General features: G+C 70.1%; 104 protein-coding genes (2 of these 104 running past the window's edge). 45 read left to right on the top strand and 59 right to left on the bottom strand.

What is annotated here, in order from left to right:
• Positions 1-818, bottom strand: partial view of a pseudouridine synthase gene (locus AC1RSK_RS01275; RefSeq protein WP_492904811.1) — the 5' portion only. 766 nt of this gene lie to the left of the window's left edge; only the first 818 of its 1,584 coding nucleotides appear in the window; its start codon is at positions 816-818; the stop codon falls past the left edge of the window.
• A 59-nt stretch (positions 819-877) separates the two neighbouring features.
• On the opposite strand from AC1RSK_RS01275, the gene tadA reads away from it, so the two are divergent.
• From tadA to AC1RSK_RS01260, 3 genes are all read left to right on the top strand, one after another.
• Positions 878-1,357, top strand: coding sequence for a tRNA adenosine(34) deaminase TadA (gene tadA / locus AC1RSK_RS01270; RefSeq protein ID WP_492904809.1), 480 nt, complete (start codon positions 878-880; stop codon positions 1,355-1,357).
• Positions 1,354-2,106, top strand: a complete 753-nt coding sequence (locus AC1RSK_RS01265) for an AraC family transcriptional regulator (protein WP_492904808.1) — start codon at positions 1,354-1,356, stop codon at positions 2,104-2,106. Before tadA ends, AC1RSK_RS01265 begins: the two co-directional genes overlap by 4 nt.
• 69 nt (positions 2,107-2,175) lie before the next feature.
• Positions 2,176-2,652, top strand: a complete 477-nt coding sequence (locus tag AC1RSK_RS01260) for a DUF6265 family protein (protein WP_492904807.1) — start codon at positions 2,176-2,178, stop codon at positions 2,650-2,652.
• Positions 2,653-2,656: 4 nt separating this feature from the next.
• Here the strand turns inward: AC1RSK_RS01260 and AC1RSK_RS01255 are convergent, their stop codons facing one another.
• The 3 genes from AC1RSK_RS01255 to AC1RSK_RS01245 form a co-directional block, all read right to left on the bottom strand.
• Positions 2,657-3,850: a hypothetical protein gene (locus tag AC1RSK_RS01255; RefSeq protein ID WP_492904805.1), complete on the bottom strand. Its 1,194-nt coding sequence runs from the start codon at positions 3,848-3,850 to the stop codon at positions 2,657-2,659.
• Positions 3,851-3,977: 127 nt separating this feature from the next.
• On the bottom strand, positions 3,978-4,565 hold the full coding sequence (locus tag AC1RSK_RS01250; RefSeq protein ID WP_492904803.1) for a GNAT family N-acetyltransferase: 588 nt from the start codon (positions 4,563-4,565) through the stop codon (positions 3,978-3,980).
• Positions 4,562-5,152 (bottom strand): GNAT family N-acetyltransferase, encoded by a 591-nt coding sequence (locus AC1RSK_RS01245; RefSeq protein ID WP_492904801.1) that lies wholly within the window; start codon positions 5,150-5,152, stop codon positions 4,562-4,564. Before AC1RSK_RS01245 ends, AC1RSK_RS01250 begins: the two co-directional genes overlap by 4 nt.
• Positions 5,153-5,305: 153 nt before the next feature.
• On the opposite strand from AC1RSK_RS01245, the gene AC1RSK_RS01240 reads away from it, so the two are divergent.
• Positions 5,306-6,625 carry an acyl-CoA dehydrogenase family protein gene (locus AC1RSK_RS01240; RefSeq protein WP_492904799.1) on the top strand — a complete coding sequence of 440 codons (1,320 nt, stop codon included), beginning with the start codon at positions 5,306-5,308 and terminating at the stop codon, positions 6,623-6,625.
• Positions 6,626-6,713: 88 nt separating this feature from the next.
• Here the strand turns inward: AC1RSK_RS01240 and AC1RSK_RS01235 are convergent, their stop codons facing one another.
• The 3 genes from AC1RSK_RS01235 to AC1RSK_RS01225 all read right to left on the bottom strand — a co-directional run bounded on the left by AC1RSK_RS01235 (position 6,714) and on the right by AC1RSK_RS01225 (position 8,979).
• Positions 6,714-7,592, bottom strand: a complete 879-nt coding sequence (locus AC1RSK_RS01235) for a hypothetical protein (protein ID WP_492904798.1) — start codon at positions 7,590-7,592, stop codon at positions 6,714-6,716.
• Between the two features lie 170 nt (positions 7,593-7,762).
• The gene (locus tag AC1RSK_RS01230) at positions 7,763-8,488 is read right to left on the bottom strand and encodes an anti-sigma factor family protein (protein ID WP_492904796.1); all 726 of its coding nucleotides are present in this window, start codon (positions 8,486-8,488) and stop codon (positions 7,763-7,765) included.
• Positions 8,485-8,979 (bottom strand): RNA polymerase sigma factor, encoded by a 495-nt coding sequence (locus AC1RSK_RS01225; protein ID WP_492904794.1) that lies wholly within the window; start codon positions 8,977-8,979, stop codon positions 8,485-8,487. The genes AC1RSK_RS01230 and AC1RSK_RS01225 overlap by 4 nt, the downstream gene beginning before the upstream one ends.
• Positions 8,980-9,120: 141 nt before the next feature.
• On the opposite strand from AC1RSK_RS01225, the gene AC1RSK_RS01220 reads away from it, so the two are divergent.
• The 9 genes from AC1RSK_RS01220 (at position 9,121) to AC1RSK_RS01180 (ending at position 19,126) form a co-directional block, all read left to right on the top strand.
• Entirely contained in the window at positions 9,121-10,479 is a 1,359-nt protein-coding gene (locus AC1RSK_RS01220; protein ID WP_492904792.1) for a S8 family serine peptidase, read from the top strand.
• A gap of 104 nt (positions 10,480-10,583) precedes the next feature.
• On the top strand, positions 10,584-11,306 hold the full coding sequence (locus tag AC1RSK_RS01215) for a hypothetical protein (protein WP_492904790.1): 723 nt from the start codon (positions 10,584-10,586) through the stop codon (positions 11,304-11,306).
• Positions 11,307-11,368: 62 nt separating this feature from the next.
• Positions 11,369-11,608: a hypothetical protein gene (locus AC1RSK_RS01210; protein WP_492904788.1), complete on the top strand. Its 240-nt coding sequence runs from the start codon at positions 11,369-11,371 to the stop codon at positions 11,606-11,608.
• Between the two features lie 69 nt (positions 11,609-11,677).
• Entirely contained in the window at positions 11,678-14,602 is a 2,925-nt protein-coding gene (locus AC1RSK_RS01205; protein WP_492904786.1) for a M10 family metallopeptidase C-terminal domain-containing protein, read from the top strand.
• Positions 14,603-14,693: 91 nt separating this feature from the next.
• Positions 14,694-15,665, top strand: coding sequence for an ABC transporter ATP-binding protein (locus tag AC1RSK_RS01200; RefSeq protein WP_492904785.1), 972 nt, complete (start codon positions 14,694-14,696; stop codon positions 15,663-15,665).
• Positions 15,662-16,858, top strand: a complete 1,197-nt coding sequence (locus tag AC1RSK_RS01195) for an ABC transporter permease (RefSeq protein ID WP_492904783.1) — start codon at positions 15,662-15,664, stop codon at positions 16,856-16,858. The genes AC1RSK_RS01200 and AC1RSK_RS01195 overlap by 4 nt, the downstream gene beginning before the upstream one ends.
• Before the next feature lie 9 nt (positions 16,859-16,867).
• A complete protein-coding gene (locus AC1RSK_RS01190) occupies positions 16,868-17,140 on the top strand; it encodes a phosphopantetheine-binding protein (RefSeq protein WP_492904781.1) in 273 nt (90 codons plus the stop codon).
• Positions 17,137-18,282 carry a beta-ketoacyl synthase N-terminal-like domain-containing protein gene (locus tag AC1RSK_RS01185; protein ID WP_492904779.1) on the top strand — a complete coding sequence of 382 codons (1,146 nt, stop codon included), beginning with the start codon at positions 17,137-17,139 and terminating at the stop codon, positions 18,280-18,282. Before AC1RSK_RS01190 ends, AC1RSK_RS01185 begins: the two co-directional genes overlap by 4 nt.
• A complete protein-coding gene (locus AC1RSK_RS01180) occupies positions 18,275-19,126 on the top strand; it encodes a hypothetical protein (RefSeq protein WP_492904777.1) in 852 nt (283 codons plus the stop codon). The genes AC1RSK_RS01185 and AC1RSK_RS01180 overlap by 8 nt, the downstream gene beginning before the upstream one ends.
• Before the next feature lie 206 nt (positions 19,127-19,332).
• Here AC1RSK_RS01180 and darH read toward each other — a convergent pair whose 3' ends face one another.
• Positions 19,333-20,322, bottom strand: a complete 990-nt coding sequence (gene darH, locus AC1RSK_RS01175) for a BtrH-related acyltransferase DarH (RefSeq protein ID WP_492904775.1) — start codon at positions 20,320-20,322, stop codon at positions 19,333-19,335.
• Between the two features lie 2 nt (positions 20,323-20,324).
• Positions 20,325-20,735 (bottom strand): DarG family dialkylresorcinol biosynthesis protein, encoded by a 411-nt coding sequence (locus AC1RSK_RS01170; protein WP_492904774.1) that lies wholly within the window; start codon positions 20,733-20,735, stop codon positions 20,325-20,327.
• Between the two features lie 397 nt (positions 20,736-21,132).
• On the opposite strand from AC1RSK_RS01170, the gene AC1RSK_RS01165 reads away from it, so the two are divergent.
• Positions 21,133-22,080, top strand: a complete 948-nt coding sequence (locus tag AC1RSK_RS01165) for an IS110 family RNA-guided transposase (RefSeq protein ID WP_492904772.1) — start codon at positions 21,133-21,135, stop codon at positions 22,078-22,080.
• Positions 22,081-22,330: 250 nt separating this feature from the next.
• The gene (locus AC1RSK_RS01160) at positions 22,331-23,563 is read left to right on the top strand and encodes an aminotransferase-like domain-containing protein (protein WP_492904770.1); all 1,233 of its coding nucleotides are present in this window, start codon (positions 22,331-22,333) and stop codon (positions 23,561-23,563) included.
• Positions 23,564-23,867: 304 nt separating this feature from the next.
• On the opposite strand, the gene AC1RSK_RS01155 is transcribed toward AC1RSK_RS01160, so the two are convergent.
• The 10 genes from AC1RSK_RS01155 to AC1RSK_RS01110 form a co-directional block, all read right to left on the bottom strand.
• Positions 23,868-24,716 (bottom strand): aldose 1-epimerase, encoded by an 849-nt coding sequence (locus AC1RSK_RS01155; RefSeq protein WP_492904768.1) that lies wholly within the window; start codon positions 24,714-24,716, stop codon positions 23,868-23,870.
• Positions 24,713-25,579: an SMP-30/gluconolactonase/LRE family protein gene (locus AC1RSK_RS01150; RefSeq protein WP_492904766.1), complete on the bottom strand. Its 867-nt coding sequence runs from the start codon at positions 25,577-25,579 to the stop codon at positions 24,713-24,715. Before AC1RSK_RS01150 ends, AC1RSK_RS01155 begins: the two co-directional genes overlap by 4 nt.
• A 6-nt stretch (positions 25,580-25,585) precedes the next feature.
• Complete coding sequence (locus tag AC1RSK_RS01145) at positions 25,586-27,028, bottom strand: aldehyde dehydrogenase family protein (protein ID WP_492904764.1); 1,443 nt, start codon at positions 27,026-27,028, stop codon at positions 25,586-25,588.
• 66 nt (positions 27,029-27,094) lie between these two features.
• Complete coding sequence (locus AC1RSK_RS01140; protein ID WP_492904762.1) at positions 27,095-28,528, bottom strand: sugar porter family MFS transporter; 1,434 nt, start codon at positions 28,526-28,528, stop codon at positions 27,095-27,097.
• A 46-nt stretch (positions 28,529-28,574) separates the two neighbouring features.
• Positions 28,575-29,333 (bottom strand): D-xylose 1-dehydrogenase, encoded by a 759-nt coding sequence (xylB, locus tag AC1RSK_RS01135; RefSeq protein WP_492904760.1) that lies wholly within the window; start codon positions 29,331-29,333, stop codon positions 28,575-28,577.
• The gene (locus AC1RSK_RS01130; RefSeq protein ID WP_492904758.1) at positions 29,330-30,487 is read right to left on the bottom strand and encodes a fumarylacetoacetate hydrolase family protein; all 1,158 of its coding nucleotides are present in this window, start codon (positions 30,485-30,487) and stop codon (positions 29,330-29,332) included. Before AC1RSK_RS01130 ends, xylB begins: the two co-directional genes overlap by 4 nt.
• A 96-nt stretch (positions 30,488-30,583) precedes the next feature.
• Positions 30,584-31,597 carry a LacI family DNA-binding transcriptional regulator gene (locus AC1RSK_RS01125; RefSeq protein ID WP_492904756.1) on the bottom strand — a complete coding sequence of 338 codons (1,014 nt, stop codon included), beginning with the start codon at positions 31,595-31,597 and terminating at the stop codon, positions 30,584-30,586.
• Between the two features lie 125 nt (positions 31,598-31,722).
• Entirely contained in the window at positions 31,723-32,694 is a 972-nt protein-coding gene (gene araH / locus AC1RSK_RS01120) for an L-arabinose ABC transporter permease AraH (protein ID WP_492904754.1), read from the bottom strand.
• Positions 32,691-34,211, bottom strand: a complete 1,521-nt coding sequence (gene araG, locus AC1RSK_RS01115) for an L-arabinose ABC transporter ATP-binding protein AraG (RefSeq protein WP_492904752.1) — start codon at positions 34,209-34,211, stop codon at positions 32,691-32,693. Before araG ends, araH begins: the two co-directional genes overlap by 4 nt.
• Positions 34,208-35,200 (bottom strand): arabinose ABC transporter substrate-binding protein, encoded by a 993-nt coding sequence (locus AC1RSK_RS01110; RefSeq protein WP_492904750.1) that lies wholly within the window; start codon positions 35,198-35,200, stop codon positions 34,208-34,210. Before AC1RSK_RS01110 ends, araG begins: the two co-directional genes overlap by 4 nt.
• A gap of 151 nt (positions 35,201-35,351) precedes the next feature.
• Here AC1RSK_RS01110 and AC1RSK_RS01105 point away from each other — a divergent pair, with 151 nt between their 5' ends.
• Genes AC1RSK_RS01105 through AC1RSK_RS01090 form a run of 4 tightly spaced genes read left to right on the top strand, consistent with a single transcriptional unit; the run spans position 35,352 to position 38,414 of the window.
• The gene (locus AC1RSK_RS01105; RefSeq protein WP_492904748.1) at positions 35,352-36,131 is read left to right on the top strand and encodes an SDR family NAD(P)-dependent oxidoreductase; all 780 of its coding nucleotides are present in this window, start codon (positions 35,352-35,354) and stop codon (positions 36,129-36,131) included.
• A complete protein-coding gene (locus AC1RSK_RS01100) occupies positions 36,128-37,030 on the top strand; it encodes a 2-dehydro-3-deoxygalactonokinase (protein WP_492904746.1) in 903 nt (300 codons plus the stop codon). Before AC1RSK_RS01105 ends, AC1RSK_RS01100 begins: the two co-directional genes overlap by 4 nt.
• The gene (locus tag AC1RSK_RS01095) at positions 37,027-37,653 is read left to right on the top strand and encodes a 2-dehydro-3-deoxy-6-phosphogalactonate aldolase (RefSeq protein ID WP_492904744.1); all 627 of its coding nucleotides are present in this window, start codon (positions 37,027-37,029) and stop codon (positions 37,651-37,653) included. The genes AC1RSK_RS01100 and AC1RSK_RS01095 overlap by 4 nt, the downstream gene beginning before the upstream one ends.
• A complete protein-coding gene (locus AC1RSK_RS01090; RefSeq protein WP_492904742.1) occupies positions 37,650-38,414 on the top strand; it encodes a FadR/GntR family transcriptional regulator in 765 nt (254 codons plus the stop codon). The genes AC1RSK_RS01095 and AC1RSK_RS01090 overlap by 4 nt, the downstream gene beginning before the upstream one ends.
• Positions 38,415-38,436: 22 nt before the next feature.
• Here the strand turns inward: AC1RSK_RS01090 and AC1RSK_RS01085 are convergent, their stop codons facing one another.
• Genes AC1RSK_RS01085 through AC1RSK_RS01025 form a run of 13 tightly spaced genes read right to left on the bottom strand, consistent with a single transcriptional unit; the run spans position 38,437 to position 50,935 of the window.
• The gene (locus tag AC1RSK_RS01085; RefSeq protein WP_492904740.1) at positions 38,437-38,832 is read right to left on the bottom strand and encodes a MerR family transcriptional regulator; all 396 of its coding nucleotides are present in this window, start codon (positions 38,830-38,832) and stop codon (positions 38,437-38,439) included.
• A 33-nt stretch (positions 38,833-38,865) separates the two neighbouring features.
• Positions 38,866-39,546: an SDR family NAD(P)-dependent oxidoreductase gene (locus AC1RSK_RS01080; RefSeq protein ID WP_492904738.1), complete on the bottom strand. Its 681-nt coding sequence runs from the start codon at positions 39,544-39,546 to the stop codon at positions 38,866-38,868.
• 15 nt (positions 39,547-39,561) lie between these two features.
• Positions 39,562-40,440, bottom strand: coding sequence for an SDR family oxidoreductase (locus AC1RSK_RS01075; RefSeq protein WP_492904736.1), 879 nt, complete (start codon positions 40,438-40,440; stop codon positions 39,562-39,564).
• A complete protein-coding gene (locus tag AC1RSK_RS01070) occupies positions 40,427-41,797 on the bottom strand; it encodes an amidohydrolase family protein (protein ID WP_492904734.1) in 1,371 nt (456 codons plus the stop codon). The genes AC1RSK_RS01075 and AC1RSK_RS01070 overlap by 14 nt, the downstream gene beginning before the upstream one ends.
• The gene (locus tag AC1RSK_RS01065) at positions 41,794-43,056 is read right to left on the bottom strand and encodes a CoA transferase (protein ID WP_492904732.1); all 1,263 of its coding nucleotides are present in this window, start codon (positions 43,054-43,056) and stop codon (positions 41,794-41,796) included. The genes AC1RSK_RS01070 and AC1RSK_RS01065 overlap by 4 nt, the downstream gene beginning before the upstream one ends.
• Positions 43,053-44,042 carry an enoyl-CoA hydratase/isomerase family protein gene (locus AC1RSK_RS01060; protein ID WP_492904730.1) on the bottom strand — a complete coding sequence of 330 codons (990 nt, stop codon included), beginning with the start codon at positions 44,040-44,042 and terminating at the stop codon, positions 43,053-43,055. The genes AC1RSK_RS01065 and AC1RSK_RS01060 overlap by 4 nt, the downstream gene beginning before the upstream one ends.
• A 3-nt stretch (positions 44,043-44,045) precedes the next feature.
• On the bottom strand, positions 44,046-45,536 hold the full coding sequence (locus AC1RSK_RS01055; protein ID WP_492904728.1) for a class I adenylate-forming enzyme family protein: 1,491 nt from the start codon (positions 45,534-45,536) through the stop codon (positions 44,046-44,048).
• A gap of 3 nt (positions 45,537-45,539) precedes the next feature.
• On the bottom strand, positions 45,540-45,848 hold the full coding sequence (locus AC1RSK_RS01050; protein ID WP_492904726.1) for a hypothetical protein: 309 nt from the start codon (positions 45,846-45,848) through the stop codon (positions 45,540-45,542).
• 12 nt (positions 45,849-45,860) lie between these two features.
• Entirely contained in the window at positions 45,861-46,775 is a 915-nt protein-coding gene (locus AC1RSK_RS01045; RefSeq protein WP_492904724.1) for a TIGR03619 family F420-dependent LLM class oxidoreductase, read from the bottom strand.
• 14 nt (positions 46,776-46,789) lie between these two features.
• Positions 46,790-47,191, bottom strand: a complete 402-nt coding sequence (locus tag AC1RSK_RS01040; RefSeq protein ID WP_492904722.1) for a Zn-ribbon domain-containing OB-fold protein — start codon at positions 47,189-47,191, stop codon at positions 46,790-46,792.
• On the bottom strand, positions 47,191-48,396 hold the full coding sequence (locus AC1RSK_RS01035; RefSeq protein WP_492904720.1) for a thiolase C-terminal domain-containing protein: 1,206 nt from the start codon (positions 48,394-48,396) through the stop codon (positions 47,191-47,193). Before AC1RSK_RS01035 ends, AC1RSK_RS01040 begins: the two co-directional genes overlap by 1 nt.
• A complete protein-coding gene (locus AC1RSK_RS01030; protein ID WP_492904718.1) occupies positions 48,396-49,607 on the bottom strand; it encodes a CaiB/BaiF CoA transferase family protein in 1,212 nt (403 codons plus the stop codon). Before AC1RSK_RS01030 ends, AC1RSK_RS01035 begins: the two co-directional genes overlap by 1 nt.
• A complete protein-coding gene (locus AC1RSK_RS01025) occupies positions 49,607-50,935 on the bottom strand; it encodes a CaiB/BaiF CoA transferase family protein (protein WP_492904717.1) in 1,329 nt (442 codons plus the stop codon). The genes AC1RSK_RS01030 and AC1RSK_RS01025 overlap by 1 nt, the downstream gene beginning before the upstream one ends.
• A 271-nt stretch (positions 50,936-51,206) precedes the next feature.
• On the opposite strand from AC1RSK_RS01025, the gene AC1RSK_RS01020 reads away from it, so the two are divergent.
• Entirely contained in the window at positions 51,207-51,947 is a 741-nt protein-coding gene (locus AC1RSK_RS01020; RefSeq protein WP_492904715.1) for a FadR/GntR family transcriptional regulator, read from the top strand.
• A gap of 3 nt (positions 51,948-51,950) precedes the next feature.
• On the opposite strand, the gene AC1RSK_RS01015 is transcribed toward AC1RSK_RS01020, so the two are convergent.
• The 11 genes from AC1RSK_RS01015 to AC1RSK_RS00965 form a co-directional block, all read right to left on the bottom strand.
• Positions 51,951-53,210, bottom strand: coding sequence for a spinster family MFS transporter (locus AC1RSK_RS01015; protein WP_492904713.1), 1,260 nt, complete (start codon positions 53,208-53,210; stop codon positions 51,951-51,953).
• 182 nt (positions 53,211-53,392) lie between these two features.
• On the bottom strand, positions 53,393-55,708 hold the full coding sequence (locus AC1RSK_RS01010) for a TonB-dependent receptor (RefSeq protein WP_492904711.1): 2,316 nt from the start codon (positions 55,706-55,708) through the stop codon (positions 53,393-53,395).
• 327 nt (positions 55,709-56,035) lie between these two features.
• A complete protein-coding gene (locus tag AC1RSK_RS01005; RefSeq protein ID WP_492904709.1) occupies positions 56,036-56,782 on the bottom strand; it encodes a FadR/GntR family transcriptional regulator in 747 nt (248 codons plus the stop codon).
• Between the two features lie 84 nt (positions 56,783-56,866).
• On the bottom strand, positions 56,867-57,880 hold the full coding sequence (locus AC1RSK_RS01000; protein ID WP_492904708.1) for an NADP-dependent oxidoreductase: 1,014 nt from the start codon (positions 57,878-57,880) through the stop codon (positions 56,867-56,869).
• A 2-nt stretch (positions 57,881-57,882) separates the two neighbouring features.
• On the bottom strand, positions 57,883-58,956 hold the full coding sequence (locus AC1RSK_RS00995; protein ID WP_492904706.1) for a phosphotransferase family protein: 1,074 nt from the start codon (positions 58,954-58,956) through the stop codon (positions 57,883-57,885).
• Positions 58,953-59,696 carry an SDR family NAD(P)-dependent oxidoreductase gene (locus tag AC1RSK_RS00990; protein WP_492904704.1) on the bottom strand — a complete coding sequence of 248 codons (744 nt, stop codon included), beginning with the start codon at positions 59,694-59,696 and terminating at the stop codon, positions 58,953-58,955. The genes AC1RSK_RS00995 and AC1RSK_RS00990 overlap by 4 nt, the downstream gene beginning before the upstream one ends.
• 150 nt (positions 59,697-59,846) lie before the next feature.
• Positions 59,847-61,025, bottom strand: a complete 1,179-nt coding sequence (locus tag AC1RSK_RS00985; RefSeq protein ID WP_492904702.1) for an amidohydrolase family protein — start codon at positions 61,023-61,025, stop codon at positions 59,847-59,849.
• Positions 61,026-61,174: 149 nt separating this feature from the next.
• Positions 61,175-62,383, bottom strand: coding sequence for an acyl-CoA dehydrogenase family protein (locus AC1RSK_RS00980; protein ID WP_492904700.1), 1,209 nt, complete (start codon positions 62,381-62,383; stop codon positions 61,175-61,177).
• A 10-nt stretch (positions 62,384-62,393) separates the two neighbouring features.
• Positions 62,394-63,665 (bottom strand): acyl-CoA dehydrogenase family protein, encoded by a 1,272-nt coding sequence (locus tag AC1RSK_RS00975; protein WP_492904698.1) that lies wholly within the window; start codon positions 63,663-63,665, stop codon positions 62,394-62,396.
• Between the two features lie 118 nt (positions 63,666-63,783).
• Positions 63,784-64,617, bottom strand: a complete 834-nt coding sequence (locus tag AC1RSK_RS00970) for an SDR family NAD(P)-dependent oxidoreductase (RefSeq protein WP_492904696.1) — start codon at positions 64,615-64,617, stop codon at positions 63,784-63,786.
• A gap of 97 nt (positions 64,618-64,714) precedes the next feature.
• Positions 64,715-65,866, bottom strand: a complete 1,152-nt coding sequence (locus AC1RSK_RS00965) for an NADH-dependent flavin oxidoreductase (protein WP_492904694.1) — start codon at positions 65,864-65,866, stop codon at positions 64,715-64,717.
• A 112-nt stretch (positions 65,867-65,978) separates the two neighbouring features.
• On the opposite strand from AC1RSK_RS00965, the gene AC1RSK_RS00960 reads away from it, so the two are divergent.
• Positions 65,979-66,881 carry a LysR substrate-binding domain-containing protein gene (locus AC1RSK_RS00960; RefSeq protein ID WP_492904692.1) on the top strand — a complete coding sequence of 301 codons (903 nt, stop codon included), beginning with the start codon at positions 65,979-65,981 and terminating at the stop codon, positions 66,879-66,881.
• 6 nt (positions 66,882-66,887) lie between these two features.
• Here AC1RSK_RS00960 and AC1RSK_RS00955 read toward each other — a convergent pair whose 3' ends face one another.
• From AC1RSK_RS00955 to AC1RSK_RS00945, 3 genes are read right to left on the bottom strand one after another with little or no spacing between them, the layout of a single operon-like run.
• Entirely contained in the window at positions 66,888-67,667 is a 780-nt protein-coding gene (locus AC1RSK_RS00955) for an SDR family NAD(P)-dependent oxidoreductase (RefSeq protein ID WP_492904690.1), read from the bottom strand.
• 2 nt (positions 67,668-67,669) lie between these two features.
• Complete coding sequence (locus tag AC1RSK_RS00950; protein ID WP_492904688.1) at positions 67,670-68,812, bottom strand: thiolase family protein; 1,143 nt, start codon at positions 68,810-68,812, stop codon at positions 67,670-67,672.
• Positions 68,813-68,823: 11 nt separating this feature from the next.
• On the bottom strand, positions 68,824-69,231 hold the full coding sequence (locus tag AC1RSK_RS00945) for a Zn-ribbon domain-containing OB-fold protein (RefSeq protein ID WP_492904687.1): 408 nt from the start codon (positions 69,229-69,231) through the stop codon (positions 68,824-68,826).
• Positions 69,232-69,516: 285 nt separating this feature from the next.
• On the opposite strand from AC1RSK_RS00945, the gene cofE reads away from it, so the two are divergent.
• From cofE to AC1RSK_RS00920, 5 genes are read left to right on the top strand one after another with little or no spacing between them, the layout of a single operon-like run.
• Positions 69,517-70,947, top strand: a complete 1,431-nt coding sequence (cofE, locus tag AC1RSK_RS00940) for a coenzyme F420-0:L-glutamate ligase (protein WP_492904685.1) — start codon at positions 69,517-69,519, stop codon at positions 70,945-70,947.
• Positions 70,944-71,900 carry a 2-phospho-L-lactate transferase gene (gene cofD, locus AC1RSK_RS00935; protein ID WP_492904683.1) on the top strand — a complete coding sequence of 319 codons (957 nt, stop codon included), beginning with the start codon at positions 70,944-70,946 and terminating at the stop codon, positions 71,898-71,900. Before cofE ends, cofD begins: the two co-directional genes overlap by 4 nt.
• Entirely contained in the window at positions 71,897-72,547 is a 651-nt protein-coding gene (cofC, locus tag AC1RSK_RS00930) for a 2-phospho-L-lactate guanylyltransferase (protein WP_492904681.1), read from the top strand. The genes cofD and cofC overlap by 4 nt, the downstream gene beginning before the upstream one ends.
• Positions 72,544-74,859, top strand: a complete 2,316-nt coding sequence (gene cofH / locus AC1RSK_RS00925) for a 5-amino-6-(D-ribitylamino)uracil--L-tyrosine 4-hydroxyphenyl transferase CofH (protein WP_492904680.1) — start codon at positions 72,544-72,546, stop codon at positions 74,857-74,859. Before cofC ends, cofH begins: the two co-directional genes overlap by 4 nt.
• On the top strand, positions 74,860-75,594 hold the full coding sequence (locus AC1RSK_RS00920; protein WP_492904678.1) for a hypothetical protein: 735 nt from the start codon (positions 74,860-74,862) through the stop codon (positions 75,592-75,594).
• 1 nt (position 75,595) lies between these two features.
• Here the strand turns inward: AC1RSK_RS00920 and AC1RSK_RS00915 are convergent, their stop codons facing one another.
• Positions 75,596-76,231, bottom strand: coding sequence for a TetR/AcrR family transcriptional regulator (locus AC1RSK_RS00915; protein ID WP_492904677.1), 636 nt, complete (start codon positions 76,229-76,231; stop codon positions 75,596-75,598).
• Positions 76,232-76,459: 228 nt separating this feature from the next.
• Between AC1RSK_RS00915 and AC1RSK_RS00910 the strand changes: the two genes are divergently transcribed.
• The 7 genes from AC1RSK_RS00910 to AC1RSK_RS00880 are packed head-to-tail and all read left to right on the top strand — an operon-like array spanning position 76,460 to position 86,149.
• Complete coding sequence (locus AC1RSK_RS00910) at positions 76,460-77,971, top strand: aldehyde dehydrogenase family protein (protein ID WP_492904675.1); 1,512 nt, start codon at positions 76,460-76,462, stop codon at positions 77,969-77,971.
• Positions 77,972-78,028: 57 nt separating this feature from the next.
• Positions 78,029-78,517 carry a nuclear transport factor 2 family protein gene (locus tag AC1RSK_RS00905; protein WP_492904673.1) on the top strand — a complete coding sequence of 163 codons (489 nt, stop codon included), beginning with the start codon at positions 78,029-78,031 and terminating at the stop codon, positions 78,515-78,517.
• A gap of 60 nt (positions 78,518-78,577) precedes the next feature.
• A complete protein-coding gene (locus AC1RSK_RS00900) occupies positions 78,578-81,037 on the top strand; it encodes a TonB-dependent receptor (protein WP_492904672.1) in 2,460 nt (819 codons plus the stop codon).
• 42 nt (positions 81,038-81,079) lie between these two features.
• Positions 81,080-82,294: an aromatic ring-hydroxylating oxygenase subunit alpha gene (locus AC1RSK_RS00895; protein ID WP_492904670.1), complete on the top strand. Its 1,215-nt coding sequence runs from the start codon at positions 81,080-81,082 to the stop codon at positions 82,292-82,294.
• A gap of 9 nt (positions 82,295-82,303) precedes the next feature.
• Positions 82,304-82,615 carry an NIPSNAP family protein gene (locus AC1RSK_RS00890; protein WP_492904668.1) on the top strand — a complete coding sequence of 104 codons (312 nt, stop codon included), beginning with the start codon at positions 82,304-82,306 and terminating at the stop codon, positions 82,613-82,615.
• Positions 82,616-82,661: 46 nt separating this feature from the next.
• A complete protein-coding gene (locus AC1RSK_RS00885) occupies positions 82,662-84,068 on the top strand; it encodes an MFS transporter (RefSeq protein WP_492904667.1) in 1,407 nt (468 codons plus the stop codon).
• Complete coding sequence (locus tag AC1RSK_RS00880) at positions 84,065-86,149, top strand: PQQ-dependent dehydrogenase, methanol/ethanol family (protein ID WP_492904665.1); 2,085 nt, start codon at positions 84,065-84,067, stop codon at positions 86,147-86,149. Before AC1RSK_RS00885 ends, AC1RSK_RS00880 begins: the two co-directional genes overlap by 4 nt.
• Here the strand turns inward: AC1RSK_RS00880 and mmsB are convergent.
• Together mmsB and AC1RSK_RS00870 are read right to left on the bottom strand one after the other, a co-directional pair.
• Positions 86,114-87,022: a 3-hydroxyisobutyrate dehydrogenase gene (gene mmsB / locus AC1RSK_RS00875; protein ID WP_492904664.1), complete on the bottom strand. Its 909-nt coding sequence runs from the start codon at positions 87,020-87,022 to the stop codon at positions 86,114-86,116. The genes AC1RSK_RS00880 and mmsB overlap by 36 nt on opposite strands.
• A 106-nt stretch (positions 87,023-87,128) precedes the next feature.
• A complete protein-coding gene (locus AC1RSK_RS00870) occupies positions 87,129-88,625 on the bottom strand; it encodes a CoA-acylating methylmalonate-semialdehyde dehydrogenase (RefSeq protein ID WP_492904662.1) in 1,497 nt (498 codons plus the stop codon).
• An 87-nt stretch (positions 88,626-88,712) separates the two neighbouring features.
• Here AC1RSK_RS00870 and AC1RSK_RS00865 point away from each other — a divergent pair, with 87 nt between their 5' ends.
• The 7 genes from AC1RSK_RS00865 to AC1RSK_RS00835 all read left to right on the top strand — a co-directional run bounded on the left by AC1RSK_RS00865 (position 88,713) and on the right by AC1RSK_RS00835 (position 95,307).
• Positions 88,713-89,603, top strand: a complete 891-nt coding sequence (locus AC1RSK_RS00865) for a LysR family transcriptional regulator (protein WP_492904660.1) — start codon at positions 88,713-88,715, stop codon at positions 89,601-89,603.
• Between the two features lie 486 nt (positions 89,604-90,089).
• Positions 90,090-90,212 (top strand): hypothetical protein, encoded by a 123-nt coding sequence (locus AC1RSK_RS00860; protein ID WP_492904658.1) that lies wholly within the window; start codon positions 90,090-90,092, stop codon positions 90,210-90,212.
• Positions 90,213-90,301: 89 nt separating this feature from the next.
• Positions 90,302-92,536 (top strand): TonB-dependent receptor, encoded by a 2,235-nt coding sequence (locus AC1RSK_RS00855; RefSeq protein WP_492904657.1) that lies wholly within the window; start codon positions 90,302-90,304, stop codon positions 92,534-92,536.
• Between the two features lie 65 nt (positions 92,537-92,601).
• Positions 92,602-93,102, top strand: coding sequence for a GntR family transcriptional regulator (locus AC1RSK_RS00850; RefSeq protein ID WP_492904656.1), 501 nt, complete (start codon positions 92,602-92,604; stop codon positions 93,100-93,102).
• Complete coding sequence (locus AC1RSK_RS00845; RefSeq protein WP_492904655.1) at positions 93,099-93,821, top strand: GntR family transcriptional regulator; 723 nt, start codon at positions 93,099-93,101, stop codon at positions 93,819-93,821. Before AC1RSK_RS00850 ends, AC1RSK_RS00845 begins: the two co-directional genes overlap by 4 nt.
• Before the next feature lie 114 nt (positions 93,822-93,935).
• Positions 93,936-94,820, top strand: coding sequence for a TauD/TfdA dioxygenase family protein (locus AC1RSK_RS00840; protein WP_492904653.1), 885 nt, complete (start codon positions 93,936-93,938; stop codon positions 94,818-94,820).
• A 31-nt stretch (positions 94,821-94,851) separates the two neighbouring features.
• Positions 94,852-95,307, top strand: coding sequence for a tRNA (cytidine(34)-2'-O)-methyltransferase (locus tag AC1RSK_RS00835; protein WP_492904651.1), 456 nt, complete (start codon positions 94,852-94,854; stop codon positions 95,305-95,307).
• A gap of 15 nt (positions 95,308-95,322) precedes the next feature.
• Here the strand turns inward: AC1RSK_RS00835 and AC1RSK_RS00830 are convergent, their stop codons facing one another.
• Positions 95,323-95,481 carry a hypothetical protein gene (locus AC1RSK_RS00830; RefSeq protein WP_492904649.1) on the bottom strand — a complete coding sequence of 53 codons (159 nt, stop codon included), beginning with the start codon at positions 95,479-95,481 and terminating at the stop codon, positions 95,323-95,325.
• 96 nt (positions 95,482-95,577) lie between these two features.
• On the opposite strand from AC1RSK_RS00830, the gene gcvA reads away from it, so the two are divergent.
• Together gcvA and AC1RSK_RS00820 are read left to right on the top strand one after the other, a co-directional pair.
• Complete coding sequence (gcvA, locus tag AC1RSK_RS00825; protein ID WP_492904648.1) at positions 95,578-96,483, top strand: transcriptional regulator GcvA; 906 nt, start codon at positions 95,578-95,580, stop codon at positions 96,481-96,483.
• Positions 96,484-96,860: 377 nt separating this feature from the next.
• Complete coding sequence (locus AC1RSK_RS00820; protein ID WP_492904646.1) at positions 96,861-98,276, top strand: transglutaminase-like domain-containing protein; 1,416 nt, start codon at positions 96,861-96,863, stop codon at positions 98,274-98,276.
• Here AC1RSK_RS00820 and AC1RSK_RS00815 read toward each other — a convergent pair.
• The 7 genes from AC1RSK_RS00815 to AC1RSK_RS00785 form a co-directional block, all read right to left on the bottom strand.
• Positions 98,254-98,694 (bottom strand): hypothetical protein, encoded by a 441-nt coding sequence (locus tag AC1RSK_RS00815; RefSeq protein WP_492904645.1) that lies wholly within the window; start codon positions 98,692-98,694, stop codon positions 98,254-98,256. The genes AC1RSK_RS00820 and AC1RSK_RS00815 overlap by 23 nt on opposite strands.
• Before the next feature lie 76 nt (positions 98,695-98,770).
• On the bottom strand, positions 98,771-100,276 hold the full coding sequence (locus AC1RSK_RS00810) for a sensor histidine kinase (RefSeq protein ID WP_492904643.1): 1,506 nt from the start codon (positions 100,274-100,276) through the stop codon (positions 98,771-98,773).
• The gene (locus AC1RSK_RS00805; RefSeq protein WP_492904641.1) at positions 100,273-101,001 is read right to left on the bottom strand and encodes a response regulator; all 729 of its coding nucleotides are present in this window, start codon (positions 100,999-101,001) and stop codon (positions 100,273-100,275) included. Before AC1RSK_RS00805 ends, AC1RSK_RS00810 begins: the two co-directional genes overlap by 4 nt.
• Positions 101,002-101,311: 310 nt before the next feature.
• Positions 101,312-102,010 (bottom strand): EF-hand domain-containing protein, encoded by a 699-nt coding sequence (locus AC1RSK_RS00800; RefSeq protein WP_492904639.1) that lies wholly within the window; start codon positions 102,008-102,010, stop codon positions 101,312-101,314.
• A gap of 115 nt (positions 102,011-102,125) precedes the next feature.
• Positions 102,126-105,695, bottom strand: coding sequence for an autotransporter outer membrane beta-barrel domain-containing protein (locus tag AC1RSK_RS00795; RefSeq protein ID WP_492904638.1), 3,570 nt, complete (start codon positions 105,693-105,695; stop codon positions 102,126-102,128).
• A 119-nt stretch (positions 105,696-105,814) separates the two neighbouring features.
• Complete coding sequence (locus tag AC1RSK_RS00790; RefSeq protein ID WP_492904636.1) at positions 105,815-106,138, bottom strand: hypothetical protein; 324 nt, start codon at positions 106,136-106,138, stop codon at positions 105,815-105,817.
• 93 nt (positions 106,139-106,231) lie between these two features.
• Positions 106,232-107,287, bottom strand: coding sequence for a phosphotransferase (locus tag AC1RSK_RS00785; RefSeq protein WP_492904634.1), 1,056 nt, complete (start codon positions 107,285-107,287; stop codon positions 106,232-106,234).
• A gap of 92 nt (positions 107,288-107,379) precedes the next feature.
• Here AC1RSK_RS00785 and AC1RSK_RS00780 point away from each other — a divergent pair, with 92 nt between their 5' ends.
• Both AC1RSK_RS00780 and AC1RSK_RS00775 read left to right on the top strand, forming a co-directional pair.
• Complete coding sequence (locus AC1RSK_RS00780) at positions 107,380-108,171, top strand: enoyl-CoA hydratase/isomerase family protein (RefSeq protein WP_492904632.1); 792 nt, start codon at positions 107,380-107,382, stop codon at positions 108,169-108,171.
• A gap of 37 nt (positions 108,172-108,208) precedes the next feature.
• Positions 108,209-108,922: a dienelactone hydrolase family protein gene (locus AC1RSK_RS00775; protein ID WP_492904631.1), complete on the top strand. Its 714-nt coding sequence runs from the start codon at positions 108,209-108,211 to the stop codon at positions 108,920-108,922.
• Between the two features lie 104 nt (positions 108,923-109,026).
• Here the strand turns inward: AC1RSK_RS00775 and AC1RSK_RS00770 are convergent, their stop codons facing one another.
• Both AC1RSK_RS00770 and queC read right to left on the bottom strand, forming a co-directional pair.
• Positions 109,027-110,292: a M64 family metallopeptidase gene (locus AC1RSK_RS00770; protein WP_492904629.1), complete on the bottom strand. Its 1,266-nt coding sequence runs from the start codon at positions 110,290-110,292 to the stop codon at positions 109,027-109,029.
• A 105-nt stretch (positions 110,293-110,397) separates the two neighbouring features.
• Entirely contained in the window at positions 110,398-111,096 is a 699-nt protein-coding gene (queC, locus tag AC1RSK_RS00765; RefSeq protein WP_492904628.1) for a 7-cyano-7-deazaguanine synthase QueC, read from the bottom strand.
• A gap of 206 nt (positions 111,097-111,302) precedes the next feature.
• On the opposite strand from queC, the gene AC1RSK_RS00760 reads away from it, so the two are divergent.
• Positions 111,303-111,851, top strand: the beginning of a protein-coding gene (locus AC1RSK_RS00760; RefSeq protein ID WP_492904626.1) for an AMP-binding protein. It continues 1,038 nt past the right edge of the window; 549 of the gene's 1,587 nt are visible here — the first part of the coding sequence; it begins with the start codon at positions 111,303-111,305; the stop codon falls past the right edge of the window.

Below are 111,851 nucleotides of genomic sequence, written 5' to 3'. Positions count from 1 at the left end.
TTGCCGACCGGCGTGTTGGCCTCGTCGATGTACTCGCCAAGCAGCTCGCGGATCACCCGGGGACCGACCTCCTCGACAAAGCCTGGCGCCAGCGTCCCCAGCGAGAACGGCCCGTAGGCCAGGCGGATCAGCCGGTTGACCTTCAGCCCGATGGCCTCCAGCACCCGGCGCACTTCGCGGTTCTTGCCCTCGGCCAGGGTGACGGTGATCCAGCAGTTGCTGCCCGTCACCTTGTCCAGCTTGGCCTCGATGGCCCCGTAGCGGATGCCCTCGACGGTGATGCCGTCCTTCAGCCGGTCCAGCTTGGCCTGGGTCGCGTCGCCATAGGCCCGGGCCCGGTAGATCCGCTTCCACCCCGTCGACGGCAGCTCCAGCGCCCGGGTCAGGCCGCCGTCGTTGGTGAGCAGCAGCAGGCCCTCGGAGGCCAGGTCGAGCCGTCCGACCGAGATCAGCCTGGGCAGGCCCTCGGGCAGGGCGCTGAACACCGTCGGCCGGCCCTTCGGGTCGGCGTGGGTGGTCACCAGCCCGACCGGCTTGTGATAGCGGAACACCCGCGTCGCCTCGGCCCCGGCGATCACCTCGCCGTCGACGGTCAGGATGTCGTCGGGCTCGACCTTGATGGCCGGGGTGGTCAACAGGTTGCCGTTGATCGCCACCCGCCCGGCCTCGATCAGCCGCTCGACCTCGCGGCGAGAGCCGACGCCGGCCCGGGCCAGCACCTTGGCCACCCGGTCGTGGCCCTCGCTCTCGACGCCCTCCGCGACCCTGTCGCTGGCGTCGTAGGGCATGGGTTCGTCTTCGTAGTCTTCCGCAGCCATGTTCGCCGCTCCATAGTAGGACTTGGGCCGTCTCCCGACGGTCGGACCCGCCCTATAGCATGAACGCCGCCAGCTTGCTCCCTTCTGACGAATCGCTGATGCGGCTGGCTCTCGACCAGGCGCGGGCCGCCGCCGAAGCCGGCGAAACCCCCGTCGGCGCGGTGATCATGGACCCGGTCAGCGGCCATATCGTCAGCGTCGGGGCCAACCATCCGATCGGCGGCCACGACCCCACCGCCCACGCCGAGATCGCCGCCATCCGGTCAGCGGCGGCCAAGCTTGGCAACTACCGCCTGACCGACCTGACCCTGGTCGTCACCCTGGAGCCCTGCGCCATGTGCGCCGGGGCCATCAGCCACGCCCGCCTCGGCCGGGTCGTGTTCGGGGCCGAGGACCCCAAGGGCGGCGCCGTCGTCCACGGCCCGCGCTTCTTCGAGGGCGCCACCTGCCACTGGCGGCCGTCGGTGACCGGCGGCGTCCTGGCCGAGGAGAGCGCCGAGCTGCTACGCAGCTTCTTCCGCGCCCGCCGGGCGAAGTGATCCCCCGCTACGAGGAGTTCGCGCCCCGCGCCGATCTTGCGGCCCACGTCCGCTGCGTCTGGCTGTTCGAAGGCGGCGCGGAAGCCGAGGACCAGCGCATCGCCCCGGACGGCTGCAGCGAGCTGATCGTCCATGTCGGCCAGCCCTACCTGGAGCGTGGCCTCGGCGGTGAGACCTTCCGCCAGGCCCCGGTGGTCTTCGCCGGCCAGCTGACCCGGCCGCTGCATCTTCGCGCCGATGGGCCGGCCGGGGTGATCGGCGTGCGCTTCCACCCGGCCGGCGCCTTCGGCTACCTCGGCGAGGCGGCCAGCCGCTACACCGACCGCCGCACGCCGATGGATACCGGCCTGGACCTGACAGGTCTCGACGAAGCCGCTCGCCTGGCCGCCGTGCAGGACCATGTCGCCGCCCGCATCGCCGCCAACCCCGCCCCACGCGACCCCATCGTCGAGGCCGCCGTCGCCCAGCTGCAGGCCGGCCAGCCGGTCGAAGCCAGCCGCGACCTGCAGCGCCGCTTCGCCCGCATCGTCGGCGCGCCGCCCCGCATGCTGGCCGCCATCTTCCGCTTCCGCGGCGTGTTCGAGGCCCTCAGCGAGCCCGGCGTCGCCAGCTGGACCGACGCCGCCCAGGCCGCCGGCTATTTCGACCACCCGCAGCTGGCCCGCGACTTTCGCCGCTTCCTCGGCTGCACGCCAACGCAGTTCCTCAAGTCCCAGGCCGGCCTCGCCGTGAGCCTGGTGGACGGCTGAGCTGTCGCTTCGATACAAGCCGGGGTCTGGGGCGCCATGCTGTATGACGGAACGCAACGGAGACGCCCGATGAAGTTCCTCGCCCCCCTGGCCGCCGGCCTGGCCCTGTCCCTTGCCGCCTTGGCCCCCGGCCTGGCCGCCGAGCCCGCCGGCCTGGCCAATCTCGCCTGGTTGACGGGTGGCTGGCGCGCCGAGCAGGCGGACGGCTCAGTGGTCACCGAGACCTGGCTGGCCGCCGACGGCGGGGTCATGCCGGGCATCGGCCGCACTGTCGACAAGGGTCGGGCGCAGGTCGAGTTCATGCGGCTGGACGAGAAGGACGGCCAGCTGGCCTTCACCGCCATCGTCGGCCGCCAGCCGCCGGTGACCTTCCCCCTGAAGTCCGCCACCGCCGAAGAGTGGGTGTTCGAGAACCTGGCCCACGACTTCCCGCAACGGGTCATCCTGCGCCGCTGCGGCGCCGGCTACTGCCCGGCCATCGAGGGGATGATGAACGGCAAGCTCGAGCGGATGGACTGGACCTACAGCCGCCAGCCCCACCCCTGACGGCCTAGCTGGCCAACATCAGCACCCGGTGGCGATCATGCAGCGGCAGGTGCTTGAGTTCGGCCGCCTGGGCGCCGATCGCCATGTTCATCTGGTCGCTGATCGCCGGACCGGACAGGAAGGGGGCCCTGCCCTTGAGGGTGAGCTGGATTTCCTCGGCGGTCTCGACGTTGGTCATGCCTTGCCAGACCTCGGCCCGGCGGAAGGCGTCGTTTCGGCTCAGGAAGGTGCGCATCGCGGTCAGCCGGTCGCGCCGGTCGGCGGTCGGCAGTCGCAGGGTGACGCTGCTGACCGTCTCGCGGGCCAGGTGGGCGACGTCGAAGGCGGGGTCGGTGATCTGGAAGTCGGTGTAGGCGAAGTAGGGTTCGATCAGGGTGCGAATCTGGCGCAGGGCCGGGAAGCTCGGCTGGCGCGGCATGTCATAGATGGTCACCACCATCCGCTGCCGGTCGGCCGGGTCGAAGGCGTCCAGGGCCGGCAGGTAGCCGTCGCGCAGGCTGGGCCGCATCAGGCAGCTGTAGCTGATCGGGCAGAACACCACGCCCGACTTCAGGGTGCGCAGCGCCTGGCGGGCGGCCAGCAGGCCCTCGATGTCCCACATCTGGGTCCGCTCCTCGTCGGCCGCCGAGCGCCCTTCATAGGTGGAGACGAAGGAGCCGACGAAGACCTTCTTGCCGCCGTTGTAGACCCCGCGCCACAGCACCGGCTCGAGGGGCTTGGACGCAGGGGGCATGCGCAGGGCGCGGTGTGGCGGCGTATCGCCGCCGTCGCGCTCGGCGTCGGGCAGCAGCACGCGGGCCCCCTCGGGGGCGATCTCGGTCAGCCGGCCCGCCAGGCCGACGTCCTCGCCCTGCAGCAGGCGGCTGAGGGTGTCGCGGTCGGCGGCGGCGAAGCGCTGAATCTCAGCTTGGTCGCCTTCCAGCATCAACAGGCAGACCTCGCCCTCGCCATGGTCGCCGAACAGGCGGTGCTGCAGCTCCCCGGCCAGCGAGCGCAGGTCATTGGGATCGAGCCGCTCGACCCGTGGGTCGGTCAGCAGGAAGGCGAACGGGGCCGCGACCCCGTGACGGCGCGGCCACTTCCAACGGCCGTCAAGGAAGGCGGAGCCGACCTTGGCGATCAATGGCGCCAGGGCGTCGACCTTGTCGGTCGCCAGGTCGGCGCCGATGAATACACGGATGCAGGCTAGCGCAGTCATAACGCCACTCTGGCGCGACGTAGTGAACAAACTCTACCGCGCACATGGTGAATTTGCGCGACATGGTGTCGCTGGGATTAAGCAAACGTTTTGGGCAGGCGAAAGTTCAGCCTGGCCGGGGCGCCGGCTAGCCGAAGGCCGCCAGTCGCGCGTCCAGCCGGTCGCGCACCGCCGGCCACTCGTCCGCCAGCACCGAGAACACCACGGTGTCGCGCATGCGGCCGGTCCAGGTCAGGGTGTCGGCCCGCAGGATGCCTTCCTGCGTCGCCCCCAGCTTCAGCACCGCCGCCCGGCTGCGGGCATTGATCGCATCGACCTTGAAGCCGACCCGCCGCACGCCGTGGTCGAAGGCATGGCCCATCAGCAGGCGTTTGGCCTCCGGGTTGACCGCCGTGCCCCGTACGTCCGGGTGATAGTAGGTGCCGCCGATGTCGAGGCCGCGGTTGCGGGCGTCCAGCTTCATGCAGCTGATGCCGACGCACCGCCCCTCCCGCATGACCGCGAAGGGCAGCAGCGTCCCGGCCGCCTGCTGTGTCCGGGCGCCTGTCCAGAAGCCATCGAAATGCTCGCCGGCCATCGAATAGGGGTAGATTTCCCAGATCGCCTGGTCGGCGTCGCAGGCCGCCCGCAGCGCCTCGCGGTGGCTTTCGTCCAGCGGCTCCAGCGCCAGGTGACGGCCGATCAACGGCTCGGCGGGCGGCCGGCCCTCGCTCACGCAAAGGTCTCGCGCAGCCGGAAGTCCAGCCGGTCGCGCACGGCCGGCCAGTCGTCGTCGGTGATCGACAGCACGACGGTGTCACGGACATGGCCGGTCCAGGTGATCTTGTGGTTGCGCATCACGCCTTCGCGGGTGGCGCCCAGCTTCTCGACCGCCGCCTGGCTGCGGGAATTGCGCTCGTCGATCATGAACTCGACCCGGATCGCCCCGGCGTCGAACGCCTGGCCCAGCAGCAGCCGCTTGCTCTCGGGGTTTACCGGCCCGGACCGCACGTCTGGATGCAGGAAGGTGGAGCCGATCTCGACGCCCTTGTGCAGCCGCCGGATGTTGAGGAAGGAGCTGGTGCCGACCACCCGGTTGTCGCTTAAGCGACGGATGGCGTAACCGATCCGCTCGCCGCGCTCGGTCTCGCCCTTCAGCGCGCCCCACCAGTCCTCAAAGCCCTCACCGCAGCCGTTGACCGACATGATCTCCCAGGCCTCGGGATCGCAGTCGACGGCGCCCTTGAGCTCCTCGCGGTGCTCGGGGGTGATCGGTTCCAGCCGCACGTAGCGGCCCTTGAGCAGTTTGCCTTTGAGATTCATGGGCCCATCGTGGGCGAGTCTGGCCCGTCCGCCAACCCCGTCTCCAAACCTTCGCTTGCCCTATGCGTAACCCTCGTGCATTGTGCATTCAAACAACTGTTTGACTGATGCATAGATCAAGGCCGTCAGAGCGGCCGACAGGGAGACACTCCAATGACCGCAGTCCACACCAAGGCTCAGTCGTCGTTCAATCTGAACCCGCAGGACGAGCTGAACGACCTGCGCATGTCGTCCAAGGCCCTGCCGCTGCTGGAGCACGTCAAGCGCTTCATCGCCGAAACGGTCAACCCGATGAGCGAGGAGTTCGAGCGCCTCGGCGAGGGCAAGGCCGACATCTGGTCCTATGCGCCCGGTCAGCTGGAAGTGCTCGAAGCGGCCAAGGACAAGGCCAAGGCCGAGGGCCTGTGGAACTTCTTCCTGCCCAACGCCGAGACCGGCGAGGGCCTCTCGAACCTCGACTACGCCTACATCGCCGTCGAGCTGGGCAAGAACCGCATGGCGTCGGAAGTCATGAACTGCGCCGCCCCCGACACCGGCAACATGGAAGTCCTCGAACGGGTCGGGACGCCCGAGCAGAAGGAAAAATGGCTGAAGCCCCTGCTGGAAGGCAAGATCCGCTCGGCCTTCGCCATGACCGAGGTGCACTCCGCTTCGTCCGATGCCAAGAACGTCAACACCACCGCCACCCTGGTCGGCGATGAGTACGTCATCAACGGCGAGAAGCACTACATCTCCGGCGCCGGCGACCCGCGCTGCAAGATCATGATCACCATGGTCCAGACCAGCCCCGACGGCCCGGCCAACCACCGCCAGTCGCAGATCCTCGTCCCCACCGACGCCCCCGGGGTGAAAATCGTCGGAGCCATGCATGTGTTCGGCGATCCGGACGCGCCGCACGGCCACATGCACATCATCTTCGACAACGTCCGGGTGCCGGCCAGCAACATGCTGCTGGGCGAGGGCCGGGGTTTCGAGATCTCGCAGCTGCGCCTGGGTCCGGGCCGCATCCACCACTGCATGCGCGCCATCGGCTCGGCCGAGAAGGCCCTCGACTATCTGGTCACCCGCGGCCTGAAGCGTGAAGCGTTCGGCAAGCAGCTGGTCCAGTTGGGCGGCAACATCGAGATCATCAGCAAGGCCCGCATCGACATCGAGGCCATGCGCCTGATGGTGCTGAAGGCGGCCAAGGCGATGGACGTGCTCGGCAACCAGGAGGCTCGCATCTGGATTCACATGGTCAAGGCCATGGTGCCGGTCCGGGTCTGCGAGATCATCGACCAGGCGATCCAGATGCACGGCGCGCTCGGCGTTTCGCAGCACACCCCGCTGGCCCGGATGTACGCCCAGACCCGCACCCTGCGCATCGCGGACGGTCCGGACGAGGTCCACCACATGGTGGTCGGCCGCAACGAGCTGCGCCAGTACCGCGACATGCCGCAGGACCCGTCCATGGCGGCCGTGTTCCGGAACTAGACCTCTGCGGCGCGCATCGCTGGCGGCCGCTGAACGATCAACGCCCCGGAGTTCACGCTCCGGGGCGTTTTTCTTTGTCTCCGGGGGTTCAGAGCCCCTCGGCCGCCTTGACCACGCAGGTCCCGGTGTCGAGCAGGGCGTGCTGGCCGACGCAGTAGACGTCCTCATAGTTGGGGCCGGCCACCGACAGGCACATGTGGAAGTTCAGCTTGGCCATCTTCAGGCAGGTTCCGCTGCGGGCGTCCTGCAGCAGGGCCAGCGACTGCGGGGTGTCGAGCGTCTCACCCAGGGCCATGCGGGCGGCCAGGGCCAGGCCGTTGGCGACCACCGGGCTGACCCGCGCGTCCCAGCCCTGTCCCTGGGCCGACGGCGTGTTGACGGCCTTGATCAGCTTCGCCGCGTCGGCGTCGCTGGGCTGGACGATGCGGGCCAGGGCCTTGGCCTCGGCCAGGCGGCGCGGGGCGTTGGGGATGGCGGTCTTCGACCAGGGCTGGTGCTGCAGGTCATAGGAGGCCTGCTTGACCGAGCGGCCGGAGGCCAGGACGGCGTCGCCCTCGGCCTTCAGGGCCGCTTCGGCCATGGCCCCGGCCTGGGGCGCCCCTGGCAGGTTGATGATGCCGGTCGGATCGCTGTTCAGCAGGTTCAGGACCTGATCGCGGCCGTAGCGGGTCTCCATCTCCTTGATCGAGGCGACGAAGGTCGGTTCCTGCAGGGCCGTGAAGGCGGCGTAGACCACCATGCCCTGCTGCAGCTGCTGGGGATCGTAGGCCGCCGCCCGCTTGACCGCCTCGGCGACGCCGGCGGCATTGCGGAACTGGCCGTTCAGGGCCGAGACGTCGCTCATGTAGCGGTGGAACACCGCCGCCGAGCCGGCCGCCGCCGTCGGCGTCACCGCCACCGACCCCATCTCCCAGCCGCCCTCGGCCCCGGCCGCCAACGGCGCCGCAAGCAGGGTGACAGCGGCCACGGCCGCAAATCTCTTCAATCGCATGAGCAAACCCTCCGACAGGTCCATCAGAGGGGAGGGTAGCTTTCGGAGTGTTAAAGCGGCGGGGTTATTTCAGCGATAACGATGCCGCGCGCCAGTATGTCGCGGGAAAGCTGCCGGAGCCGTAGTATTTGTCGGGCGCCCGACAGTCATCGCCAGCCGGACGCCACGGCCTTCTTCTCCTGCGCCGCGTCCAGGGCCTCGCCGGCGATCAGCTCGTCGACCCGATTGAGCACCGGCGTCGCCGTCACGCTGGACGCCATGCGGTATTCGGACTTCGCCGACGCCGGCTGGCGGACGGCGACTTCCAGTTTCCAGGCCTTGCCCTCGCGGCAGGCTAGGCCGGACATGCCTTCCAGAGCGAAGGTGCGGCAGTAGCGGCCGTCGCGATCCTTGAAGGTCAGGCCGATGGCGACGCTCTTGGCCCCGCCGCCGCCGCCGCCGCTGGTCCGGACGGTCAGGGCTTCCGCCAACTGGCCGCGCGCCGTCATGTCTTTGCCGATGGGGTCGCGGGAGGCCAGGGGAAGCTCCCGTCCGAACAACATCACCCCGACCACCAGGGTCGCGGCGATGGCCCCCCACCACTCATAGGGCGGCCGCAGCTTTCGCCGGCTGGCCAGGTCGACGACCTTGGCGGCCTCGGGGGCCGCCTCCGGCTGGATCAGGTCGGTCAGGCTGGCCGGCAGCGGCTCGTCGACCACCGGAGCATAGGCGGCCCGCACCCGCTCGGCGAGGGCTGCGTGGGCTTCCAGCCGGTCGACCAGGGTGGCGTCGGTGGCCAGGGCGGCGTCGATGGCCGCCATGCCCGCTTCGTCCAGCTCGCCATCGAGATAGGCGATCAGGGTCTCGTCGCCGATGTGGGGATCGCTGGTCATGCCGGGGCCTCCTCCAGCTGCGCCATCAGCGCCATGCGGCCGCGCGCCACCCGGCTGGCCACCGTGCCGGAGGGGATCTCCATGACCTCGGCGGCCTCGGCGTAGGACAGGCCTTCGACCAGCACCAGGGCGACGGCCAGCCGCTGTTCGTCGGGCAGCCGGGCCATGGCCTGGCCCACAGCATAGGCGTCGTCCCGCTCCGACGGTCCGGCGACATGGGGATCGGCCACCCGCTCGCCCGCCTCGGGGGCGTCGAACAGCCGGGCCTTGCGGCTGCGGCTGCGGGTCTCATCGATCCAGGCGTTCTTCATGATGCGCATGGTCCAGCTGTCCAGTCTCGTGCCGGCGATCCATTGGGCCCGTCGGGCCAGGGCGCGCTCGATGGCGATCTGGCACAGGTCGTCCGCGTCGGCCGACGACCCCGCCAGCGCCCGCGCGAATCGGCGCAGGCGGGGCAGCAGATCGACGATCCCGCGTTCGAACGGGTCCAAGGATTTCACCTCTTCAGGGATGAAACGACGACCACGGGACGTTTCTTCCGTCAGAATAGAGATATTGTGCCGGCCGATCCTGCAACCCCCCGCCTCCGGTGGAGGTCGCGGACACCGGCCGGCGGTAAGGAGGCGACCGCGATGGTGCAGAAACCAGGCAAACCGGGGCTCGGCGCGGCCCTGGCGCTCGTCCTGATGCTGGCCGGTCCGGCGGCGGCCCAGCTGCCGTCGATCCCGGGCGGCGGAGGCGGCCTTCCCGGCGGTGGCGGTCTGCCCACTGGCGGCGGCCTGCCGACGGGCGGCGAGGTCGGAGGCCGGGTGACCGGAACCCTGGACGGCGTCGATGACGTCACCGGCCGGGTGAGCGACCTGACCAGCCAGCGTGTCGACGCCCTGCGCGAGCTGATCCGCCGCAACCCGCGCGAGATTGACGTCGACGAGCGCGGCGGCCCGGTGGTGCGCGGCCAGATCCTCAGCATCGCGCCCAGCATGGCCTCCCTGGCCGCCGCCCAGGCCGCCGGCTTCAGCATTCTGCGCCGCGAGACGCTGGAGGGCGGGCTGGAGACGGTCATTCTCGCCCCGCCGGCCAGGCTCAATGCCCGCCAGGCGCTCAGGCGGCTGCGCCAGGCCGACCCGGCCGGCGACTACGACTTCAACCACATCTACTCCGGGGCCGGCGAGACGGCGCCCCTGCCGTTGGCTGCGGCCGCGCCCGCGGTCGCCGCCGGCTTCCAGGGCGGCGGCGGTGGGGGGGTGCGCGTCGGCCTTGTCGACACCGGCGTCGACGCCCGCCACCCGGCCCTGGCCGTCGCCCGCATCGAGCAGCGCGGCTTCGCGCCCGGCGGCGTACGGCCCGCCGCCCACGGCACCGCCGCCGCCTCCCTGCTGGCCGGCCAGGCCGGCGGCTTTCGCGGCGCCGCACCCGGCGCCGTGGTGCTGGCGGCCGACGTCTATGGGGCCGGCCCGACCGGCGGCTCGGCTGACGCGGTGGCCCGGGCGCTTGGCTGGATGGAGGCGTCCGGCGTGCCGGTGGTCAACATCAGCCTGGTCGGCCCACCGAACGCCCTGGTCCGGGCCATGGTTCGACGTTTGAGCGCCAGGGGGGTGCTGCTGGTCGCCGCCGTCGGCAACGACGGGCCGGCCGCACCGCCCCTTTATCCCGCCGCCTGGCCGGAGGTGATCTCGGTGACCGGCGTCGACCGCCGCGACCGGGTGCTGCCCGAGGCCTGCCGGGGGACCCACGTCGACTTCGCCGCCCCGGGCTCGGACATGGTCGCCGCCCGCCCCGGCGGCGGCTTCGCCGGACTGCGCGGCACCTCCTTCGCCGCTCCGCTGGTGGCCGGCAAGCTGGCCCTGCTGCGGCGCGGCCGGGGACCGGCTCAGGCGGTCGCCGCCCTCGGGGCCGAGGCGCGGGACCTTGGCCCGCGCGGGCCGGACCGTGTCTACGGCCGGGGCCTGGTCGCCGCCGAGCTGCGCATGGCCCCGCCGCCCCGCCGCTGAATTTTTTCGTGGCTGGGGGAAGAAGCTCCCGGGCCCCGTCGTTGAACCCTTCGAGAGGCCAGGCGCTCTGGCGCGCCAGGCCTCAAGGTCGAAGGAGAAAACCCATGAAGACGACTTTCCTCTGCGCCGCCGCAGCCTGCGCCCTTCTGGCGGCCGGCTCGGCCAACGCCCAGATCCTCGGCGGCTCCGGCGGCCTGGGTGGCAGCGTCGGCGGAACCGTCGGCGGCGCCACCGGCTCGGCCGGCGGCTCGCTGACCGGCAGCGGCAGCCTCGACCGCCCCGACCTGGGCGGCGTGCGTGACCGCGTGACCGACACCTCCAGCCGCGCCACAGCCGCCGCCGAGGCCCGCGCCGAACGCGCCCGCGCCCGGGCCGAAAAGGCCAAGGCCCGCGCCGAACGCGCCGCCGCCGCTGACGCCAGTGGCTCCGCCTCCGGCTCGATCGACCGCCAGGGCGGCGCCCTGACCGGCTCCGGCTCGGCTTCGGGCATGATCGGGACCTCCAGGGGCTCGGCCGGCGCCAGCGGTTCCGGCTCGGCCACTGTCGATCGCGCGGGCGTCGTCCGCGAGGTCGGTCAGGCGCGCGGCCAGGCCGCCCGGGTGGCCGGCGAGACCCGTGGCCAGGCGGCCCGCGCCGCCGGCGAGACCCGCGGCAAGGCCGCCTACGCCGCCAGCCGCGCCCAGGGTGAGGCCCGCAAGGCCGGCTCCGTCAGCGCCGAAGGGGCCGCCCAAGGCTCGGCTTCCAAGGGCTCGGCCCAGGGGTCGGCCAACGGCAAGGTCGCCAAGGAGCGCCGCAACACCGAGAGCGAGGTTCCGCAAGAGAACTGACGCCCCTGGGGAGGTCCACGCCGCCTTTCCCCGGCGGCGTGGCCTCCTCGCGGCGCCGCGTCATGCAGGCCTACATCTTCCAGCTCTCCCGCGCCGACCAGCCCGAGCCGGTCCTGCTGTCGATCGTCGTCGCCGGCGATCAGCGGGCGCGGGAACTGGCCGGCGAGATTCTGCGGCGCTCGCCCGACCACCTGGCCATCGTGGCCTGGACGGAGGGCGAGCCGGTCTTCCGGCTGCCGGAACCGGACGCGGCCGGCGGCGGAACCGAGTCCGATCTTCCGCGTTCGCCGAACTTGGGTTGATGAAATCCTAACACAACAGGGGGCGAGCCCACCGACCGCCGGATGGCTTCGCCAGGAGAGGGACATTCCATGGCTTACGATGCTTTCCGCACGGCCGGCGCCGGCGTGGGACCAAGCGCCATCATCGGCGTGGCCGGTGACGACATCCCCGACGACGACACCACTACCGTCACCCTCAACGCCGACGAGGGGACCAGCATCACCTCCAGCATCAACCATCCGGCCGATCAGGACTGGTTCGTCGCCACCCTGTCGAGCGGCAACACCTATCAGTTCACCCTGACGCCCACCGACGCCTCGGGCACGGGTCCGGACCTGATGTTCGAGATCTATGATTCGGCCGGCGTCCTGGTCGCCAGCTACGACAGCAACGGCATGGGGGCGACCGAGACCGCCAGCTTCACCCCGCCCGCCGACGGGACCTACCATGTGGCCGTGAAGGGCTATCTGCCCATCGACATCGGCGAATACACCCTGACCGCCCAGATCGACGACACCCCGCCGGCTGGCGGCGGCGGCCCCCTGGCGGCCATCGACTGGGGCGGCGTGCGGGTCGACACCGACGGCGTCGTCAACGGGGCCGGCCAGCAGGTCATCCACGTCTATTTCGGCCAGACCGGCGACGTCTACGGCCTGCCCGACGATCCGGTCATCGCGGTCACCTGGGAACAGTTCGGCAAGGACGCCGCCTTCACCGCCTTCGCGCAGTACGAGAACGTCATCAATGTGAAGTTCGTCGAGGTGGCTACCGACGCCGAGGCCGACTGGGTGCTCTGCGCCACCCCCAATGCGCCGGTCATCCTCGGCCGCATGCGTCCGCCCGGCGAGCCCAACGAAGGGGTCGGGGAGTTCAACACCCTGGCCGACAGCTGGTCGGAGGAAGGGCTGGCCCAGGGCGGCTATGGCTTCATCACCCTGATCCACGAGTTCGGCCACGGCATGGGCCTGGCCCATCCGCATGACACCGGCGGCGGCTCGGAGGTCATGCATGGCGTCGAGGGCGACATCGCCACCGGCTACACGACCGGCGATTTCGGCCTCAACCAGGGCGTCTACACCACGATGTCCTACAACGACGGCAACCCGGACGGACCGAACGGAACCTCGGGCGACAACGCCTATGGCTACCAGGGCACGATGATGGCCCTGGACGTCGCCCTGCTGCAGCAGAAGTACGGGGCCAACACCAGCTTCCATGGCGGCCACGACGTCTACGCCCTGCCCACCGTCAACGCCGCCGGGACCTTCTACAGCTGTATCTGGGACACCGGCGGCACGGACTGGATCATCGCCGGGGCAGGGGTCGACGTGACCATCGACCTTCGTCCGGCCACCCTGCAGTACGAGCTGGGCGGCGGCGGTTTCCTGTCCACCGCCACGGGCATCTACGGCGGCTTCACCATCGCCAATGGGGTGGTCATCGAGAACGCCGTCGGCGGGGCCGGAACCGACACCCTGATCGGCAACACGGCGGCCAATGCGCTGTACGGCGGCCTGGATAACGACAGCCTGACCGGCGGGGCCGGCGACGACACCCTCTACGGCGAGGCCGGCGACGACAGCTTGGCCGGCGGCGACGGCGTCGACACCGCCTCCTACGAGTCCGCCGCCGGGGCGGTGACCGTGCGCCTGGCCACCCTAATCGCCCAGAATACCGTCGGCGATGGCCGTGACACGCTCAGCGGCGTCGAGAACCTGACCGGCTCGGCCTATGGCGACACCCTGTCGGGCGACGCCGCCGGCAACACCCTGCACGGCCTGGACGGCAACGACCGGCTGGACGGGATGGGCGGCGACGACATTGCCGACGGGGGCCTGGGCAACGACACCCTGATCGGCGGCGACGGCGCCGACAGTCTCTCCGACACCCATTCTGGCGTCGACACCTTCTACGGCGGCCTGGGGAACGACGTCCTGACCGTCATCCACGCCTCGGCCACCACCAAGGTGGTGCTCGACGGCGGGGCCGGCGACGACATCCTGCGGCTCGACGCGCCGGGCGGCCAGACCTTCGGCTCCGGCGGCGACGGCAATGACCGCTTCGAACTGTCGGCCCAGGCCACGGCGACCGGCGGGGCGGGCCAGGACGTCTTCTACCTTGAGGACGACTACGACACGGCCGCCTTCGTCACCCTCAGCGATTTCGCGACGGGCAATGCCGGCGACCGCTTCGACCTCACCGACTTCCTGACCGACAACCTCACCGGCTGGAACGGCAGCGCCAATCCGTTCACCTCGGGCTTCCTGAAGCTGGCGGCCAGCGCCGCCAATGTGCTGCTGCAGGTCGACTTCGACGGCGGGGCCAACAGCTGGACCACCCTGTTCCTCATCAAGAACGTGGCGGCCTCGGCCTTCACCGCCTTCAACCTCGGCTTCGCCCCACCGCCGTCGGCCATCGTCGGCACATCGGGTAACGACACCCTGGTCGGCGGGACCGGCCCCGATGTCATCCAGGGCCTGGCCGGCGACGACAGCCTCAAGGGCAACGCCGGCGATGACACGCTGGAAGGCGGCGACGGCAATGACCTGCTGTACGGCCTGACGGGAAACGACCTGATGCAGGGCGGGGCCGGCAACGACAAGCTGACCGCCGAAGCCGGCAATGACGTGCTCGAAGGCGGCCACGGCAACGACACCCTGATCGGCGGCCAGGGCATAGACAGCATGACCGGCGGGGTCGGCGCCGACCTCTTCCTGTTCACCACCCTGGCCGATTCCAGCCTGGCGGCCAGCGACCTGATCCTCGACTTCGCCTTCGGGTCCGGCGACCGGATCAGTGTCGCCGCCATTGACGCCGACGCCGGCCTGGGCGGCGACCAGGCCTTCGTCTTCGCCGCGGCCTTCACCAACACCGCCGGACAGGCGGTCCGCACCTACGACGCCGGAACCGGCCGCACCACGGTGGCCTTCGACGTCAACGGCGACAGCCTGGCCGACTTCGCCTTCCAGCTGACCGGCGACCATACGGCCGGGGTGGCGGGCTGGCTGCTCTGACCTGCGCGGGAAGGTCGCGCATCGCCCGGTGCGCGACTTTCCCGGTGACGTGGCGCCACCCCTGCGCTAAGCCCGGGGCGGGGGTAAATGCGTGTCCGCTCAACCGAATAGTCCGACCGCGAACGATCCGGCCATCGTCGTCCGGGGTCTGTCGCATCGCTATCCCCGCGCGACGCGCGAGGCGCTGAGCGGCATCGACCTCAGCATCGCGCGCGGCAGCTGCTTTGGCCTGCTGGGCCCCAACGGGGCGGGCAAGAGCACCCTGATCTCCCTGATGACCGGGATGATGGCCCCGCAGTCGGGCGAGATCCTCGTCGATGGCGTTTCGGCCGCCGCCAACCCCTCGGCCCTGCGCCGCGCCGGCGCCCTGGCGCCGCAGGACTTCGCCTTCTATCCGGCCTTGAGCGGGGCCGACAACCTGGCCTTCTTCGCCGGCCTCTACCGCATCCCCAAGGCCGACTGGCCGGCCCGCCGCGCCGCCGCCGTCGCCGCCACCCAGCTGGAGGACTGGCTGGGCAAGCCGGCCGAGACCTACAGCGGCGGCTTGAAGCGCCGGCTGAACCTGGCCATCGCCCTGATCAACGCCCCGCGCATCCTCTACCTCGACGAGCCGACCGTCGGTATCGACGCCCGCTCGCGCCAGACCATCCTGGAGGCCATCAAGGCCTTGAAGGCCGACGGCGTGACCATCGTCTACACCTCCCACTATATGGAGGAGGTCGAACAGCTGTGCGACGCCGTCGCCGTCATCGACCACGGCAAGCTGGTGCTGCAGGGCCGCACCGCCGACCTCCTCACCGACGCCGCCGCCCGCCGCCTGACCGTCACCCTGGCCGCCCCGGCCACCGCCAAGGCGAAAAAGACCCTCGCCGCCCTGTCGCCCGACTGGTCGGCCGAGGGCCGCGTCGACCTCGACCTCGCCGGCCAGGCCGACCTGCCGGCGGTGATCGCCCAGCTGCAGGCGGCCGGCCTCAAGGTCGCCCGCGCCGAATACGGCGTCAGCCGGCTGGAGACCCTCTACCTGGGCCTGCTCGACCAGGCGGCGGCGGAGGCGGCGGCATGAGCCCGCTCGTCGCCACCATCATCAAGGAACTGCGGCTGCTGCGCCGCGACCTGCATGGCCTGGCCCTGCTGTTCATCCTGCCGCTGGTCTTCATCCTGATCATGTCGCTGGCCCTGCAGGACCTGTTCGCCTCCCGCGCCGGCCATCTTGCCGACGTCCTGCTGATCGACCGCGACGCCACGCCGAAGTCGAAATTGCTGCAGGAGGCGCTGGCGAAAAACGAGGCTTTCGGCATTAAACGCCAAGCCGCGCCCGCCGACATGAAACAGGCCCTGCGCGAGGGCCGCTACGCCTTCGCCATCGAGATCCGCAAGGGCTACGGCGCCAGCCTGGAAGGCATGCCGGACGCCAAGACCCCGCCCCTGCTGGCCGTCACCGTCGCCCCCGACACCGACAAGCGCACCGAGAAGCTGATGCTGGCGGCGCTCGGCGAAGCCACCGGCCTGCAGCGCACCCAGCAGCTGATCGCCTTCCTGCCCACCGAGGACCCGTTCGGCTATCCGATCGATCCGCCGAAGGTCGAGGCGCCCAAGATCGATCTCGCCTACGCCTACGCCCCGGCGGCCCCGGGCGACTCCCCTTCGGCCGTGCAGCAGAGCGTGCCGGCCTGGCTGGTGTTCGCCATCTTCTTCGTCTCCATCCCCTTCTCCAACACCTTCATCCGCGAGCGGCAGCTGGGCGTGCAGCGGCGCCTGGCGACCATCGACGTCGGGCCGGTGACCCAGTTCCTTGGCAAGCTGATCCCCTACTTCCTGGTCAACCAGGTGCAGGTGGTGCTGATGCTGGCGGCGGGGATGTTCCTCGTGCCCCTGTTCGGCGGCCAGGCGCTGCAGCTGAACGGCAGCCCGCTCGCCCTCGTTCTGCTGTCAGCGGCGGTCAGCCTGGCGGCGCTCGGCCTCGCCCTGCTCATCGCCGTCACCGCCCGCACCAGCGAGCAGGCGACGATGGCGTCGGGGCTGGGCGCCATCGTCCTGGCGGCGCTCGGCGGCATCATGATCCCCAAGTTCGTGATGCCAGAGGGCATGCAGGCCATCGCCGACCTTTCGCCGATGGCCTGGGGGCTGGACGGCTTCCTTGGGTTGTTGCTACGCGGGGGCGGGGTGGGGGACATCTGGGGCGAGCTCGCTAAGCTGACCGCCTTCGGCGCCGCCACCCTGGGGGCGGCCTGGCTCGTCCACCGGTATCAGAAGTAGGGCTCACGCATGTCTGATCGCGCGCAAATGCTGGCCGACCTCAAGGCGATGATCGTGCGCGAGTGCGACAAGGAAGAGGTGGACCCCAGCTCGATCGGCGACGACGAGCGGCTGATCGGCGGCGAGCTCGACCTGGACAGCCTCGACGCCCTGCAGATCAGCATGGCGGTCAAGGAACACTACGGGGTGCGCATCGAAGGCGGCCCCGACGCCCGCAAGGCTCTGGCCTCCATCAACGCCCTGGCCGACTTCATCGAGGCCGAGCGTGGCAAGAGCGGATGAGGCGCGCCTGGTTCCACGGGGCCGGGCTGCACACGACGCTCGGACGCACACTTTCTGAAAACCTCGACGCCCTGCCGGCCGGCCCGCCGCCGCCGGGGCTGACGCCCGTGCCGCTGGGCGCGGAGATCGAGCAGGTGCCCAGCATGCTGCTGGCCGGCCTGCCGCTGGAGGACATCGAGACCCGCCTGTGGCGGGCGCTGGAGCCGGTGATCGAAGCAGCCCTGGCCGCCTCGGACCTCAACCCCGCCCAGCGCGAGCGAACCGTCCTGTTCCTCGGCACCTCCAGTCTCGACATCTCGGTGACCGAGGCGATCTACGCCCGCGAGCTGGCGTCGGGGGCCGACGCCCATCCGCTGATGATCAACGCCGCCATGGGCGGTTTGGCCGAGGCCATCGCCCGGCGGTTCGGCCTGCGCGGGCCCGACTACACGATCAACACCGCCTGCACCTCCAGCGCCAACGCCCTGATCTACGCCGACGCCATGATCCGCGACGGGCTGATCGACCACGCCCTGATCGTTGGGCTGGAGATCTTCAACGTCATCACCGCGCTCGGCTTCCAGTCGCTGGCCCTGCTGGCGCCGGGCGGCATGCGCCCGTTCGACGCCGCCCGCGCCGGGCTGGTGCTGGGCGAGGGGGTCTCGGCCCTGGTGGTCGGGGCGACGCCGGGCCCATCGGGCTTCCACCTGCGGGCCGGGGCCAACCTCTGCGACACCCATGGCGTCTCGGCCGCCAACCCGGACGGCTCGACCGTGGCTGCGGTGATGCAGCAGGCCCTCGACGCGGCCGGCCTGCAGGCCGCCGACATCCTGGCGGTCAAGGCCCACGGCACCGCCAGCCTGCTGAACGACGAGGCCGAGGCGGCCGGCATGCACCGGGTGTTCAGCGCCGTCCCGCCGATGCTGGCCATGAAGCCCTTCATCGGCCACACCTTCGGCGCCTGCGGCCTCAACGAGCTTTTGCTGGTCTGCGGCGCCATCGAACGAGGGCGCCTGCCGCCGATGCCCGGCATCAGCGCCGAGCCCGGCGAGCTGGGCCTGGCGCTGAACCAGACCTGGGCCCCGGTGGGCAAGGGGCCCTTCCTGCTTAACTACTTCGGCTTCGGTGGCAACAACACCAGCCTGGTGGTGGCCAATGACTGAGGCCCGCATTGCCGGTGTCGGTGACTATCTTAGCGAAGAGGGCGGCCCGCTCACCGACCTCAAGCCGATCGTCAAGACGACCTTGGGCCAGCCGGTGCGCCGCATCGGCCGCTTCATCTCGCTCGCCCTGATCGGCGCCGCCCGCTGCCTGGAGGGCAAGGCCCCGCCGCCGGAGACGGCCGTCTACTTCACCACCGGCAGCGGCGACTTCGAGGTCACCGTCGAGGTCATGGAGCACCTGTTCCGCGACGGCTTCCCGCCCAAGCCGCTCAGCTTCATCAACACCGTCAGCAACGCCGCCTGCTTCTACGTCGCCAAGCAGTTCGGCCTGACCGGCCGCTCGACCTGCATGGGCAATCGCGCCTTCGGTTTCGAGACCGTGCTGCAGCTGGCCCTGCTCGACCTGAAGATGGGGACGGTGAAGTCCGCCCTGATCGGCTCGGCCGACATCGTGCTGGAGCCGATTCCCATCCACCGCCAACGCCTGAACCAGGCTCCGGACGCGCCGATCGGCGAAGGCGCTCACTGGCTGTGGCTGACGGCGGAAGGGGAGGGCGCGCAGGCGCCTGAGTGCCGTTTCTTCGCCAGCCGTGATGCGTTGATGGGCTGGGTGGCGACCTTCGACCCGGCCACAACCGTGCTCGGCGTCGGCGAAGGACTGGACGGCGACACCTTCGGCCTCGGCCGCACCTTCGACTACCGCGCCGGCCGGCCCTACTATGACAGCCGCACCGCCGCGGCCCCTTCGGCCTTCCTGGCTCAGGCCCAGCCCGGCGAGACGATGCTGCACGTCTCGACCGATGAGGCGGGCCGGTATGCGGCGTTCACGGTGCGCGCCGCGTAATCCCGGATCCTTCTCCCGCTTGTCGGGAGAAGGTGGCCCCGAAGGGGTCGGATGAGGGCGGCGCCAGCTATTGAAGGTTGGCGACAGCGCTGACCGCGCCAGAACCTGGATGTGCAGGACAAGCCGGTGCTGCCCTCATCCGTCGGCCTTCGGCCGCCACCTTCTCCCGACAAGCGGGAGAAGGGACCGTTGGGGCGGTCGCCGTCTCAGATCCCCTTCAGCCCCTGCCACATCGCCAGTTCCTTGTCGGCGATCCGGTTGAGAATGGCGTCCAACTCTTTGACGTCCAGCGCCTGGCGCTTGCGGGCCATCTTGGTCGCCACCAGGGCGAACCGCCGCCATTCGTCGCCGGCGTCGGTCAGGGCGACGGAGGCTTCCTTCAGGCGGTCGTTGCCAAGAATCTTGCCGCTCTCCTGCAGGAAGCTGGCGTAGAGGAAGCGGAAGCCCGCCCCGCCGGTGCCGATCTCCTCCTGCATGCGGACGATGTGACCCAGGTACTGCGGCAGCTTCGTTTCCGCATCCGCCCCGGCCGCCACCTTGGCGATGTTCCTGCCCAGGAACCGGATGCCCTTGACCCCGATGATCGGCAGCGGCGCCCCGACCATGATCCGCCGGTTCATCCGCACGGCCTTGGGCACGGCGGTGGCGTAGTCGATCTCGCCCGGCGTCCCTTCCGGGTAGTACATCATCCCCTTGGCCGCCATCGCCCCCTTGGCGAACCGCGCCTTCTGCAAGGACGCCGAATCACAGCGCACCGGCTGTTCGAAGATCGGGTCGCTGATCAGGTAGTCGTCGCCGTCCCGCCCGAAGACCACCAGGTTGTGGGCGTTGAAGTGGAAGCGCATGTCTTCCGGGAAGTAGGGCAGCCAGTAGACGCAGGTCTGCAGGCCCACCGCATGGCCCTTGTCCAGCTGGGCGTCGAGCGCCGCCTTGCCGGCCGCCGGGTCGCTGAAGGTCTGGCGCTTCCAGCTCATGCCCAGCTGCTTGGCGATGCCCTTGATGATGTGGCCGGGCGGCATGCGGTAGGCGATCAGCGGCATGCCGGCCATCTTGATCATCGGCATGTAGGCGAAGGTCAGGGCCGAGCTGAGGCCAAAGGCCATCGGCTCGTTCATGGCCAGGCCCCCGTGGCTGACCATGTTGGCGACCACGCCGCTTTCGCAGTGGGCCGACTGGCGGTGGGCGAAGTCGGTCATTCTCAAGCGTCCGGCGCGGCGGGAAGCGTCCGCAGCTGTTCGAGAGGAAGGTCCATGACCTCGGCATAGCGGGCCAGGATCTTGTCGGAGAGGCCGGCGAAGGCCTTGGGCTGGAAGTGGCGACTCACCCGCCAGGCCCAGAGGCCGGTGGTCGCCGCCAGGGTCGCCGGCTCCATGCGCCGGGCGTACATCCAGTAGACCAGCGGGCTCACCCTCCCGGCCTTGGCGTCGGCGAAGGCCTCGTCGCGCAGGCGGTTCAGCTCGTCCACGGCCTGGACGGTGGCGAAGGTCTCCGGCTCCCAGCCGGCCGAGTTCACCTCGGTGTATTCGCCGCTGTCGTCGACCGCATAGAGCAGCTTCTTGACGCCGCCATAGGTGCGGGCGGTCTCTTGAGGAACTTCATCCTTCTTCATCGGACCGTCCCGGAAAAGCCTTCCCCCTCGAGGGGGGAGGGCAATCGCATATGGAGGCAGGTGGCCAAGACTGGGTCGGCTGCCGTGAGTGTTTCCTTCTCCCCTTGTGGGAGAAGGTGGCGCGAAGCGCCGGATGAGGGGTCGATAGGTCTTCAAGCCGCACAGAGGCGGCGGCGACAGGCTGTGTCCGAAGCCTGTGCGCCCCCTTGTGTGTCTGAAATCTGCGAAGTTCGCGGTTGCCGCTGGACGGGTCATGACCCGTCCCGCGGCGGTGACCGTGAGCCCGTTCCCCCTGGGGCCTGCAAGCCGTGGATGAGCTGGGGCCACGGTCGCCTTCTTCCTGAACCCGAACAGTTGCTGGGGGCAAGACCCCGCACGCAAGGAAGGGACGCCGAAGATGACCGAGAAGACGAAGGTCTGGGTTGGAGTTGATGTCAGCAAGGACTGGCTGGACCTGGCGACCTGGCCGGAGACGAAGGCCTGTCGCTTCAACAACGATGAAGCCGGCTGGGCCGAGCTGATCAGGCGCTGTGGGGCCTGGACGGTGAAGATGGTGGTTCTGGAGCCGACGGGAGGACGCGAGCGGGGTTTGGCCCGGGCCTTGCGAAAGGCGGATTTGCCGGTCCGCATCATCAATCCGCATCGGTTTCGCCAGTACGCCAGCGGGATTGCCGGCCCAGCCAAAAACGACGCCAGGGACGCCTTGATGCTGGCCCGCTACGGCGAGCAGCTGCCGGTCCGGCCGGCCAGGCACGATCCTCTCGCCGAGCAGATGGCCGAGTTGATCACGGCGCGCCGTCAACGCATCGAGGAGCGGGTTCGCCTGAGCAACCAGACCGAACTGGTGGTCGACAAGGCGCTTCGCCGGTTGGCCGTCCAGCGGCTCAAGCGGATCGCCGCCGAGCTGGCCGTCATTGACCTCCGGCTCAGCGACCTGGTGCGCGGAGACCAGCGCATGGCCGAGCGGGACCGGCTGATCCGGTCCATCAAGGGCGGCGGCGTCATGCTCAGCCAGACCCTGCTGGCGCTTGTGCCTGAACTTGACGACTTGGACCGAAGAGAGTTGGCCGCCCTCGTGGGCCTGGCGCCGTTCGACGACGACAGCGGCAGGCGACGTGGCGCCAGACGCACCCAGGGCGGCCGGGCCGAAGTCCGCAGGGTCGTCTACATGGCGGCCCTGTCCGCGGCTCACCACAACCCCGTCCTCAGAGCCTTCCGTCAGCGCCTCATCGCCAACGGCAAAAGCCCCAAGGTCGCCATCATCGCCGTCGCACGACGCATGCTCGGCATCGTCGTCGCCTTGCTGCGCACCGGCCAGACTTGGCAACCAAACTACCAAGCCTAAACACAGTTGCTCATCCGACCCCTTCGGGGCCACCTTCTCCCGCGAGGGGAGAAGGGAGACCCGAGGCGAACTCATAAAGGTCGATTGGACGGTTTTCTTCTCGCACCAACTTCGCTAGGGATTGGATATGACCCAGTCCGCCACCGGACAGACCTTCACCGTATGACGCCCCTGGACTGATCAGGCGAGCAGCCGCGCGCGCGGCTCATGGGCGGCTCTGGCCGCCGGCAAACATACGGACTTCCCCAAGATGACCACCTCCTCCCCCGACCGGGCCCCCGACTGGGCCTCTCGTTTCAGCGACCGCATGACCCGCGTCCACGCCAGCGAAATCCGCGAACTGCTGAAGCTGCTGGACCAGCCCGACATCCTGTCCTTCGCGGGCGGCATTCCCGACCCCGGCCTGTTCCCGGCGGATCGCATCCAGGCGGCCTATGACCAGGTCTTCAGCCAGCCGGACCTGGCCCGCCAGGCCCTGCAGTATTCGGTCAGCGAGGGCTACCTGCCCCTGCGCCGGTGGATCGTTGAGCGGATGGCGCGCGACGGCGTCGCCTGCGACGAGCACAACATCCTGCTGACCGCCGGCTCGCAGCAGGCGCTGGACCTGCTCGGCAAGCTGTTCCTCAGCCGGGGCGACACCGTGATGGTGGCGCGGCCCACCTACCTGGGGGCGCTGGGGGCCTTCAACGCCTATGAGCCGGCCTATCTCGACCTGCCTGAAGGGGCCCTGTCCGACGGGGTCGATCCCGAAGCCCTGATGGCCGGCCGCGCGCCGCAGCCGCTCGGCTATTTCGTCCCCGACTTCGCCAACCCCACCGGCCAGAGCCTGACCCTGGACGAGCGCCACGCCCTGCTGGACCTCGCCGACACCCTCGACATGACCCTGATCGAGGACGCCGCCTATCGCGAACTGCGCTTCGCCGGCGAGGCCCTGCCGACCCTGCTGTCCCTCGACATCGCCCGCCGGGGCTCCATCGAGCAGGCCCGCACCCTGTTCTGCGGCACCTTCTCCAAGACCGTCTCGCCGGCCCTGCGTATGGGCTGGGTCTGCGGCCCCCGGGCGGTGATCGAAAAGCTGGTGCTGCTCAAGCAGGGCGCCGACCTGCACGTCTCGACCATCAACCAGATGGTCGCCCACAGCGTCGTGTCCGAAGGCTACGACCAGCACCTGGGCGCCCTGCGCGGCGCCTATGGCGCCAAGGCCGCCGTGCTGCTGGCCGCCCTGGAGCGCCACATGCCGCCGGGCGTGACCTGGTCACAGCCGCAGGGCGGCATGTTCGTCTGGCTGTGGCTGCCGCAGGGCATGGACGGCAAGGCCCTGCTGGCCCGGGCCCTGGCCGAGGAGCGCGTCGCCTTCGTGCCCGGCGAGCCCTTCTTCGCCGAGGTCCCGGCCGCCAACGCCATCCGCCTCAGCTATTCCCTGCCCACGGCCGCCCAGATCGAGGACGGCGCGGCCAGGCTGGCGCGGCTGATCGGCCGCTGAAACCCCCGTCCGCCGGGCGCTTTTGCAATATGTCTAGACATATTCATCGGCTCTGACGACCTCCGCCGGGGACCCGGCCGGAGGCGTTGGTCGCCGCGGCGCGCTTTCGACCAACAAAGCCCGCCCATCGACCAACGCATCGACCCACGCGCGGGGCGACATCCTCACCGCCTGGGCCAACGCCAAAGCCAACGGGCTCGGGCATTTGGCCGGTTTTCGGCGGCTTCCGAGCGACGCCGCCTTTTTTGTGGGTCCGACGACCGGCGGTATAATGGCCGCCGCTTCGATAGTCAGGCCGGCGGCCCTAGGCCAGGGCGATGGTCATGCTCATGCTCAGCGTCTCGCCGGGCGCCAGCACCACCAGGCCGGAGGCTTCGTCCGTCGGGGCGTTGACCGCGTCCGGCCGATGGGTCACCGGCTCCAGGCAGGCGTAGCCGGCCCCGGCCGGGGTAAAGACGTGCAGCCAGCCGGCTCCCGAAGCGGAAACCAGGGTGGTCTGGTCGCCACAGGCCAGCCGCGCCGGCCGGGTCCAGCCGGCGTAGCAGTGGTCCACCGCCGCCGCCTCGCCCAGGCGCGGGCCGGCGGACCAGTCCTGGACCGCAGCGGGAGGCGCCAGCCGCGTCGGGATCAGGGTCTCGTCGACGGTCCAGACGCCCGTGGCCTCGACGGTCAGGCGGCTGCTGGGGCCGGCGGGGAAGTAGGGATGCAGGCCGAGGCCCGCCGGCATCGGCGCGGTGTCGGTGTTGCGGATCGACAGGCTGATGGTCAGGCCAGTCCTGGTCAGGGAGAAGACCTGCCGCGCCTCATAGGCCCAGGGCCAGCCGCTGGCCGCATGGTCGAAGGCCAGTTCGACGCCGTCCCCCTCGCCGCGGACCGTTTTCCAAGGTGCGCGCCAGGCGTCGCCGTGCAGGGCGTTGGGGGCGAAGGGCGCCAGGACCTCGAGCGCCGCCTCACGGCCCCCGAAGGCGAAACGGCCGCCGGCGATGCGGTTGGCGTAGGGGACCAGGGGAAAGCAGGCGGTCTGCAAGGGATCGGTGGCGTCGGCCGGCGTCGGGCGCAGGATGTCGCGGCCCTTGAAGGACAGGCTGGCGACGGCGCCGCCAAGGTCGGGGCGAAGAACGGCGCACCAGTCGCCGGCGGCCAGGACGATCATAGCGCCACGCGCGCCTGCGGCTGGCCGGGGGTCTCGACCCGCAGGGCGTAGAGGCCGCCCAGGGTCGGCTGCTCGCCGCGCTTGTCGGCGTTGCCGAGCCAGGCGGTGGTGCAGAACAGGGTCTTCAGGTCATCGCCACCGAACGCGGCCTTGGTCACCGTCATCACCGGGAAGGCGATCGTTCCCAGCCGTTCGCCCGTGGGCGAGAAGCGGGCCACGCCCCAGCCGTTGAACAGCCCGACATGCAGCACGCCGTCGGCGTCGACCGAGGGGCCGTCGGCGTAGCCGTCCGGGGTCTCGGCGAAGGGCCGCTTATTGGAGAGGACGCCGTCCGCATGGTCGAAGGCGTAGACGCGCTTCTGCAGAGTGTCGTTGTGGTAGAGCACCTTGCCGTCCGGGCTCATGGCCGGGCCGTTGGTGACGCCATAGTCGTCGTCATGACGGGTCAGCACGCCCTGGCGCCAGCTGTAGAGGGCCCCGGAGAGGACGCTCTCGCTGTCGTCCATCGAGCCGAACCACAGGGTCCCGTCCGGGGCGACGAAGCCGTCGTTGAGCCGGTTCTGCGGCCGCTCAGGCTCGACCTCGGCGAGGAAGGTGAAGGCGCCGCTGTCGGGATCGAACCGGTGCAGACCCGAGCGCACGCCGCAGATCAGCGAGCCGTCATCGGCCGGCAGGGCGAAGCCGGTCTGGTCCGGCGTCGGCCAGCTGGTCAGGGCGCCGCCGGCCGGATCAAAGCGATGCAGCCGGCGGCCCTTGATGTCGACGAACCACAGGCAGGCGCGGGCGGCGTCCCACACCGGGCCTTCGCCGAGCTCGCATTGGACGTCGCTGATCAGGGTGGGTTCGGGTCCGAGGGTCAGCATGCGTCCTTAGCCGGCCGAGTAGGCGGTCTTGATCTGGGTGAAGAACTCCGCCGCGGCGAAGCCCTGTTCGCGAGACCCATAGCTCGACTTCTTCGAGCCGCCGAACGGCACATGGTAGTCGACCCCGGCGGTCGGCAGGTTGACCATCACCATGCCGGCCCGGGCCCGGCGCTGGAAGTCGCGGGCGTATTTCAGCGAGGTGGTGACGATGCCGGCCGAGAGGCCGAACTCGACGCCGTTGGCGGTTTCCAGCGCCTCTTCGTAGGACTTCACCCGGATCGTCGAGGCGACCGGGCCGAACACCTCCTCGGCGTTGATCCGCATGCCCGGCAGGGTGTCGGCGATCAGGGTCGGCTGCACATACCAGCCGGGCTTGTCGAGATTCAGCCGCTCGCCGCCGGTGACCAGCCGGCCGCCCTCTTCGCGAGCCACGTCGATGTAGCGGTAGGAGGTCTCGCGCTGGGCCTCGCTGACGGCGGGGCCGATCTTGGTGGTCGGGTCGAGGGCGTCGCCGACCTTAAGGCCCCTCACGGCCTCGCCGAGGGCGGCGACGAAGCGGTCATGGATGCCGTCCTGGATGATCAGGCGGCTGGAGGCCGTGCAGCGCTGGCCGGTGGCGAAGAAGGAGCCGTCGAGGGCGATGGCCACGGCGCGGTCGAGGTCGGCGTCGTCCAGCACGATCAGCGGGTTCTTGCCGCCCATCTCCAGCTGCACCCGGGCCTGCCGTTTGGCCGCGCCCATGGCGACGCCGGCCCCGATGCCCTGCGAGCCCGTGAAGCTGAGGCCGTCGATGCCGGGATGATCGACCATCGCCTGGCCGACCTTGCCGCCGCCGATGACCATGTTGAGCACGCCCTTGGGCAGGCCCGCTTCATGCAGGATGGCGACCAGGGCCTCGGCCGTGGCCGGGGTCAGGCTGGCGGGCTTCAGCACCACCGTATTGCCGAAGGCCAGGGCCGGGGCCGACTTCCAGGCCGGAATGGCGATCGGGAAGTTCCAGGGGGTGATCAGGCCAAAGACGCCGACCGGCTGGCGGTAGGTCTGGATCTCGACGCCGGGGCGCACAGAGGCCAGGTTCTGGCCGTGCAGGCGCAGAGCCTCGCCGGCGAAATACTTCAGGATGCGGGCGGCGCGGACGGTCTCGCCGATGCCCTCGGGCAGGGTCTTGCCTTCCTCCCGCGACAGCAGCCGGCCGACGGCTTCACGGCGCTCCATCAGGAGCGTGCCGGCGCGATCCAGGATGTCGGAGCGAACCTCCGGCGAGGCCTCGGACCAGGCCGGGAAGGCGGCGCGGGCGGCGGCCACGGCGGCGTCGACCTCGGCCTCGCCGCCGTCGGGGATGTGGGCGACGCGCTCGCGGGTGTCGGAGGGGTTGAGGCTTTCGCCGGGCCGCTGGCCCTGGACGCGCTCGCCGCCGATCCAGTGGGAAACTTCGAGCGTGTCGGTCATGGGGATCTCTCTAACAAAAAATGGCCCCGCCGCTGGGGAACGGCGGGGCCAAAGGGGAGGAATGGGCTAGCCGGTCATGTCTTCCAGTTCGCGGCCGCGGGTCTCCTTCACCCAGGCCTGGACCAGGAAGAAGGAGATCAGGGCGCTGACCGCGTAGAAGCCGTAGGTGAGCGGCAGGCCAAGGCCCACGGCCATGGCCGGGAAGCTGACCGAGATGGCGAAGTTGGCGATCCACTGGGCGAAGCCCGCCACCGCCAGCGCCGAGCCGCGCATCTGGTTGGGGAACATCTCGCCCAGCATGACCCACATCACCGGGCCCCAGCTGAGGTTGAAGAACACCACATAGGCGTTGGCCGAGATCAGGGCGATCATGCCGACCTGATCGGGCAGGTGCGGCGCTCCGTCGACCATGGTGGCCTGCGAGAAGCACCAGGCCAGCACGCCAAGCGTGACCGTCATGCCGGCGGAGCCAATCAGCAGCAGAGGCTTGCGGCCGATCTTGTCGATGACCGCCATGGCAGCCAGGCAGGCGACGATCGACAGGGCGCCGGACAGGATGTTGATCTGCAGGGCGTCGTTCTCGGAGAAGCCAACCGACTGCCACAGCACGGCGCCGTAGTAGAAGACGATGTTGATGCCGACCAGCTGCTGGAACACCGCCAGGATCAGGCCGGCCCAGACGATCGGGCGCACCTTGCGGGTGGCGGGATCGAGCAGATCGGCCAGTTTCGGCTTGTGGTCGGCGGCCAGGGAGTCGCGGATCTCGATGACCTTGCGGGTCGCGGCCTCGGCCCCGAACAGGCGGGTCAGGACGGCCGTGGCCTGGGCCTCGCGGCCCTTGACGACCAGGAAGCGCGGGCTTTCCGGGATCAGCAGCAGGGCGAACAGGTAGATGGCGGCCGGAATGGTCTGCAGCCAGAACATCCAGCGCCAGGCCGGCAGACCCAGCCAGAACTCGGCCGTCGAGCCGCCGGCCGTGGCGGCCAGGGCGTAGTTGGCGACGAAGGCCCCGGTCAGGCCGGTGATGATCATGATCTGCTGGACGCTGGACAGCCGGCCGCGGATCGAGGCCGGAGTGACCTCGGAGATGTAGGCCGGGGCCAGCACGCTGGCGGCGCCGACGCCCAGGCCGCCGATGAAGCGGGCGATGATGAAGTGGGCCGAGGTGTCGGCCGCGCCGGCCCAGAGGGCGCTGACGATGAACATGGCCGCGGCGATCAGCATGACCGACTTGCGGCCGATCATGTCCGACAGCTTGCCGGCGCCGAAGGCCCCGAAGGCGCAGCCCAGCAGGATGGCGCCGACGTTGAAGCCGGTGCCCAGCGCCGACAGCTTGAAGGCGCTCTCCAGCCCGTCCTGGGTGCCGTTGATGACCCCCGAGTCGTAGCCGAACATGAAGCCGCCGATAGTGGCGACCGAGACGATCAGGGCGATGAAGCCCATGTTGACCTTGTCCGCTCCGGCGATGTCGGGACCGGATCCCCCCGTGGCTGACGCCATGTCTTCCTCCCATTGGGCTCTGTCGGCCCGATTGCGATCCGCCGGCCTAACGCCAGCCGGCGTCCACGAAATACTCATGCCCGGTGATGAACCGGGCGTCGTCCGAAGCGAGGAACAGCGCCAGCGCCGCCACGTCCCGGGGTTCGATGCGGCCCTTCAGGCACTGGGCCGCGACGATCTCGGCCTCGCCTTCCGGGGTGTACCACTTCATCTGCCGCGGGGTTTTCACGTTGCCGGGCACGATGCAGGCGACACGAACCCCGTCAGGGCCCAGCTCGCGCGCCAGGGCCCGGGTCATGCCCTCGATGCCGGCCTTGGCCGTCTCGTAGAGCGACAGGTCGGGCAGGCCCAGGTGCCAGCTGATCGAGCCGAGGTTGAGGATCACCCCCTTGCCGGCGGCCTGCATGGCCGGGGCGGCGCTCTGGGTGGCGAAATACATGTGCCGCAGGTTCACGGCCATGCGGTCGTCCCAGTAGTCGGGCGTCACCTGCGCCAGGCTGTGGCGGTCGTCGTTGGCGGCGTTGTTGACCAGCACCTCGACCGGGCCGTGCTCGGCGGCGATCTCGGCCATGCAGGTCTGCAGGGCGGCGACCTTGGTCAGGTCGCAGTTGTGGAAGATCGGGGCCGGGTCGAGGCCGGCCAGCTCGACCGCCAGGGCCTCGGATTCGGCGACGGCGATGTCCATGAACACCACCCGCGCGCCCTGCCGGGCGAAGGACTCGGTCAGGGCCGCGCCGATGCCGGAGCCGCCGCCGGTGATGACCACCAGCCGGCCCTTGAGCGAAGGATAGATGGCGCTGCTCATTGGGCCGCTCCCAGCAGGCCGCGGGCGGCGAGATTGCGCATCAGGGCGGTGACCCCGAAGGTCCAGGGCGCGGCGGCGTCGCAGGCGGTCGTCACATTCTCCAGCACGCCAAGGCGCGGCGAGGAAACGCGCACGCGGTCGCCGCCATGATGGGTGAAGCCCTGGCCGGGCGCGTCGCGGTCGTCGACCGGCGCGAACATGGTGCCGAGGTAGAGGGCGAAGCCGTCCGGATACTGGTGGTGCTTGCCGCAGGTCTGGCGGACCAGCTCCTCGGGATCGCGGCTGATCATCGACATGGTGCTGCGGCCGGCCATCTCGAAACCGTCCTCGCCGGTCACCTGCAGAGAGACGGCGGCCTGGCGGACGTCGTCCATGGAGAAACCGGTGTCAAACAGGCGAATGAAGGGGCCGATGGCGGCCGAGGCGTTGTTGTCCTTGGCCTTGCCCAGCAGCAGGGCCGAACGGCCCTCGATGTCGCGCAGGTTGACGTCGTTGCCGAGGCTGGCGCCGACCGGCTTGCCCGACGGGTCGCAGACCAGCACGACTTCCGGCTCGGGGTTGTTCCAGGCCGAGTCGCTGCGCACGCCGACGGGCGCGCCCCAGCCAACCGAGGACAGCACCGGGGCCTTGGTGAAGATCTCGGCGTCCGGGCCGATGGCCACTTCCAGGTATTGCGACCACAGGCCATCGGCGATCAGGGCGGTCTTGAGCAGGGCCGCCTGTTCCGAACCGGGCTTGACCTTCGACAGGTCGCCGCCGATGCGGGCGCTGAGGCTTTCGCGGATGGCCTGGGCGGCGCCGGCGTCGCCACGGGCCCGCTCCTCGATCACCCGCTCCATGGCCGAGACCGCGAAGGTGACGCCCGAAGCCTTGATGCACTGCAGGTCGATCGGCGACAGCAGCTTCAGTTGGGGTTGGTCCGTGGTTTCCCAGGCGCAGGCGAAGTCCATCGCCTCGAGGTCGCCGAGATCCTCGCCGGTCAGGCTCGCGCAATCGGGACGGGCCAGAGCCTCGGCCACGGTCGGCGTCGTCCGGCTGATATCCAGAACCCGGCCTTGGCGCACCAGAATCGGACTGGGGCCGTCGGCCGTCTCAAGACGTCCGATCAGCGCGGCGCCCCGCCAGTCCTCCGGCAAATGGTCGACGATACGCAACTATGGTCCTCCCGCCCGGCATCGCATCTCCGCGCGCCAGCCCTTTTTGTTAGCGCTAACATTCTGGGCTGGGAGGCACTTGTCAAGGCAGAAGGTTCAGTCGGAGCAGGGACCTGACGAGTCCCGGACGATGAGGGTGTGGGCGATCAACCGCTCCGGCGGCTCCTCGTCCGATTCCGGTTCGCCGCCGTTGTGGCCCCGGGCCAGGAGTTGAACGGCCAGCTGGGCCATTTCCGACACCGGCTGGCGGATGGTGGTCAGGGCCGGCCAGATCTCCGAGGCGACCGGCGTGTCGTCGAAGCCGACCACGGTCAGGTCGCGCGGCACCTCCAGGCCCCGGCGGTGGGCGGCGGCGATGGCGGCGGCGGCCATGTCGTCGTTGGAGGCGAAGATGGCCGTCGGCGGCCGGCGGGCGGCCAGCAGCCGCTCGGCGGCGTCGAAGCCGGAGCGGTAGGTGAACTCGCCGGCCTCGATCAAGGTCTCGACCGGGCCCTGGGCGGCGGCCATCTCGGTCTCGAAGCCGATCAGGCGCTCGGCGCTGGCGGTCTGGTTGGCGGCGCCCTTGATGAAGCCGATGCGCCGGTGGCCGAGACCGAGCAGGTAGCGGGTCATCTCGGCGGCGGCGGCCAGGTCGTCGATTCGGATGGCCATCACCCCTGGCCGGAAGCGTCCCGGGGCCACGGCGACGGCGGCCAGGCCGTGGGCTTTCACCTCAGCCAGCGCAGCCCAGGACTCGCCGTGCGGCGGCGGCAGGATCACCCCGACCACGCCCCCCGCCGCCAGCTGGGCGACGGCGGCCCGCTCGCTCTCCGGATCGGGCTGGCATTTCTGCAGGAGCAGCTGGGCGCCGATCTCGTGCGCGCCCTCCAGGGCTCCGAGCAGGAACTGGCTGAGGTAGCCGGCGCTGGGGTTGGAATACAGCATGCCCAGGCGCCCTGCCCCGGCCCTGGCCAGGTTGCGGGCGGCGGCGTTGGGCCGGTAGCCGAGCGCCTCGACGGCCTCCATCACGGCGGTGCGGGTGCTGGCCTTGACCCCGGCGGCGTGATTCATCACCCGCGAGACGGTCATCGGCGAGACGCCCGCGCTGCGCGCGACGTCGTCGATCGTCACCACCTTCTTGTTCACAACCGGACCCGCCCTGACTTCAATCTGTCGCTGTCCGTTCAGGATAATCCGCTCCGACGCAAGCGGCGAGTGTGATCGCAAGTCGTGGCCGCGCCGCCGATCGGGGCGGTTCAGGCGGCCTTGGCGGCGGCCGGGCGGCGGGCCCGCTGGCGCAGCTGGTCGACGATGACGGCCAGCAGCAGGATGCCGCCGCGGACCACGTACTGGTAGAAGGTCGGCACATCGAGCAGGTTCAGGGCGTTCTGGGCGGCGCCCATGATCAGCACCCCGACGATGACCCCAAAGATGCTGGCCACCCCGCCCGACAGCGACACCCCGCCCAGCACGCAGGCCGAGATCACTGCCAGTTCGAGGCCCTGAGAGGTGTTCGGCTGGCCGCTGGTGATCCGCGCCGCCAGCACGATGCCGGCCAGGCCGGCGACCAGGCCCTGCAGGGCGAAGACGATGATCCGCACCCGGTCGACGGGCACCCCGGCCAGCCGCGCCGCCTCCGGATTGCCGCCGATGGCCAGGACGTTCTTGCCGAACACCGTGGCGTTCAGCACCACGCCCAGGAGGCCGAAACAGAGGATGGTGATCCACACCGGGAAACCGACGCCGAGGAAGGTCCCCGAGCCGAGAACGTAGAACTGCTCCTTGGAGATAGACACCGCCTCGCCGCCCGAGGCGAGGAAGGCCAGGCCCCGGACGATCTCCATGGTCGCCAGGGTGGCGATCAGCGAATTGACCTTGAAGCGGGCGACAACGACGCCGTTGAACAGGCCGACCAGAGCCCCGGCGGCGAGGCCGGCCCCGACGCCCAGCCAGACGCTGCCGGTGGAGGTGATGACCTCGGCGCAGAGCACCCCGGCCAGGGCGACGATGGAGCCGACCGACAGGTCGACCTCGCGCAGGGCCAGGACGAACATCATGGTCGCGGCGATCATCCCGACCAGGCTGACCGACAGGATCAGGCCCTTGAGGTTGCGCACCCCCATGAAGTCGGGGACCAGCACGGCTAAGGCCGCGAACAGCAGCGCCAGCAGGATGATCGGGCCGGCGCCGCTGAGGCGGCGAAGCAGGGCGTTGGCCGTCTCGGTCATGCGGCAGCTCCGGTCAGGACATCGTCGGGCGCGGCGGGCAGGGCCAGTCGCAGCAATTCATCGGGGGTGGCCTGTTCGCGGCTCAGCTCGCCGGCGATGGCCCCCTGGCGCATGACCAGGACGCGGTCGCAGACGCCCAGCACCTCGGCCATGTCGCTGGAGACGACGATCAGGGTGCGGCCCTCCGACGCCAGGCGGTACATCAGGCTGTAGATCTCGCTGCGGGCCCCGACGTCGATGCCGCGCGTCGGCTCGTCGAGCAGCAGGATGCGGGCCTCGGCCGCCAGCCAGCGGGCCAGGATGGCCTTCTGCTGGTTGCCGCCGGACAGGGCGCTGATCGCCGTGCGGGCGGTCGGCGTCTTGACCCGCATCGCGCCGATCAGCTTTTCGGCCAGGCTGCGCTCACGGGCGTGGTTGCGGATCGGGCTGCGGCCGGCGAGGTTGCGCTCGGCGATGACGATATTGTCCTCGACCGAGGCCATGGGAACGATGCCCTGGTCCTTTCGATCCTCGGGCGCGAGGCCGAGGCCGGCGGCGATGGCCGCGCCGGGGCTCTTGGCCTTGAGTTCCTTGCCCTCGATGACCACGCGGCCGCCCGTCGCCTGCGTGCCGCCATAGACCAGCTGCAGCAGTTCGGAGCGTCCCGCCCCGACCAGGCCGAAGAAGCCGAGGATCTCGCCGCGCCTTGCCTCGAAGCTGACCGGCCGGCTCAGGCCCGGACCCTGCAGGCCCTCGACCGAGACGGTGACCTCGCCCAGCTCACGCGGCTGGTAGCCATAGACGTCGGCGATGCTGCGGCCGGCCATCTCGGTGATCAGCCGGTCGTTGGAGATGGCCCCCAGGTCCGGGTGGGTCGCCACATGGCGGCCGTCGCGCAGGACGGTGACGCTGTCGCAGAGGTCGAAGACCTCCTCCATCCGGTGGCTGACATAGATGATCGCCCGGCCCTCGGCCTTGAGGTCGCGGATGATCCGCATGAGGATCTCGGTCTCGCGGGCGCTGAGGCTGCTGGTCGGTTCATCGAAGGCGATGATCCGCGCATTGCGCAGCAGCGCCTTGCCGACCTCGACCATCTGCCGCCGGCCGATGGAGAGGTCCTTGACCTTGGTGTCGGGATGGATGGCCTCGCCCAGCTGCTCCAGCACCTCGGCGGCCCGGCGGCGCATGGTCCTCGCGTCGAGGAAGGGGCCTCGGGTCGGATAGGTCCCCAGCAGCAGGTTCTCGGCCACCGTCATCTCCGGCGCCAGGTGCAGTTCCTGGTGGATGATGGCGACGCCGGCGGCGGCCGGATCGGCCGGACCGTGGAAGACCACCGGCTGGCCGGCCACCCGGATCGCGCCGGAATCGGGCCGGTACTCGCCGGCCAGCACCTTCAGCAGGGTCGACTTGCCGGCCCCGTTCTCGCCCATCAGGGCGCGGATCTCGCCGCCGGCCACCGACAGGCTGACCCCGTCCAGGGCCACCACGCCGGGAAAGCCCTTGCCGATCCGCTCCAGCTCGAGGAGCGGCCCGGTCACGCGCCCTCGGCCGCCTTCAGGGCCTTCCAGTTGGCCCGGTTCATCACCTGGCCGGAGGTGAAGGTCAGCGGGGCCGGCGCCTTGCCGTCCTTGATCCATTGGTACATCGCCTCGGCCGTGTCGTAGCCGTGGCGCTTGGGGCTCAAGAGGATGGTGGCGAAGAAGCCGGTGGCCTCGGCCTTGGAGAATTCCGCCTCGGCCGTGCCCGAGCCGCCGATGCCGCAGCCGATGACGTCGGCGCCTTTGAGGCCCAGCCCTTCGGCGGCCCGCACCCCGCCCAGCACCGTCTCGTCGTTCATGCCGACGATGGCCCAGCGGCGCACGGCCGACTGGCGGGTCAGCACCGGGCTCGCGGCATTGAAGCCGCCCTCGGTATCGCTGGTCCGCTGCGGGGCGTCGAAGACGTTGGCGGCCGGCAGGCCGGCGGCGATCAGCGCCTCGCGAGCCCCGACCGTGCGTTCCTTGGCCGTCTGCAGGCTGTCGAAGCTGATGCGCAAGAGGCCGACGTCCTTCAGGTCCCAGCCGCGGGCCTTGGCCTCGGCGGCGATGGTCTGGCCGGCCAGGGTTCCGATGTCGCCGGCCGAGATTCCAACGTGGGGTATGGAGGCGATCGGCTGGCCGTCCGAGCCGATCAGACGGTCGTCGACCGACATCAATTTCAGGTCGTTGGCCGCCGCCCGCTGCTTGATGGCCGCGCCGAGCTTGGGATCGGGCGCGCAGATGACGAAGCCGCCGGCCCCCTTGGCGGCCAGGTTGTCGATGGCGGCCAGCACCTTGTCGCCGTCGGTAGCGCCGATGCGGATCAGCTCGAAGCCGTTCTTGTCGGCCGCCTGCTGGGCGAACTTCCACTCGTTCTGGAACCAGGGTTCCTCGGGTTGCTTGACGATGAAGCCGACCTTCACCCGGCTGTCGGACTTGGCGCAGCCGGCCGCGACCGCGAGACCCGTGCCGGCCAGCAGGGTCAGGAACTGTTTCCTGGAAATGGTCATCCCGAAGTCCTCCGCGGCGCCTGTCCCGGCGCTTGCTCCGTCTGCCGTATGATAGCGCTTTCGACAGGTCAACGCTTTTATCATATAAATTGATTTGCTATGGCTCGGCGGCGGACCGGCGACAAAGCAAGGCCGCTGCGGGAGGTATTTCGTGTCTCAATCGACCACCGGGCGTGCGGTCTATCCCAGCCTGTCGGGGCTTCCGGTCTTCATCACCGGCGGGGCCAGCGGCATCGGCGCGGCCCTGGTCGAGGCCTTCGTCAAGCAGGGCGCCAAGGTCGCCTTCGTCGACATCGACGCCGCCCGGGGCGAGGCGCTGGCGCAATCGCTGGCGACCGACGCAGCCTCCGCTCCGCTGTTCAGCGCCTGCGACCTGCGCGACATCGCCGCCCTGCAGGCCAGCATCGAGGCGGCCGGCGCGGCGCTCGGCGACCTCGCCGTGCTGGTCAACAACGCCGCCGACGACACCCGGCACAAATTCGATGACCTGACCCCCGACTACTGGGACGACCGCATCGCCGTGAACCTGCGCCCCATGGCCTTCGCCTCCCAGGCGGCGGCGCGGCAGATGCGCCGGCGCGGCGGCGGCAGCATCATCAACTTCGGCTCGATCAGCTGGAAGACCGGCACCGCCGGCATGGTCGGCTACACCACCGCCAAGTCGGCCGTGCACGGCATGACCCGCAGCCTGGCCCGCGAACTCGGCCCCGACATGATCCGGGTCAACACCCTGACCCCCGGCTGGGTGATGACCGAGCGCCAGAAGGCCCTGTGGGTCGACGCCGAGGGCGAGGCGCAGATGGACCGCTCGCAATGCCTGCCGGTGCGGCTGGACCCGATCGACATCGCCGCCATGACCCTGTTCCTGGCCGCCGAGGATTCCCGCTACTGCACCTCACAGGACTTCACCGTCGACGCGGGCTGGGCATGAGCCAAGCGGCCCTGATCGGCGTCGACTGGGGCACCAGCAACCTGCGCGCCTGCCTGTTCGGCGCGGACGGGGCGGTGCTCGAATGGCGGGGCAGCGACCAGGGCATCCAGCGGATCGAGGCGGGCGGCCACGAGGCGGCGCTGTCGGGCCTGATCGACGGCTGGCTTCCCGCCAGCGGTCGGCCCCGCATCCTGATGTGCGGCATGATCGGCAGCCGCCAGGGCTGGCGCGAGGCGCCCTACGCCCCCTGCCCCGCCGGCTTGCCGGAGATCGCGACCGCCCTGGCCCCGGTGGAGACGGCCTGGGCTGATGCCTGGATCGTACCGGGCCTTTCCGTCCTCGCCGCCGACGATACCGCCGACGTCATGCGCGGCGAGGAAACCCAGATTCTCGGCATCGCCCCCGGCGATGGCGAAGCCCTGGTCATCGCGCCCGGCACCCACAGCAAATGGGCCAACGTTCGCGCCGGCCGGGTCAGCGCCTTCCGCACCTACCTGACCGGCGAGCTCTACGACCTGCTCAGTCGCCACTCGATCCTGGCCCGGCTGATGGACGGCGACGCCCCGAACGCCGGCTGTTTCGCGCTCGGCGCCGAGCGGGCGCTGGCGGCTCCAGGCCTTCTCGGCCTGTTGTTCTCGACCCGGTCCGAGGCGCTGTTCGACCATCTGCCGGCGGCCGGCCTGGCCTCCTACCTGTCGGGTCTGCTGATCGGCTCGGAAGTCGCGGAAGGGCTGAAGGTCGCTGACCCCGCGGCTCCGATCCTCATCGCCGCCACGCCACGGCTCGGCGAGCTCTACAGCACAGTGCTGGACCTGGCCGGACGGCCGGTGGCCGGCGTCGTCGATGGCGGCGAGGCCTCGGCGCGCGGCCTTTGGCGTATTTGGGAGACGATGGCGTGACCTGGACCCGGATCCTCGAGACCCTGCCGCTGATCGCCATCCTGCGCGGCCTCAAGCCCGACGAAGCGATCGATATCGCCGCCGCCCTGGAGGCCGCCGGCTTCTTGGCGCTGGAAGTGCCGCTCAACTCGCCCCAGCCGCTGGAGAGCATCCGGCGCATCCGTGAGGCCTTCAGCGACCGGCTGCTGGTCGGGGCCGGCACGGTGCTGACCCCTGAGGACGTCACCGCCGTGGCGGCGGCCGGCGGTCAGTTGATCGTCTCGCCCAACACCGACCCCTCCGTCATCCTGGCCACGAAGGCCGCCGGCCTGATCTCGGCCCCCGGCGTCTTCACCCCGACCGAGGCCTTCGCGGCCCTGAAAGCCGGGGCCGACGCCCTCAAGCTGTTCCCCGCCGATGTCGCCGGCCATGCAGCCCTGAAGGCCATGAAGGCGGTGCTGCCGTCCACCGCGCCGGTGCTCGCCGTCGGCGGTATCGACCCCGACACCTTGGCCGGCTGGCGGGCGGTCGGGGCGGCCGGCTTCGGCATCGGCTCATCCCTCTACCGGCCGGGCGACAGCGCCGAGTCAGTCGGTGAACGGGCCCGCCGGTTCGTGCAGGCATGGCGGGAGGGGAACCGATGACGCTTCAACGGTCTGGTCCGCGGGGCGGCGGCCAGAACCTGACCACCAGCATCGTCCAGGACCTCGGCATCGCCATCGTCACCGGCCGCTACCACGACGCAAACCCCTTCCCGGTCGAGGGCGACCTGTGCCTGCAGTACGAGGCCAGCCGCAGCGTCGTGCGCGAGGCGGTCAAGATGCTGACCGCCAAAGGCCTGCTCAAGGCGCGGCCGCGGCAGGGCACCTGGGTGCAGCCGGAATCGGCCTGGAACCTGCTCGACCCCGACGTGCTGCGCTGGACCCTGGAGCGCAAGTTCTCCCTGCGCCTCTTGATCGAGTTCACCCAGGTGCGGCTGGGGGTCGAGCCGGCCGCCGCCGCCCTGGCGGCGAAAGAGGCGGGCCCGGCCGAGAAGGCCCGCATCAGTGTCGCCATCGACCGGATGATCGCCGCCGAGCGCGGCGAGGACGACCCGCTGACCTCGGACATCGCCTTCCACGCTTCGATCCTGCGGGCCAGCGGCAACCCCTTCTTCGCCCAGCTGTGCGAGCTGATCGAGACGGCCCTGCGCTTCAGCATCCGGCGGACCAACTTCTACAAGGGCGTGCGGCTGGCCAGCGTCCAGGACCACAAGGTGGTGTCCGACGCCGTGCTGGCCGGCGACGCCGAAACCGCCGAGCTCGCCATGCGGGCGCTGATCCAGGAGGCCCTGGACCTGATGCTGACCGCCGACCGCGAGGGCGCCGACGCACCTATCGAAGAGGCCTTGCCAGCGGGCGCATGATGTCGGTGGCCGGGAGCCGGGCCTAGAGCGCCCGCAGCATCGGGCGGTCGCGCTCCAGCGCCAGGCCGAGGGTCTCGGCGCTGCGCTGGACGGCGTGGCGCTGGTCCTCCAGTTCGATCAGCCGGGCGCGGTAGGCCTCTTCGGTGCGGATCGAGAGTTGGGCGGCGCCGTCGCGGTCGCCGATCTCCAGCAGCAGCTGGATGTCGGCCACCTGCAGGCCGGCCTGGCGGCTGAGGGCGATGTAGATCAGCCGCTCGACCGCGCCCTCGTCGTAGCTGCGCCGGCCGAAACGGTCGCGGGTCGAGGCCACCATGCCGCGATCCTCATAGAAGCGGATGGCCCGGTTGGTCAGGCCGGTGCGACGGCGGACATGGCCGATGAGGACGGGGCAGGCGGGGGCTTTGGGGTTGCGCAGCATGGTGGAGGGCTCGTTGAAGGAAGGGTTGATGGCCTAGACGCCGCCGGTGACTGGGATCAGGGCGCCGGTGACGGCGCCGGCGGCCGGACTGGCCAGGAACAGCATGACCGCGGCCAGGTCGGCGGGACTGACCCAGGCGGTAAAATCGGCATCGGGCATGTCGGCCCGGTTGGTTTCGGTGTCGAGGATCGAGGGCAGGACGGCGTTGACGGTGACGCCGCCGCCCTTGAGTTCTTCGGCCAGGCCTTCGGTCAGCCGGTGGACGCCGGCCTTGGAGGCCGCGTAGGCGCCCATACCGGCCGCCGCCTTGACCGCGCCATTGGCTCCGACGTTGACGATCCGCCCGGCCCCGCTGGCCTTGAGGTGCGGCAGGGCGGCGCGTGAGGCGTGCAGAGCGGTGAGGACGTTGAGGCGGTAGAGCCGCTCCCAGACGGCCGGGTCGCCGCCTTCCGTGGTCTGCCAGACGAAGCCGCCAGCGATGTTGAGGAGGGCGTCGAGGCGGCCGAAATGTCTGACAACGGCCTCCATGGCGCTGGCCGCCTGGGCCGCATCAGTCAGGTCGACGCCGCCCAACGCCAGGATGCTCTCGGGCAGGGCCGAGGCCGGCGCATGGTCGATCGCCGCCACCCGCAGGCCGGCGGCCAGCGCCGCCTCCGCCGTCGCCCGGCCAAGCACGCCGAAGCCGCCCGTCACCACCACGACCCGATCGCTCATTGCGCTCTCCATCCCTCAGGCCTCCGCCACGCCGAGGCCGTCATGCAGCAGGGCGTCGAACTGCGCGTCGCTGACCGCCCCCATGGCGGTCCAGGCCTCGTCGGACAGGGCCTCACGGGCCGGCACCAGGGTGTTGGCATCGGTCCCGACCAACAGGCGGAAGGGCGGGTCCTCGCCCAGGGCGGTGTCGAGCGCCGCGCGGGCGAAGGCGTCGGCCTCCATGGCGTGGTCCAGCATGAAGCGCTGGATGCGGCGGGTGCGGGCGAAGACGGGGGCGTAGGGGGTCTGGGCCGGATCGGCCCAGCGGCCGCCGCCGCTGGTGTTGGCCTGCAGCTCGGTCTTCACCGCCCCGGGCTCGATGACCACCACCCGGACGCCGAACGGGCCAGCCTCCAGGGCCACGGCCTCGCTGGCCCGTTCCAGGGCCGCCTTGGAGCCGGCGTAGGCGGTGGTGCCGGCCAGGACGAAGCGCGGCATCATCGAGGAAACGTTGAGGATGCGGCCGCGCCGGCGGGCCCGCATCTGCGGCAGCACAGCCTGCATCAACCGCACGGCGCCCCAGTAGTTGGTCTCGAAGACCAGCCGGTGGTGTTCCTCGGGCAGCAGCTCCAACGGGCTGTTGGCCGAGACACCGGCGTTGTTGATCAGGATGTCCGGCTCGCCCTCGTTGGCGCGGATGTCGTCCAGAGCGGCGGCGATGCTGGCGGCGTTGGTGACGTCCAGCCGCACGGCGCGGACGGCTCCGCCGGCCTCCTCGATCAGGGCAAGAGCCTTGGCCGGGTCGCGGACCCCGGCGACGACGGTGTGGCCCCTGCGGGCCAGCTCCAGGGCCAGGGCCTTGCCGAGGCCGGAGTTGGCCCCGGTGACCAGGGCGACGCTGTCAGGCTGGGACATGGACGGGCTCCAGGGCGGACCAGACCAGGCGGCCGGCGATGACGGTGGCGGCGACGGGCTGTTCGGCGAACATCGCCTCGGCCGGCGGGGCGGTGAGCAGGCAGAGGTCGGCGACGGCGCCGACGGCGATCCGGCGCGGCGGTCCGCCGGGGTCGTCGAAGGCGCCCAGGAAGAGGTCGAGGGCGCGGGCCGGGCTGACCCGCTCGTCCAGGCCGAGCGGATGGCCAGCGGCGGTCAGGCGGCGGGTCGCGGCGCGCATGGCGGCCCAGGGGTCGGCCTCGGCGTAGGGGGCGTCGGAGCTGGCGGCGACACGGATGCCGGCTTGCAGGAGACTGGCGCAGCGGTAGAGGTCGGGCTGGTCGGCGGCGTCGACCTCGGCGCGGTAGCGGTCGCCGCGCTCGGCGACGAAGGCCGGCTGGGTGACCACGGTCAGGCCCAGGCGGGCCAGGACCGGCAGGGCGGTCGGCGGGATGACACTGCCGTGCTCGATACGGTCGCCGGGGCGGGCCCCGAAGGCCTCGAAGGCGGCCAGGGTGAAGGCCAGTTCGGTGGCGGTGACGCAGTGGACGGCGACGGCGCGACCCTGGGCGCGGGCGGAGCGGAAGCGGTCTGACAGGTCGTCCCAGTCGGGAAGGTCGTGCTCGTCGAGGAGCAGCTTGACCGGGCCGACGGTGTAGCCGCCGCCCTCGGGGAGCGGATCGGCGCTCATCAGCATCAGCCGTTGCGGCAGGGCGGCGGACGTCAGCAGGGCGGCCTCGGCGGGACCGGTGGAGGCGCTGGCGTCGGTGACGCCGGTGATCCCCCATTGGGCCAGGGCCTGGCCGACTTCCGTCAGCGACGGCGGCTCCTGGGCGATGCGGCCGCGCAGCCAGGCGTCGCCGCGCCAGATGCGGCCGGTGGGGCGACCCTCGGCGTCGCGCTCGACGCAGGGGGGCGGCTCGCCGTCCAGCACCCGGTCGAGGGCGGCGGAGTTGAGGATCCACAGGCCGCCGGTGGTCGACTGCACGCGCAGCGGACGGTCCGGAACCAGGCGGTCGAGGCGGTCGCGGTCGAGAGGCTCGCCATGGTGGCCGACGGCGCGGATCCAGCCCTGGCCGGAGGCGGCGCGGAGGGCCTGGGCGACGGCTGGACCGTCCAGGCCATCGAGGCGGACCGAGCGGCGGCGGGCGGCCCAGGCCAGCAGATGGATATGGTGGTCGATGAGGCCGGGGATCAGCCAGCCGCCGCGCCCGGCCAGCACCGGTTCGCGGCCGGAGAGATGCTGGCCGATCTCGACGATGCGGCCGGCGCGGACGCGGACGTCCTGGCGGGGGCCGCCGTCGATGACGACATCGCGGATCAGGAGGTCGCCGGTCATGCCACCCACCGGGTGGTGTCGGCCCCGAAATCGGCGGCGGGACCGGGCCAGGGGCGGACCTGGGGGGCGGCAACGGGGGCCGAGCCGTCTTTCGTCTCCACCCGCCAGCCATCGGCGGCGCGGTGGACCAGAGCGGCGGCGGGCGGGGCGGGGAAGGAGGCGACGAAGGCGGCGGCCGTGGCCAGGCTGGCGTCGACCAGGATGCCGCCGCCCTGCCCCATCGCGCGCAGGGCTCCGCCGGCGGCGGCGAGGCCGGTCAGCGGGTCGGCCAGGGCGTCGCCGGCGAACAGCGGCGCCCCGGCGCCGTCATAGGCGACCAGGCCTGCCCCGGCGGCGACGTCGTCGCCGAAGCCGACGGCGTTGCTGGCCCAGCCGTGGGCGGTGATGGCCACCCAGACCAGGCCGGGGTTGCTTGCGAAGACGCTTTCGGGATCGAGACCCAGCTGGCTGAAGGCGCGGGCGCGGGCGCTGGTGATCACCACATCGGCGCGCCACAGCAGGCCGCGGAGGCGGGCCAGATCGGCCGGGTCGTTGAAGTCGAGGACGACGCTGTCCTTGCCGGCCTGCAGCCGGTCGAAGAAGGCCGGGGCGGCCTGGCGGACGGGGTCGGGGCGGCCGGCGCCTTCAACCTTGATCACCCGGGCGCCGGCGGCGGCGAGGATCTGGCCGCAGAGCGGGCCGGCCCAGAGGGCGGACAGGTCGACGACCAGGGGCTGCTCGGTATGGCGCCGCTGCGGGGCGATGGCCATGCAGCGCAGGGTGAAGGGCTCGGGCGGGATGGCGAGGCTGCCGACGGCGGCGACGGCCAGGTCGAGCAGACGGCCGGACTCCACCAGATCGGCGAGCGAGCGGCCGCGCACGCCCCGGGCGACGGCGGCCCAGGGGTCGCCCGGCAGGCCGGGGCCGAGCCAGGCGGGAATGGACAGGCGGTCGGTGTCGCGCGGCAGGTTGACGGCCAGCCAGCCGTCGCGGGCCTCGACCAGGCGGGCGGCCCCGCCGCAGGCGATGCGGCCCTGGCGGTTGAGGCCGGTGAGGGCGGCGCGCTCGGTCAGCAGGCGCGGATCGAGGCGGACCGGCCGACCGAGTTGAGCAGCGGCGACCTCGACTTGCGAGACCAGCAGGTCGATGCCGGTCATCGGATCGCCAGGCGGCAGCCGCGGCGGGCCGTCGGCCGGGCCGGTCAAGGCCATCAGCCCCGAGCGCGCCCAGCGCAGGGCGGTCGGCTCGCGGGTCGGAGCATGGCGAAGGGCGGCGCTCACGAGGCCGGCTCCAGAGCATCGACCAGGCCCCAGTCGAGGGCGGTGACGGCGTCCAGCGGCCCGCCGAGCAGGGCCATCCAGGCGGCGCGGCGGCGGCCGATGCGGCGCGGGACGCTGACCGTGCCGCCGGCTCCGGGGACCAGGCCCATGCCGACTTCCGGCAGCTGGAACCAGGCGCCCGGCGCGGCGACGACATGGCCGGCGCCGGCGGCCACCTCGATGCCGGCCCCGATGCTGGCGCCCTGCAGCCGGACGGCGATGAGCGGCGCCAGCTGGTGGACCAGCCGGGCCGGCGAGCGCAGCAGGCGGGTGAAGTGGGCGACGGCGAGGTCGGGGGCGGAGCCGAACTCGTCGAGGTCGCCGCCGGCCGAGAAGTCCGGTCCCTGGCCCTGCAGGATGATGGCGGTCACCTCTGGGTCGGCGGCGGCCGACCGCAGGGCCTCGACCAGGGCGTCGCGCATCGCCGCATCAAAGGCGTTGCGGCGCATCGGCCGGGCCAGGGTCAGGACGACGGTGGCGTCTCCGCGCTCGAAGCCGACACGGGCCGCCGGCTCGGGCCGGGTCTTGCGGGCCGGGTTGGCGCGGCGCCAGGCGCGGAACTCCTCGCCGCCAAGCAGGGTGGAATAGACCGCCGACTCCAGGACCAGGGCTTCTTCGAAGGCGAGGTTTCGCCCCGTGCGCAACACCTGGACCAGGGAGGCGGCGGCGAGGGGGTGGCAGGCGACGGCGGTGTCCAGACGGGCCAGAGCGTCGTCGAGGTCCGCTACACCGACCCAGGGCCGGGGCGGCGACGAGGCGGTGGTCAGCAGCAGGTCGCAGGCGTCCGGCGCCGGCGGCAGGCGGCCCTCACGGTCGATGCCAACGACGATGCCGGCCGCGCCGGTCGGGTCCTCGCGGGCCAGGTCGACGATGCGCAGCGGCGCGCCGAACAGCGGGGTGCGCCGCTCGACCTCGTCCTCATGCCGCGCAAGGTCGGGCCGGGCCATCGATCAGGCCGCCTCCGGTTCCGCCAGCTCCGCGCGCAGGGCGCGGCGCAGCAGCTTGCCGGTCTCGTTGTAAGGCAGGGCCTCGCGGAAGAAGAAGGCCTCGGGGGTCTTGGTCGAGCGCAGCCGCTGGCGCACCCAGTCGGCCAGCTGGTCGGCGGGTGCATCGGCGACCACCACCGCCGCCACCCGCTCGCCCCACTGCAGGTCGGGCAGGCCGATGACGGCGACGTCGCGCACGGCCGGGTGGGCGCGCAGCACGTCCTCGATCTCGCCGGGGGAGATGTTCTCGCCGCCCCGGACGATGACGTCGTCGAGCCGGCCCTCGACGAACAGGTAGCCGGCCTCGTCCAGCCAGCCGCTGTCGTTGGTGGGGAACCAGCCGTCGTCGCGGATCAGCTTGCGGCCGAGGTATTCGCCGGAGATCTGCTCGCCGCGCACCCAGACCTCGCCGGAAGCGCCGGCCGGCACCTGTTCGCCGTTGGGGCCGCGGATCTCCAGTTCCAGACTGGCCAGCGGCCGGCCGACCGAGCCCAGACGGCGGCGGACCGCCTCGTCGTCGGACGCGATGGCCAGGCGGTGGTCGTCGGGGCCGAGCACGGCGATGGTCGAGCTGGTTTCGGTCAGGCCATAGGCGTTGACGAAATCGACATGCGGCAGCAGGGCCAGGGCCCGCTCGATGACCGGCTGCGGCATCCGCCCGCCGCCGTAGGACAGGGCCCGCAGGTGCGGCAGGGTCTCGCCCTTGGCCTGCAGCAGGTCGAGGACCCGGCCAAGCATGGTCGGCACCACCATGGCATGGGTGATCTTCTCGGCGGCGGCGGCCTCGACCCAGACCTCGGGCGTGAAGGCCGGCAGGTGGACGACGCGGCGGCCGCCATAGACGCCGGTCAGCACCGCCGAGACCCCGGCGATGTGATAGGGCGGCACGCTGACCAGGGCCGCCTCTTCCTCGTCGGCGCCCATGAACTCGACGGTGGAGATGACGTAGGAGGTCAGGTGGCGGTGGCGCAGGACGGCGGCCTTGGGCTCGCCGGTGGTGCCGCTGGTGAACAGCAGGACGGCGATGTCGGGATCGCCCTCGACGAGGTCGGCGGCGCGGTTGGCCTCATCGAGACAGGCCGTGTCGAACTGCTCGCGGGTGACGATGACGACGCCGGGCGTGCCGGCGACGCGGGGCAGCATGTCGGCGTCGACGATGGCCACCGACGGGGCCGTGCGGGCCAGCAGCTTGCGCAGCTCCTCGTCTGAGAGGCGGTAGTTGAGCGGGGCGAAGGGCCTGGCCAGCAGGCCGGCGGCGAAGACCGCCGTCGGCAGGGTCGGGCCGTTGAGGCCGAGGAAGACGATGCTGCCTTGACCCAGGCCATCTAGCCAGGCGGCGCCGGCGCGGGACCGCAGGGCGAGTTCCTCATAGCTGACGCCATCGGCCAGCGACCCGAGCGCGAGACGGTCGGGGAAGGCGCCGGCGGCCATGTCGAGCAGGAGGGCGGTGTGCATGGCCTAGTCCGAGGACGGAAGCTTCTTGGCTTCCTTGATGGTCAGGGGTCGGCCGTCGACCGACAGGGAGCCGGCGCCGCTTTTGGAGCAGAGGGCTTCGAGGCCCGTCTCCTCGTCGAGGTAGCGCTTGCCGAGCAGGCTGCCCGTCGCATGGGCGGGATCGACCGACAGGCCGGCCGGGGCCTCACCGTTGAAGGCGACCATGGGCTGGCCGCCGCATTCCAGCGAAGCGGGGGCCGAGGGCGGGCGGACGACGACGGCCTGGGTGTCACAGACGGCGCTTTTCCAGCGCGAGCCGGGGGTGAGGTTCATTGCGATGGCTCCTTAGGCCGCGACCTGGGCGGCCGGCGCGACGCCGAGCTCGCGGGCCAGGCGGGTCAGGCCCTCGACCTTGACCTCCAGCGGGATGTCGGGGGACTGCGGCCAGACGTGGGGGCCCCAGAGGACGATGTTGTCGAAGCCCTCGGCGGCGAAGGCGGCGACCTGCTCGGGCGTCGCCTCGGGCGGGCGCAGGTAGTAGGTCAGGGGATCGCCGGTCTTGCCGGCCTCGGCCCGGCCCTGCTCGATGGTGTCGCGCAGGCGCAGGGCCTCTTCCAGCGGCACCATGGCCGAGTTCATCCAGGCGTCGGCCACCCGCACCACGCGGCGCAGGGCCGGGCCGGTGTTGCCGCCGCAGACCAGCGGCACCGGGGTGGCGTGGGGGGTGATCTGCAGGGGGCCGAACTGGAAGGACTTGCCCTGGTGCTCGAAGAAGCCGCCTTCCCAGGCCTTGCGCAGGACGGCGATGGCTTCGTCCAGCCGGCTGCCGCGCTCCTCGAACGGCACGCCGAGCGCCTCGAACTCCTCCTTCAGCCAGCCCGCGCCCATGCCGAGGCGGAAGCGACCGCCGGAGACGTCGTGGGCCGTGGCCGTGGCCCGGGCCAGCAGCAGCGGATGGATCATCGGCACGATGCAGATGGCGGTGCCGAGCTTGAGGGTGGTGGTCGCCCCGGCGATGGCCCCCAGGGTGAACCAGGGATCGTAGAGCCGTACGCTCGGCGAGAGGATGTCATCCTCCTTGTGCTCGACGTCGCTGGCGATGCCGGGATGCTTGCTGCCGTAAGCGCCGGGGATGACGTAGTGCTCACCGAACCACAGGCCCTCGAAGCCCAGCCGCTCGGCGGTGCGGGCCAGGTTGATCAGTTCCTGGGGCGGGTAGTTGTAGGTGGTGATGCCGATCTTCGGCGTGAGGCTGGCCATGCTGTCGTTTCCTCTCAAGCGCTTGCCGGCCGCCACTGCGGCAGGGTGACGTCCTCGGCCAGTTTCTCGAACCAGACCTCCATGGGCTGGCCCGGCGTCAGCTCGGGAGCCCCCTCCAGATGACCCATCAGCCGGACCTCCGGCGTCTCCTCCAGCTCGACCACCACCACCGTGTAGGGGGCCGGGAAGGCCGGGTGGATCTGGTGGGCGACGGTGGTCCAGGCATGCAGCCGGCCCTTGCCCGTCGCGGTGCGCCAGGCGGTGTTCCAGCCGCCGCAGTGTGGACAATGGGCCGTGGGCGGATGCAAGGCGTGCTGGCAATCATCACAGGCGCGATAGGCCAGCCGGCCCTGCGCCGCCGCTTCGAAGAAGCCGCTGGTTTCGCGGTCGTGGACGTTGGGGAGGATCCGATCCATCACGCCGCCTTCCGGAACAGGACGCTGGAACCGACCGGCAGCGGGCCGCCGGTGCAGAGGCAAAGCTCGGCGTCCGGGATCTGCATGTCGGCCTCGCCGCGCAGCTGACGCACCGCCTGGACGATGTGGTTCATGCCGTGGACGTAGCCCTCCGACAGGTGGCCGCCGCCGGTGTTGATCGGCAGGCTGCCGGTCCGGCCGATGGCCCCGCTGGCGGCGAAGGGACCGCCCTCGCCCTTGGCGCAGAAGCCGTAGGCCTCCAGCTGCAGGATGACGCTGATGGTGAAGCAGTCGTAGAGCTGGGCGATGTCGACCTCGGAAGGGCTGACGCCGGCCCGGTTCCACAGCCGCTCACCGGCCCGGCGGCCGCCCAGGTCGGTCATGTCGTCACGGGTGACGACCGGGAACATCATGCCGGTGCGGTGGTCGCGCGGGGCGCCGCCGGCCACGGCGCGGATCAGCACCGGGGGCCTCGGCAGGTCCTTGGCCCGCTCGGCCGAGGTGATGACCACGGCGCAGGCCCCGTCGGACTCCAGGCAGAAGTCGAACAGCCGCAGCGGCGTCGAGATCATCCGGGCGCCCATGTAGTCGTCCAGGCTCATCGGCTTGCCACGCATCATGGCGTGGGGCGTCAGCTGGGCGTGGTCGCGGCAGGTCATGGCGACGGCGGCCAGCTGCTCGGCCGTGGTGCCGTATTCGATCATGTGGCGCTGGGTCATCAGCGCGAAGGTCTGGCCAGCGGTCATCAGGCCGTAGGGGACGTAGAACTCGTCATTGGTCCCCTGGCCGCCGGAGACGTTGTTGCCCGCCCGGCCCGAACCGCCCAGCCGCGCTTCCGAGCGGCCGTTCAGCGAGCGGAAGCAGAGCACGGCCTTGGCCTGTCCCGACAGCACCGCGCCCATGGCCAGGCCCATCATCATGCAGGGGGCCACCCCGCCCGGCCCGGTGTCGGCCCAGTAGGTCAGGTTCCGGGCGCCCAGCGAGGCGGCCAGGGTGTGGGGGGTGACCACGTCGTCGCCGCAGCGGACGATGCCCTCGATGTCGGAGACCTCGAGGCCCGCGTCGGCGATGGCCTTCAGGGCCGCTTCCGTGGCCAGCGACAGGACGCTGCGGCCGGAGTCGCGGCTGAACTCGGTCTGGCCGATGCCGACCACGGCGGTCTTGTCACGGCCGGCGAAGGCCATGTCGTCGTCGAGAGCGCTCATCAGGCGGCTCCTTCCAGCTCGGCCAGCAGGTCGCCGGCATGTTCATCGAGAGCCGGGGCGCGGACGCGCGGGACCGGGTCGAAGGCGGAGAAGAGGTAGGCGGCGCCGGGGTAGAGGGCCGTCGAACCGTCGGCCTCTTCGACCTCGACGAAGAAGCCGCGGGCCTTAAGGTGTTCGTCGTCGAACAGGTCCTCGGGCGCGTTGAGCACCCCGATCGGCAGGCCGCGATCCTGGCCTTCGTGATAGGCCTGATGCGCCTCCTGGATCAGGAAGAAGCACTCGACCAGCGACTGGATCTCGGGGAACTGGGCCTGGCGGTATCCGAGGTCCTGGTAGGCCGGGTCGGCGAGGTCGGCGGCCATGCCCTTCTCTTCCATCCAGGCGACCAGGGCGTTCCAGGCCTTGGGGTCCGACAGGATCAGGGCGAAGTAGACGAAGCGGTCATCGGAGCAGCGGAACAGGGCTGACTGGGTGGGCGAGGGCTGGGCATGGCGGCAGGTCTGCCGTTTGACGTTGACCTTCGGATAGAACCAGTAGGGGTTGGCCAGCTCGATGTTGACGGCGCAGGCCTCGTGCATCGAGACATCGACCAGCTGGCCCTCGCCGGTCTGCTGGCGGTGCAGCAGGGCCAGCATGACGCCGATGTGCGCGAAGCTGGCGGCGGTGTGGTAGCCCTGGTTGCCGCCCGGCCGGATCGGCGGGATGGAATGGTCGTCGTAGCCGCAGCTGATCAGCGGCCCGCCAGCGGCCAGGGCGATCAGGTCACTGGACTTGTAGTCGGCCCAGGGGCCGGTGAGGCCAAAGGCGGTCACCGACAGCACGATGAGCTTGGGGTTGGCGGCGCTGAGCGCCTCCAGGTCCAGGCCGATGGCCTTGAGCGCTGCCGGCTGCAGGGTCGAGATGAAGACGTCGGCGCCGCGGCAGAGGTCGCGCAGCCGGGTCATGCCGCCCGCTGTCGTCAGGTCGACGACCAGGCTCTGCTTGCCGGTGTTGTAGAAGCGGAAGTTGAGGCTGGTCTCAGGGCCGGCCTCGCCCGCAAAGGGGCCGACGGCGCGGGCCGGCGAGCCGCCGGGCGGCTCCAGCTTGATCACCCTGGCCCCCATCTCGGCCAGCAGCCGGCCGGCGTAGTCCCCGGCCGGGTCCTCGGAGAGTTCGACGACGCGCAGGCCGGTAAACGGCGGCGGCGCGGAGACGGTCAGCTGGGCGTCCATCACAGCACCCCTTCGTTGGTCAGGGTTTCAACCTCGTCCTCGGAGAGGCCGAGCAGGTCGTGGAAGACGTAGGCGTTGTCCTCGCCGAGCAGCGGCGCCGAGCGCCAATTGTCCTGGACGATGGAGGAGAACTGGATCGGCGTGCCCTCGAAGCGGGCCTCGCCGATCACCGGGTGGTCCATCTCGAAGAAGACGCCGCGATGGGCGATGTGGGGGTCGGTCTCGTTGAGATCCTCCGCCGTCTGAACAGCGCCGGCCCGCACGCCAGCGGCCTGCAGCCGGTGCATGAGGACGAAGCGGTCCTGGCCTTTGGTCCAGGCTGCCATCTGGGCGTCCAGCGCGTCCTGGTTGGCGAAGCGATCGGCCTGCGTGGCGAAGGCCGGGTCGGCGGTCCAGGAGGCGTCGATGATCTGGGCCAGAGCCCGCCACTCGGTATCGTCGAAGACGGCGACGGCGATCCAGCGGTCGTCGCCGAGGCAGGGATAGACCCCGTGCGGGGCGGCGTTGGGGTGCTCCAGCCGGTTGCCCAGCGGAAAATCGGGACCCCGGGTCCCTCGGCCGTTGACGGCCACGTCGAGCAGCAGCGGGCCGAGCAGGTTGATGCCAGCCTCGACCGCCGAGACGTCGATCTCCGAGCCCAGGCCGGTGGCGTTGCGGTTGTAGATGGCCATCATCAGGGCGGCGGCGTTGAAGAAGGCCGCCTCGTTGTCCATGTAGGACAGCCCCCAGCCGGAGGGCTCCTCGCCGGGCAGGCCGCTGACGTGGGAGAGGCCGCTGACCGCCTGGACGACCGGGCCGTAGCTGCGATGCTCCGCATGCGGACCACTGTGGCCGAAGCCGCTCATCCGGGCGTAGATGACGTTCGGCGACAGGGCCGACAGCCGCTCATAGGTCAGCCCCCAGCGTTCCATGACGCCCGGGGCGAAGTTCTCGGTGACGACGCTGGAGGCGCTGATCAGACGGTCGGCCAGGGCCTTGCCCCGCGCATCCCGCATGTTGATGGTCACGCCCAGCTTGTTGCGGTTGTAGTTGTTGAACAGGCCGCCTTTGTTAGGATCGGGGTTGGCCTCCTCCTCGCCGTAGGAGCGGACCTCGCCCTTGTAGATCGGCAGGCGGCGCGGCATGTCGAGGCGGTTGCGGTCCTCGATCCGAACCACCTGGGCCCCGAAGTCGGCCAGCAGCCGGGTGGCGCAGGCGCCCACCCCCATCCAGCAGAAGTCGGCCACCCGCACCCCAGTCAGGGGTCCTTTGCGCTCGCCGGGCCGGCGGCGCGGATCGGGATAGGGCGCGGCATGCGGCCGGCGCAGGGTCTCGGTGCTGCTGGACAACCTCAAATTCCCCCGTCCGGGGGCTCCTCCAATGCCCGCTCATCCCGGTTCGACGAGTCGCCGCGTGAGCATGTCTCTTATAATCATGATTATGAACTCGCCCCTCCACATGTCAATCGCGGCTTTGACCTGCGTCATTGAATTCCGGGTACGTTTCCTTGATTAAGGGTAGAGGCGGGCGGACTCGCCTCAGGACAGAACAAGGGCATTTCCGGCCATGGCCGAACGGCGTACGCGACGACAGAACGACAGCGGTGGAGTCGACGGGCGGATGACCTGGTCCGGGGACTTCGCCCGGCGCACCCTGAAGACCTCGGAGCTGGTAGCGCTGGATATCGTGCGCGACATCGTCGACCAGGGGTTGAAGGCCGGCGACCGGCTGCCGCTCGAAGCCGAGATGCTCGTGCAGTACCGGGTCAGCCGCTCGTCGCTGCGCGAGGCGCTGCGGCTGCTGGAGGTCCAGGGCCTGATCGCCATCCGGCCGGGGCCTGGCTCGGGCACGGTGGTTGGCCGGGTGCTGCCGGGCAACTTCGCCCGCACCCTGACCCTCTATCTGCACATGTCGGGGGTCACCTACAGCGAACTCCTGGACGCCTGGATCCTGGTGGATCCCCTGCTGGCCGAGCTGGCGGCGCGCAATCCGGACCGGGCCAAGGTCAAGGCGGCGATGGAGCCCTTCATGGAGGGCGCCGACAGCTGCCATGGCGAGATGCGGTCGATCCCGGCCGGCCTGAACTTCCACGACGTGGTCGCCGACCTGGCCGGCAACCGGGTGCTGAGCCTGCAGTTCCAGGCCGTCGGCTTCATCGTCGCCGAGCACATCCTCAACACCGCCCCGCGCAGCGAGCTGGAGGACCGGATCGTAGACGACCACCGGGCCCTGGCCATCGCCATCACCGAGGGCAAGGGCCAACTGGCCCGCAAGCTGATGGCGGCGCACTGCGAACATATCGTCGAGGACTTCAAGGCCTATTGGCCGCGCCGGGTCGGCGAAAAGGTGCAGTGGCGCTAGACCTTACTGGACCGCCAGCTCCTTGCGCAGGTGGTGGGCCGAGCGGGCGAACAGCAGGCCGGCGATCACGGCCATGAACAGCGTCGAGGACATGGCGTAGCGCAGCGCTTCCTGTCCGAAGGTCGGGGTCAGCAAATCGCTGATCGCGCCGGTGATCAGCGGCCCGAAGCCCAGGCCCAGGATGTTGACGATCAGCACCAGCATGGCTGAGGTGAAGGCCCGCATCCTCGGCAGCACGAGCAACTGCGCCGTCGCGACGATGGGGGCGAAATAGGCCTGGATCAGGACCGCCGCCACCAGGCCGATGGCCATCGAAACCTGGGCGGACGGCGCGAAATACTGGGCCAGGCTGACCGGGGCCAGCAGCAGGGAGGCCAGGGCCGGCACCCACATGTACCAGCGCTTGTCCTTGCGGCCGAGCCGGTCGATGAGCATGCCGCCGGCGAACTGGCCCACCGCCCCCGCCAGGCCGAACGCCACGGCCAGGTAGAAGGCGACCTGGCCGATCGGCATCTGATGCACCCGGACATAGAAGGGGGCGTTCCAGTTGTGGGCTGTGAACTGGACAAAGGCATGGGTGGCGCCGGCCAGCGCCAGATAGCGGAAGGCCTTGCTGTTCCAGAGCGTGGCCAGCGCCGCCCGCAGCGGCACCCTGGCGTCCAGGGCCTCCTGGGCGGCGACGGCGCTTTCGGCGCTCTCTTCGGCGGCGGCGACATGCTGGTCGAACTGGCCGCGCTTGGGCTCGCGGACGAGCAGGATGAAGGGAGCCAGGACCAGGCCGGCGATCCCGAAGATCAGGAAGGCTTCGCGCCAGCTCATCGCCGTGACCAGCCAGCCGCCGGCTCCGAACCCCAGCATGATGCCGAGCGGCGACGACAGGCCCCAGAGGGCCAGGGCCGTGCCGCGTTGCTTGACCGGGAAATAGTCGGCGATCATCGAATGGCTGGCCGGCACGCAGCCGGCCTCGCCGAAGGCCACGCCCATGCGGAAGGCGACCAGGGTGGCGAAGTTGTTGGCCAGGCCGCAGCAGGCCGTCGCCGCGCTCCAGATGGCCAGGGCCGCCGCGATCAGCCGCTTGCGGTTCACCGTGTCGGCCAGCCGCGCCACGGGCAGGGCCATGGTCGTGTAGAGCAGGGCGAAGGACAGGCCGGTCAGGGCCCCCATCTGGGTGTCCGACAGGTTCAGGTCGGTCTTCAGCGGCACCTGCAGGATCGAGATGATCGAGCGGTCGATGTAGTTGAACAGCGCGACCAGGAACAGCATCGACAGCCCGATCCAAGCCTGTCGGCTGACGGGCTGGTCAGCCCCCCCGAGGGCTTGATTGGCGCGATCGGCCTTGGCGAAGACGGACATGTTGCAAACCCACTCTCACCGGCCCCGGTACGCAAGGCCCTTTCGAGACGAGGCGGCGGGCCGGTTCCCCGGCCCGCCGCCCTGCCTTGCTGTCAGTTGAACTTCCGCGTCAGGGTGATGCCGACCTGGCGCGGCGGGTTGATCGAGCCGCGGTCCACTTCCCGGGCCCCGCCGACGAACTCCGCCTGGGTCAGGAAGTAGAAGAAGTAGTTGGCCGCGGCCGTGTAGCTCCATTCGTTGGTCAGGTTCTTGCCCCACAGCTGGACGGCCCAGAGGTCATCCGGCGACTCCCACAGCAACGCGGCGTTGAGGATGCCCTTCTTGCCGGTCAGCCCCTCGACCCGGGGCTGGTTGGCGAGCGGCCCGACCGGGAACTCACTGGCCCATTTGGCGTCGGCCTTGAGGGTGACGCGCGAGCCGCCCGCCAGGTCGAAACCGTAGGAGCCGTAGACGGTGATGTCGTGTTCCGGGACGAACGGCGCGGCGTTGCCCGTACAGTCGACCCCGCCAGCGGCGCAGCCCTTGAACTCCTTGTAGAAGGCGTCGGTGTAGGCGTAGTTGACGCCCAGGGTCAGGCCATCGATCGGCGTCGCCGAGGCTTCGAGTTCGACCCCTTGGACACGCAGAACGCCGGCATTGGTGTCGGTCAGCACGCCGCTTTCCAGCGAGCGGACCTGAAGGTTCTCGGTATCGGCCCGATAGAGCGCGATGTTGACGGTCACGCGCTTATCGAAGAACTGGGTCTTGGCGCCGATCTCGTAGCTGGTGCTGTCTTCGGGATCGAGCGGGATCACCGCCTTGGCCTTGCTGGTGCTGGTCAGCGACCAGCCGCCGCCTTTGAAGCCGGTCGAGTAGCTGCCGTAGAACATCAGGTCGTCGGTCGGGCGCCAGTCGAGGATCACCCGGGGGGTGAAGGCGTCCCAGGTCTCCTCGAACTTCGCGGCCGGCGTGAACGCGGCGCCGTAGAACAGCGAGAAGCCGTTGTGAGCGGTGTAGCCGGCCTTGTCGAGGATGGTGTAGCGACCGCCGACGGTCAGGGTCAGGGTGTCGGTGAAGTCGTACTCGGCTTCGGCGAAGACGGCGTAGCTCTTAACATGCGACGAGCCGAAGACGTCTTGGATGAACAGCGGACCGTAGTTGGTCGGGCCGTAGAGGGCCGGAGCCACCGGGCAGCCGATGTATCCGGCCGAGGCCGGCGAGAGGCAGTGCATAGCGCCCAGGCGGCTGCCCGGCACCGTGCCGTTGAACTCGAAATGGATCAGCTTGTAGATGTTCTCGAAGCTGTAATAGCCGCCGACAACGTAGCGGAACTTCTGGTCGCTCGGCGAGGTCAGGCGGAATTCCTGGCTGAACTGGAACTCGCGGCTCTGGTTGAGGCTGTTGAGGCTCATCGGCAGCGGCGAGGAGTCCCCGTCGTCGGCATAGTAGGAGTCGAGGTTCCGATAGCTGGTGATCGAGGTCAGTTCGCCGATCGGCGTCTGGTAGTCGACCCGGCCCTGCAGCAGGTAGATATCCCGCCGGTACTCGCCGTCGTCATTGTGGAAGACGTCCCAGGGATTGTCCGCAGCCGCATTGTTGGCCGCCACGACGCCGCCCTGACCGACCGACTTGTAGCCGCTGGGGTACTGGTCCTCATGGAAGACGTAGCCCTGCAGCAGGATGTCGAGGTCTTCGTTCGGCTGGAAGCGCAGCGAGGGGCGCAGGGCCCAGCTGTTCTGGTCGTTCAGATAGGTGCCGGTGGTGCGGTTCTGGCTGTAGCCGCCGATGTCCTTGAGGCTGAAGGCCAGCCGCGCGGCGACGGTGTCGGAGACGGCGGCGTTGACATAGCCGCGGGCCTCGAAGCCGCCGTCGCGGGCAGTGTCATACTTCGACAGGCCGAGGTTGACCTCGCCGTCGGTGACACCGATCTGCGGCCGCTTGCTGGTGATCTGCAAGGCCCCGCCGACCACGTTGCGGCCGAAGGTTGTGCCCTGCGGGCCGCGCAGGATGGCCAGTTGGTCGATGTCGAAGAAGTCGGCGCTGAACGAGGCCAGGGTGCCGTAGTAGACATCGTCCATGAACACCGCCACCGGAAGCTCCAGGTGGGGCGAGTCGTTGGTGGTCTGCTGGCCGCGGATTTGAATGTTGGCGGTGCTGGGACCCTTGGTGCTGACAAACGTCGCGCCCGGGACCAAGGCGGGAATGTCGGTGAAGTTCTGGATCCGCTCCTGCTCCACCCGCTCTCCGCTCAGGGCGGTGACGGCCAGAGGAACGTCCTGCAGGGCCTCGGCCCTGCGGGTTGCGGTGATGATGACCTCGGTCACCTCGCCTTCCGCCGGGGCCGGCGCCGGTTCGGCCGCCTGGGCTTGCCCGGCAACCATCAAGGCGACCAGCGCCCCGCCACAGAGCATGCCGCGTTTACGGTTCATGATAGACATTCTTACCCCTCCCTTATGGATTATTGTTCTGACGCCGGACGCAGCAAAGCGCGCCCGGCGCACGTCACGCGCACCAGGTGAGACAAGGGGGCGTAGCCCCCAAGGGCTTGAAATGCTTAGCGGATGTCGACCATGCGCTTTGTCTCCTCCAAGTTCTTATATCTTGTTCTTGGAAAAGATCATGATGATGATCTCCATCATTGTCAACGCGCCGGGCACTCGCCGGACGACATTTTTATGATCATGATCGACGTATTTTTCGGCTCCGGGAGCCGTCGCAACTATCGGTTCTGCGGGACGCGAATGGTACCGCAACCATCAACGCCAGGTTACACGCTGCCCCACGCGCCGCGGCCAGAAGGCGCGGAAATCCTCGACCACATGGCGGACGTGGTCGGCCATCAGGGTGCGAGCCAGGGTCGCGTCGCCATCGATGATGGCCCGGGCCAGTTCGATGTGGTCGTGGACGATGAAGTCCTCCAGCCCGTCGCGGTCCTTCATCATCAGCACATGGTCGGACACGATGAAGCCGATCGAACGGAAGGTGAAGGCCAGGGTGCGGTTGCCCGACAGCTCGCCGACCGCGTCGTGGAAGGCCAGGCCCGAAGGGATGTCGGTGCGGATCGCCCGCTCCTCGGCCGGCAGGTAGGGTTCCAGCATCGCTCGGACGCGCTCGCGGTCGGGGTTCTGCGCCGCCATCTCGGCCAGCAACGGCTCGGTGCGCATCCAGGCGTCGAGCAGGTCGTCGTAGTTGACCGCCGCCATGTGGAAATACAGGGTCATGGTGCGGCCGAGGTTGCTCGGCGCCGGCTCGCCGACCACCGTTCCCGCCCCGGCGCCGGGCCGGATGGCGATCAGGCCCTGGGTCTCCAGCAGGCGCAGGGCCTCGCGCAGGGACGAGCGGCTGACCCGGTATTTGACCAGCATCTCCGGCTCGTGCGGCAGGCGGTCACCGGGTCCCAGGTCCTGGTCGACGATGTCGCGGACAATATCGAGCGCGACGATCTCGGCCGTCTTCAGGTTGCGCCGGACGGGGCGCCCGTCGTCTTGGTTTCGCCTAGCCACGTCGGCGGTCTCCGATAATCGATCCACATCAATGCGATCATCGTCAGGGATTCACCGGCGAAGAGCAATCCTTCCTTGGCGGGATCAGGCCAGGCGCAGCAGCTGTTTGCCGAAATTGCGCCCCTCGAACAGCCGCATCAGGGTCAGGGGCGCGTTCTCGAAGCCGGTCTGGACGTCTTCCTTGTAGCGCAGGGCGCCGCTGCGCACCCACTGCGCCAACCGCTTCTCGGCGGCCGGGATCAGGGCCTCGTACTTGGGCAGCAGGAAGCCCTGGATGGTGGCCCCGGTGAAGACGACGTTGAAATAGTTGCGCGGCCCGGCCGGCATCTGGCTGGGGTCGCGGGGATCGAAGTTGTAGCGCGAGATGGCCCCGCAGATGACCACCCGGGCGCCCGGCGCGATGCGGGCCAGGCAGTCGTCGAGGATGTCGCCGCCGACGTTGTCGAACATCACGTCGATGCCGCCGGGGCAGAGTTCGCGCAGGCGCGATTTGACCCGTTCGCTGCGATAGTCGATGGCGGCGTCGAAGCCGAGTTCCTCGACCAGCCAGGCGCATTTGTCGGCCCCGCCGGCGATGCCGACCACGCGGCAGCCAGCCAGCTTGGCGATCTGGCCGACGATGGAGCCGGTGGCCCCGGCCGCCGCCGAGATGACCACGGTGTCGCCGGGCTTGGGCTTGCCGACCTCGATGAAGGCCAGATAGGCGGTCAGCCCCGTGGTGCCGATCACACCCAGCGCGGCGGTCGGCGGCACGCCGTCCGGAACCTTCTTGAGCTGAGCGCCGGGCAGAGCGCCGGCCTCACGCCAGCCGAGCGGGCCGTAGACCACGTCGCCGGTCGCGAAGTCCGGATGGCGGGATTCGATCACCGTGCCGACGCCGGAGCCGCGCATGACCTCGCCGATCTGCATGGCGTCGACATAGCCGGCGATGTTTTCCATCCAGCTCTTCTGGGCCGGGTCGAAGCTCAGCCAGTCGGTGCGGAAGGCGACCTCCCCCTCGGCCGGCTGCGGGGCCGGGGCGGTCTCGAGGGCGAAGTCGGTCTCGGCCAGTTGCCGGCCGAGCGGCCGGTCGGCCAGGGTCCATTGGCGAAGGATCATGGTCAGAGGGCTCCGGCGGCTTGCGCCTCGGCCCAGGCGGCCTGGGCGATGGGGGCGACGCGGTCAGCCTGGGCGGCGGCGTCGCTGGTGGCGGCGGCGCCGTCCCGGGCCCGGCCGGCGATGCCCTGGATGATGGCGGCGACGCGGAACAGGTTGTAGGCGCGGTAGAAGCCGGGGTTCTCGGGAACCGGCCGGCCGGCCCGCTCGCAGTAGCGGGCGACATAGGCGTCGAGGTCGGGGATGCCCAGGGCCGCCAGGTCGGCGCCCTTCAGCGTCCCACGCGCGTCACTGCCGCCCGGCCGGTACCATTCCATGCCGTGGTAAAAGAGGTCGCCGAGCGGATGGCCGGTGGTCGACAGCTCCCAGTCCAGAACGCCCACCACCCGCGGCTCGGTGGGATGGAACAGCAGGTTGTGGAAGCTGTAGTCGCCATGGATCAGGGTGCTGGTCTCGTCGGCCGGCGTAGCGGCCGGCAGCCAAGCCATCAGCCGGTCCATCTCCGGAATGTCGGCGGTGCGGGAGGCCTCGTACTGTTTGGACCAGCGGCCGATCTGGCGGGAGAAGTAGTTGCCCGGCCGGCCATAGTCGCCAAGGCCGAGCGCCACATGGTCGAGGCTGTGCAGCCGGGCCAGGGTTTCGTTGGCCGAGTCATAGGCCGCCGCGCGGTCTTCCCTGGACAGGTCGGGCATGGCGCAGTCGAGGAAGATGCGGCCCTCGACATGGGCCATGACGTAGAACATCGAGCCGATGACGTCGTTGTCCTCGCAGAGCACCAGGGCCTCGGGAACCGGGAAGCCGGCCCCGCCCAGGGCGCTGAGCACCCGGAACTCGCGGTCGACGGCATGGGCGCTGGGCAGCAGCGGGCCCGGCGGCTTGCGGCGCAGGACGTACTTCCGGTCGGGCGTTTCCAGGAGATAGGTCGGGTTGGACTGGCCGCCCTCGAACTGGCGCACCGACAGCGGACCCTTGAAGCCGGCCACCGTTCCCGACAGCCAGGCCGCCAGCCGCTCGACGTCGAGCGCATGCTGCGGCCGCATCTCGACCACGGCGCCGAGGTACTTGCCCCGGGCGCTCAAAAGTCACCGCCGTCGAGGCGGATGACGGTCCCGGTCGTGTAGCTGGAGCGGTCGCTGGCGAGATACAGGGCGGTGGTGGCGATCTCCTCGGCGCGGCCGATGCGGCGCGCCGCCGACTTGGAGGTCTTGTCCAGCTCCTCGCGCCAGGACTTGGCGATGTCGGTCCAGAACGGACCGCACATGATGGCGTTGACCCGCACCTTGGGGCCGAACTCGACAGCGTGGCACTGGGTCATGACGTTCAGCGCCGACTTGGCGCCGGCGTAGACCGGATAGGCCGCGCCGGGGTTCACCGCCGCCGTGCTGCTGACGTTGATGATCGAGCCGGAGCCGGCCGCGACCATCCGATCGCCGACCAGGGCCGAGAGCCGGAAGGGCCCCTTGAAGTTGACCCCCACCGTCTTGTCGAACAGCTCTTCGGTCATGTCGCTGGAGCGCGGCGAGGTCGGGGCGATGCCGGCGTTGTTGACCAGCACATCGACCTTGCCGAATTCGTCGTAGGCCTGCTCGACCAGGGCCGGCAGGGCGTCCCATTGGCCGACATGAGCGCCGATCGCCAGGGCCCGGCGGCCGAGGCCGCGGATCTCGGTGGCGACCTCTTCACAGGTCTCCAGCTTGCGGCTGGCGATGATCAGGTCCGCGCCCTGGTGGGCGAAGGCCTTGGCCATCTCATAGCCCAGCCCCCGGCTGCCGCCGGTGACCAGGACGACCTTGCCGGTCATGTCGAAGTAATCGGTCAAACCGTTTCCCCTGAGTTTGCCCCCTGATCCGCTCATCCCGGCGAATGCCGGGACCCAGATTCATCCACGCGGATCAGAGTTTCGTCCTGAACCGCCTGCGCTCAGGCGGCTGGGTCCCGGCTTGCGCCGGGATGAGCGGAACTGGGGTGACTAGTCTTCGAGGTGGTAGATGCGCTTGGCGTTGCCGTGGACGATCTTCTCGATGTCCGAGCGGGCCACGCCGGTGAACACTTCTTCCATGTAGACGGCCGGGTGCTGGGCCGAAGTGGCCGGGCCCGGGCTCATGCTGGTCGGGTGCGGGAAGTCGGTTTCGTAGAGGATGTTGTCGGCGCCGAGCACGTCGATGGCCAGCTTCAGGGTCGGCTTCTCGAACCAGAAGGAGCCGTAGATCTGGCGCTTGAAGAACTCGCTGGGCAGCAGCTTGTACTCGGGGTTCTCCTTGTGGGCCCCGCAGTTGAGCCACTGGTAGTCGAGGCTGGCCAGCAGGTAGGGAATCCAGCCCACGCCGCTCTCGACGACCACGAAGTTGAGGTTGGGGAAGCGGTGGCAGACGCCGCCGCAGGTCAACTGCGAGATGGTCTGGGCCAGGTCGAGCGAGAACAGGGCGCCCATCGAGGCGAAGGAGGCATGGGGCTTCACGCTCTCATGCATCATGTCGAAGTACCACATGTCGCCGGTGCCGACGTGGAAGTTGATCGGCAGACCCAGCTCCTGAGCGGCGGCCCACAGCGGATCCCACTGCGGATCGGTCAGCTTGGGCAGGCCGAAGGTCTCCGGCTCGGCGCACATGACCACGCCCTTGTGCCCCATGCGGGCGCAGCGGGTCATTTCCTTGATCGTCGCCTTCAGGTCCCAGAACGGCAGGGCGCATTGGGCGATGAAGCGGTTGGGGGCGACGCTGCACCACTCGGTCAGCCAGTCGTTGTAGGCCGTCACGCAGGCCAGCATCAGCTCCTGGTCGCCCAGCGCCAGGTACTTGCCGGCCCCGAAGCCGGCGACGTTGGGGTACAGGACCTGGGCCCAGATGCCGTACTCGTCCATCTTCTTGAGGCGGGCGGTGTTCTGGTAGAGGGCCGGGTCGACCTGCTCCAGGCGCTGCGGGCGCTTGGGCGGGTATTCGTGCCAGCCGGCCATGGCGGCGCCGGCCGCGGCGCCGGTGCGGTCGCCGCCGAAGAACCAGGCGTCCTCGTTCATGTTGGGATCCCACTTCACGTGGGGAACCTTGTCGCCGTACTTCTTGGTGGAGATGCGCGACGTCCACAGATCGTAGGGTTCGATGACGTGGGTGTCGGTGTCGATGACTTTGAATTCTTTGACGATAGCGTTCACGTCCGTCTCCTCCGTCGACCCTTGAAAGGCCGCCCTGTTGTTGGCCCGCAAAGCGCTTGCGCCTTGGACCGGGCTTTGATCGTTGAGCTAATTATGATGATGATTACTATTCATTGCAACGCCTATTCGCGGCCCCTCGCCGGAAAAAATCAGAGGCCCAGAACGGTGCGCGCCAGGATGTTGCGCTGAACCTCGCTGGAGCCGCCGTAGATGGTCGCGGCCCGGGTGTTCAGATACTTGGCGGTCGGCGTGACGGCGTACTCCGGCCCGACCGGCGGCTCGTTGGCGCCATAGCCGAGGCCCCCCCGCTGGTCGGCGACGCCGTAGGGGCCGAGCGCCTCCATCGCCAGTTCGGTGGCCCGCTGCTGCAGGGTCGAGGCCTGCAGCTTCAGGAGCGAAGCGGTGGGCCCGATGTCGCCGCCGGCCGACAGCGTCGCGGCGGCCTGGGCCTCGGCATGGGCCAGGCCGGCGATCTCGATTTCCAGGGCCCCGAGCCGGGCGCGGAAGGCGGCGTCTTCGTCCCAGACGCTGGAGCCCTCGCCGCCCAGTTCCTTGCGGGCGATGGACCGGGCGTGGTCGACCATCCGGCGCAGCCGGCTGGCGGCGGCGCCGGCCCCGCGCTCGAATTCCAGCAGATGCTTGGCCACCGTCCAGCCGGCGTTCTCTTCGCCGAGGCGATTGGCGACCGGGATGCGCAGTTCGTCGAAGAAGACCTGGTTGACCTCATGCTCGCCCGAGATGCTGATGATCGGCCGCACGCTGATGCCGGGGGCGTCCATCGGGGTCAGCAGGAAGCTGATGCCGGCCTGCGGTTTGCCCTCGGTGGCGGTGCGGACCAGCAGGAACATCCAGTTGGCGTGCTGGGCGTGGGTGGTCCAGATCTTGGTGCCGTTGACCACATAGTCGTCGCCGTCCCGCACCGCGCGGGTCTGCAGCGAGGCCAGGTCCGAGCCCGACTGCGGCTCCGAATAGCCCTGACACCAGTAGTGCTCGCCCGACAGCATGCGGGGCAGGAAGAAGGCCTTCTGCTCGTCGGTGCCGTAACGCATGATCACCGGGCCGCACATCTGCAGTCCCATGACCGGGATCTGCGGCGCGCCGGCCCGGGCGCATTCGTCGTCGAACATGAAGCGCTGCAGCGGCGTCCAGCCCGGCCCGCCGTACTCCTTGGGCCAGGCCGGGGCGACCCAGCCGCGCTCGTAGAGGGTGCGGTGCCAGCGGCGGCTGAGCTCGCCGTCGGCGAACACCCCGGCCTGGCGGCCGGCGGCGGCCGCCAGATCGGGGGTCAGCTTCTCGGCCAGAAAGGCCCGCACCTCGTCCCGGAAGGCGAGATCGGCCGGCGACAGGTCCAGGGCCACGGTCGCCTCCCTACTCGGCCGCGACGCGGGCGGCGGGCGCGGGGGCGTAACGACCGAGCTCCATCCGCGCCACGGTGCGGGCGTGGACCTCGTCGGGGCCGTCGGTCAGGCGGTGGATGCGGTTGTTGGCGTAGAGCTCGGCCAGACCGAAGTCGGTCGTCACCCCGGCCCCGCCGTGGGCCTGGATGGCGTCGTCGATGATCTTGCAGGCGATGCGCGGGGCGGCGACCTTGATCATGGCGATCTCGCCGCGCGCCGACTTGTTGCCGGCGATGTCCATCATCGAGGCGGCCTTCAGGCACAGCAGGCGGCACATCTCGATGTCGATGCGGGCCTCGGCGATGCGCTGCTCCCAGATCGAATGCTCCGACAGCTGCTTGCCGAAGGCCCGACGGCTGAGCAGGCGGCGGCACATCATCTCCAGCGCCTTCTCGGCGCAGCCGATGATGCGCATGCAGTGGTGGATGCGGCCCGGACCGAGGCGGCCCTGGGCGATCTCGAAACCGCGGCCTTCGCCCAGCAGCAGGGCGTCCTTGACCGGCACCCGGACGTTTTCCAGCAGCACCTGGCCGTGGCCGCCGTGGCTGGCGTGGTCGTAGCCGAACACCGGCAGCATCCGCTCGATGGTGATGCCGGGGGTGTTGGCCGGGACCAGCAGCATCGACTGCTGGCCGTAGGTCTTGGCCTCCGGATCGGTCTTGCCCATCAGGATGTAGACGTCGCAGCGCGGATGGCCGACGCCCGAGGACCACCACTTGCGGCCGTTGATCACATAGTCGTCGCCGTCGCGGACGATGCTGGTCTGGATGTTGGAGGCGTCGGAGCTGGCCACCGCCGGCTCGGTCATCAAGAAGGCGCTGCGAATGTCGCCGTTCATCAGCGGCCGCAGCCACTTTTCCTTCTGCTCCAGGGTGCCGTAGCGCATCAGCACTTCCATGTTGCCGGTGTCGGGCGCGGCGCAGTTGAACACCTCGCTGGACCAGCCGATCTTGCCCAGCTGCTCGGCGATGGCGGCGAAGGTCAGGTTGCTGAGCTGCACGCCCTCGAAGTGGAAGCTGTCGTCGACGTGGGTCTGGCCGCTGTGCGGCGGCATGAAGAAGTTCCACAGGCCGGCGGCCTTGGCCTTCTCCTTCAGCTCGTCGACGATCGGCACCGCCTTCCAGCGGTCCCCGGTGGACTCCTGCTCATGGTAGAGGGCGTCGTTGGGATAGATGTGCTCGTCCAGGAAGGCCTGGACCTTGCCCACCCAGAACTTGGTCTCATCGCTGTGTTCGAAATTCATGCCCGGGCTCCCTGCCGTGGTCGCCGCTTCCACGCGACGGATCGTTGGCCGAGATATTTATCATGATTGTCATCATGATCTAGCGAAATCGCACGCTGACCCGCACTTCGCTCGGTGGCTAGCCCACGCCATCGGTGGAAGCCGATAGGGCCTCATTGTCCCGGATCGCCCGTAGCCGCGCCTCAACGGCCGGCGCCACCATCGCGACGGCGTCGCTGCCAGCCAGATAGAGTTTCAGCGGCTCCCGCATGGCGGCGATCTTGACGAGCACCTGGCCAAGTTTGCTCGGATCGCCCGGCTGCGAGCCATGGTATTCCAGGCTCGCCTTGGCGTTGCCCTGGTCGGCATAGTCGTCAATCGCATGACTGGCCCAACGCACGTTGCCTGGCGCCAGGAAGTCGGTGCGGAAGAAGCCGGGCTCGACGATGGTCACATGGATACCGAAGGGGGCGACCTCGTCGGCGACCGCCAGCGACAGGCCTTCGACCGCGAACTTGCTGGCCCCATAGGCCGAGCAATGCTTCATGCCGACCACGCCCGCCACGGAACTGATGTTGAAGATGTGACCCGAACGCTGCCTGCGCATGACGGGCAGAACGGCGCGCATCAGATGCGCGACGCCGTAGAAGTTCGTGGCGAACTGCCGTTCCAGGTCGGCGTTGGTTATCTCCTCGAACTTGCCCAGAATGCTGTAGCCGGCGTTGTTCACCAGGACGTCGATGCGCCCGAAGCGCGCCACCGCCGCCTCAACGGCCGCCTGGGCCTGGGCCGGGTCGGCGACATCCAGCTGGACGAAGGCGACGGCCTCGGCATCGGCGTCACCATGGGCGCGGTGCAGCTTCTCGAGGTCCCGCCCCGTGGCGACCACCCGATCGCCGGCCTTCAGCGCCGCCGTGACGACGCCCGCGCCGATGCCGCTTCCGGCGCCGGTGACAAACCAAACCTTGCTCATCTCATCTTCCTTTGTCGCTTGTTTCAATGTGGAAGGGCCGCGCCTCACGCTGGTCGCCGCGGCTCGCATGCAGGCGGCCAGCGCCGCCGGTGGACCGTCAGCCCACCGCTTCGGCGCGCGCCGGCGAGCGGGTCACCGAGAACCAGCCCGTCGTGGCGTCGATGATCGCCCAGAGCTTTTCGGGGATCGCCAGGCCGGCGACCTCGGAAGCATCCAGAGTCGTGGATACCCGTTCAACCTGGCCGGTTTGGGCAAGCCGCACCCAGTCGGGATTCATGATCAGGCCCTGGCCGACGGCGACCAGCGACAGCCCGCCGGCGAGCGCGGCCGACGCCTGAGCCGGGGTACGCAACTGGCCAGCGGCGACAACCGGAGCCCGGCCGGCGACATGCCTCACGATCCGCTGCGCGATCGTGGCCTCGCCGGCCTCGCCGATCGGCCTGCTTTCCAGGACGCTGAAGAGCGAAGCGTGGATGTAGTCGACGCCCGCATGGATGATGTTGTCGATCAGGTCGTAGGCGTCGCCGATCCGCAAGCCCCCGTCTCTCGGCTCCTCGGGCGAAAGGCGGTAGCCCAGGACGAAGGGGCGGTCTGCGCAGGCGGCGATCACCCGCCGTACTTCCTGGATGACCGCCAGGGGAAAACGCAGCCGGTTTTCGAGCGAACCGCCCCAGCGGTCGTTGCGCCGGTTATGGAGCGGCGAGAAGAAGTTCTGGATCAGAAAATCGTGGGCTCCATGGAGTTCGACACCGTCGAACCCCGCCTCAATGGCACGGCGGGTCGCGGCGCCGAAGTCGGCGATGATCGCCAGAATTTCCGGCTCGGTCAGGGCGCGGGCCGGAACGTCGCAGAGAGCGAACGGGCTTGGCTCGCCGGGACCGTCACTGGCGCTGACGATGTCGCCGCCCGGAACCAGTTCGGCGGGCGCGCGACTGCCGGCGTGGAATATCTGCAGGATCGCTGTCGCTCCCCCGCTCTTGGCCGCATGCGCCAGACGGCGGAGGCCAGGGATGAATCGGTCATGGCTGGCGCCAAACTCGCCGGTAAATCCGACGCCGTTCGGACTGACATGCGCACAGCCGGTGATCACCAGGCCGACTCCCTGGGCGCGTCGCCGATAGTAGGCGATCTCGTCATCGGACACGGTGGCGTCGTCGTTGGCCGCCCAGGTCGTCATCGGAGCCATGACGACGCGATTGCGCAGGGTGACGCCCTCGATGAGGGCCAGGGGTTCGAACAGGCGGTCCATAGCTAAAGTCTCTCGCTGGCGCCGTCGGGCGGCTTCAGCCAGCAAGGTAGGCTTTTGGCTTTCATAGATTTAGAGGGGTATGTTGAACCGACCTTATAAGGTGGATGGATAAATGCGCCGCGATGACCTGAATGATCTGGCCGCCTTCGCCGTGGTCGCCGAGGAAGCGAGCTTCACCCGCGCCGCGGCAAGGCTTGGCATGTCACAGCCCGCGCTCAGCCAGGCGATGAGGAATCTCGAGGATCGTCTCAAGGTCAGGCTGCTCTCGCGCACGACCCGATCGGTCTCGACCACCGAGGCCGGCGAAACGCTGCTGCGATCATTGCGCCCCGCCTTGGAAGACATCGGTTTCGGTCTCGCGAAGGTCGGCGCGCTCGGCAGTTCGGCGGCCGGCGCCGTTCGGCTGACCGCCACCAAGAACGCCTTCACGGCGAGGCTCATGCCCGTCCTGCCGGGGTTCCTGGCTGCGCACCCCCATGTCACCGTCGAAGCGATCGTCGATGACAATCTGACGGACATCGTCGCCGGCCGCTTCGACGCCGGCATCCGGTTTGGGAACATCGTCGAGCAGGACATGATCGCGGTCCGGATCGGGCCGGACATGCGCCGCGCGGTGGTCGGGGCGCCGGCCTATTTCGCCAAACACCCGCCGCCACAGTCGCCGGAGGACCTCGCGGCGCATACCTGCATCGTATATCGGCTGGTGAAGACCGGCGGGCTCTACGCCTGGGAGTTCGAGGAAGATGGCCGACCGTTCCAGTATCGGGTGCAGGGGCCGCTGATCTTCAATGACAGCGACCTCATGCGGCAGGCCGCCATTGCCGGGCTGGGCCTGGCCTATCTGTACGAGGACGACGCCGCTGAGGATATCAGCGCCGGTCGGCTGGTCCGGGTCCTGGACGACTGGTGTGCGCTGCTCCCCGGCTACTACCTTTATCACCCCAGTCGCCGGCAGACGCCGCCGGGCCTCGCGGCCCTGATCGAAGCCCTGCGATATCGCGGCTCGCCGCGCTGACGCGCGTCAGATCGACTTGCCGGACAGGAAACCGCCGTCGACCGGCAGGCAGGCGCCGGTGATGAAACCGGCCGCGTCCGACGCCAGAAAGACGATAGCGCCCGCGATCTCGTCCGGCTGGCCATGGCGGCCGAGCGGGTGGCGTCTGGCCGTGGCCTCGCGGGCTCCGGGCCTGGCCAGCAGGCCGGCGGTGAGCGGCGTCTCCACCGAGCCGGGGGCGACGGCGTTGACCCGGATGCGGTGCTCGCCGAGGTCCAGCGCCAAGGCCCGGGTCAGGCCGACCAGGCCGTGCTTGGAGGCGATGTAGGCGGCGCGGTTCGGCACGGCGGTCAGGCCGGCCACCGAGGCGACGCTGACGATGGACCCACCGCTCTGGCGGGCGACCATCCGCCGGGCCACGGCCTGGGCGCAGAGGAAGGCGCCGGTCAGGTTGATGTCCATCACCTGGCGCCAAGCCTCAAGGGTAAGGTCGAGAAAGCCGGTCCGCTCGCCGATGCCGGCGTTGTTGACCAGCACATCGACGGGGCCGAGCTCGGCCTCGACGGCCAACAGGGTGTGCTCGACCTGATCAGGATCGGTGACGTCCAGACCGTAGGCGCGAGCGAGGCCGCCGGCAGCGACAATGGCCTCGGCCGACCCCTGCGCCGCCGCCAGGTCGCGGTCGGCCAGGGCGACGGCGGCGCCCTTCTCGGCGAACAGCCTCGCCGTGGCCGCGCCGATGCCGGCCGGCGAGCCGGCGCCGGTGACCAGCACGACCCGGCCCGCGAACTCGCCAGGCGTGGCCATCCTCAGGCCTCCAGGATCACCACGCCGGACAGGCCGGGGGCGCCATAGACCTGGCTGTAGCCGATGCGCGCGCCCTCGACCTGGCGGGCCTCGCCGCGGCCGCGCAGCTGCTGGACGTTCTCATAGACCTGGCGCAGGCCCGAGGCCCCGATCGGCTCGCCGCAGGCCAGGCAGCCGCCGTCGGTGTTGACCGGCAGCCGGCCGCCCAGCCGGGTCGCGCCCTCGGCCAGCCACTGCTCCTGCTCGCCGTCGGCGCAGAAGCCATTCTCGGCCATGTGCATGATCTCGGCCCCGGATTCGGTGTCCTGCAGCTGGGCGACGTCGACGGCGTCGGGCCCGAGGCCGGCCATCTCATAGGCGGCCTTGGAGGCGGTCTGGGTCGGCGAGGGGCCGCGCTCGATATTGAGCGAGGGGGCGAAGACCTCGAAGGAGCCCGTCCCCCGGGTGCGCACCGCCGCGCCGCGCACCTTCGGGCCGGTCAGGCCCAGCTCGCGCATCTTGCGGTCGGAGGCCAGGATCAGGGCCGCCCCGCCCTCGGCCGGCGAGCAGAACATGAACTTGGTCAGCGGGTCCGACAGCATCTGCGAGGTCATGATGGTCTCGAGATCGACCGCCTCGCGGCGCCAGGCATGGGGGGCCAGGACGCCGTTCTGGTAGGCCTTCTCGGCCACCCGGCCCAGCGTCGTCGGCGTGATGCCGTGCAGGTCCATGTAGCGGGTGATCTTGGCGCCGAAGAACTGGGTGGTCAGCATCAGCCCGATGTCGCCGTACCAGCGCGGCAGGCCCGAGGCCTCCGGATCGGCGTTGAAGGCGCCGCGCGGGTGCTTGTCGAAGCCGACCACGACCCCGAGGTCGAACTCGCCCGACTTCACCGCCCAGTAGCCGGACAGCAGGGCCGAGCCGCCGGTGGCGCAGCCGTTGGCGACATTGATGAACTGCACCCCGGTCAGGCCCATCTTCGGCAGCACCGCGTCGGCGTTGCCGGCCGCGGCCGAGCCGCCGAAGGCGAACTGGATTTGGTCCCAGGTCAGGCCCGCGTCGGCCAGGGCCTGGCGCAGGGCGAAGACCCCCTGGTCAAGGCCGCTGACCCCCTCGGTGCGGCCGAAGGGGTGGATGCCGGCCCCGATGATATGGACGTCGGTCATGGGCTTCTCCTCTAGGCGGCGGGACGGAAGGCGTAGCTGGCGACGGTCTCGCCGCTGGCCAGTTCGAAGGGCACGATCTCAAGGGTCATCGGCAGGCCGACCTTGAGGGTGGCGAAGTCGTCGGTCTCCAGCCGGGCCTCGACGATGACCTCGCCGGGCAGCTCGACATAGCCGAGGGCGAAGGGCCTGAAGGCGGCCAGATTGCCGGCGAAGGGCGGCGTCTTGGGCGGGAAGCGCTGCACGGTGAAGGCCCAGAGGCTGCCGTTCGGCGACAGCCGGATGGGGTCATAGAGCGCCGCGTCGGAGCCGCCCGGCATGGGGAAGGTGATGACGCCATCGGCCTTGCGCCGTCCGCCGATCAGCCGCGGCCCGTCCGCCGCGACCTCGAAAAGCCCTTCCGCGATTGGCCTTTGAGTCATGCTCTTCCTCCTGGCGTGGGCGTGGTCCGCCCATCGATTCAGCCCATACGTCGAAGGGCGCTGTTTGTATAGTTGATCATAATCATGATGAGAGTCTATAGTCCTGAGGCAGCAGGCGGGAGGAATCCCCGGGCGGTCGTTCTCCGGCAAATGAGAGGGCGTCGTGAGGGGTGCTGGCGATGCGCGAGGGTCGCGCGGCCAATCTTGAGAATCCTCTTGCGCATCGTCCGGTCCGGGGCTCCGCTCCCGACTGGCCGGCAGGGAAGCGAAACAAGAGGACCCCGCGTGGCGAAGATTGCAATATTGGGCGGCACCGGCGCCCTGGGCGGGGCCCTGGCCTTGCGGCTGGCGCAGGCGGGCTGCGCGGTGTGGATCGGCTCGCGGGATGCGGCCAAGGCGGCCGACGCCGCCGCCGGGATCGCCGCGGCCAACCCTGGCGTGACGATTGCCGGCCTCGGCCTGGCCGAGGCGGCGCAGGTCGCCGACATCTGCTTCCTGGCCGTGCCCTACGGCGCCCACGCCGACACCATCGATCAGGTCCGGGCGGCGGCCCAGGGCAAGGTCTTCGTCGACACCACCGTGCCGCTGCGGCCGCCGAAGGTCGGCACGGTGCAGCTGCCGGCCGCCGGGGCGGCGGCGGTCGAGGCGGCGCAGCGGCTGGGCGAAGGCGTGCGGGTCGTCTCCGCCCTGCAGACCATCGGGGCCGAGAAGCTGGCGGCCGGCGGCGGCATCGACGCCGACGTGCTGGTGGCCGGCGACGACGCCGAGGCGGTCGAGGCGGTGCGCGATCTCTTGACCCGCATCGGGCTGCGCAGCTGGCATGTCGGGCCGCTGGCCAATTCCGCCGCCGCCGAGGCCATGACCTCGGTGCTGATCCAGATCAACCGCCGCTACAAGATCAGCCAGGCGGGCCTGCGGATCACCGGCAAGCCCAAGGACGCGGCCGGTGTTTCGGAGGGGCTTAGCGTAAGGCCGGTGGCCGGCCTGCCGATGATCGCGGTTGGCGACGACCTGGGCGGGCTGATCGCCGACGCCATGGTCGCCGGCGGGCTCGACCTGGCCGAGGGCGATGTCGTGGTCGTCGCCCAGAAGGTGGTCTCCAAGGCCGAGGGCCGCACGGTGCGCCTGGCCGATGTGGCGGTGGACGAGGCGGCCCGCCGCGACGCGGCGATCGCCGGCAAGGAGCCGGCGGCGGTGGCGCTGATCCATGCCGAGTCGCAGGAAGTCATGCGGGTCGCGCCGGGGGTGGTGATCGCTCGCCACCGCACCGGCCAGGTCGCCGCCAACGCCGGCATCGACCAGTCCAATGTCAGCCAGGACGAGGGTGAAACGGCCCTGCTCTGGCCCGTCGATCCGGACGCCAGCGCCGCCGGGCTGCGGGCCGCGCTCGAGGCGCGGTTCGGGGTGCGGCTGGCGGTCGTCATCGGCGACAGCCTGGGCCGGGCCTGGCGGATGGGCACCACCGGGGCGGCCATCGGCGTCTCCGGGATGCGGCCCCTGCGCGACCGGCGCGGCGAGAGCGACCTCTTTGGCCGGGTGCTGCAGGCCACGGTGATCGGCGTCGCCGACGAGATCGCCGCCGCCGCCTCCCTGGTCATCGGCGAGGCGGCCGAGGGCACGCCCGTCGCCGTGGTGCGTGGCGCGGTCTATGAACCGGCCGGGGGCGAGGGGATCGGCGAGATCCTGCGGCCCTTAGAGCAGGACCTGTTCAGATGAGTCACGTCCTGGCCCTCTGCGGCGGCGTCGGCGGCGCCAAGCTGGCCTTCGGGCTGGCGGCCGAACTGGCGGCTGAGGACCTGACCCTGGCGGTCAACACCGGCGACGACTTCGAGCACCTGGGCCTGACCGTCTGTCCGGACATCGACACCGTCCTCTACACCCTGTCGGGCCTATCCGACCGCGAGCGCGGCTGGGGCCTGGCGGGAGAGACCTGGAACTTCATGGCGGCGGTCCGGCGGCTGGGCGGCGAGGACTGGTTCCAGCTCGGCGACCAGGACCTGGCCACCCACGTCGAGCGCAGCCGACGGCTGGCGGCCGGCGAGAGCCTGTCGGCGGTGACCGAACATCTGGCCCGGGCGCTGGGGCTGAAGCCCGCCATCGCGCCGATGAGCGACCAGCCGGTGCGCACCTTCGTCCGCACCGACGACGGCGAACTGGCCTTCCAGCACTATTTCGTCCGCGAACGCTGCGCCCCCGTGGTGCGCGGCATCCGGTTTGAGGGCGCGCAAGAGGCCCGCCCCTCGGCGGCGCTGACGGCGGCGCTGGCCCGGCCGGACCTTGGCGCCATCGTCATCTGCCCGTCCAACCCCTACCTCAGCGTCGACCCGATCCTGGCCGTGCCGGGCGTCGTGGAGGCGATGAAACACAGGACCGCCCCGGTCGTCGCCGTCTCGCCGATCATCGCCGGCCAGGCGCTGAAGGGCCCGGCGGCCAAGCTGATGGCCGAGCTGGACGTGGAGCCCGGCGCCCCGGCCATCGCCCGTCACTACGCCGGCCTGATCGACGGGCTGGTCATCGACGACGCAGATGCGGCACACGCGCCGGCCATCGAGGCCCTGGGCGTGCGGGCGCTGGCCACGGCCTCGGTCATGCGCAGCGACGACGACCGCCGCCGCCTCGCCCGTGAGACCCTGGCCTTCGCCGCCAGCCTGGAAAGGACGAGGGCATGAGGACGACCCTGGTCATCGCCGTGCGCGGCGGGCCGCAGGCCAAGTCGCGGTGCGCGCCGGTGCTGGGCGCCGCAGACCGCCAGGCGCTGGTCGCCGCCATGCTGGAAGACATGCTCAAGGCCGCCGCCGGGACGGTCGGGCTGGGACCGGTGATCGTGGTCACCCCCACCGCCGAGCTGGCCGACCTCGCCGGGCGCCGAGGCGCCGTGGCCCTGATGGAAGAGCAGCCGTTCGGCCTGAACGCCGCCTTCGTCGCCGGCCTGCGCCAGGCCAGGGCGGAGGCCGACGCGCCCGTGCTGCTGCTGCCCGGCGACCTGCCGCTCGCCCGGCCGGCCGACCTCGAGATGGCCGGCCGGGCGGTCGCCAGCGGCGCGCTGGTGCTGGCCGCCTCGCTCGCCGACGGCGGCACCGGCGCGGTCGGTCTTCCGGCCGGCGCCGAAATGCCCCTGAGATTCGGCCCAGACAGCTTCCAGCGCCACCTGGCGGCGGCGCGGGCGCTGCGCCTGCCGCTGCAGCTCATCGAGGGCGGGCCGCTGGGCCTCGACATCGACCGGCCGGAAGACCTCGGCCACATCCTGCTGGCCCCGGCCACGCGCAGCGCCGCCATGCTGCGCCAGGCCCAGGCCCCGCTCCGGAGATCGGCATGAACGACCTGCGCCAGGACCTGCTCACCGCCCCGCTGGAAGACCTCACCGCCCGGGCCCGCGCCGTGCGCGACGCGGCGTTCGGGGGGACCCTGACCTATTCGCGCAAGGTGTTCATTCCGCTCACCCAGCTGTGCCGCGACGTCTGCCACTACTGCACCTTCGCCAAGGCCCCGCGTGGCGTTGCCAAGCCGTACCTGACGCCGGACGAGGTGCTGGACATCGCCCGCCAGGGCGCGGCGGCCGGCTGCAAGGAGGCGCTGTTCACCCTCGGCGACAAGCCGGAGCTGCGTTACCCCGCCGCCCGCGCCGCCCTGGCCGACCTCGGCTTCGAGACCACCCTGGCCTATCTGGAACATGTCGCCGGCCGGGTGCTGCGCGAGACCGGCCTGTTGCCGCACATCAACGCCGGCATCCTGGACGGCGAAGACTACGCCCGGCTGCGGCCGGTCAGCGCCTCGATGGGGTTGATGCTGGAAAGCTCGGCCGAGCGGCTGTGCGCCAAGGGCGGGCCGCATCACGGCTCGCCGGACAAGGTTCCGGCCGTGCGGCTGGCCACCATCGACGCGGCCGGCGAGGCCCAGGTCCCCTTCACCAGCGGCCTGTTGATCGGCATCGGCGAGACCCGCGCCGAACGGCTGGACGCCCTCTACGCCCTGCAGGCCCTGAACGAACGCCACGGCCATCTGCAGGAAGTCATCATCCAGAACTTCCGGGCCAAGCCCGGCACCCGCATGGCCGATGCCCCAGAACCGTCCGAGGACGAGCTGGTCTGGACCATCGCCGCGGCCCGGCTGATCCTCGATCCCACGGTCGGCGTGCAGGCGCCGCCCAACCTCAATCCCGGCCGCACGGCCCGGCTGATCGCGGCGGGGCTGAACGACTGGGGCGGCATCTCGCCGGTGACCATCGACCATGTGAATCCCGAAGCCGCCTGGCCGCAGATCGAGACCCTGGCCGCCGACTGCGCCGCCGAGGGCCACGACCTGGTCGAGCGGCTGGCCATCTGGCCACGGCATCTGAGCGAACCCGACCGCTGGCTGGACCGCGCCGTGCGGGGACCGGCCCGGGCCCTGTCGGATAGCTGGAACCTCGCCCGCGACAGCGACTGGTCGCCCGGCATGCCCCTGGTCGCGCCGGGGAGCCTCGACCGGCCACTCGGCCCGTTGGCCGTCTCCGCGCGGCGTTCGTCAAAGGCGCTGGACCGCTGCCTGGCGCGGGTGCTGGCGGGCGAGACGCCGGAGACCGGCGACATCGCCGGCCTGTTCGCCGCCCGGGGCGAGGCGGCGCTGGACGTGGTCGCCGCCGCCGACGAGTTGCGTCGTTCGGCGGTCGGCGAGGCGGTGACCTATGTGGTCAACCGCAACATCAACTACACCAACATCTGCACCTTCAGCTGCAGCTTCTGCGCCTTCTCCAAGACCTCCAGCAAGGCCGGCCACCGCGACAAGCCCTACGACCTGCCGCTGGAAGAGATCGCCGGCCGGGTGCGCGAGGCCCGGGCCAAGGGGGCGACCGAGGTCTGCCTGCAGGGCGGCATCCATCCGCGCTACACCGGGGCCACCTACCTGGACATCTGCCGGGCGGTGAAGACCGCCGTGCCCGACATGCATGTCCACGCCTTCTCGCCGCTGGAGATCGCCCACGGGGCCGCCACCCTCGGCCTGACCTGGCGCGAACTCCTGGAAATGCTGCGCGACCGGGGGCTGGGCTCCCTGCCCGGCACGGCGGCCGAGATCCTCGACGACGAGGTGCGGTCGGTGATCTGTCCCGACAAACTCAATACCGAAGAGTGGCTGGGCGTCATCGAGGCGGCGCATGACGTCGGCCTGCGGACCACCGCCACCATCATGTTCGGCCACATGGACCGGCCGGACCATTGGGCGACCCACCTGCTGGCCATCCGCAAGCTGCAGGCCCGCACCGGCGGCTTCACCGAGTTCGTCCCCCTGCCCTTCGTCCATATGCAGTCGCCGATCTATGTGCGCGGCGGAGCGCGGCGAGGACCGACCTGGCGCGAGACGGTGCTGATGCACGCGGCGGCCCGCATCGCCCTGCACGGCCAGATCGACAACATCCAGGCCAGCTGGGTGAAGCTGGGACTGGACGGGGCGATCGCCTGCCTGGGCGCCGGGGCCAACGACCTGGGCGGGGTGCTGATGAACGAATCGATCAGCCGCGCCGCCGGATCGGCCCATGGCCAGGAGCTGCAGGCCTCCGACCTGGAGGCGGCGGTGGTCGCCGCCGGCCGCCCGGCCAAACGGCGCACCACCCTCTATGGAACGCCCCGGCCCCTGCTCGCGGTCCCGGCCTAGATGCCGCTGCTGGCCAGACCGGGCGGGGCCTTCCGGCGGGCTATCCTGCTGAAGACTCTCGACGAAACCTCGGTGCAGGCCGAGCTGGAGGACGACTTCCATCGCTTCGGCGTCACCGTCCGTCACGACGGCGCCCGGGTGACGGCGGTCGAGGGCCGGTCGATCCGCTACCCCTGGACCAGCTGCCCGCTGGCCAGCGGCGCGCTGACGGCGCTGGAAGGCCTGGCGCTGGGGACCCACCCCGCCGGCCTCTACCGCCACACCGACGTCCGGCTGCAATGCACCCACCAGTTCGAGCTGGCCGGCCTGGCCGTAAGCCACGCGGCGCGGCCGGCCGGCGAGCGGCGCTACGACCTGCTGGTCGAGGATTTCGCCGCCGACGGCCGGCGCGCGAGCCTGCAGCGGGACGGCGAGCCGCTGCTGGAATGGCGGGTCGAAGGCGACCTGCTGGTCGCGCCGGCCGAGCTGGTCGGAACCTCGGTGGCCGGCCTCAACAGCCGCTCGGCCGCCGCCATGCCGACCGAGGAGGCCGAGGCCTTCCTGCTGCTGCGGCGGGCCATCTGGCTGTCGCGGGGCCGCTGGATGGACATCGACGACGTGCCGACGGCGGCGGCGCTCGATCGTCCCGGCAGCTGCTTCAGCTACCAGCCGGGCGTCGCGGCCGGCGGCCTGCGCCGGCTGGGCTCGGAGCGCGACTTTTCGGCGGGCGACGCGGCGCCCCTGGCCGGCGGCTAGGTCAGGCCACTTCCGCCCGACCGCTCTCGCGCAGCGACGCCGGCAGGCGCGAGGGGCGGTAGAGCGGTCGCAGGACCGCATCGATCACCTCGTGCTGGCGTTCGTTGGACCAGTCCTCGGCGTCGAACATCACCTGCACGGCCATGCCGGTGATCAGCGCCAGCAGGTGGCGCGCCGCCTGGGCGCGGTCGACCTCGGGCCGGATCGCACCGCGCTCGTGCAGGGCGTCGATGACGTCGAGGATTCGCCCCCGGGCCCGGGCGACGCAGTCCCGCTGGATCACGGCGAAGGCCTCGTCGGTGGCCGCCTTGGCCCAGAAGGCCATCCAGATCCGCCATTCCATGAACCGCTCCTCGTCGAGCGGCATGATCTCGGCCAGGTAGGCGCGCAAATCCCCGTCGTTGGCGACCAGGGCCGCCTCCCAGCGGGTCGTCGAATGGTCGATGGTCGCCTGATAGCAGAGGTGCAGCAGCTCCATCTTGTTGCGGAAATAGTGGGAGACGATGGCGGTGCTGAAACCCGCCGCGGCGGCCACGTCCCGCACCGTCACCGCCTCCAGCCCCGCCTTGGCGATGAGCTTCAGGGCGACCTCGACGACTTGCGTTCGTCTGGCATGATGATCGGCAGGAATTGGCATTGACGCCTTCACATAACGGTTGTTATATAACGCTCGTAACATAACAAAAAAGATCCTAGGGAAGAACGATTAAATGGCCCAATCCACAGCCTGATCGCGAAATGCTGCCCGGCGCACGCCGCTGAGGCCTTTTCGCCCTGAATCCCTCTGCTTTTTCCACCGCCCGTTTCCGGCGCGGGACGCCTGTCCCGCGCGCTGGAGACCCGCGCCCAGACGACGAGACCCTGGATGTCCATGCGAGCCACCCGAGCCTTCCTGAAGACCGCCGACGAATGGCCGCTGTCCGGCCCCGGCGCCGCCTTCCTGGCGCAGGAGGAATTCGGCCATGTCATCGAGGGCCAGGTGGTCGCTTCCGCCTCCGGCGAGACCATGCCGGTCTACGACCCGGCCACCGGGGTTGAGTTCGCCCGCTGCGCCGCCGGCGGCCGCGAGGACGTCGACCGGGCCGTGCGCTCGGCCCGCGCCGCCTTCGACGACGGCCGCTGGCGCAACCTCGACGCCCAGGAAAAGGAGCGCCGGCTGCGCCGCCTCTCGGCCCTGCTGCACCAGAGCCGCGCCCTGCTCAGCGACCTCGACGTCATCGACGGCGGGGTGGTGCAGGCCTATTCGCAATTCATCGTCCAGTTCGGCATCGACACCGTCGACTACTACGCCGGCTGGCCGACCAAACTTCAGGGCCGCATGCCGGCCTGCCCGCCCGACACCGTGGTCCAGGAGATGCGCGAACCGGTCGGCGTCTGCGCCATCATCTCGCCCTGGAACGGCCCCTCGGCGGCGCCCTGCGCCATCGTCCCGGCCCTGGCCTGCGGCAACAGCGTGGTGGTCAAGCCGGCCGAACAGACGCCGCTGACCGCCATCGTCGTCGCCAAGCTGTGCCTGGAGGCGGGCATCCCGCCGGGCGTGGTCAACGTCGTGCACGGGGTCGGCGAGATCGTCGGCGCCGCCCTGGTCGAGCATCCGCTGGTCGACGCCATCAGCTTCACCGGCTCGGGCGACACCGGCCGCCGCATCCAGGCCGCCGCCGCCCCGACCCTGAAGCGGCTGAGCATGGAGCTGGGCGGCAAGAGCCCGCAGATCGTCTTCGACGACGCCGACCTCGACGCCGCCTGCAACACCATCATCGGCGCCGCCTGGGGCCATACCGGCCAGGTCTGCACGGCCGGCACCCGGGTGCTGATCCAGCGCGGCATCCACGACGAGCTGGTCGCCGAGATGGTCAAGCGGTCGCAGTCGATCCGCATCGGCTCCGGCTTCAGCCCCGACACCCAGATGGGCCCGCTGATCTCGGCCGAGCAGCTGGCCCGCGTCAGCCGCTACGTCGACATCGGCAAGACCGAAGGGGCCAACCTGGCGCTCGGCGGCGCCCGCCACGGCGGAGCCGGCTACTTCCACCAGCCGACCATCTTCACCGGCGTCGACAACCGCATGACCATCGCCCGCGAGGAGATCTTCGGGCCGGTGATGTCGGTCATCCCCTTCGACACCGAAGAGGAAGCCCTGAGCATCGCCAACGACACCGACTTTGGCCTGGCGGCCGGGGTCTGGACCCGCGACCTGTCGCGCGCCCACCGCTTCGCCGCGGGCATCCGGGCCGGCACGGTCTGGGTCAACACCTATCAGCGGGTCAACCCGGCCATCCCTTACGGCGGGGTCAAACAGTCCGGGTACGGACGAAGCCTGGGCCACGAGTCGCTGGAGCACTACACGCAGATCAAATCGGTCTGGATCAAGATCGCCTGATTCATACGGCCGAGACCGCCAAAGACGCGGCCGGAAACCACCTAGGGAGAGTTGCAGTTGTCACTGGAAGAAACCGTCCGGGAACTGAAGGACCGCGTCGATATCGCCGAGGTCATGTACGAGTACTGCCGGCACGCCGACAATCTCGACCCGGCCTCGATGGTGGCCCTGTTCACCGACGACTGCACCGCCGACTTCTCGCCGATCGCCGGCGGGCTGTTCCTCGACGGCAAGGGTGAACTGACCGACATGCTGACCGCCGCCCTGACCGCGACGGTCAGCGGCAGCCATCACATCAGCAATATCGAACTGAAGTTCGAGACGCCCGATTGCGTCCTGTTCCACAGCTACATGTACTCCTGGCAGCGGTTCACCGGCTTTCCGGTGACCGCCGACTGCCATCGCTGGGGCCGCTACGAAAACCGCTTCGTCCGGACCCCGCAAGGCTGGCGCATCCAGCGCCTGCGACTGGTTTCCGCCGGCGAGTATGGCGGCGCGCGTATCGGCGAACAGCTCGGGCGGCCTTCGCCCCCGGTGTTCGAATAGAGCCACCCGGCCCCGCTCAGCGGCCGGACCAAAAGCAACCAAAAAGGGGGAGGAAACGACATGACCACCAAGGCAAACCAGACACACAGGTCGCAATTCAACAGGGCGCTGCTGCTCTCGGCCTCGGCGGCGGTTCTCGCCGTCGGCGGCGGCGGAGCGGCCTTCGCGGCCGACCCGGCGCCCGCCGCGGAAGACCAGGGCACCCAGCTCGACGAGATCATCGTCTCGGCCCGCAAACGTGAGGAGAGCATCCTCAACACGCCGGTCGCCGTGACCGCCATGTCCGGCGAGAAGCTGGACCAGATGGCCGTTCGGACCATCGAGGACATCTCGGCGACGACGCCGCAGCTGTCGGTGTCCCGCGGCTCGAGCGGCAGCGGCGCGACCATCAGCCTGCGCGGCATCGGCTCGACCTACACCAGCATCGGCATCGAGCAGTCGGTCGCGGTCAACGTCGACGGCGTCTATTACGGCCAGGGCCGCATCATCAACGAAGGCTTCTTCGACATGCGGCAGGTCGAGATCCTGAAAGGACCTCAGGCCCTGTTCTTCGGCAAGAACGCCACCGCCGGCGTGCTGTCCTTCACCTCGGCCAACCCCGGCGACGAGTTCGAGGCGCTGGGCCGCATCGGCTATGAGACCACCGCCCGCACCGCCTCGGTCGAGGCCATGGTCTCCGGTCCGATCACCGACACCTTCGGCATGCGCCTGGCCGTTCGCGCCGCCCGCATGGACGGCGGCCTGGTCGAGAACGAAGCCCCGGCCAAGACCCTGTCGACGCTCAACGTCAACACCTTCGCCTCCACCGTCCACCAGGTCCCGGCCGCCCAGAAGGACATCCCGGCCGAAGAGGACACCGTCGCCCGCTTCACCGCCATGTGGACGCCCAACGATCAGTTCAACCTGACCTTCAAGGCGGCCGCCGACCGTTACCGGGTGGTCGACGCCACCTGGAACAACGAGATGTACAGCTGCGCCTCGGGCTTCTCGCAGGTGAACCCGGGCCAGGCCTGCAACGGTGACTGGAAGATCCAGCAGAACGATGTCCCCAAGGACATCGCCGCCACCAACAGCCTGCTCGGCCGCCACGGCGGCGAGCTGTATCAGGACTACGACTCCTACGCCTTCACGCTCAACGCCGAATACTCGACCGACCTGGTGAACATCACCTCGGTCACCGGCCTGCACCACTTCACCAACTACTTCCTCGGCGACTACGACTTCTCCGGGGCGGCGAACGGCGGCACCTGGGGTTCGGAGCGTTCGGAATACCGCGCCTTCTCCGAGGAAATCCGCGCCCAGACCACTCTGGACGGGCCGATCAACTTCCTGGGCGGCGTCTTCTACCAGAACACCCAGCTGGACTTTAACCAGCAGATCATCTTCCCCGGCGCGCTGGAGGATCCGACCAAGGGTTCGCGGCGCTACATCACCCTGGAGAAGGTCTCCCGCACCGACGGCACCACCTTCGCCGGCTTCGGCCAGCTGATCTGGACCTTCAACGAGCAGTGGGAACTGACCGCCGGGGCCCGCTACACCCATGAGACCAAGGACTCGGTCTTCGACCAGCCCTACGTCGTCTCCCTCTACCAGGGCGTCTTCGTGCAGAACTCGCCGCTGGCCGCCAATCAGAGCTTCAACAACCTGTCGCCGGAAATCGCCCTCACCTGGCACCCGACCGGCGACTGGACGGTCTATGCGGCCTACAAGCGCGGCTTCAAGTCGGGCGGCTTCTCGGGCAGCGCCCTGCACAGCATCAACACCACGGTCGACGACCTGACCTTCGAGCCCGAGAAGCCGGAAGGCTTCGAGGGCGGGGTCAAGGCCCGTCTGCTGAACGGCCGGATGCGGGTCTCTCTGGACCTCTACCACTACGATTACAAAGACTTCCAGATCGACTTCTTCGACGCCACCAAGATCCAGTACGTCACCTACAACGCCGGTTCCGCCGTCACCCAGGGCGCCGAGTTTCAGGGCGAGTGGGCCCCGGCCTTCGCCCCTGGCCTGGTGATCTCCGGGTCGCTTGCCTACAACAAGTCGCGCTACGAGAACTTCGCCGGCGCGCCCTGCTGGGGCGGCCAGCGGCCGGTCGACGGCTGCGTCATCGTCGGCGGGCGTCCGCAGCAGGACCTCAGCGGCAAGGCGACGGCGGCGGCGCCGGAGTGGACCTGGTCGCTGCAGGCCGACTACGAGACCAAGTCGTTCGCGGGCATGGTCTTCGGCGTCACCGGCAACGTGCACGGGGCCAGCGAGTACCTGCTGGGCGCCTTCGCCAACCCCAATGGGGTGCAGGAGGACTATGCGGTCGTCGACCTGCAGATGCGCCTGAACCGTGAGGACGAGCGCTGGGGGATCGCCCTGATCGGCAAGAACCTGACCGACGAATACGTGCTGACCTCGGCCGGGGACGCCCCCAGCTCGGGCAGCGGCACGGGGACGCCGGGGGGTGTGCGGTCCGACCTGGTCGGCACGCCGCAGCCGCCGCGCACGATCGCCCTGCAGTTCACCCTGAAGTACTAGCCCGGGCCGAAAGGTCCCGCCGGCCAACAGATGGAGTCCGTCATGTCCGACACCCTCGACATCCCCGCAAAGCCCGACGTGGCGACCTCCGCCGCCGACGCCATGCGAGAGCTCGAGCGTCGGACCGTGGCCCATCTGACAGCCGGCGGGACCACCGACCAGGTTCCCGAGGCGATGCTGCTCTCGCCCAGGGAGTACACCGACCCGGCGCGGTTCGAGGCTGAGCGCCGCGAGCTGTTCGGCAAGCAGCCGCTGCTGGCGGGACTGAGCTGCGAGGTCGCCGAGCCCGGCGACGTGCTGCTGTTCGACAACGCCGGTCCCGGCATCCTGATCGTGCGCAACCGGGCGGGAAAGCTGAACGCCTTCCTCAACATGTGCACCCACCGCGCGGCCCGGCTGGCCCTTGATTGTTCGCGGCGCAAGCTGCTGGTCTGCCCGTTCCATGCCTGGAGCTTCGACCTCGACGGCCGGCTGGTCGCCGTGCCCGGCGAGGACAGCTTCGCCACCATCGACCGGACGACCCGGAACCTCGTGAAGGTTCCGGTCGGCGAGTGGGGCGGCATGGTCTTCGTCAAGGCGCACGCCGGCGAGGAAGAGATCGACGTCGAGGCCTACCTCGGCGACATGGGCCCGCAGCTGCTGCACCTGAACCTGGCCGGGACCAAGTTGGTCAAGCACAGCCGCGTCGAGACCGAGGCCAACTGGAAGTACGCCCTGGACACCTATGGGGAGGGCTACCACTTCGGCGCCCTGCACCCGGAGACGTTCGGCACCACCACCATCTCCAACGTCATCCTCTGCGACACCTTCGGCCCCCACTACCGGGTCAACTTCACCAGCGTCGGCTACCGCGACCTCGTGGGCGTCGACGAGAAGGACTGGCCGGCCACGCCCTACGGCGGCAGCCACCTGGTGTTCCCCAACTCCATCGTCTACGGCGCGCCCATGGAGGGCGGCGGCAGCATGGTGGGCATGTACCGGCTCTATCCCGGCGATGAGCCCGGCAAGTCCTTCACCATCATGTCGACCTATCGCGGCGCCGACCTGCCGGCCGAGACCGAGGACGCGGTGCTCGAAGGCGCCCACGACTTCATCCAGCATGTGGTGACCACCGAGGACTACAGCGTCTCCAAGGAAGGCCAGCGCAACATGGAGCACGCCCCGGCGGGGTTCCAGGTCGTCTTCGGCCGCAATGAGAAGGCGCTGCAGAACACCCATCGGCACATCGCCGACATCATCGGCATGCCGGTCGAGTAGGGAACGCTCATGTCGGTCTTCGTCCATGTGACGCTGGAAGTGCACGCCGCGGGCCTCGGCCGGTTCCTTGAGGGGATGGAGAAGACCGCCGTCCCCTTCCTCGAGAGCCAGGGCTGGCGACTGGCCGGCGCCTTCGTGCAGCGGACCGGGCGGCTCGGCAACATCATCGACCTGTGGGAACTGGACGACTTCCAGCATTTCGACACGGGGCTGCAGGCCTTCATGGCGCAGGACAGCTTCCCGGCCTTCCAGGCGATGCTGGCCGAGACGGTGATCAGCGAGACCATCGTCTTCGCGAACAAGGCCTCCTACATGCGGTGAGCCGCCCGGCCGCCGTTCAACAGCAAGAGAACGGGGAACGACGCGCATGGCGGATATCCAGACAGCGGCCCCGGCGGCCGCCCGGGCCGCGCCATTGCGGCTGGGGGCCATCACCCTGCTGATGGGCCTGGCCCAGCTGGTCATCACCTCCGACTTCTCCATCGTCAGCGTCGCCCTGCCGAGCATCGGCCGCTCGCTGGGCATCGAGCCGGCCCTGCTGTCCTGGGTGGTCTCGGCCCATAGCGTGGTGTTCGCCGGCTTCCTGATCATCGGCGGGCGGCTGACCGACGCCTTTGGGCACAGGCGCTGCCTGGCCTGGGGCCTGGCGCTGTTCGCCGCCGGCTCGCTGCTGTCGGGGCTGAGCCTCAACATCTGGACCCTGATCGCCGCCCGCTGCCTGCAGGGCCTGGGCGCCGCCCTCATTTCACCGGCCAGCTTCTCGCTGATCCACGGCTACCTGCCCGAGGGACCGGCCCGGCACCGGGCGCTGGGAGTCTTCGCCATCATGCAGGGGTTGTCGGTGATCATCGGCCTGCTGCTCGGCGGCTGGCTGACCACCCAGCTGGGCTGGCGGGCGGTGTTCTTCGTCAGCCTGCCGATCGTCGCCGGCTGCCTGGCCCTGAACGCCGCCGTCCTGCCGCGCACCGCGCCGGCGGCGGGGGCCGGGGCGCTGGACGACCTGGGCGGGGCGGTGCTGATCGCCGGCTCCACCGGCCTGCTGCTCTCGGCCCTCTCGACCCTGGGCAAGCAGGGCCTGGCCTCGCCGCTCGGGGCCGGGCTGCTGGTCGCGGCGATCGCCGGTTTTGGCCTCTTCGTCTGGCGCCAGGCGCGGCATCGCTCGCCGCTGATGCCGCTGAGCATCTTCAGGACCGAGAACCTGCCGGGCGCGGCCCTGGCCCTGATGGCCCTTATCGCCGGCTTTGGCGGCTACTTCGTGCTGACCAGCCTCTACCTGCAGAACGGCCTGAAGTTCACCGCCGCCGTCGCCGGCCTGGGCATGACGCCGATCGCCCTGGCCACCATCGCCGCCGGCCCCTGCGCGCCCTTCCTGATGAAGCGATTGTCCCTGCGCACCCTGGCCATCGCCGGCCTGTCGCTGCAGTTCTGCGGCCTGGTGGGCCTCAGCCTCGTCGCGCCGCTCGGCCAGTACCTCCCGGTCGTCTCCCTGGCCTTCCTGGCGGTGTTCGGCAGCACCAGCGCCTTCGTCGCCCTGATGGGTCTGGCGCTGAACAAGGTCCCGGCCCAGAGCCAGGGCGCGGCCTCGGGCCTGCTGTTCACCGCCCAGCAGATCGGCCTGCCGGCCGGGGTGGTGATCACCCTGGCCCTGTTCGCCCTGCTGCCCGGAACCGATGGTGCGTTGGCCGCCTATGGCCGCGGCTACCTGGCGCCGGCGACCATCATCGCCCTGGGCCTGGCCGCCCTGGTGCTGATGACCCGTCGCGACCCGCGATGATCCTCTCCCGCCTCCAGGCCGGCTTCATCGCCGCCGGGGTGGCGGTGGCGGCGGTCGCCTTCGGGGCCTTCCTGCTGGCGCCCAGGCCCGGCGCCGGCGACTGGCCGAGCCACGGCCGCACACCGGGCGAACAGCGCTTCTCGCCGCTCACCCAGATCAACGCAGACACCCTGCCCCGCCTCGGCCTCGCCTGGGAGGCGCCGCTCGACAATCGCGGCGGCGGCCTGGAGGCGACCCCAATCGTCGTGGGCGGGGTGATCTACGTCAGCTCGACCTACGGCCGGGTGCAGGCCTTCGACGGCCAAAGCGGCCGGGTGCTCTGGTTCTTCGATCCGGAGGTCCCCCCCGACTGGCTGCGCATGGCCTGCTGCAAGGCGGTCAACCGGGGCGTGGCGGTCTCGGGCGGCCGGGTCTTTGTCGGCGCGCTGGACGGCCGGTTGTTCGCCCTCGACGCCGCCACCGGCAAGACGCTGTGGGTCGCCGACACCACCGGGCGCAAGCCCTACTATTCGATCACCGGCGCGCCGCGCGTCGTGAAGGGCAAGGTGATCATCGGCAACGGCGGGGCCGACTTCGGGGTGCGCGGCTTCATCTCCGCCTATGACGAAGCGAGCGGCAAGCTGGCCTGGCGCTTCTTCACCACCCCCGGCGATCCGGCCAAGGGCTTCGAGCACCCCGAACTGGCCATCGCCGCCAGGACCTGGGACCCCAAACGCGACTGGTCGATCGGCGGCGGCGGCACGGCCTGGGACTCGATGTCCTATGACCCCAAGCTCGATCTGCTCTACGTCGGCACGGGCAACGCCGGCCCGGCCAACCCGGCGGTGCGCAATCCCGGCGGCGGCGACAGCCTGTTCGTCTCCAGCATCCTGGCGCTGGACCCCGACACCGGCCGGCTGGTCTGGTGGTACCAGACGACGCCTGGCGACCAGTGGGACTACACCGCCACCCAGACCCTGACCCTGGCCGACATCACCCTGGACGGGCAGCGCCGCCAGGTGCTGATGCAGGCCCCGAAGAACGGCTTCTTCTACGTTCTCGACCGCAGGACCGGAAAACTGCTGGCCGCCGACAAATACGTCCGCGCCGACTGGGCGAGCCACGTCGATCTGGAGACCGGCCGGCCGGCGATCTCGCCGAACGCCGACTACACCCAGGGCGAGCGGCTGGTCTTCCCCTCCCCCTACGGCGGCCACAACTGGCAGCCGGCCGCCTTCAGCCCGCGCACCGGCCTGGTCTACATCCCGGCCCGCGACCTGGGCTGGGTGTGGAATCCCAAGGCCCTGACCTGGTTCTACCAGGGCGCTGACCCGGCCCGGCTGGCCGGGCTCGACAGGGCCAAGGCAAACCAAGGCCTGCTGATCGCCTGGGACCCGGCCGCCCGCAAGGCGCGCTGGACCGTCCCGCAGCCGACCCTGATGAGCGGCGGCCTGCTGGTCACCGCCAGCGACCTCCTGGTCCAGGGGACCGAGGACGGCTTCATCGACTTCCGCGACGCCCGCACCGGCGCCCTGCGCCGCCGGCTGACGGTCGGCACGGGCATCGTCGCCCCGCCGGTCAGCTATGAGGTGGACGGGGTGCAGTACATCGCCGTCGCCGCCGGCTGGAACGGGGTCAAGGTCGCGCCGCCGGCCAGGGGCGAGCCGGCGCCCTTCGACAACGCCGGCCGGCTGATCGTGCTGAAGCTGGGCGGCGGGCCCATCCCGGTGGCCGAGCGGTTCGCGCCGCAGCCGTTCCTCAGCGGCATCGGCCCACAGCCGGCGGCCCTGGTCGAGCGGGGCCGGGGCCTCTACCGGCGAAACTGCCTGATCTGCCACGGGGCGTTCGGCGAGCGGACGCAGTTTCCGGACCTGCGGCGGATGTCACGCGAGACCTACGACCATTTCGACGACATCGTGCTGGGCGGCGTCTACCGGTCCTCCGGCATGGCCAGCTTCGCCGACGTGCTCAGCCCGGCTGACGCCAAGGCCATCCGCGCCTACCTGGCCGACTGGGCCGCCGAAGCTCAGGCGAAAGGCGCCGACCAGCCGACCGGCCAGGGCGCCTCAGGAGACCAGGCTGTCCAGGCGACCGCGCATTAGCTGCAGCACGGCCGAGAAGTCCTTCTGGCCAAAGCCCAGGCCGTCGAACATGGCGTAGAGGGCCTCGGCCTGGTTGCCCATCGGCGTCGTCGCCCCGGCCTTGGCCGCCGCGTCCTGCGCCAGCTTCAGGTCCTTGAGCATCAGGGCGGTCAGGAAGCCGCCCTCGTAGTTGCGGTTGGACGGCGCCGATTCCACCGGCCCCGGCCAGGGGCAGTAGGTGGTCAGGCTCCAGCACTGGCCGGAGGACTTCGAGGCGATGTCGAAGAACCTGGTCGGATCCAGGCCCAGCTTCTCGGCCAGGGCGAAGCTTTCGCAGACGCCGAGCATGGAGACGCCGAGCAGCATGTTGTTGCAGATCTTGGCCGCCTGGCCCGAGCCCAGGTCGCCGGCGTGGAACACCGCCCGGGCCATGGGGTTGAGCGCCGCTTCATAGGCCGGGTAGTCGGCCTCGTCACAGCCGACCATGAAGGCCAGGGTCCCGGCGTCGGCGGCCATGATGCCGCCGCTGACTGGCGCGTCGCCGAAGCGGAAGCCGGCCGCCTTGGCCATGGCCCCGACGGTGCGGGCGCTGTCGACGTCGATGGTAGAGCAGTCGATGAGCAGGGCGCTGGTCGGGGCGTTCGGCAGGATGTCCTTCTCATAGACCTCCCGCACATGCTTGCCGGCCGGCAGCATGGTGATGACGATCTGCGCGTCCTTCACCGCCTCGGCCACCGAAGCAGCCGGCGAGCAGCCGTGAGCCACCGCCTTGTCGAGCGCCGCGGGCGACAGGTCGAAGGCGGCGACGTGGCGCTCGGCCTTGACCTGGTTGGCGGCCATGCCGGCGCCCATGTTGCCGACGCCGATGAAGGCGACTTTGGTCTGCTGGCTCATTTTGGCAGCCTCCGAACAAAGGAGGCCCCAGGGGATTTGTCGCCCCTGGGGCCACAGTTGAGGACGCGTTCCCAGGGAGGGAACCCCGCGCCCAGGACCTACAGACCTATTTCATGGTCGGGATGATGAACGAGGAGTCGGCCGCCTCGCCTTCCGGCCAGCGGGCGGTGACGGTCTTGACCTTGGTCCAGAACTTCAGCCCCTCCATGCCGTGCTGGTTGGTGTCGCCGAAGGCCGAACGCTTCCAGCCGCCGAAGGTGTGGTAGGCGACCGGCACCGGGATCGGCACATTGATGCCAACCATGCCGACGTTGACCCGGGCCGCGAACTCACGCGCCGTCCGGCCATTGCGGGTGAAGATGGCGACGCCGTTGCCGTACTGGTGCTTGGAGGGCAGTTCGAGGGCCTCCTCGAAGCTGTCGGCGCGGACCATCTGCAGCACCGGGCCGAAGATCTCCTCGTGATAGGTCTTCATGCCGGGCTTGACGCCATCGAACAGGCTGGGGCCGATGAAGAAGCCCTTCTCGTAGCCCTGCAGGCTGAAGTTCCGGCCATCGACGACCAGCTCGGCGCCCTCGTCCTGGCCGATCTGGATGTATTCGGCGATCTTGGCGCGGTGGGCGGCGCTGACGACCGGGCCGTACTGGGCCTCGGCGTCGTTGGAGACGCCGACCTTCAGGGTCTCGATCTCGGCGATCATCCGCTCGCGCAGCTCGTCGGCGGTCTTCTTGCCGACCGGCACCACCACGGGCAGGGCCATGCAGCGTTCGCCGGCCGAGCCGAAGGCGGCGCCCGACAGGTCCTTGACCACCTGGTCCATGTCGGCGTCGGGCATGACGATGCCGTGGTTCTTGGCCCCGCCCATGGCCTGGACCCGCTTGTTGTGCAGCGTGCCCTGCGAATAGACGTAGTGGGCGATGTCCGAGCTGCCGACGAAGCTGACGGCCTTGATGTCGGGGTGCTGCAGGATGGCGTCGACGCTGACCTTGTCGCCGTGCACGACGTTGAGCACGCCGGCCGGCGCGCCGGCCTCCATCATCAGCTCGGCCAGACGGACCGGAACGCTGGGGTCCTTTTCCGACGGCTTGAGGATGAAGGTGTTGCCGACCGCGATGGCGACGCCGAACATCCACATCGGGATCATGGCCGGGAAGTTGAACGGGGTGATGCCGGCCACCACGCCCAGGCTCTGGCGCATGGAATAGACGTCGATGCCGGGCCCGGCGCCCTCGGTGTATTCGCCCTTCAAGGCGTGGGGGATGCCGCAGGCGAACTCGATGACCTCCAGGCCGCGCTGGATGTCGCCCTTGGAGTCGGCGATGACCTTGCCGTGCTCGGCCGACAGCATCTCGGCCAGGTCCTGCATGTTGGCCTCGACCAGCCGCTTGAACTCGAACATCACCCGCGCCCGGCGCTGGGGATTGGTCGCCGACCAGCCGACGTGGGCCTTCAGGGCCGCCTGCACGGCGCCGTCCAGCTCCGCCGGGGTGGCCAGGGCCACGCGGGCCTGGACCTCGCCGGTGTTGGGATTGAAGACCTCGCCGAAGCGGCCCGAGGTCCCGGCCAGGCTCTGGCCGTTCACGAAATGCTGGATGTCGCGCATGGAAAATCTCCTTGGCCGGGGGGATAGCATCCCCCCTCAGCCAACCCTCATGCAGACTTGAGGCATAGGTCATGCAATATTGCAGGCATGTTCGATTGGGATGATCTGAGAATCTTCGTGGCCGCCGCCCGCGCCGGCTCCCTGGGGCTGGCCAGCCAGCGGCTGGGCATCGACGCCGCCACCGTCGGCCGCCGCGTGGCGCGGCTGGAGTCGGCCATGAAGTCGACCCTGCTGGTGCGCTCGCCGGCCGGCCTGCAGCTGACCTCGGCCGGGGCGCAGCTGCTCGACATCGCCCTGGACGCCGAAACGGTGATGGAGGCGGCCGCCAACGTCACCCGGCCGGACGTCATCGCCGGCACGGTGCGGATCAGCGCCGCCGAAGGCTTCGGCACGGCGATCCTGGCACCCGCCCTCCCCGACCTGGCGGCCGAGCGGCGCGGCCTGCGGGTCGAGCTGGCGGCCGACGCCGGCTTCCTGTCGCCCAGCCGGCGGGAGGTCGACATGGCCATCACCCTGAGCGCCCCGGACGCCGAGCGGCTGATCGTCGAGCCCCTGACGCCCTACCAGCTGGCCCTCTACGCCGCCCCCTCCTACCTGGCCGGCAACCCCGCGCCACGGGGCGTCGCCGAGCTGCAAGGCCATGAGGTGGTCGGCTATGTCGATGACCTGATCTTCGCGCCCGAGCTGCGTTACCTCGAGGAGGTCCACCCCGGCCTCACGCCCCGGCTGGCCAGTTCCTCCATCCGCGCCCAGCGGGAGATCATCGCGGCCGGCGGCGGCATCGGCGTCCTGCCCTGTTTCCTCGCCGAAGGCCTGACACGGGTGCTGCCCGAGGCCGTGCTGCTCGAGCGCCGGCTCTGGCTCAGCACCCATCGCGACGTGCATGACACCGCCCGCATGAAGGCCGTCCGCCGCTGGCTGAAGGCCCTGTGCGAGACCGCCGCCCCGCGCCTCTCACCGCATCCCCGGGTCGGCTAGGCATTCACGACATCCATACGAACTGACGGGTGCTCGATACTCCCTTCCCCAGGAGGCAGGGCAATCGCATGGAAACGGATGGCCAAGACTGGGTCAACTGCCGTGAGAGGTTCCTTCTCCCCTTGTGGGAGAAGGTGGCCCGAAGGGTCGGATGAGGGGTCGATAGGTCTTCAAGCTGCGATGGGGCGGTGGCGACAGGCTGTGTCGTAGGCCGGCGAGCCCCCTCAACCGCCCCCTTCGGGGGCACCTTCTCCCGCGAGGGGAGAAGGGAGCCCAGAGGCGAACTCACAAGCATTCAGTCGCCGTCATCTGCGATAGCCCTGCCTCCAGGGGGAGGGGAGCCATAAAGCGCCGTCCGCGAGCAATGTCGCAGATCGGCTCGAGCGCGCGCCGGAATAGGAGTGCTCGCGAAACCCATGATGTCAATAATTGACAATGTGCACTCTCCTCGCGTTTGATCCGCCCGGGCAACAGCGGAGCATGGGCATGGCCACGCGGCGATCCATTCTGGCGGGCGGAGCCACGGCGCTGGCGGCTCCGGCCCTTGCGGCGCCCGATAGATTCGAAGCCATCGACCGCCCCCTGGTCTACGCCGCCCTGGCCGGCTGAGCCCCGGAATCCAAATCCCTTTGACATAATGTCGATTATTGACAATCGTATGAGCAAGCCCGCCACAAGGGTCGAGGGGAGATCATCCAATGCTGCGCAAAAGCCTGTTCGCCTGCGTTTCGCTGCTGGCCATCGCCAGCGTTCCGGCCCTGGCCGTCGCCCAGGAGACGCCGGAGGAGGCCGAGGCCACCAACGTCGGTGAGCTGGTCGTCACCGCCCGCCGGCGCGAGGAGAAGCTGGCCGATGTGCCGGTCGCCGCCTCGGTGATCGACGCCCAGGCCCTGGCCGACAAGGGCGGCGCCGGCTCGGCGCTGGAGCTGCTGGCCGGCCAGCCCAGCGTGCGGTTCTTCAACACCACCTCGCCGGTCAACTCGGAGATCTCCATCCGCGCCTCGCCGACCGCCCGGGCGACCAGTTCGGACCCCAGCGTCGGCCTCTACCGCAACGGGGCCTACATCGGCGGCGGCGCGGTCGGCGGCCGCAGCTTCACCCGCCTGGACCTGTTCGACCTCGGCCGCGTCGAGATCCTGCGCGGCACCCAAGGCGCCCTCTACGGCCGCAACGCCGTCGGCGGCGCCGCCAACGTCGTCTCGGCCAAGCCGGTCTTCGAGAACACCGGCTGGGTCGACCTGCGCTACGCCAGCGAGACCGAGGGCAAGCAGCTGCAGGCGGTGGCCAACATCGCCATGGCCGAGGACATGGCCTTCCGCCTCGGCGTCGATGTGATCGATCAGGACAAGGGCTTCTTCTACAACCCGACCAACGACGTCTATTTCGACCGCCAGGAGAGCACCGGCCTGCGCGGCCAGTTCCGCTGGCGCGGAGAACGGGCCGACGTCAACCTGCTGCTGGAGCACAGCGACGGCGACATTCCGGCCATCACCTATCGGGTGGTCATCGCGCCGGGACCCGGCTTCCCGTTCGGCGTCGAACAGCCGAAATATTCCTATGCCTGGAGCCTGCCGCCGGCGGCCAGCCAGACGCTCGACAACGGCGTCTTCAGCCTCGACTACCGCTTCGACGGGGCGACCCTGTCGCTGACCAGCTCGGCGCGTCGGCGCACCTCCTTCTACCAGTTCGACCCCGACGCCACCAACCAGACCGACTACCTGGCCGACCGCGCCGCCGGGCGGATCACCATCACCCTCGACACCGGCCAGGCCTCGATCGTCCACGACACCACCGAGGTGCGGAGCACCGACCTGCATCTGGCCGGCGACGCCATCGGCGGCCGGCTCGACTGGCTGGTCGGGGCCGAAATCTTCGACCTGACCAGCGACAGTTCGGTCACCACCCTGCGCACACCGACCCTGGCCAACCCCTCGCGCGGCACGCGCTCGCCGGTGCGGCTGACCTATGAGTCCTGGGCCGTCTACGGCTCGCTCGGCTTCGACGTCACCGACACCCTCAGCCTGGTCGGCGAGGCCCGCTACACCAGCGACGACAAGACCATCCACGGCCGCCGCTACGACGCCGGCACCGGCCTGCCGGCCGGCGGCGCGGCCTTCATCGTCGATGACGAGACCTCGCCGACCAACACGTCCTACAACCTGATCGGTTCCTGGCGGACGCCCTTTGGCCTGCTGGCCTATGGCAAGGTCGGCTCCAGCTACCGGGCCGGCGGCTTCAACACCAACCTCGGCCTGGCCACGGCCCCGGCGCCGGTGACGCCGTCCTACGAGGACGAGACCTCGACCACCTACGAGGTCGGGCTGAAGGGCAATGTCACGCCCGGCCTCTTCGTCGGTTTCGCCGCCTACAGCACCCGGACCGAGAACCTGATCGTCCAGACCGACAACGGCTGCGCCATCAGCCTGCCGGCCTGCCCGACCCTGGCGGTCTCCTACCTGATCAACGCCGGCGAGGCGGAAAGCTGGGGGGTCGAGGCCGAGGCGACCGGGCGCTTCACGGTGCTGGGCGGCCAGCTTCGCCTGAGCGCCAGCCTGTCGCGCCAGGAGGGCGAGGTGACGGACGGCGCCTTCGAGGGCGAGGACCTGCCGCAGGTCCCCGACTGGATCGCCGGCGCCGACCTCAACTACCGCCACGCCCTGGTCGGCGACACCAGCCTGTTCTTCAACCTCAACTGGAGCGGCCAATGGGGCGGGGTGCAGGAGCTGATCCGTCCCGGCCTGACCACCCCCAACTACGACCTGGCCGACATGTCGCTGGTCAACGGCCGCATCGGCGTCGACGTCAAGGCCGTCGAGCTGTCGCTGTTCGTGACCAACGCCACCGACGAAGACTTCAGCGTCTTCAACAGCAGCACCACCCAGCGGTGGAACACGCCGAGGAACTGGGGCGTCCAGCTGCGCTATCGCTGGTAGGTCCTGCCGCGCTTGCCGTGGGTCGCCCCGGGCGTTAACCGAGGACGGATGAACGGGGACACGCCATGACCGCGCCGGCGCCGAGTTCGGCGGGCAGGAGCCTGCCCGCGGTGGTGACGGCGCTGCGCGACGGCATCGTCGACGGCGACTACGCCGCCGGCTCGCGGATCACCGAGCGGCAGGTGTCCGAGCGCTTCGGCTGCACCGCCGCCATGGCCCGCGAGGTCTTCCAGCGGCTGGAGCGGGTCGGCGCCATCACCCTGTCGGCCCGGCGCGGGGCGCGGGTGGTCGACGCGGCCAGCGCCCCGCCGCGTGAGGTGCTGTTCGTCTGGGATCAGCTGCGAGCCCTGGCGGCCGACGATGCCGCCGAGCAGCCGACAGCCTGGCGCGCCGACCCCGCCGCCAGCCGGGCCCGCCGGCTGCGCGCCATCGAGGCCCGGGTGGCGCTGGTGGCCAAACAGGCGGCCAGTCCCCGGCTGGGCGACATCCTCGGCCGGCTGGCCCTGCAGCTGGCCATCGTCGCCCCGGCCGCCCTGGCCCAGGTCGAGGAGAGCCTGTCGCGATGAGGTCGGCCTTCGAACCCGAGGTACGGGCCTACGCCGCCAAGGCCGAGGCCCTGGTCGCCGATCCGCCGAGGCCCCCGTCCCTGCCCGGCTACATCGCCGGCTGGCTGGCCGACCGCATCCAGTTCGGCGATCTCAAGCCCGGCGAGCCGATCCGCGAGCTGGCCGTGGCCGACCATTTCGACGTCAGCCGCGGGCCCGTGCGCGACGCCCTGCGCCTGCTCGACCGTGACGGGCTGGTGGTGATCGGCGGACGCAAGGGGGCGGCCGTGCGCGGCTTCACCCTGGCCGAGATGGGGGCGCTGTTTCGCCTGCGCGCCCGGCTGTTCGGGGCCCAGGCCGGCCTCGCCGCCACCGCCGCCGATCGCGACCCCCAGGCCCTGGCCGCCCTGGTCGAGGGGGCCGACCTCCTGGAGCAGATGGCTGCCACCGATCCGCCGGTCCCGGTCGGCGAATACATCACCGTCCGGCGCAGCATCTCGCGGCTGATCGCCGGCCTGTCGGGCAACCGCTACATGGCGCAGCTCAGCGCCCAGCTGGAGCGCGAGGTCGCCGTGCTGTGGGTCAGCGTCCTCAGTCCCGATCGCCGCCGCCGCTCGGCGACCAACTGGCGGGCCCTCTGCCAGGCCATCGCCGCCGCGCGAGGCGACGAGGCCGAGCGCCTCGGCCGGGCCCTGGTGCTGGACGGCCTGGCCGAGATCGAGCGGCGCTGGGAGGGGTAGGGCGGCCCGTTGGCATTCCTTGCCCCTCCGAGAATGTCGATAATTGACAAACGATGGTCAGCGCGGTTGTGTCGGGTCGGGCGGCGCATCAGCGGCGGCGCCCGCGGAGGCCGGATGACCACCCAGAAGCTTCAACGCCCCGCGCGGGCCCCGGCCGTCGCCATCGCCTCGGCGGCGCCCTATCGGCGGATCGGGGTGACGCGGCTGACGCCGATCATCGGGGCCGAGATCGCCGGGGTCGACCTGGCCGCGCCGCTGGACGCCGAGACCCTGGCCGAGATCGAACGGGCCTTCGCCGAGAACCTGGTGATCTTCTTTCGTGACCAGGCCCTGACGCCGGAGCAGCATGTCGCCTTCGGCCGCCGGTTCGGCGAGCTGCACCGCCACCCGGCGGCGCCCAGCGAGCCGGGGCATCCCGAGCTGATGATCATCGCCGCCGACGAGCATTCCAGCCGCGCCAACGGCGAGGGCTGGCACACCGACGTCTCCTGTGATCCCGAGCCGCCGCTCGGCAGCATGCTCTACCTGCGCCAGACGCCGCCGGAGGGCGGCGACACCCTGTTCGCCAACATGTACGCCGCCTATGAGGCGCTGTCGGAGCGTATGAAGGCCTATCTGGACGGGATGCTGGCGGTGCACGACGGCGAGCACGTCTATCGCGGCCTCTATGCCGACCTCGGGGTCGCCGACAAGCCGCGCTATCCCCGTTCCCGTCACCCGGTCGTGCGCACCCATCCGGTGACCGGCCGCAGGGCGCTGTACGTCAACAGCGGCTTCACCACCCATCTGGTCGGGGTCGGCGCGGCCGAGAGCCAGGCGGTGCTGACCTACCTGTTCCATCACCTGGAGCATCCGGCCTTCCAGTGCCGGTTTCGCTGGACAGCGGGATCGCTGGCCTTCTGGGACAACCGCTGCGCCCAGCACCATGCCATCTGGGACTATTGGCCCGGCCGCCGGTACGGCAACCGGGTGACCATCAAGGGCGACAAGCCCCGCTGACGGCGGCGCGCCGGCGCGGCATAAGGGGCCCATGCGCCTGGCCCTGTTCAATCCGCAAATTCCCCAGAACGTCGGGGCCTGTATCCGGCTGTCGGCCTGTTTCGATGTCGAGCTGCATGTCATCGAGCCGGTCGGCTTCAGCTTCGACGACCGGTCGATGAAGCGGGCGGCGCTCGACTATGGCCCCCTGAGCCACATGGTCCGCCATGCCGACTGGGAGGCTTTTCAGGCCGCTCGCGGCCCGGGACGGCTGGTGCTGTTCACCACCAAGGGGGCGACGCCGCTGGACGGTTTCAGCTTCGAGGCCGGCGACACCCTGCTGTTTGGCAGCGAGACGGCGGGGGCGCCGGAGCATGTCCACGCCGCCGCCGACGCCCGGGTGGTGGTCCCGATCCGGCCCGGCGCGCGGTCGATGAACCTGTCGGTCAGCGCCGGCATCGGGCTGTTCGAGGGGCTGCGGCAGACCGGCGGGCTGACGCCCCGCTGAGTCCGCGCGCCGGTCTCAGCCTTGGTAGCGGCTGTCCCTCAGCCAGGGCTTGTCATAAGCGATCCGCACGGCGGCCTCGGACGAGGCGCGGACGGACTCGCGGATGTCGGCCCAGATCTTGGCCAGGCCGGTCTGGGGCGCGGTGTTGCGCCGGGGTTGAGTGGAATAGGTCATTTCAGGCTCCTTCTGTGGGCTGGAAGATGCCGTTTGCCGCGCCGTTCCGCCAACCAAAGGATCGACAGACTTCATAAGCTGAGATAATCAATTGCCATGCGCAACCTGCCCCCGCTGAGCGCCGTGCGGGTCTTCGAGGCCGCCGCCCGGCATGAGAACTTCACCGCCGCCGCCGGCGAGCTGGCCATGACCCAGGCCGCCGTCAGCCATCAGATCCGGGTGCTGGAGGATCGCCTTGGCCAGCAGCTGTTCCGGCGCGAGCGCCAGCGGGTGATCCTGACCGAGGCCGGCCGCCGCGCCGCCCTGCGGGCCGGCCGGGGGCTGGACGAGATCGAGGCGGCCTTCTCCGAACTGCGGGCCGAGGACGACGCCGCCCTGACCATCTCCACCACCGTCACCTTCGCCAACACCTGGCTGGCCTGGCGGCTGGGGCGGTTCCAGGTCAGCCACCCCGACATCGCCGTGCGATTGTCCGCCGACAACAGCCTGACCGACTTCGTCGCCCAGGGCGTCGATGTCGCCATCCGCCTGGGCGACGGCCAGTGGCCGGGGCTGGCGGCGCACCGCCTGGTGGCCGTCGACTTCACCCCGATGTGCAGCCCGGCCTTCCTCGCCGAGCACGGCGGCGAGATCGCGCTGGAGAACCTGTTGCAGCTGCCGCTGATCAGCCCCAGCGAGCCGGCCTGGGCCCAGTGGCTGCAGGGCGCCGGCCTCTCCGCCGCCGCCGCCCGTCCGCCGACCGGCGTGCAGCTGGACACCCAGGCCAACGAGGGCCATGCCGCCATGGCCGGCCAGGGGATCGCCCTGCTGACCCCCTTCCTCTGGCGCCAGGACATGAGCGACGGCCGGCTGACGCGGCTGTTCCCGCAGGCCTCGACCCTGGGCCAGGCCTTCTGGCTGGTCTATCCCGAGCACCGCCGCCGCTCGCCGAAGATCCGCCGCTTCCGCGACTGGCTGGAGACCGAGGTGGCCCTGACCCACGCCGCCCTGGCGACCGGCTAAAACCCCCGCCCGCCGGGGCCTGGGGCAATATGTCTAGACATATTCATCGGCCCTGACGGCCGCCGACGGGCGCCCCGCCGAAGGCGTTGGCCGCCGCGTAGCCATTTCGACCAACCGGCCCCGCGCATCGACCAACCGACCGACCAACGCCCCGGGCTACCACCACGCCGTCTGGGGCAACGGCAAAGCCAACAGGCTCTGGGGTTTGGCCCGCTTTTCGGGGCTTTCGAGCGGCGTCGGCTTTTTTGTTGGCCCGGCAGGCGGCGGTATAATGGTCGGCCGCTTCGATAATCACGGGGCAGGCGATGCGGCGGCGGCCTGGCCTTGCCGCCCCGGCGGCGACGGGCGATGGTCGCGCCATGGTTTGGGGGACGCGCGTGAAATCCTTCTGGCTGGGCCTGGCCGCCCTGCTCGCCCTCGGCGCCGCGCCGGCGCCCGTGGGCGAGACGACCTGGTCGATCATCCTGGCCGACGACGGCGGCCGCCTCGGCCATGCCTCGGAGACCATCGTCGAGGGGCCCGACGGCCGGCAGGTCATCGACGAGCAGGAGATCCTGCTGCGCGAGAAGGGCTCGCCGGTCCGCCGCCAGACCAGCCGCACCGTCCTGCGCCAGGACGCCGTCGGCCGGGTGGTCTCCATCGTCACCGAAGCGAAGGGCCTGCGCAGTTGGACGCGGCATGAGGCGGTCATCGCGCCCGGCCAGGCCCGCATCCTGCGCCGCACGGCCCTGGAGCAGCACCGCTTCGTGGTCGCCCTGCCGCCCGGCGTGCGCTTCGACAGCGGCGAGCCGCTGCTGCGCGATGGGCGTCCGGACCCGGTCATCGAATTCACCCGCCTGGACGTCGAGACGGCCAGCCTGGAGCGGGTGGTCATCGTCGCGGCCCCCGACGGGTCCGGCGACCTGATCCGCCGCCGCTACGAAGGGGACGAACTGCGGGCTGTCGCCCGCCTGAAGCTGGGGCCCGGCCGCGACATCATCGAGGTCGTCCAGCCGATGTTCGGCTTCAAGGTCATCAGCCGGGTCAGCGACCGCGAGACGGCCCTGGCCCCTCACCCGCCCTACCGGCTGATGGCGGCGGTGCTGACCAAGGCCCCGTTTCGCATCCCCTCGGCGGCCACCGCCGGCCACATCCGCTACCGCTTCGACTTCCACGATGGCTTGGTGTTTCCCCTGCCGGTCACCCCTGAGCAGCGCGTGGCGGCGAGCGGCGACACGGTGACGGTGGACGTCTGCCGGGGCTGCGGCCCGGCCCTGGCCAGCGACCCGGCCAGTCTGGCGCAGGCCCGCAAGGCCACCCCCTGGCTGCAGAGCGACCACGCCCGGCTGCACGCCATCGCCGACCCCATCGCCCGCCAGCCGGTCTCCGACCGCCGCAAGATGGAGCTGCTGCTGGTCAAGGCGCGCCCCCATCTCGGCAAGCTCGACTTCGCCGGCCACTATTCGGCGCTGGAGACCCTGACGCGCCGGCGCGGTGACTGCACGGAGGCGGCGGTGCTGCTGGCGGCGCTCGGCCGTTCGGCCGGCATTCCGACCAAGGTGGTCAATGGCCTGGTCTATTCCCGCGAGCGCTATCACGGGGCCAGCAACGTCTTCATGCCGCACAGCTGGACCATCGCCTATGTCGACGGCGCCTGGCGCAGTTTCGACCTGGCGCTGGACGAGTTCGACGCCACCCACATCGCCCTGACGGTCGGCGACGGCGACGCGCGGTCCGTGGCGGCGGCCAGTCAGCTGGCCGGCCTGCTCCGCTGGGACGGCATGGTCGAGGTCAGGACCCGGACTCCACCGTGACGGGCGCCGGCGCCGGTTGTTCGTCCTTGGCCGGCTGGTCGTCCTCATAGACCACCGGCAGTTCGGCCATGGCCTTGTCGGCCTTGTCCTCGATGTACTGGACGTTCTTGACGTCCTTGATGCCGCCGACGACGAGATCGTAGATCTCGGTCTCCTCGACGTCCTGCGCCGCCGCCGCCATCGGCGCGGCCACCGCCATCATCGCCACCGCCGCGGCCGCCGCGACGCGCACGGGCAGGCGATAGGAGACGCAGACCTCCTCCTCGCAGCCGGCCATGAAGGCCATCCGCGCCTCATCGGTCATCGGGCTGAGATCGACCACCTGGCGCTTGCACATGCGGCACATGTCGCCGTCCATGACGGCGGCCAGGTTGCTCTTGTAGGGGCAGGGGCTCTGGATCTTCGGAAAGATGGCCATGGCGGTCTCCTCAGCGTCGAGACGAAGGTAGGCGCCGAAATCGCCCGCGATCAAGCAGAACCGCGTTCCGCCACCCCTACTCCGGGGCCAACGGCAGGGTGACGATGGCCCGCAGACCCACGGCCTGGGGCCGCAGCACCACCTCGCCGCCATGGCCCCGCGCCGTCGCCCGGGCGATCGGCAGGCCCAGGCCCACCCCGCCCTGGTCGAGGTTGCGCGAGGCGTCGGCCCGGTAGAAGGGGTCGAAGGCCCGCAGCAGATCCCCGCCCCGCAGGCCGGGCCCGGCGTCGTCGATGTGGACCAGCGCCATGTCGCCGTCGCGGCTAACCCTGACCCGCGCCTGCGCGCCGTATTTGATGGCGTTGTCGACCAGGTTGCCGAACAGTCGCCTCAGGCCCGACGGATCGCCCTCGACGATGACGGCGACACTGTCCTCGGCCAGCTCGACATCGGCCCCGACCAGGGCGGCGTCGTCGACGACGCATTCGACCAGCGACAGCAGGTCCAGCCTCTCCCGCTGCCGCGGCAGGGTCTCGTCGCGGATGAAGGCCAGCACCCCCTCGATCATCTGCTCCATCTGGCCGATGTCGGAGAGGATGGCGCTCTTGAGGGCCGGCGAGGCGGCCTCCAGCTTGAAGCGGATGCGGGCCAGGGGCGTGCGCAGGTCGTGGCTGATGGCCCCGACCATGGCCGTGCGGTCGGAGATGAAGCGGCGCAGGCGCGACTGCATCTGGTTCAGCGCCTCGGCGGCGGCGCCCAGCTCAGCCGGACCCCGCAGCGACATCTCCGGCCCCATGGGATCGCGGCCCAGCCGGTCGGCCGCCTCGGAGAACCGCTTCAAGGGCGCGGTGATGCGGCGGGCGAACAGGTAACCGGCCGGGGCGACCAGCAGGAAGCCGCCGAGCAGCCAGAGCAGGGCCCGGCGCTGCCAGTCGTTGGGGAAGGGCTCGGGCGTCGAGGCGACCACCGTCCAGCCGCCGCCGGGGTTGCGCACCGCGGCGGTGAAGTCGCCGAACACGGCCACGTCGCCGGGGCGCGGCCGCATACCCGGGGCCCGCTCGAACATCCGGAACTCTCCGGTCTGTGGCTGGCCCGGCCCCGGCCCGGTCTGGATGCTGAAGCTCGCCTCATCCCCCGGCCTCGGCCCCGGGCCTGTCCGCACGGGAAAACCGGCCTCGCCGGGCGGTGGCCGGCCATCCCCCCGGGCCATGCCGAAGCTGCGGCGGTTCATCATGCCGAAGAAGGGGGCGCCGTTGACGGGATAGAGCCGGACGTCCTCGACCGGCCGCCCGAGGGTCGCCGCCAGGGCCATCTGGGCGCGCTCGCCCATCGGGTCAGCGTCGGCCTTCGGGGCCGGCGGCTGGGCGGTCGTGCTGCGGACCAGCGGCCGACCGTCGCGGGGATGCAGCGAACCACCCTTCAGGGCGCCGGCCACCTCGGCCAGCCGGTAGAGCACGGGCCTGGGTGGCGGCAGGGCGAACAGCAGGGCGATGTTGATGGCCTGGGCGACCAGCAGGCTGGCGACCAGCAGGGCGACCAGCTGCACGCCGATCGGGACCCGGGTCCGGCGGCGACCAGTCACGCGCGGGAAACAGGCACGTCCAGCACGTAGCCGACGCCACGGATGGTCTTGATCAGCTCCTGGTCGGCGAAGGTGTGCAGCTTGCGGCGCAAGCGGCAGATCTGCACGTCGACGGCCCGGTCGAAGACGTCACTGTGGTCGCCCCGGGCCACGTCCAGCAGCCGGTCACGCGACAGGATGGCCTGGGGCCGTTCGAGGAAGGCCTGCAACAGGGCGTATTCGCCGGAGGTCAGCAGGATGGTGGCGCCGTTCGGCGAGCGCAGCCGCCGCCGGCCGGTGTCCAGCTGGAACTCGGCGAAGCGGTAGACCGCCCCGCGCGGCCGGGGGGCGGCGGTCGTCTCCTCCAGCCGCCGGAACACCGCCCGCACCCGGGCCAGCAGCTCGCGCGGGCTGCAGGGCTTGGCCAGGTAGTCGTCGGCCCCGAGCTCCAGGCCGAGCACCCGGTCGACCTCCTCGCCCATGGCGCTGAGCATGATGATGCCGCGCCGGCCCTCGGCCGACAGCTTCTTGCACAGGGACAGGCCGTCCTCGCCCGGCATCATGACGTCGAGCACCACCAGGTCGGCGACGCCGGCGTCGAGCAGCCGCTGCATCTCGACGCCATCGCGGGCGCCACGGACTTCGTAGCCATGTTCGCGCAGGTAACCCATGACCTGTTCGCGAAGTTCGGTGTCGTCATCGACGACAAGGACCCGGCGGTCCGGGACATTGGCAAGGGCGTGCATTGAGCGCTCCGTGACACCTAACTGTGGCCGGCGAAATTCAGCCTCGCCACAATGGCGAAATGCGGTCCGAAAGATCGCCGAACCGCCGCTTTTGAAATCTGATCGTCATCTGCGCGCCTTAGCGGCGCCGCTCTGGCGGGCGAAGCTTCATCAGCTCCGGCGCGGCGGCGTTTCCCTCCCCCCAGTCGCTGCGTCGGATGCCGCCTCACGGGGTCCTCGACAAGCCAGGCCCTGGCCGCCGTCCCCCCGCCAACTCCGGGGGGACGGCGTCTTTTTTTCAGGTGAGCCGGGATTCTTCCCGGCCTTCAGGTCAGGCCGTCACGGCTTCGGTGGTCTGCGCTGCCTCGGCCTGCAGCTTTTCGAGCAGCTTGGCCATCAGGTCGGAGACCTCGCTGCTGAAGCCGGAGGCGAGCTCGCTGCTCGACTGCAGCGAGGCCAGCAGCTCGCTCATCGACACCGTGCCGTCCTTGTTGCTGTCGGCGGCGTCGTAAGTCGTCTCCTCTTCAGCGGAGCCCGAGGGCGCGGTCGATCCGCCGCTCGGAGGCGGACCGCCTTGCGGCTTCAAGGCGGTGAACTCCTCGGACGACAGGGCGCCGTCGCCGTCGGCGTCGCCGGCGGCGATCAGATCGGCGGCCCTGCTTGCGGCGTCCGTGTCCTCCATGCCGGGCGGGGCGTGAGCGGCCATGTCGGCCGACAGCTCCTCGGCGGTCAGGCTGCCATCGGCGTCGGCGTCGGCGCCCGTGAAGATCTCGGCCGCCCGGTCGGCGTGGCTCATCTGCTGGACGCCGAGCAGCGCGCCCAGTGTTTCAGCACTGAAACCCTGGCTGCCGCCGCCGCCCTTCAGTTGCCGGGCGCCGCCCTGCGCAGGCAGATTCTGCCCCACCCTTCCCGAGGGGGCGGCTAAGAACTCATCCGACGACAAGGCGCCGTCGGTATTGAGGTCCAGCTTGGCGAACATCGCCTGCTGGGCCTGGAGGAAGCCTGAGCTTCCTGAAACGGAAAGGGACATGGATGTCTCCTCAGAAGGAGACGCCGCGAGCAACGCTTGGCGGCGCCGCACCGGAATTGCCCGATGCAAGCTTCCGCTGCCAGAAGCGGACCATGTTTCAGGGTGAAACGGAGCCCTAGAAGATGACCCGTCCGGCCAGCATCAGGTTGTAGCGATCCTCGTCCTCGGCCGCCTCGTACTCGGCCTCGACGGCGACGTAGGAGGTTGGCGAGCCGGTCTTCAGGGAGAAGCCGAGCACCGTCGCCCCCTCACCGGCTTCCGAGGCCGGCAGGGTCACCCATTGGCCGCCCGAGAAGCGGAAGACGGTGTCTCCGACCTCGCCGGCCAGGGTCTGGCGATAGCCCAGACGCACCTCCGGCCGCCACCAGACCTCGCGCCCGTAGGTGGCCCCGAAAGCGATCTCGCCGCCGGCCGACAGCCGGCTCGAGCGCCGGGCCTGGACGGTCTGGTCGAAGGCGTCGCTGCCGCCGCCCTCGACCCGCTCAGCCTCGTTGAAGAGGATGTAGTCGACGCTGGCCGTGGGCCGCAGGTAGAAGCGGCCCAGTCGCGCCTCGTAGTTGACGCTGGCGCTGGCCGCGCCGGTCCAGCCGCCCCATTCGGAGTCGGCGGTGACCACCAGGGCGGTGTCCGGATCGATGAACACCCGGTCGCCATCCAACCAGGCATAGCCGGCCGAGCCGCGCAGGTTGAAGGACAGCCCGCCCATCTGCCTGCGCCAATAGACCCCGGCCTCCAGCAGCGAGACGCTGGTCTCCTCGCCGATCTGGGCGATGTCGTCCCGCTCCTCGGCGGCGACGAAGGCCAGGGTGGCCCCCAGCGCCCCGCCGTCGGGCTCCAGGCTCTCGTAGCCGGCGATGAAGCCGAAGGCCTTGGTCTCCGAGCCGGCCGTGTCGCCCGCCGCCCGCACGACCCCGGTGTTGATCTCCTGCACCCAGACGCTGTCGGGACCGTAGGACTGGCCGCCGACCGTCGGCCGGCTGGCGGTCAGGCGGGAGGTGGTGCGGCTGAGCAGGTCTAGGGTCGAGAACAGGCCCTCGCCCTGGTCGGGCAGCATCTGCTCATAGAGGTGCAGGAAATCGTCCTGCGTCTGGGCCGCCAGGAAGACGTCCTCGATATCCTCGTCGGCCGACAGGGCGGCGTAGACAGCGTCGAAGGCCAGGGTCTGGTTCTGGGTCAGGCCCATCTCGCCGGCCGTGCGCCGCCGGACATCCAGATAGACCGACCCCGCCGCCTCGTCGGCCGAGGCGGTGACGACGTAGAGGTAGGGCGACTCGCCATCCAGATTGCTGATCAGCCCGTCGGCGGTCAGGCCGCCCGAGGCGGTCTGGATGACGGTGTAGCGCTCGGTCTCGCCGATCAGGCTGTCGAGCTGGAGGCCCAGCTGGACGCCGTCGGCCAGGGTGGCGGTCGTGACTTCGAAGCGGGTGATGCTGTCCGAGTCCGGATCGGCGGTGAAGGTCAGCACGCCGTCGGCGGCGACCGACAGGCTGGTGGCGGCGATGGTCTCGGCGTTGGTCACGGTCAGTTCGCCGCGCACCACGGCGATGTCGAGCTGGCCGTCGCTGTCATACAGGGCGCCGATGATCTGGGCGTCGCCGTCGGCCGATCCCACCGTCAGGCTGTCGGCCCCGGCCCCGAAACTGATGTCGCCGACAACGCTACCATTGAGAACCGACAGCGTATCGGCCCCGGAACCGAGCAGGATGTCGCCGACGATGCTCGGCTCCTGACTGTCGACCAGGCCGTCGCCGTCGGCGTCGTAGTCGTCCTCGTCGTCCTCGGAATCGACCACGTCGTCGTTGTCCGAGTCGTCGTCCTCGGTATCGATGATGCCGTCGCCGTCGTCGTCGACATCGACGCTGTCGACAAAGCCGTCGCCGTCGCGGTCGTTGACCTCGGCCTGTTGCAGGATGCTCACCCCGACGGTGTTGGCCGACAGGTCGAGAGCGACGGCGCGGCCGGTGACTTCCTCATCGTCGGCGTCCTCGTTGTCGTCGTCGGTATCGTCCTCGTCATCGGTGGCGGCGATGTAGGCGGTGATCGAGCCGCTGTTGGTCAGGCTGGTCAGGGTCCCCGACGCATCGAGCAGGGCCGTGGCGTTGCTGGCCTCACCGGCGACATAAGCAAACAGGCTGCCTGTATTTGTCAGACTGGTCAGCGAGGCCCCGGCGTCGATGCGCAGGGCGATGGCGTCGAAGGAGTCCTCGTCCGCCAGGGCCGAGGAGGCGGAGACCTGCGAGGCGTACAGGGAGCCGTTGTTGACGAAGGCCTCGACCGAGGCGCCGGCGGCCAGGTGCACGGCCTGGACGTCGGCGCGGTAGCCGGAGGCGCTGATCGAACCGTCCTGCAGGATGCCGCCCTCGATCACCGTCGCATAGCCGGCGTCGCCGCCGATCTTCAGGGCCGTGGCGCTGACCCCGTCATAGACCCCGTCGGCGTAGAGGGTGCCGCGATTGATCAGGCCGTAGGCCTCGTCGCCCGCGCCGATCTTGCCGACGGTCACCGCCTGGCTGTCGGAGCCGATCAGCAGGGCCGGCGCCGCGCCGTAGGAATAGATGGCGGCCGTGCCCTCGAGGGTGTCGGAGCGGCCGTCCTGGTCGAGGTCGTCGTCGAGGATGCCGTCGCCGTTGTCGTCCTCGTCGTCGTCATCGTCGAGGCCGTCGTTGTCGTCATCGTCGTCGTCGTCGTTGTCCTTGCCGTCGTCGTCGTAGTCGTCGTCGGTGATGCCGTCGTTGCCGTTGTCGGTGTCGTCGTCGTCGAGGATGGCGTCGCCGTCGTCGTCGTCGTCGAGGCTGTCCTGCAGGCCGTCGCCGTCCATGTCGACGACGCTGGTCTCGGCGGTGTCGAGCAGCACGCCGCCGGCGACGTTGGCCGCGATACGCACCGCCGAGCCGCCCTGCAGCAGGTCGTCGGCGTCGAGCGCGGCCAGGGCGTCGTCGTCGCTGGAGCGGCTGGTGTAGCGATAGCCCGTGGCCGAGATCGAGGCCTGCAGATGCACCGAGCCGACATCGGCGGCGACATCGACGCCGATCGCGTTCTCGCCCTTGACGGTGATTGACCCGCCCGCTTCGACCCGGCCGCTGACCGCGGCGGCGACATTGATGCCGACGGCGTTGTCGCCGGTGACGCTGATCGCGCCGGTCCCGGCCAGATTGCCGTCCAGCGCCGTCTCCAGGCTGATGCCGTAGCTGTCGTTGCCCTCGACGGTGATCGAACCGCTGCTGAGGATATCGCCGGTGACGGTTCCGGCCCCGCTGACCCGGATGCCGTAGCGCCCGGTTCCAGTCGCGAAGTCGCCGTCGTAGTCGCCGTCATCGTCGGTGTCGTTGTCTTCGTCATCCTCGTCGAAACCGTCCTCCAGGGTGATTATCCCGTCGTTGGAGACGGTGGTGGTCACCCCGCCGTTGACCTGGATGCCGATGGCGCCGTCGACGGCCTCGATCTCGATCTCGCCTTCGTTGGTGACGGTGTTGTTGCTGTCGACGGTCACCGCCGGGCCGGTGGTCTCGAGGACGATGGAACCGTCCTCGTCGATCAGCACGTCGTCGGCCGCGCCACTATTGGCCGTGGACGTCCTCACCGGCGTCGTCCGCTCGGTGCTGATGGTGGTCTCGGCCAGCGCCGGCAGGGCGAACAGCAGCAGCGGGGTCGCGGCGACGCCGGCGAGAAGGCGATGGCGGATCATGGACGGCCCCGGATCGAGAACTAAAGCTCGATCCGTGCCGTCGGCGCGGGGCGGATTTGCGCCGGTCAGGTTTCAGTCCGAAACGCAGGCCGGAAATATCGCCCGGGGGAAAACCCGCCCTAGTTGGCGGGCGGGGCGACCTTGGCGAGATCCACGTCGATCGCCGCCAGCAGGGCGTCGGGCAGACGGTCGGGAGCGTAGGGCTGGATAGCCTTCAGGGTCAGGCCCAGCACCGGCTCGACTTCCGGGTTGGTGCTGATGCCCGGCAGGTGCTTTTCGAGCACGGCCTTGGTCTCGGGGTTCTTGATCAGGTCGCCGAGCGGCGTGGTCGTCGAGGAATAGGCGGCCTTGGCGGCGGCGGGGGCCGGGGCGTCCTGCGCCAGGGCGGCGGCGGGAACGGCGGCGGTCGCGAGCAGGGCGAGCGCGAGGGCGAGCGATTTCATAGAGGGATCCCCAATGGTGATGCGGCGAAGGCTCTGCGGCCTTGCGGGCCGCACACTGCGATATGGCGCAAGGGCTGCCAAATGAATTTCTGCTCAGGCCCGGCCCTCGAGGATGGCCAGCGCCTGGGCCGCCAGCACCGGCGTCCCATTCTCCGCGGCCCGTTCGCTGGCCGCCTGGCCGGAGAGGACGCGGGCGTAGACGCCCTGGCTGATCGAGGCCAGGCGGAAGATGCCGAAGGCCATGTAGAAGGGCCAGTCGTCGACCGCCGGCCGGCCGACCCGGCGCAGGTAGGCGGCGACGTACTCGGCCTCGCTCGGGATGCCGCTGGCGGCGAAGTCGACCCCGACCAGGCTTCCCCAGCCCTGCGAGGTCGAGCGCCAGAGGAAGGCGTTGTAGGCGATGTCGGCCAGGGGGTGGCCGATGGTCGACAGCTCCCAGTCGAGGACGGCGATCAGCTTCGGCTCGGTCGGGTGGAACATGACGTTCTCCAGCCGGTAGTCGCCGTGGGCGATGGAGACGCTGTCGTCGGCCGGGATGCGGGCCGGCAGGGCCTCGATCAGGGCCTCCATCTCGGGGATCAGTTCCGTCTCGGCGCCCCGGTACTGCTTGGTCCAGCGGCCGACCTGGCGCTCGAAATAGCCGCCGGCGCGGCCGAAGTCGGTCAGGCCGGCGGCGGCGATGTCGACCTGGTGCAGCCGGGCCAGCGTGGCGTTCAGCTCGTCGTAGATCGCGGCGCGGTCGGCCGGCGCAACGCCCGGCAGGGCAGCGTCGCGGAAGATGCGGCCTTCCAGATAGTCCATGACGTAGAAGCTGGTGCCGATGACGCGCTCGTCGGTGCAGAGGGCGCGCATCTTCGGCACGGGGACGAGGCCGTCGAGGGCCTTCATCACCCGGTACTCGCGGTCGACCTGGTGGGCGCTGGCCAGCAGCACACCCGGCGGCTTCTTGCGCAGGACGTAGAGGCGCGGCCCCCCTGGGCCCTGGGTGGTCAACAGGAAGGTCGGGTTGGAGGCGCCGCCCTGGAACTGCTGGACGGTCATGCCGACCCCGAAATCCTCGACCTCGCGGGTCAGCCAGGCCTCGAGCGGGGCGGGGTCGAACCAGTGGGCGGGAACGACGTCGCGAACTTGCGGCGAGACAATGGTCATGGCGGCGATTCCTCTTGCGCGAACAAGATGCTCGCTTTCCCCATGGGCGCCTCAAGGATTGTCTTGCCGACAGCGATGGCGGGAGCCCGACGATGGCCGAAGAGAGCGTGACCTACGAGGTCGAAGACCACGTCGCGGTCATCACCCTGAACCGCCCCGAACAGCGCAACGCCCTCAACTGGGACGCCTACGCCCGGCTGGAGGCGGCGCTTCGCAAGGCCGTGACCGATCCCGAGGCCCGCTGCGTCATCGTCACCGGCGCCGACCCGGCCTTCTGCTCCGGCGACGACGTGCGCGAGATCATGGCAGGGCCAAAAGCGGTGTCGGCCGACACCGCGCCGGTGGTGCGGCACAGGCCGACGCCGGCGGCGATGGCGGCGCTGGAGTGCGATAAGCCGCTGATCGCGGCGGTCAACGGGGCGGCGGTCGGCTGGGGCATGGAGCTGGCCCTCTACGCCGACATCCGCATCGCCTCGGAGAAGGCCAGGTTCGCCGAGCTGTTCATCAAGCGGGGCCTGGTCTGCGACGTCGGCGGCTTCTACCGCCTGCCGGCCATCGTCGGCCCGGCGAAGGCGGCGGAGCTGTTGTTCACCGGCGACATCATCGACGCCGCCGAAGCCCTGCGCATAGGCCTGGTCAGCGAGGTGACGCCGCACGAGGCGCTGATGGACCGCGCCCGCGCCCTGGCCGGCCGCATCGCGGTCAATCCGCCCCTGGCCCTGCGCTACATGAAGGAGGGGCTGCGGCGCGGGACCTACGGCGATCCCCGCGAACTGGGTAGCTGGGCCATCGAGACCATCCGGGCGCTGATGAAGACCGACGACCACAGGGAGGGGGTGGCCAGCTTCCTCGAGAAGCGGCCGCCGGTGTTCAAGGGGACTTGAGCCGGTAGACTGCAGGAAAACATCAGGGAGACGGGCGATGGACGGGATAGCGACACCTTACGAGGCCGATGGTGCGGCGATGATCGGGCGACTGTTCGTCCCGGCCGGCGAGGGACCGGCCCCGGCCGTGCTGGTCGCCCATGAGTCCCCCGGCATCACCGGCCATACGCTGGACGCGGCCCGGCGGCTGGCGGCGCGCGGCTGCCTGGCCCTGGCGGTCGACTACCAGGGCGGCGGCCAGGTGGTGACCGACCGGGCCGAGATGATGCGGCGCTACGAGCGGTTCATGAGCGACCCGGCCTTCATACGGGCGCGTATGGGCGCGGCGCTGGCGGCTTTGAAGGCCCATCCCCGCGCCGACGGCTCACGCCTCGCCGCCATCGGCTTCTGCTACGGCGGCACGGCGGCGCTGGAACTGGCCCGCGGCGGCGCGGACCTGAAGTGCGCGGTCGCCTTCCACGCCGGCCTCACCACCGCCCGACCTCAGGACGCCGCCAACATCAAGGGCAAGGTCCTGGCCTGTATCGGGGCCGACGACCCGGTCGTCCCGGCCGACCAGCGGACCGCCTTCGAGGCGGAGATGCGGGCCGGCGGCGTCGACTGGCGCCTCAACCTCTACGGCGGCACGGGCCACAGCTTCACCAACCCCGAGGCCGATGGCTGGGGCATGCCGGGATTCAGCTTCCACAAAGCCAGCAACGCCCGCGCCTGGCGGGCGCTGGACGACCTGTTCGACGAGGTCGGTCTCTAGAGCAGGGCGCGATTTGATGGAATCAAATCGCTTGCTCTAGCTTTTTCGTTGGCGCGCGTTTGATCCGATAACCGGTTCCCACTTATCGGAACGCGCTCTAGACCTCAGCTGTAGGTCTTCAGCTTACGGACGATCTCAGCCTGGCAAACCGGACAGAAGGGCTGCAGCACATTGCGCATCTTGCAGTCGGCCGTCGGCCGATAGACGCCGCAGTGGCGATACTTGGCGCCCTCGAAGACACCGACGCCCGCCGGCCCTGCGACCAGGTGGGGCTGGCCGCAGTCGGGATTGCGCACCGTGGGCACCGGCAGGCCCGCCGTCAGATGCGCCCGCCATTTCAGGCGGTCGATATCCAGCGGACCCCATTTGCTGGATGAGGCGTTGGGCTTGCGCGTGACGTTCGGTTCGGCCGGCGCGCCGTTGCTGCTGCCCGCGTACGAATATTCGTCGGCCAGGTCGAAGAGGGTGTGACCCAGCTCGTGCAGGGCGATGTGGCTGGCGTTCTTGTCCCGCGAGAACACCGCCACCGCGCCGCCGGAGCCGCCGTATGCGGTCGTGTTGACCACCACCAGGGTGACGAAGGCGCTGGTACCGGCGGCCCGGCGGGCCTCGGCCAGGGCCCGGGTCTGGTTGACGGTGATCAGCCGGCGCAGGTTGCCTCTTCCGATCGCGCCGTCCAGCCAGGTCTTGACCGCGATGTGGTTGTCGGGGTCGTCGACGCCGCTTTGGGCCGAAATACTGTCGACCCGCACGGCCGACAGGGCGCCCATCATCCCCGGGAACGGCGGGGTGTCGCGCAGCAGGGCGATGAAGTCGTCGACCACCGTCGCGTACTGGGGAAGCTCTTCGGCCCGGAACCCCTCGGCCAGAAAGACCAGCTTGAGCGCCTTGGCCGTCGCGCCGTTGAACAGAGTGACGGTGTTGAACGCCGACGCCGGCGACGGTTTGGCCAACGCCTTGAGTTTCGTTCCGGTGGCGGCCTTCGGCGAGAACCGGCCGAGTTCCTTCCAGGGCTTGCTCTTGGCCAGGCCCTTCAGCTGTCCTCCGCCCCGCGGCTGCGGACCATGGAAGACCACCTCGCGGCCATCATCGGCCCAGGGCACATCGATCACCGCCAGCCGACCGGCCGACGGCTCCTGGGTGATGCGGCCGTCGGGATGGAAGACCTCCTGGCCGATGGCCGGATCCGGCAGGCGGCGGGCGAAGCGGGACGCGGCGCCTTCGAGGGTCAGCCAGTGGGCGTCGGTGTCGTCTCGCGGGCGGGTGTCGCTTGCCACCGGCGTCATGCCGAGGAGCTGGTGGTCGATGACCTTGGCCTTCCTGTCATCGTAGAGGATCGTCAGTCGAAGGGTCTTGCGTCGCCCGGCCATAGGTCTACCCCGCAGTGACGGCCGTCGCGCAGACGGCCCGGATCACGTTTGCGCACGGCCGAGTTGTATCGCGAAACTTCTACTTTGGCGATTGCGCGGTGGGGCCTACCGCCCTTCCATCCACTTGCGATACCCCGCGATGCGCAGCTCACAGGCCGGGCAGGTTCCGCAGCCGTAGCCCCAGAGATGGCGGTGGCTGCGGTCGCCGAGGTAGCAGGTGTGGGTGTCGTCGATGATCAGCTCGACCAATTGCGGGCCGCCGAGCTCCTCGGCCATGGCCCAGGTGGCGGCCTTGTCGATCCACATCAGCGGGGTGTCGACGACGAAGCGACTCTCCATCCCCAGGTTCACCGCTACCTGCAGGGCCTTGATGGTGTCGTCGCGGCAGTCGGGATAGCCGGAATAGTCGGTCTCGCAGACGCCGGTGACCAGGTGCTTGATCCCCCGGCGGTAGGCGACGGCGGCGGCGTAGGTCAGGAACAGCAGGTTGCGGCCGGGCACGAAGGTGTTGGGCAGGCCCGAGGCGTCGACGGCGATCTCCACCTCCTCGGTCATGGCGGTGTCGCTGATGGCGCCCAGGGCGGTGAGGTCGAGCAGGTGGTCGCGGCCCAGCCGGGTGATGGCCGGCTCGTAGACGGTCGCCAGTTTGGTCAGGAAGGTCTGGCGCACCTCCAGCTCGACGTGGTGGCGCTGGCCGTAGTCGAAGCCGATGGTCTCGACGCGGTCGAAACGAGCCAGGGCCCAGGCCAGGCAGACGGCGCTGTCCTGGCCGCCGGAAAAGAGGACGAGGGCGCTTTCGGTCATGGTCCACCATAGCCGATTTCAGCCCCTCGGCTAAAGGGCGAGGCGGTGAGGAGTCTTGCTTTCATGATCCTCTCCGAGGGCTACCGGAGCCTTAAGACCGTCGCGGCCGATCTTCGGCGCCGAGGCGATTGCGAAACCCTGTTCGAATGGCCCAGACTTGCGGCGGGGCAGGATCGCGGCACAGCGGCCGCCCCGGGGAGAGCGTGATGGAGTTTGCCGATATCGACCCTGGGCTGGTCGAGCGCCTGGACCTGGCCGCGCTGCAGGGCATGCAGCTGGCCGTCTGGGCCGACCTGCAGCCGGACGCCGTCTGCGTCGTCGACCCGGACGGGACGACGCACAGCTTCGCCGCCGTCAACGCCAACGCCAATCGCCTGGTCCGCCTGTTGCGGGCCCGGGGCCTGGGGGCCGGCGACAGTGTCGCCCTGATCTGCTCCAACCGGGTCGAGTTCGTCGAGGTGCTGGCCGCCACGCTGCGCTGTGGGATGCGGCTGACGCCGGTCAACTGGCATCTGTCGGCCGAAGAGGTCGCCTACATCGTGCGCGACTGCGAGGCCTGGGCGGTGATCGCCGAGGCGCGGGTGGCGACGGTCGGCGAGGCTGTCGCCCAATGCCCGGACGTCGCCCTGAAGCTGGCGGTCGGCGGCGAGATCGACGGGTTCGAGTCCTACGCCGGCGCCATCGGCCCGTTCGACGGCGCCGACATCGCCGACCCGGTGCTGGGCAACGGCATGATGTACACCTCGGGCACCACC

It is taken from the genome of Caulobacter sp. GW821-FHT11A05, from assembly GCF_058809015.1.
The sequence above is the reverse complement of the archived record's forward strand: the minus strand, read 5'-3'. Positions and strand labels throughout refer to the sequence as shown.

What these genes read in the sequence shown, in the direction of transcription:
- tadA (WP_492904809.1), top strand. Translation starts at nt 878, where the DNA reads ATGAACGCCGCCAGCTTGCTCCCTTCTGACGAATCGCTGATGCGGCTG.
- AC1RSK_RS01260 (WP_492904807.1), top strand. Translation starts at nt 2,176, where the DNA reads ATGAAGTTCCTCGCCCCCCTGGCCGCCGGCCTGGCCCTGTCCCTTGCC.
- AC1RSK_RS01255 (WP_492904805.1), bottom strand. Translation starts at nt 3,850, where the DNA reads ATGACTGCGCTAGCCTGCATCCGTGTATTCATCGGCGCCGACCTGGCG.
- AC1RSK_RS01245 (WP_492904801.1), bottom strand. Translation starts at nt 5,152, where the DNA reads ATGAATCTCAAAGGCAAACTGCTCAAGGGCCGCTACGTGCGGCTGGAA.
- AC1RSK_RS01240 (WP_492904799.1), top strand. Translation starts at nt 5,306, where the DNA reads ATGACCGCAGTCCACACCAAGGCTCAGTCGTCGTTCAATCTGAACCCG.
- AC1RSK_RS01230 (WP_492904796.1), bottom strand. Translation starts at nt 8,488, where the DNA reads ATGACCAGCGATCCCCACATCGGCGACGAGACCCTGATCGCCTATCTC.
- AC1RSK_RS01220 (WP_492904792.1), top strand. Translation starts at nt 9,121, where the DNA reads ATGGTGCAGAAACCAGGCAAACCGGGGCTCGGCGCGGCCCTGGCGCTC.
- AC1RSK_RS01215 (WP_492904790.1), top strand. Translation starts at nt 10,584, where the DNA reads ATGAAGACGACTTTCCTCTGCGCCGCCGCAGCCTGCGCCCTTCTGGCG.
- AC1RSK_RS01210 (WP_492904788.1), top strand. Translation starts at nt 11,369, where the DNA reads ATGCAGGCCTACATCTTCCAGCTCTCCCGCGCCGACCAGCCCGAGCCG.
- AC1RSK_RS01205 (WP_492904786.1), top strand. Translation starts at nt 11,678, where the DNA reads ATGGCTTACGATGCTTTCCGCACGGCCGGCGCCGGCGTGGGACCAAGC.
- AC1RSK_RS01195 (WP_492904783.1), top strand. Translation starts at nt 15,662, where the DNA reads ATGAGCCCGCTCGTCGCCACCATCATCAAGGAACTGCGGCTGCTGCGC.
- AC1RSK_RS01190 (WP_492904781.1), top strand. Translation starts at nt 16,868, where the DNA reads ATGTCTGATCGCGCGCAAATGCTGGCCGACCTCAAGGCGATGATCGTG.
- AC1RSK_RS01185 (WP_492904779.1), top strand. Translation starts at nt 17,137, where the DNA reads ATGAGGCGCGCCTGGTTCCACGGGGCCGGGCTGCACACGACGCTCGGA.
- AC1RSK_RS01180 (WP_492904777.1), top strand. Translation starts at nt 18,275, where the DNA reads ATGACTGAGGCCCGCATTGCCGGTGTCGGTGACTATCTTAGCGAAGAG.
- darH (WP_492904775.1), bottom strand. Translation starts at nt 20,322, where the DNA reads ATGACCGACTTCGCCCACCGCCAGTCGGCCCACTGCGAAAGCGGCGTG.
- AC1RSK_RS01170 (WP_492904774.1), bottom strand. Translation starts at nt 20,735, where the DNA reads ATGAAGAAGGATGAAGTTCCTCAAGAGACCGCCCGCACCTATGGCGGC.
- AC1RSK_RS01165 (WP_492904772.1), top strand. Translation starts at nt 21,133, where the DNA reads ATGACCGAGAAGACGAAGGTCTGGGTTGGAGTTGATGTCAGCAAGGAC.
- AC1RSK_RS01160 (WP_492904770.1), top strand. Translation starts at nt 22,331, where the DNA reads ATGACCACCTCCTCCCCCGACCGGGCCCCCGACTGGGCCTCTCGTTTC.
- AC1RSK_RS01155 (WP_492904768.1), bottom strand. Translation starts at nt 24,716, where the DNA reads ATGATCGTCCTGGCCGCCGGCGACTGGTGCGCCGTTCTTCGCCCCGAC.
- AC1RSK_RS01150 (WP_492904766.1), bottom strand. Translation starts at nt 25,579, where the DNA reads ATGCTGACCCTCGGACCCGAACCCACCCTGATCAGCGACGTCCAATGC.
- AC1RSK_RS01145 (WP_492904764.1), bottom strand. Translation starts at nt 27,028, where the DNA reads ATGACCGACACGCTCGAAGTTTCCCACTGGATCGGCGGCGAGCGCGTC.
- AC1RSK_RS01140 (WP_492904762.1), bottom strand. Translation starts at nt 28,528, where the DNA reads ATGGCGTCAGCCACGGGGGGATCCGGTCCCGACATCGCCGGAGCGGAC.
- xylB (WP_492904760.1), bottom strand. Translation starts at nt 29,333, where the DNA reads ATGAGCAGCGCCATCTATCCTTCGCTCAAGGGCCGGCTGGTGGTCATC.
- araH (WP_492904754.1), bottom strand. Translation starts at nt 32,694, where the DNA reads ATGACCGAGACGGCCAACGCCCTGCTTCGCCGCCTCAGCGGCGCCGGC.
- AC1RSK_RS01110 (WP_492904750.1), bottom strand. Translation starts at nt 35,200, where the DNA reads ATGACCATTTCCAGGAAACAGTTCCTGACCCTGCTGGCCGGCACGGGT.
- AC1RSK_RS01100 (WP_492904746.1), top strand. Translation starts at nt 36,128, where the DNA reads ATGAGCCAAGCGGCCCTGATCGGCGTCGACTGGGGCACCAGCAACCTG.
- AC1RSK_RS01090 (WP_492904742.1), top strand. Translation starts at nt 37,650, where the DNA reads ATGACGCTTCAACGGTCTGGTCCGCGGGGCGGCGGCCAGAACCTGACC.
- AC1RSK_RS01085 (WP_492904740.1), bottom strand. Translation starts at nt 38,832, where the DNA reads ATGCTGCGCAACCCCAAAGCCCCCGCCTGCCCCGTCCTCATCGGCCAT.
- AC1RSK_RS01080 (WP_492904738.1), bottom strand. Translation starts at nt 39,546, where the DNA reads ATGAGCGATCGGGTCGTGGTGGTGACGGGCGGCTTCGGCGTGCTTGGC.
- AC1RSK_RS01075 (WP_492904736.1), bottom strand. Translation starts at nt 40,440, where the DNA reads ATGTCCCAGCCTGACAGCGTCGCCCTGGTCACCGGGGCCAACTCCGGC.
- AC1RSK_RS01070 (WP_492904734.1), bottom strand. Translation starts at nt 41,797, where the DNA reads ATGACCGGCGACCTCCTGATCCGCGATGTCGTCATCGACGGCGGCCCC.
- AC1RSK_RS01060 (WP_492904730.1), bottom strand. Translation starts at nt 44,042, where the DNA reads ATGGCCCGGCCCGACCTTGCGCGGCATGAGGACGAGGTCGAGCGGCGC.
- AC1RSK_RS01055 (WP_492904728.1), bottom strand. Translation starts at nt 45,536, where the DNA reads ATGCACACCGCCCTCCTGCTCGACATGGCCGCCGGCGCCTTCCCCGAC.
- AC1RSK_RS01050 (WP_492904726.1), bottom strand. Translation starts at nt 45,848, where the DNA reads ATGAACCTCACCCCCGGCTCGCGCTGGAAAAGCGCCGTCTGTGACACC.
- AC1RSK_RS01045 (WP_492904724.1), bottom strand. Translation starts at nt 46,775, where the DNA reads ATGGCCAGCCTCACGCCGAAGATCGGCATCACCACCTACAACTACCCG.
- AC1RSK_RS01040 (WP_492904722.1), bottom strand. Translation starts at nt 47,191, where the DNA reads ATGGATCGGATCCTCCCCAACGTCCACGACCGCGAAACCAGCGGCTTC.
- AC1RSK_RS01035 (WP_492904720.1), bottom strand. Translation starts at nt 48,396, where the DNA reads ATGAGCGCTCTCGACGACGACATGGCCTTCGCCGGCCGTGACAAGACC.
- AC1RSK_RS01030 (WP_492904718.1), bottom strand. Translation starts at nt 49,607, where the DNA reads ATGGACGCCCAGCTGACCGTCTCCGCGCCGCCGCCGTTTACCGGCCTG.
- AC1RSK_RS01020 (WP_492904715.1), top strand. Translation starts at nt 51,207, where the DNA reads ATGACCTGGTCCGGGGACTTCGCCCGGCGCACCCTGAAGACCTCGGAG.
- AC1RSK_RS01015 (WP_492904713.1), bottom strand. Translation starts at nt 53,210, where the DNA reads ATGCTGTTCCTGGTCGCGCTGTTCAACTACATCGACCGCTCGATCATC.
- AC1RSK_RS01010 (WP_492904711.1), bottom strand. Translation starts at nt 55,708, where the DNA reads ATGAACCGTAAACGCGGCATGCTCTGTGGCGGGGCGCTGGTCGCCTTG.
- AC1RSK_RS01000 (WP_492904708.1), bottom strand. Translation starts at nt 57,880, where the DNA reads ATGATCCTTCGCCAATGGACCCTGGCCGACCGGCCGCTCGGCCGGCAA.
- AC1RSK_RS00975 (WP_492904698.1), bottom strand. Translation starts at nt 63,665, where the DNA reads ATGAATTTCGAACACAGCGATGAGACCAAGTTCTGGGTGGGCAAGGTC.
- AC1RSK_RS00970 (WP_492904696.1), bottom strand. Translation starts at nt 64,617, where the DNA reads ATGAGCAAGGTTTGGTTTGTCACCGGCGCCGGAAGCGGCATCGGCGCG.
- AC1RSK_RS00965 (WP_492904694.1), bottom strand. Translation starts at nt 65,866, where the DNA reads ATGGACCGCCTGTTCGAACCCCTGGCCCTCATCGAGGGCGTCACCCTG.
- AC1RSK_RS00960 (WP_492904692.1), top strand. Translation starts at nt 65,979, where the DNA reads ATGCGCCGCGATGACCTGAATGATCTGGCCGCCTTCGCCGTGGTCGCC.
- AC1RSK_RS00955 (WP_492904690.1), bottom strand. Translation starts at nt 67,667, where the DNA reads ATGGCCACGCCTGGCGAGTTCGCGGGCCGGGTCGTGCTGGTCACCGGC.
- AC1RSK_RS00950 (WP_492904688.1), bottom strand. Translation starts at nt 68,812, where the DNA reads ATGACCGACGTCCATATCATCGGGGCCGGCATCCACCCCTTCGGCCGC.
- AC1RSK_RS00945 (WP_492904687.1), bottom strand. Translation starts at nt 69,231, where the DNA reads ATGACTCAAAGGCCAATCGCGGAAGGGCTTTTCGAGGTCGCGGCGGAC.
- cofD (WP_492904683.1), top strand. Translation starts at nt 70,944, where the DNA reads ATGAGTCACGTCCTGGCCCTCTGCGGCGGCGTCGGCGGCGCCAAGCTG.
- cofC (WP_492904681.1), top strand. Translation starts at nt 71,897, where the DNA reads ATGAGGACGACCCTGGTCATCGCCGTGCGCGGCGGGCCGCAGGCCAAG.
- cofH (WP_492904680.1), top strand. Translation starts at nt 72,544, where the DNA reads ATGAACGACCTGCGCCAGGACCTGCTCACCGCCCCGCTGGAAGACCTC.
- AC1RSK_RS00920 (WP_492904678.1), top strand. Translation starts at nt 74,860, where the DNA reads ATGCCGCTGCTGGCCAGACCGGGCGGGGCCTTCCGGCGGGCTATCCTG.
- AC1RSK_RS00915 (WP_492904677.1), bottom strand. Translation starts at nt 76,231, where the DNA reads ATGCCAATTCCTGCCGATCATCATGCCAGACGAACGCAAGTCGTCGAG.
- AC1RSK_RS00910 (WP_492904675.1), top strand. Translation starts at nt 76,460, where the DNA reads ATGTCCATGCGAGCCACCCGAGCCTTCCTGAAGACCGCCGACGAATGG.
- AC1RSK_RS00900 (WP_492904672.1), top strand. Translation starts at nt 78,578, where the DNA reads ATGACCACCAAGGCAAACCAGACACACAGGTCGCAATTCAACAGGGCG.
- AC1RSK_RS00895 (WP_492904670.1), top strand. Translation starts at nt 81,080, where the DNA reads ATGTCCGACACCCTCGACATCCCCGCAAAGCCCGACGTGGCGACCTCC.
- AC1RSK_RS00890 (WP_492904668.1), top strand. Translation starts at nt 82,304, where the DNA reads ATGTCGGTCTTCGTCCATGTGACGCTGGAAGTGCACGCCGCGGGCCTC.
- AC1RSK_RS00885 (WP_492904667.1), top strand. Translation starts at nt 82,662, where the DNA reads ATGGCGGATATCCAGACAGCGGCCCCGGCGGCCGCCCGGGCCGCGCCA.
- AC1RSK_RS00880 (WP_492904665.1), top strand. Translation starts at nt 84,065, where the DNA reads ATGATCCTCTCCCGCCTCCAGGCCGGCTTCATCGCCGCCGGGGTGGCG.
- mmsB (WP_492904664.1), bottom strand. Translation starts at nt 87,022, where the DNA reads ATGAGCCAGCAGACCAAAGTCGCCTTCATCGGCGTCGGCAACATGGGC.
- AC1RSK_RS00870 (WP_492904662.1), bottom strand. Translation starts at nt 88,625, where the DNA reads ATGCGCGACATCCAGCATTTCGTGAACGGCCAGAGCCTGGCCGGGACC.
- AC1RSK_RS00865 (WP_492904660.1), top strand. Translation starts at nt 88,713, where the DNA reads ATGTTCGATTGGGATGATCTGAGAATCTTCGTGGCCGCCGCCCGCGCC.
- AC1RSK_RS00860 (WP_492904658.1), top strand. Translation starts at nt 90,090, where the DNA reads ATGGCCACGCGGCGATCCATTCTGGCGGGCGGAGCCACGGCGCTGGCG.
- AC1RSK_RS00855 (WP_492904657.1), top strand. Translation starts at nt 90,302, where the DNA reads ATGCTGCGCAAAAGCCTGTTCGCCTGCGTTTCGCTGCTGGCCATCGCC.
- AC1RSK_RS00850 (WP_492904656.1), top strand. Translation starts at nt 92,602, where the DNA reads ATGACCGCGCCGGCGCCGAGTTCGGCGGGCAGGAGCCTGCCCGCGGTG.
- AC1RSK_RS00845 (WP_492904655.1), top strand. Translation starts at nt 93,099, where the DNA reads ATGAGGTCGGCCTTCGAACCCGAGGTACGGGCCTACGCCGCCAAGGCC.
- AC1RSK_RS00840 (WP_492904653.1), top strand. Translation starts at nt 93,936, where the DNA reads ATGACCACCCAGAAGCTTCAACGCCCCGCGCGGGCCCCGGCCGTCGCC.
- AC1RSK_RS00835 (WP_492904651.1), top strand. Translation starts at nt 94,852, where the DNA reads ATGCGCCTGGCCCTGTTCAATCCGCAAATTCCCCAGAACGTCGGGGCC.
- AC1RSK_RS00830 (WP_492904649.1), bottom strand. Translation starts at nt 95,481, where the DNA reads ATGACCTATTCCACTCAACCCCGGCGCAACACCGCGCCCCAGACCGGC.
- gcvA (WP_492904648.1), top strand. Translation starts at nt 95,578, where the DNA reads ATGCGCAACCTGCCCCCGCTGAGCGCCGTGCGGGTCTTCGAGGCCGCC.
- AC1RSK_RS00815 (WP_492904645.1), bottom strand. Translation starts at nt 98,694, where the DNA reads ATGGCCATCTTTCCGAAGATCCAGAGCCCCTGCCCCTACAAGAGCAAC.
- AC1RSK_RS00805 (WP_492904641.1), bottom strand. Translation starts at nt 101,001, where the DNA reads ATGCACGCCCTTGCCAATGTCCCGGACCGCCGGGTCCTTGTCGTCGAT.
- AC1RSK_RS00800 (WP_492904639.1), bottom strand. Translation starts at nt 102,010, where the DNA reads ATGTCCCTTTCCGTTTCAGGAAGCTCAGGCTTCCTCCAGGCCCAGCAG.
- AC1RSK_RS00795 (WP_492904638.1), bottom strand. Translation starts at nt 105,695, where the DNA reads ATGATCCGCCATCGCCTTCTCGCCGGCGTCGCCGCGACCCCGCTGCTG.
- AC1RSK_RS00790 (WP_492904636.1), bottom strand. Translation starts at nt 106,138, where the DNA reads ATGAAATCGCTCGCCCTCGCGCTCGCCCTGCTCGCGACCGCCGCCGTT.
- AC1RSK_RS00785 (WP_492904634.1), bottom strand. Translation starts at nt 107,287, where the DNA reads ATGACCATTGTCTCGCCGCAAGTTCGCGACGTCGTTCCCGCCCACTGG.
- AC1RSK_RS00780 (WP_492904632.1), top strand. Translation starts at nt 107,380, where the DNA reads ATGGCCGAAGAGAGCGTGACCTACGAGGTCGAAGACCACGTCGCGGTC.
- AC1RSK_RS00775 (WP_492904631.1), top strand. Translation starts at nt 108,209, where the DNA reads ATGGACGGGATAGCGACACCTTACGAGGCCGATGGTGCGGCGATGATC.
- AC1RSK_RS00770 (WP_492904629.1), bottom strand. Translation starts at nt 110,292, where the DNA reads ATGGCCGGGCGACGCAAGACCCTTCGACTGACGATCCTCTACGATGAC.
- queC (WP_492904628.1), bottom strand. Translation starts at nt 111,096, where the DNA reads ATGACCGAAAGCGCCCTCGTCCTCTTTTCCGGCGGCCAGGACAGCGCC.